The 114638-nt window shown below is 46.2% G+C and carries 122 protein-coding genes, 11 tRNA genes and 1 other RNA gene (2 of these 134 running past the window's edge); 83 read left to right on the top strand and 51 right to left on the bottom strand.

The window, feature by feature from the left end:
• A protein-coding gene (acnA, locus tag SBG41_RS09985) for an aconitate hydratase AcnA (protein ID WP_317895389.1) crosses the window boundary here: on the bottom strand, positions 1-860 show its 5' end (the start). It extends 1867 nt beyond the left edge of the window; the window shows 860 of its 2727 coding nt (coding positions 1-860); the start codon lies at positions 858-860; the stop codon falls past the left edge of the window.
• A 174-nt stretch (positions 861-1034) separates the two neighbouring features.
• Here acnA and SBG41_RS09980 point away from each other — a divergent pair, with 174 nt between their 5' ends.
• The gene (locus SBG41_RS09980; RefSeq protein WP_317895388.1) at positions 1035-2321 is read left to right on the top strand and encodes an NADP-dependent isocitrate dehydrogenase; all 1287 of its coding nucleotides are present in this window, start codon (positions 1035-1037) and stop codon (positions 2319-2321) included.
• 22 nt (positions 2322-2343) lie between these two features.
• Here the strand turns inward: SBG41_RS09980 and SBG41_RS09975 are convergent, their stop codons facing one another.
• Both SBG41_RS09975 and SBG41_RS09970 read right to left on the bottom strand, forming a co-directional pair.
• The gene (locus tag SBG41_RS09975) at positions 2344-3540 is read right to left on the bottom strand and encodes a citrate/2-methylcitrate synthase (protein WP_317895387.1); all 1197 of its coding nucleotides are present in this window, start codon (positions 3538-3540) and stop codon (positions 2344-2346) included.
• Positions 3541-3719: 179 nt separating this feature from the next.
• Positions 3720-3828: transfer RNA gene (locus SBG41_RS09970), tRNA-Pro, on the bottom strand.
• Between the two features lie 130 nt (positions 3829-3958).
• On the opposite strand from SBG41_RS09970, the gene SBG41_RS09965 reads away from it, so the two are divergent.
• Together SBG41_RS09965 and SBG41_RS09960 are read left to right on the top strand one after the other, a co-directional pair.
• Complete coding sequence (locus SBG41_RS09965; RefSeq protein WP_317895386.1) at positions 3959-4228, top strand: 50S ribosomal protein L38e; 270 nt, start codon at positions 3959-3961, stop codon at positions 4226-4228.
• Positions 4229-4366: 138 nt separating this feature from the next.
• Positions 4367-5086, top strand: a complete 720-nt coding sequence (locus SBG41_RS09960) for an MBL fold metallo-hydrolase (protein ID WP_317895385.1) — start codon at positions 4367-4369, stop codon at positions 5084-5086.
• Between the two features lie 74 nt (positions 5087-5160).
• Here the strand turns inward: SBG41_RS09960 and SBG41_RS09955 are convergent.
• Together SBG41_RS09955 and SBG41_RS09950 are read right to left on the bottom strand one after the other, a co-directional pair.
• Positions 5161-5238: transfer RNA gene (locus tag SBG41_RS09955), tRNA-Thr, on the bottom strand.
• A gap of 62 nt (positions 5239-5300) precedes the next feature.
• The gene (locus SBG41_RS09950; protein WP_317895384.1) at positions 5301-6176 is read right to left on the bottom strand and encodes a DMT family transporter; all 876 of its coding nucleotides are present in this window, start codon (positions 6174-6176) and stop codon (positions 5301-5303) included.
• Positions 6177-6316: 140 nt separating this feature from the next.
• Here SBG41_RS09950 and SBG41_RS09945 point away from each other — a divergent pair, with 140 nt between their 5' ends.
• Complete coding sequence (locus tag SBG41_RS09945) at positions 6317-7552, top strand: tRNA (guanine(10)-N(2))-dimethyltransferase (protein ID WP_317895383.1); 1236 nt, start codon at positions 6317-6319, stop codon at positions 7550-7552.
• Between the two features lie 75 nt (positions 7553-7627).
• On the opposite strand, the gene SBG41_RS09940 is transcribed toward SBG41_RS09945, so the two are convergent.
• The 3 genes from SBG41_RS09940 to SBG41_RS09930 form a co-directional block, all read right to left on the bottom strand.
• Positions 7628-8062, bottom strand: a complete 435-nt coding sequence (locus SBG41_RS09940; protein ID WP_317895382.1) for a helix-turn-helix transcriptional regulator — start codon at positions 8060-8062, stop codon at positions 7628-7630.
• Between the two features lie 224 nt (positions 8063-8286).
• Positions 8287-9171 carry a transcription initiation factor IIB gene (locus SBG41_RS09935; RefSeq protein WP_317895381.1) on the bottom strand — a complete coding sequence of 295 codons (885 nt, stop codon included), beginning with the start codon at positions 9169-9171 and terminating at the stop codon, positions 8287-8289.
• Positions 9168-9584: an H/ACA ribonucleoprotein complex subunit GAR1 gene (locus tag SBG41_RS09930; RefSeq protein WP_317895380.1), complete on the bottom strand. Its 417-nt coding sequence runs from the start codon at positions 9582-9584 to the stop codon at positions 9168-9170. Before SBG41_RS09930 ends, SBG41_RS09935 begins: the two co-directional genes overlap by 4 nt.
• 121 nt (positions 9585-9705) lie before the next feature.
• Here SBG41_RS09930 and SBG41_RS09925 point away from each other — a divergent pair, with 121 nt between their 5' ends.
• Genes SBG41_RS09925 through SBG41_RS09910 form a run of 4 tightly spaced genes read left to right on the top strand, consistent with a single transcriptional unit; the run spans position 9706 to position 13009 of the window.
• On the top strand, positions 9706-10602 hold the full coding sequence (locus SBG41_RS09925) for a ketopantoate reductase family protein (RefSeq protein ID WP_317895379.1): 897 nt from the start codon (positions 9706-9708) through the stop codon (positions 10600-10602).
• A 2-nt stretch (positions 10603-10604) separates the two neighbouring features.
• Complete coding sequence (locus SBG41_RS09920) at positions 10605-11957, top strand: RsmB/NOP family class I SAM-dependent RNA methyltransferase (protein WP_317895378.1); 1353 nt, start codon at positions 10605-10607, stop codon at positions 11955-11957.
• A gap of 31 nt (positions 11958-11988) precedes the next feature.
• The gene (gene yjjX / locus SBG41_RS09915; RefSeq protein ID WP_317895377.1) at positions 11989-12579 is read left to right on the top strand and encodes an inosine/xanthosine triphosphatase; all 591 of its coding nucleotides are present in this window, start codon (positions 11989-11991) and stop codon (positions 12577-12579) included.
• Between the two features lie 34 nt (positions 12580-12613).
• A complete protein-coding gene (locus SBG41_RS09910) occupies positions 12614-13009 on the top strand; it encodes a 30S ribosomal protein S8e (RefSeq protein ID WP_317895376.1) in 396 nt (131 codons plus the stop codon).
• Here the strand turns inward: SBG41_RS09910 and SBG41_RS09905 are convergent.
• From SBG41_RS09905 to SBG41_RS09890, 4 genes are all read right to left on the bottom strand, one after another.
• The gene (locus SBG41_RS09905) at positions 13006-14172 is read right to left on the bottom strand and encodes a DUF763 domain-containing protein (RefSeq protein WP_317895375.1); all 1167 of its coding nucleotides are present in this window, start codon (positions 14170-14172) and stop codon (positions 13006-13008) included. The two genes, SBG41_RS09910 and SBG41_RS09905, sit on opposite strands and share 4 nt — an antisense overlap.
• Before the next feature lie 164 nt (positions 14173-14336).
• Complete coding sequence (locus tag SBG41_RS09900) at positions 14337-15461, bottom strand: M24 family metallopeptidase (RefSeq protein ID WP_317895374.1); 1125 nt, start codon at positions 15459-15461, stop codon at positions 14337-14339.
• A gap of 153 nt (positions 15462-15614) precedes the next feature.
• Positions 15615-16151: a hypothetical protein gene (locus SBG41_RS09895; protein WP_317895373.1), complete on the bottom strand. Its 537-nt coding sequence runs from the start codon at positions 16149-16151 to the stop codon at positions 15615-15617.
• Positions 16152-16456: 305 nt separating this feature from the next.
• Positions 16457-16543, bottom strand: a tRNA-Ser gene (locus tag SBG41_RS09890).
• A 64-nt stretch (positions 16544-16607) separates the two neighbouring features.
• Between SBG41_RS09890 and SBG41_RS09885 the strand changes: the two genes are divergently transcribed.
• Positions 16608-17339: a helix-turn-helix domain-containing protein gene (locus SBG41_RS09885; protein ID WP_317895372.1), complete on the top strand. Its 732-nt coding sequence runs from the start codon at positions 16608-16610 to the stop codon at positions 17337-17339.
• Here SBG41_RS09885 and SBG41_RS09880 read toward each other — a convergent pair.
• Positions 17299-17691: a nascent polypeptide-associated complex protein gene (locus SBG41_RS09880; RefSeq protein ID WP_317895371.1), complete on the bottom strand. Its 393-nt coding sequence runs from the start codon at positions 17689-17691 to the stop codon at positions 17299-17301. The two genes, SBG41_RS09885 and SBG41_RS09880, sit on opposite strands and share 41 nt — an antisense overlap.
• Before the next feature lie 141 nt (positions 17692-17832).
• On the opposite strand from SBG41_RS09880, the gene SBG41_RS09875 reads away from it, so the two are divergent.
• Positions 17833-19107 carry an MBL fold metallo-hydrolase gene (locus tag SBG41_RS09875; protein WP_317895370.1) on the top strand — a complete coding sequence of 425 codons (1275 nt, stop codon included), beginning with the start codon at positions 17833-17835 and terminating at the stop codon, positions 19105-19107.
• Between the two features lie 173 nt (positions 19108-19280).
• Here the strand turns inward: SBG41_RS09875 and SBG41_RS09870 are convergent.
• The 3 genes from SBG41_RS09870 to SBG41_RS09860 all read right to left on the bottom strand — a co-directional run bounded on the left by SBG41_RS09870 (position 19281) and on the right by SBG41_RS09860 (position 20512).
• Positions 19281-19451: transfer RNA gene (locus SBG41_RS09870), tRNA-Tyr, on the bottom strand.
• An 84-nt stretch (positions 19452-19535) separates the two neighbouring features.
• A complete protein-coding gene (locus SBG41_RS09865) occupies positions 19536-19925 on the bottom strand; it encodes a hypothetical protein (protein ID WP_317895369.1) in 390 nt (129 codons plus the stop codon).
• Between the two features lie 209 nt (positions 19926-20134).
• The gene (locus tag SBG41_RS09860) at positions 20135-20512 is read right to left on the bottom strand and encodes a DNA-directed RNA polymerase subunit G (RefSeq protein WP_317895368.1); all 378 of its coding nucleotides are present in this window, start codon (positions 20510-20512) and stop codon (positions 20135-20137) included.
• Between the two features lie 122 nt (positions 20513-20634).
• On the opposite strand from SBG41_RS09860, the gene SBG41_RS09855 reads away from it, so the two are divergent.
• Positions 20635-21093 (top strand): Lsm family RNA-binding protein, encoded by a 459-nt coding sequence (locus SBG41_RS09855; RefSeq protein ID WP_317895367.1) that lies wholly within the window; start codon positions 20635-20637, stop codon positions 21091-21093.
• The gene (gene tgtA, locus SBG41_RS09850) at positions 21090-22679 is read left to right on the top strand and encodes a tRNA guanosine(15) transglycosylase TgtA (RefSeq protein WP_317895366.1); all 1590 of its coding nucleotides are present in this window, start codon (positions 21090-21092) and stop codon (positions 22677-22679) included. The genes SBG41_RS09855 and tgtA overlap by 4 nt, the downstream gene beginning before the upstream one ends.
• Here the strand turns inward: tgtA and SBG41_RS09845 are convergent, their stop codons facing one another.
• From SBG41_RS09845 to thsB, 6 genes are all read right to left on the bottom strand, one after another.
• Positions 22680-23423 (bottom strand): proteasome assembly chaperone family protein, encoded by a 744-nt coding sequence (locus SBG41_RS09845; protein WP_317895365.1) that lies wholly within the window; start codon positions 23421-23423, stop codon positions 22680-22682.
• A gap of 27 nt (positions 23424-23450) precedes the next feature.
• Positions 23451-23921 carry a PUA domain-containing protein gene (locus tag SBG41_RS09840; protein WP_317895364.1) on the bottom strand — a complete coding sequence of 157 codons (471 nt, stop codon included), beginning with the start codon at positions 23919-23921 and terminating at the stop codon, positions 23451-23453.
• 17 nt (positions 23922-23938) lie between these two features.
• The gene (locus SBG41_RS09835; protein ID WP_317895363.1) at positions 23939-24265 is read right to left on the bottom strand and encodes a hypothetical protein; all 327 of its coding nucleotides are present in this window, start codon (positions 24263-24265) and stop codon (positions 23939-23941) included.
• Complete coding sequence (locus SBG41_RS09830; RefSeq protein WP_317895362.1) at positions 24262-24906, bottom strand: haloacid dehalogenase; 645 nt, start codon at positions 24904-24906, stop codon at positions 24262-24264. Before SBG41_RS09830 ends, SBG41_RS09835 begins: the two co-directional genes overlap by 4 nt.
• A 21-nt stretch (positions 24907-24927) precedes the next feature.
• On the bottom strand, positions 24928-25527 hold the full coding sequence (locus SBG41_RS09825; protein WP_317895361.1) for an adenylate kinase family protein: 600 nt from the start codon (positions 25525-25527) through the stop codon (positions 24928-24930).
• Positions 25528-25738: 211 nt separating this feature from the next.
• Complete coding sequence (gene thsB / locus SBG41_RS09820) at positions 25739-27445, bottom strand: thermosome subunit beta (RefSeq protein ID WP_317896523.1); 1707 nt, start codon at positions 27443-27445, stop codon at positions 25739-25741.
• A gap of 145 nt (positions 27446-27590) precedes the next feature.
• Between thsB and SBG41_RS09815 the strand changes: the two genes are divergently transcribed.
• From SBG41_RS09815 to SBG41_RS09775, 9 genes are all read left to right on the top strand, one after another.
• A complete protein-coding gene (locus tag SBG41_RS09815; protein ID WP_317895360.1) occupies positions 27591-27938 on the top strand; it encodes a 30S ribosomal protein S17e in 348 nt (115 codons plus the stop codon).
• 180 nt (positions 27939-28118) lie between these two features.
• The gene (locus SBG41_RS09810; protein ID WP_317895359.1) at positions 28119-28709 is read left to right on the top strand and encodes a phosphoribosyltransferase; all 591 of its coding nucleotides are present in this window, start codon (positions 28119-28121) and stop codon (positions 28707-28709) included.
• Entirely contained in the window at positions 28666-29178 is a 513-nt protein-coding gene (locus tag SBG41_RS09805) for a hypothetical protein (RefSeq protein ID WP_317895358.1), read from the top strand. Before SBG41_RS09810 ends, SBG41_RS09805 begins: the two co-directional genes overlap by 44 nt.
• Positions 29179-29660: 482 nt before the next feature.
• Positions 29661-31502, top strand: a complete 1842-nt coding sequence (locus tag SBG41_RS09800) for a ribosome biogenesis/translation initiation ATPase RLI (protein ID WP_317895357.1) — start codon at positions 29661-29663, stop codon at positions 31500-31502.
• 136 nt (positions 31503-31638) lie between these two features.
• Complete coding sequence (locus tag SBG41_RS09795; RefSeq protein WP_317895356.1) at positions 31639-32289, top strand: hypothetical protein; 651 nt, start codon at positions 31639-31641, stop codon at positions 32287-32289.
• An 889-nt stretch (positions 32290-33178) separates the two neighbouring features.
• On the top strand, positions 33179-34363 hold the full coding sequence (fbp, locus tag SBG41_RS09790) for a fructose-1,6-bisphosphate aldolase/phosphatase (protein ID WP_317895355.1): 1185 nt from the start codon (positions 33179-33181) through the stop codon (positions 34361-34363).
• 295 nt (positions 34364-34658) lie between these two features.
• Positions 34659-35390: a triose-phosphate isomerase gene (gene tpiA / locus SBG41_RS09785; RefSeq protein WP_317896522.1), complete on the top strand. Its 732-nt coding sequence runs from the start codon at positions 34659-34661 to the stop codon at positions 35388-35390.
• A gap of 218 nt (positions 35391-35608) precedes the next feature.
• The gene (locus SBG41_RS09780) at positions 35609-37399 is read left to right on the top strand and encodes a cytochrome ubiquinol oxidase subunit I (protein ID WP_317895354.1); all 1791 of its coding nucleotides are present in this window, start codon (positions 35609-35611) and stop codon (positions 37397-37399) included.
• A gap of 67 nt (positions 37400-37466) precedes the next feature.
• Positions 37467-38819, top strand: a complete 1353-nt coding sequence (locus SBG41_RS09775) for a cytochrome ubiquinol oxidase subunit I (protein WP_317895353.1) — start codon at positions 37467-37469, stop codon at positions 38817-38819.
• Between the two features lie 80 nt (positions 38820-38899).
• Here the strand turns inward: SBG41_RS09775 and SBG41_RS09770 are convergent, their stop codons facing one another.
• Positions 38900-39448: a DUF488 domain-containing protein gene (locus tag SBG41_RS09770; RefSeq protein WP_317895352.1), complete on the bottom strand. Its 549-nt coding sequence runs from the start codon at positions 39446-39448 to the stop codon at positions 38900-38902.
• 277 nt (positions 39449-39725) lie between these two features.
• Here SBG41_RS09770 and SBG41_RS09765 point away from each other — a divergent pair, with 277 nt between their 5' ends.
• On the top strand, positions 39726-40835 hold the full coding sequence (locus tag SBG41_RS09765) for a hypothetical protein (protein ID WP_317895351.1): 1110 nt from the start codon (positions 39726-39728) through the stop codon (positions 40833-40835).
• Between the two features lie 247 nt (positions 40836-41082).
• Positions 41083-41328 carry a hypothetical protein gene (locus SBG41_RS09760; protein ID WP_317895350.1) on the top strand — a complete coding sequence of 82 codons (246 nt, stop codon included), beginning with the start codon at positions 41083-41085 and terminating at the stop codon, positions 41326-41328.
• 36 nt (positions 41329-41364) lie between these two features.
• Here SBG41_RS09760 and SBG41_RS09755 read toward each other — a convergent pair whose 3' ends face one another.
• From SBG41_RS09755 to SBG41_RS09740, 4 genes are all read right to left on the bottom strand, one after another.
• A complete protein-coding gene (locus SBG41_RS09755; RefSeq protein ID WP_317895349.1) occupies positions 41365-41526 on the bottom strand; it encodes a hypothetical protein in 162 nt (53 codons plus the stop codon).
• A gap of 57 nt (positions 41527-41583) precedes the next feature.
• Positions 41584-41661, bottom strand: a tRNA-Arg gene (locus SBG41_RS09750).
• A gap of 91 nt (positions 41662-41752) precedes the next feature.
• Entirely contained in the window at positions 41753-42832 is a 1080-nt protein-coding gene (locus tag SBG41_RS09745; RefSeq protein WP_317895348.1) for a radical SAM protein, read from the bottom strand.
• A complete protein-coding gene (locus SBG41_RS09740) occupies positions 42817-43689 on the bottom strand; it encodes an MBL fold metallo-hydrolase (protein WP_317895347.1) in 873 nt (290 codons plus the stop codon). The genes SBG41_RS09745 and SBG41_RS09740 overlap by 16 nt, the downstream gene beginning before the upstream one ends.
• A gap of 141 nt (positions 43690-43830) precedes the next feature.
• Here SBG41_RS09740 and SBG41_RS09735 point away from each other — a divergent pair, with 141 nt between their 5' ends.
• The 7 genes from SBG41_RS09735 to glpK all read left to right on the top strand — a co-directional run bounded on the left by SBG41_RS09735 (position 43831) and on the right by glpK (position 51073).
• Positions 43831-44886, top strand: coding sequence for a molybdopterin-dependent oxidoreductase (locus SBG41_RS09735; protein WP_317895346.1), 1056 nt, complete (start codon positions 43831-43833; stop codon positions 44884-44886).
• A 257-nt stretch (positions 44887-45143) separates the two neighbouring features.
• Positions 45144-45893 (top strand): Fe-S cluster assembly ATPase SufC, encoded by a 750-nt coding sequence (gene sufC, locus SBG41_RS09730; protein ID WP_317895345.1) that lies wholly within the window; start codon positions 45144-45146, stop codon positions 45891-45893.
• Positions 45890-47224, top strand: coding sequence for a SufD family Fe-S cluster assembly protein (locus tag SBG41_RS09725; protein WP_317895344.1), 1335 nt, complete (start codon positions 45890-45892; stop codon positions 47222-47224). Before sufC ends, SBG41_RS09725 begins: the two co-directional genes overlap by 4 nt.
• Positions 47225-47357: 133 nt before the next feature.
• A complete protein-coding gene (locus tag SBG41_RS09720) occupies positions 47358-48674 on the top strand; it encodes an SLC13 family permease (RefSeq protein WP_317895343.1) in 1317 nt (438 codons plus the stop codon).
• A 108-nt stretch (positions 48675-48782) separates the two neighbouring features.
• Positions 48783-48959, top strand: a complete 177-nt coding sequence (locus SBG41_RS09715; RefSeq protein WP_317895342.1) for a hypothetical protein — start codon at positions 48783-48785, stop codon at positions 48957-48959.
• 158 nt (positions 48960-49117) lie between these two features.
• Positions 49118-49426 (top strand): hypothetical protein, encoded by a 309-nt coding sequence (locus tag SBG41_RS09710; RefSeq protein WP_317895341.1) that lies wholly within the window; start codon positions 49118-49120, stop codon positions 49424-49426.
• A gap of 78 nt (positions 49427-49504) precedes the next feature.
• Positions 49505-51073 carry a glycerol kinase GlpK gene (gene glpK / locus SBG41_RS09705; RefSeq protein WP_317895340.1) on the top strand — a complete coding sequence of 523 codons (1569 nt, stop codon included), beginning with the start codon at positions 49505-49507 and terminating at the stop codon, positions 51071-51073.
• 13 nt (positions 51074-51086) lie between these two features.
• Here glpK and SBG41_RS09700 read toward each other — a convergent pair whose 3' ends face one another.
• Positions 51087-52376 carry an MFS transporter gene (locus tag SBG41_RS09700; RefSeq protein WP_317895339.1) on the bottom strand — a complete coding sequence of 430 codons (1290 nt, stop codon included), beginning with the start codon at positions 52374-52376 and terminating at the stop codon, positions 51087-51089.
• Positions 52376-53272, bottom strand: a complete 897-nt coding sequence (locus SBG41_RS09695; protein ID WP_317895338.1) for an alpha/beta hydrolase — start codon at positions 53270-53272, stop codon at positions 52376-52378. The genes SBG41_RS09700 and SBG41_RS09695 overlap by 1 nt, the downstream gene beginning before the upstream one ends.
• A 67-nt stretch (positions 53273-53339) precedes the next feature.
• On the opposite strand from SBG41_RS09695, the gene SBG41_RS09690 reads away from it, so the two are divergent.
• Complete coding sequence (locus SBG41_RS09690) at positions 53340-54059, top strand: glycerophosphodiester phosphodiesterase family protein (RefSeq protein WP_317895337.1); 720 nt, start codon at positions 53340-53342, stop codon at positions 54057-54059.
• 3 nt (positions 54060-54062) lie between these two features.
• On the opposite strand, the gene SBG41_RS09685 is transcribed toward SBG41_RS09690, so the two are convergent.
• Both SBG41_RS09685 and SBG41_RS09680 read right to left on the bottom strand, forming a co-directional pair.
• A complete protein-coding gene (locus SBG41_RS09685) occupies positions 54063-55982 on the bottom strand; it encodes a chloride channel protein (protein WP_317895336.1) in 1920 nt (639 codons plus the stop codon).
• A gap of 122 nt (positions 55983-56104) precedes the next feature.
• Positions 56105-57508 (bottom strand): MATE family efflux transporter, encoded by a 1404-nt coding sequence (locus tag SBG41_RS09680; RefSeq protein ID WP_317895335.1) that lies wholly within the window; start codon positions 57506-57508, stop codon positions 56105-56107.
• A gap of 177 nt (positions 57509-57685) precedes the next feature.
• Between SBG41_RS09680 and SBG41_RS09675 the strand changes: the two genes are divergently transcribed.
• Both SBG41_RS09675 and SBG41_RS09670 read left to right on the top strand, forming a co-directional pair.
• Positions 57686-58645, top strand: a complete 960-nt coding sequence (locus tag SBG41_RS09675) for an ATP-binding protein (protein ID WP_317895334.1) — start codon at positions 57686-57688, stop codon at positions 58643-58645.
• 54 nt (positions 58646-58699) lie between these two features.
• On the top strand, positions 58700-59785 hold the full coding sequence (locus SBG41_RS09670; protein ID WP_317895333.1) for an MBL fold metallo-hydrolase: 1086 nt from the start codon (positions 58700-58702) through the stop codon (positions 59783-59785).
• On the opposite strand, the gene SBG41_RS09665 is transcribed toward SBG41_RS09670, so the two are convergent.
• The 3 genes from SBG41_RS09665 to SBG41_RS09655 form a co-directional block, all read right to left on the bottom strand.
• On the bottom strand, positions 59780-60160 hold the full coding sequence (locus SBG41_RS09665) for a hypothetical protein (protein WP_317895332.1): 381 nt from the start codon (positions 60158-60160) through the stop codon (positions 59780-59782). The two genes, SBG41_RS09670 and SBG41_RS09665, sit on opposite strands and share 6 nt — an antisense overlap.
• Positions 60161-60352: 192 nt before the next feature.
• Positions 60353-61666 carry a TldD/PmbA family protein gene (locus SBG41_RS09660; protein WP_317895331.1) on the bottom strand — a complete coding sequence of 438 codons (1314 nt, stop codon included), beginning with the start codon at positions 61664-61666 and terminating at the stop codon, positions 60353-60355.
• Complete coding sequence (locus tag SBG41_RS09655; RefSeq protein ID WP_317895330.1) at positions 61663-63090, bottom strand: TldD/PmbA family protein; 1428 nt, start codon at positions 63088-63090, stop codon at positions 61663-61665. Before SBG41_RS09655 ends, SBG41_RS09660 begins: the two co-directional genes overlap by 4 nt.
• Positions 63091-63219: 129 nt before the next feature.
• Here SBG41_RS09655 and SBG41_RS09650 point away from each other — a divergent pair, with 129 nt between their 5' ends.
• Together SBG41_RS09650 and SBG41_RS09645 are read left to right on the top strand one after the other, a co-directional pair.
• Complete coding sequence (locus SBG41_RS09650) at positions 63220-64488, top strand: RsmB/NOP family class I SAM-dependent RNA methyltransferase (RefSeq protein WP_317895329.1); 1269 nt, start codon at positions 63220-63222, stop codon at positions 64486-64488.
• A 57-nt stretch (positions 64489-64545) separates the two neighbouring features.
• The gene (locus SBG41_RS09645; protein WP_317895328.1) at positions 64546-65025 is read left to right on the top strand and encodes a hypothetical protein; all 480 of its coding nucleotides are present in this window, start codon (positions 64546-64548) and stop codon (positions 65023-65025) included.
• 268 nt (positions 65026-65293) lie between these two features.
• Here SBG41_RS09645 and ffs read toward each other — a convergent pair.
• Positions 65294-65604, bottom strand: an RNA gene (ffs, locus tag SBG41_RS09640) — signal recognition particle sRNA.
• A 61-nt stretch (positions 65605-65665) separates the two neighbouring features.
• On the bottom strand, positions 65666-66268 hold the full coding sequence (locus tag SBG41_RS09635; RefSeq protein WP_317895327.1) for a hypothetical protein: 603 nt from the start codon (positions 66266-66268) through the stop codon (positions 65666-65668).
• Positions 66269-66374: 106 nt separating this feature from the next.
• Between SBG41_RS09635 and hemB the strand changes: the two genes are divergently transcribed.
• The 4 genes from hemB (at position 66375) to SBG41_RS09615 (ending at position 70319) form a co-directional block, all read left to right on the top strand.
• The gene (gene hemB / locus SBG41_RS09630; protein WP_317895326.1) at positions 66375-67391 is read left to right on the top strand and encodes a porphobilinogen synthase; all 1017 of its coding nucleotides are present in this window, start codon (positions 66375-66377) and stop codon (positions 67389-67391) included.
• Between the two features lie 98 nt (positions 67392-67489).
• Entirely contained in the window at positions 67490-68791 is a 1302-nt protein-coding gene (locus tag SBG41_RS09625; RefSeq protein ID WP_317895325.1) for a phosphoadenosine phosphosulfate reductase family protein, read from the top strand.
• 8 nt (positions 68792-68799) lie between these two features.
• Entirely contained in the window at positions 68800-69483 is a 684-nt protein-coding gene (locus tag SBG41_RS09620) for an RNA 2'-phosphotransferase (protein WP_317895324.1), read from the top strand.
• An 8-nt stretch (positions 69484-69491) separates the two neighbouring features.
• Positions 69492-70319: an SDR family oxidoreductase gene (locus tag SBG41_RS09615; protein WP_317895323.1), complete on the top strand. Its 828-nt coding sequence runs from the start codon at positions 69492-69494 to the stop codon at positions 70317-70319.
• Between the two features lie 14 nt (positions 70320-70333).
• Here SBG41_RS09615 and SBG41_RS09610 read toward each other — a convergent pair whose 3' ends face one another.
• The gene (locus SBG41_RS09610; RefSeq protein WP_317895322.1) at positions 70334-71329 is read right to left on the bottom strand and encodes a 2-oxoacid:ferredoxin oxidoreductase subunit beta; all 996 of its coding nucleotides are present in this window, start codon (positions 71327-71329) and stop codon (positions 70334-70336) included.
• Positions 71319-73247 (bottom strand): 2-oxoacid:ferredoxin oxidoreductase subunit alpha, encoded by a 1929-nt coding sequence (locus SBG41_RS09605; RefSeq protein WP_317895321.1) that lies wholly within the window; start codon positions 73245-73247, stop codon positions 71319-71321. The genes SBG41_RS09610 and SBG41_RS09605 overlap by 11 nt, the downstream gene beginning before the upstream one ends.
• 132 nt (positions 73248-73379) lie before the next feature.
• Here SBG41_RS09605 and SBG41_RS09600 point away from each other — a divergent pair, with 132 nt between their 5' ends.
• Positions 73380-73910, top strand: coding sequence for a hypothetical protein (locus tag SBG41_RS09600; protein WP_317895320.1), 531 nt, complete (start codon positions 73380-73382; stop codon positions 73908-73910).
• Positions 73911-73934: 24 nt separating this feature from the next.
• On the opposite strand, the gene pyk is transcribed toward SBG41_RS09600, so the two are convergent.
• Positions 73935-75341 carry a pyruvate kinase gene (gene pyk, locus SBG41_RS09595; protein ID WP_317895319.1) on the bottom strand — a complete coding sequence of 469 codons (1407 nt, stop codon included), beginning with the start codon at positions 75339-75341 and terminating at the stop codon, positions 73935-73937.
• Positions 75342-75492: 151 nt separating this feature from the next.
• On the opposite strand from pyk, the gene SBG41_RS09590 reads away from it, so the two are divergent.
• The 3 genes from SBG41_RS09590 to SBG41_RS09580 all read left to right on the top strand — a co-directional run bounded on the left by SBG41_RS09590 (position 75493) and on the right by SBG41_RS09580 (position 77302).
• Positions 75493-75870: a class II SORL domain-containing protein gene (locus tag SBG41_RS09590; protein ID WP_317895318.1), complete on the top strand. Its 378-nt coding sequence runs from the start codon at positions 75493-75495 to the stop codon at positions 75868-75870.
• A gap of 292 nt (positions 75871-76162) precedes the next feature.
• Positions 76163-76528 (top strand): hypothetical protein, encoded by a 366-nt coding sequence (locus tag SBG41_RS09585; protein WP_317895317.1) that lies wholly within the window; start codon positions 76163-76165, stop codon positions 76526-76528.
• A gap of 84 nt (positions 76529-76612) precedes the next feature.
• Positions 76613-77302 (top strand): RNA-binding protein, encoded by a 690-nt coding sequence (locus tag SBG41_RS09580; protein WP_317895316.1) that lies wholly within the window; start codon positions 76613-76615, stop codon positions 77300-77302.
• On the opposite strand, the gene SBG41_RS09575 is transcribed toward SBG41_RS09580, so the two are convergent.
• Entirely contained in the window at positions 77299-78096 is a 798-nt protein-coding gene (locus tag SBG41_RS09575; protein ID WP_317895315.1) for a metal ABC transporter ATP-binding protein, read from the bottom strand. The genes SBG41_RS09580 and SBG41_RS09575 overlap by 4 nt on opposite strands.
• Before the next feature lie 102 nt (positions 78097-78198).
• Here SBG41_RS09575 and SBG41_RS09570 point away from each other — a divergent pair, with 102 nt between their 5' ends.
• Genes SBG41_RS09570 through SBG41_RS09555 form a run of 4 tightly spaced genes read left to right on the top strand, consistent with a single transcriptional unit; the run spans position 78199 to position 81276 of the window.
• Entirely contained in the window at positions 78199-79116 is a 918-nt protein-coding gene (locus SBG41_RS09570; RefSeq protein ID WP_317895314.1) for a metal ABC transporter substrate-binding protein, read from the top strand.
• Between the two features lie 22 nt (positions 79117-79138).
• The gene (locus SBG41_RS09565; RefSeq protein ID WP_317895313.1) at positions 79139-80011 is read left to right on the top strand and encodes a metal ABC transporter permease; all 873 of its coding nucleotides are present in this window, start codon (positions 79139-79141) and stop codon (positions 80009-80011) included.
• 8 nt (positions 80012-80019) lie between these two features.
• Entirely contained in the window at positions 80020-80403 is a 384-nt protein-coding gene (locus SBG41_RS09560; protein ID WP_317895312.1) for a CopG family ribbon-helix-helix protein, read from the top strand.
• A gap of 15 nt (positions 80404-80418) precedes the next feature.
• Entirely contained in the window at positions 80419-81276 is an 858-nt protein-coding gene (locus SBG41_RS09555; RefSeq protein ID WP_317895311.1) for a protein-tyrosine phosphatase family protein, read from the top strand.
• Here the strand turns inward: SBG41_RS09555 and SBG41_RS09550 are convergent.
• The 4 genes from SBG41_RS09550 to SBG41_RS09535 all read right to left on the bottom strand — a co-directional run bounded on the left by SBG41_RS09550 (position 81273) and on the right by SBG41_RS09535 (position 84860).
• Positions 81273-83342 (bottom strand): S16 family serine protease, encoded by a 2070-nt coding sequence (locus SBG41_RS09550; protein ID WP_317895310.1) that lies wholly within the window; start codon positions 83340-83342, stop codon positions 81273-81275. The genes SBG41_RS09555 and SBG41_RS09550 overlap by 4 nt on opposite strands.
• Positions 83343-83575: 233 nt before the next feature.
• Positions 83576-83663: transfer RNA gene (locus tag SBG41_RS09545), tRNA-Leu, on the bottom strand.
• 68 nt (positions 83664-83731) lie between these two features.
• Positions 83732-83849: transfer RNA gene (locus SBG41_RS09540), tRNA-Ser, on the bottom strand.
• A 75-nt stretch (positions 83850-83924) separates the two neighbouring features.
• On the bottom strand, positions 83925-84860 hold the full coding sequence (locus SBG41_RS09535) for a spermine/spermidine synthase domain-containing protein (protein WP_317895309.1): 936 nt from the start codon (positions 84858-84860) through the stop codon (positions 83925-83927).
• Between the two features lie 320 nt (positions 84861-85180).
• On the opposite strand from SBG41_RS09535, the gene SBG41_RS09530 reads away from it, so the two are divergent.
• From SBG41_RS09530 to SBG41_RS09520, 3 genes are all read left to right on the top strand, one after another.
• A tRNA-Val gene (locus SBG41_RS09530) sits at positions 85181-85258 on the top strand.
• Positions 85259-85470: 212 nt separating this feature from the next.
• Positions 85471-85767 (top strand): RNA polymerase, encoded by a 297-nt coding sequence (locus SBG41_RS09525; RefSeq protein WP_317895308.1) that lies wholly within the window; start codon positions 85471-85473, stop codon positions 85765-85767.
• A 121-nt stretch (positions 85768-85888) separates the two neighbouring features.
• A tRNA-Leu gene (locus SBG41_RS09520) sits at positions 85889-85976 on the top strand.
• 102 nt (positions 85977-86078) lie between these two features.
• Here the strand turns inward: SBG41_RS09520 and SBG41_RS09515 are convergent.
• From SBG41_RS09515 to SBG41_RS09505, 3 genes are all read right to left on the bottom strand, one after another.
• The gene (locus tag SBG41_RS09515) at positions 86079-86636 is read right to left on the bottom strand and encodes a winged helix-turn-helix transcriptional regulator (protein ID WP_317895307.1); all 558 of its coding nucleotides are present in this window, start codon (positions 86634-86636) and stop codon (positions 86079-86081) included.
• Positions 86637-86724: 88 nt separating this feature from the next.
• Positions 86725-87915 carry an ATP-binding protein gene (locus SBG41_RS09510; RefSeq protein WP_317895306.1) on the bottom strand — a complete coding sequence of 397 codons (1191 nt, stop codon included), beginning with the start codon at positions 87913-87915 and terminating at the stop codon, positions 86725-86727.
• Positions 87916-88284: 369 nt separating this feature from the next.
• Positions 88285-88363: transfer RNA gene (locus SBG41_RS09505), tRNA-Gly, on the bottom strand.
• A gap of 193 nt (positions 88364-88556) precedes the next feature.
• Between SBG41_RS09505 and SBG41_RS09500 the strand changes: the two genes are divergently transcribed.
• From SBG41_RS09500 to rpl7ae, 18 genes are all read left to right on the top strand, one after another.
• Positions 88557-88631 (top strand) — tRNA-Phe (locus SBG41_RS09500).
• Positions 88632-88840: 209 nt separating this feature from the next.
• Positions 88841-89290 (top strand): 30S ribosomal protein S13, encoded by a 450-nt coding sequence (locus SBG41_RS09495; protein ID WP_317896521.1) that lies wholly within the window; start codon positions 88841-88843, stop codon positions 89288-89290.
• 19 nt (positions 89291-89309) lie between these two features.
• Positions 89310-89840, top strand: a complete 531-nt coding sequence (locus SBG41_RS09490) for a 30S ribosomal protein S4 (protein WP_317895305.1) — start codon at positions 89310-89312, stop codon at positions 89838-89840.
• A gap of 22 nt (positions 89841-89862) precedes the next feature.
• Positions 89863-90264 carry a 30S ribosomal protein S11 gene (locus tag SBG41_RS09485; RefSeq protein ID WP_317895304.1) on the top strand — a complete coding sequence of 134 codons (402 nt, stop codon included), beginning with the start codon at positions 89863-89865 and terminating at the stop codon, positions 90262-90264.
• A gap of 82 nt (positions 90265-90346) precedes the next feature.
• The gene (locus SBG41_RS09480; protein ID WP_317895303.1) at positions 90347-91207 is read left to right on the top strand and encodes a DNA-directed RNA polymerase subunit D; all 861 of its coding nucleotides are present in this window, start codon (positions 90347-90349) and stop codon (positions 91205-91207) included.
• A 14-nt stretch (positions 91208-91221) separates the two neighbouring features.
• Entirely contained in the window at positions 91222-91593 is a 372-nt protein-coding gene (locus SBG41_RS09475; protein ID WP_317895302.1) for a 50S ribosomal protein L18e, read from the top strand.
• Positions 91594-91606: 13 nt separating this feature from the next.
• Positions 91607-92089, top strand: coding sequence for a 50S ribosomal protein L13 (locus SBG41_RS09470; RefSeq protein ID WP_317895301.1), 483 nt, complete (start codon positions 91607-91609; stop codon positions 92087-92089).
• Positions 92086-92547, top strand: coding sequence for a 30S ribosomal protein S9 (locus tag SBG41_RS09465; protein WP_317895300.1), 462 nt, complete (start codon positions 92086-92088; stop codon positions 92545-92547). The genes SBG41_RS09470 and SBG41_RS09465 overlap by 4 nt, the downstream gene beginning before the upstream one ends.
• A gap of 7 nt (positions 92548-92554) precedes the next feature.
• Positions 92555-92755: a DNA-directed RNA polymerase subunit N gene (locus SBG41_RS09460; RefSeq protein ID WP_317895299.1), complete on the top strand. Its 201-nt coding sequence runs from the start codon at positions 92555-92557 to the stop codon at positions 92753-92755.
• Positions 92756-92946: 191 nt separating this feature from the next.
• Positions 92947-93576, top strand: coding sequence for a 30S ribosomal protein S2 (gene rpsB / locus SBG41_RS09455; protein WP_317895298.1), 630 nt, complete (start codon positions 92947-92949; stop codon positions 93574-93576).
• 179 nt (positions 93577-93755) lie between these two features.
• Positions 93756-94622 carry an AmmeMemoRadiSam system protein B gene (gene amrB, locus SBG41_RS09450; protein WP_317895297.1) on the top strand — a complete coding sequence of 289 codons (867 nt, stop codon included), beginning with the start codon at positions 93756-93758 and terminating at the stop codon, positions 94620-94622.
• 23 nt (positions 94623-94645) lie between these two features.
• Positions 94646-95497 carry a hypothetical protein gene (locus tag SBG41_RS09445; protein WP_317895296.1) on the top strand — a complete coding sequence of 284 codons (852 nt, stop codon included), beginning with the start codon at positions 94646-94648 and terminating at the stop codon, positions 95495-95497.
• Positions 95449-96243 carry an isopentenyl phosphate kinase gene (locus SBG41_RS09440; RefSeq protein ID WP_317895295.1) on the top strand — a complete coding sequence of 265 codons (795 nt, stop codon included), beginning with the start codon at positions 95449-95451 and terminating at the stop codon, positions 96241-96243. Before SBG41_RS09445 ends, SBG41_RS09440 begins: the two co-directional genes overlap by 49 nt.
• A 12-nt stretch (positions 96244-96255) precedes the next feature.
• Entirely contained in the window at positions 96256-97389 is a 1134-nt protein-coding gene (fni, locus tag SBG41_RS09435) for a type 2 isopentenyl-diphosphate Delta-isomerase (RefSeq protein WP_317895294.1), read from the top strand.
• 51 nt (positions 97390-97440) lie between these two features.
• Complete coding sequence (locus SBG41_RS09430) at positions 97441-98442, top strand: polyprenyl synthetase family protein (protein ID WP_317895293.1); 1002 nt, start codon at positions 97441-97443, stop codon at positions 98440-98442.
• 23 nt (positions 98443-98465) lie between these two features.
• Complete coding sequence (locus SBG41_RS09425) at positions 98466-98975, top strand: DUF2118 domain-containing protein (protein ID WP_317895292.1); 510 nt, start codon at positions 98466-98468, stop codon at positions 98973-98975.
• A complete protein-coding gene (locus tag SBG41_RS09420; protein ID WP_317896520.1) occupies positions 98956-100737 on the top strand; it encodes a glutamate--tRNA ligase in 1782 nt (593 codons plus the stop codon). Before SBG41_RS09425 ends, SBG41_RS09420 begins: the two co-directional genes overlap by 20 nt.
• A gap of 93 nt (positions 100738-100830) precedes the next feature.
• Positions 100831-101217, top strand: a complete 387-nt coding sequence (rpl7ae, locus tag SBG41_RS09415; protein ID WP_317895291.1) for a 50S ribosomal protein L7Ae — start codon at positions 100831-100833, stop codon at positions 101215-101217.
• Between the two features lie 88 nt (positions 101218-101305).
• On the opposite strand, the gene SBG41_RS09410 is transcribed toward rpl7ae, so the two are convergent.
• Positions 101306-102046: a hypothetical protein gene (locus SBG41_RS09410; protein WP_317895290.1), complete on the bottom strand. Its 741-nt coding sequence runs from the start codon at positions 102044-102046 to the stop codon at positions 101306-101308.
• A 77-nt stretch (positions 102047-102123) separates the two neighbouring features.
• Here SBG41_RS09410 and SBG41_RS09405 point away from each other — a divergent pair, with 77 nt between their 5' ends.
• Positions 102124-102375, top strand: coding sequence for a 30S ribosomal protein S28e (locus tag SBG41_RS09405; RefSeq protein WP_317895289.1), 252 nt, complete (start codon positions 102124-102126; stop codon positions 102373-102375).
• Between the two features lie 6 nt (positions 102376-102381).
• The gene (locus tag SBG41_RS09400; RefSeq protein ID WP_317895288.1) at positions 102382-102567 is read left to right on the top strand and encodes a 50S ribosomal protein L24e; all 186 of its coding nucleotides are present in this window, start codon (positions 102382-102384) and stop codon (positions 102565-102567) included.
• Between the two features lie 76 nt (positions 102568-102643).
• Here the strand turns inward: SBG41_RS09400 and SBG41_RS09395 are convergent, their stop codons facing one another.
• Together SBG41_RS09395 and SBG41_RS09390 are read right to left on the bottom strand one after the other, a co-directional pair.
• Positions 102644-103522 (bottom strand): DMT family transporter, encoded by an 879-nt coding sequence (locus SBG41_RS09395; RefSeq protein ID WP_317895287.1) that lies wholly within the window; start codon positions 103520-103522, stop codon positions 102644-102646.
• Between the two features lie 17 nt (positions 103523-103539).
• The gene (locus SBG41_RS09390) at positions 103540-104421 is read right to left on the bottom strand and encodes an NAD(P)-dependent oxidoreductase (protein ID WP_317895286.1); all 882 of its coding nucleotides are present in this window, start codon (positions 104419-104421) and stop codon (positions 103540-103542) included.
• A 146-nt stretch (positions 104422-104567) separates the two neighbouring features.
• Between SBG41_RS09390 and ndk the strand changes: the two genes are divergently transcribed.
• The 11 genes from ndk (at position 104568) to SBG41_RS09335 (ending at position 112869) form a co-directional block, all read left to right on the top strand.
• Positions 104568-104996: a nucleoside-diphosphate kinase gene (gene ndk / locus SBG41_RS09385; RefSeq protein WP_317895285.1), complete on the top strand. Its 429-nt coding sequence runs from the start codon at positions 104568-104570 to the stop codon at positions 104994-104996.
• Between the two features lie 184 nt (positions 104997-105180).
• A complete protein-coding gene (locus SBG41_RS09380) occupies positions 105181-106407 on the top strand; it encodes a redox-regulated ATPase YchF (RefSeq protein ID WP_317895284.1) in 1227 nt (408 codons plus the stop codon).
• 249 nt (positions 106408-106656) lie between these two features.
• Positions 106657-107337, top strand: a complete 681-nt coding sequence (locus SBG41_RS09375; RefSeq protein ID WP_317895283.1) for a 50S ribosomal protein L15e — start codon at positions 106657-106659, stop codon at positions 107335-107337.
• A 165-nt stretch (positions 107338-107502) separates the two neighbouring features.
• The gene (locus SBG41_RS09370; protein ID WP_317895282.1) at positions 107503-107955 is read left to right on the top strand and encodes an RNA-binding domain-containing protein; all 453 of its coding nucleotides are present in this window, start codon (positions 107503-107505) and stop codon (positions 107953-107955) included.
• A complete protein-coding gene (locus tag SBG41_RS09365) occupies positions 107952-108599 on the top strand; it encodes an RNase P subunit p30 family protein (protein WP_317895281.1) in 648 nt (215 codons plus the stop codon). Before SBG41_RS09370 ends, SBG41_RS09365 begins: the two co-directional genes overlap by 4 nt.
• A gap of 3 nt (positions 108600-108602) precedes the next feature.
• Entirely contained in the window at positions 108603-109148 is a 546-nt protein-coding gene (locus tag SBG41_RS09360) for an Rpp14/Pop5 family protein (protein ID WP_317895280.1), read from the top strand.
• 28 nt (positions 109149-109176) lie between these two features.
• Positions 109177-109938, top strand: a complete 762-nt coding sequence (locus tag SBG41_RS09355; protein WP_317895279.1) for a dihydrofolate reductase family protein — start codon at positions 109177-109179, stop codon at positions 109936-109938.
• Positions 109939-110006: 68 nt separating this feature from the next.
• A complete protein-coding gene (locus SBG41_RS09350; protein WP_317895278.1) occupies positions 110007-110720 on the top strand; it encodes a 3,4-dihydroxy-2-butanone-4-phosphate synthase in 714 nt (237 codons plus the stop codon).
• Positions 110680-111144 carry a riboflavin synthase gene (gene ribC / locus SBG41_RS09345; RefSeq protein WP_317896519.1) on the top strand — a complete coding sequence of 155 codons (465 nt, stop codon included), beginning with the start codon at positions 110680-110682 and terminating at the stop codon, positions 111142-111144. Before SBG41_RS09350 ends, ribC begins: the two co-directional genes overlap by 41 nt.
• A 109-nt stretch (positions 111145-111253) precedes the next feature.
• Entirely contained in the window at positions 111254-111715 is a 462-nt protein-coding gene (gene ribH, locus SBG41_RS09340; protein WP_317895277.1) for a 6,7-dimethyl-8-ribityllumazine synthase, read from the top strand.
• A 14-nt stretch (positions 111716-111729) separates the two neighbouring features.
• Entirely contained in the window at positions 111730-112869 is a 1140-nt protein-coding gene (locus SBG41_RS09335) for an amidohydrolase family protein (protein WP_317895276.1), read from the top strand.
• Here the strand turns inward: SBG41_RS09335 and SBG41_RS09330 are convergent.
• Positions 112822-113529, bottom strand: a complete 708-nt coding sequence (locus tag SBG41_RS09330; protein WP_317895275.1) for a creatininase family protein — start codon at positions 113527-113529, stop codon at positions 112822-112824. The genes SBG41_RS09335 and SBG41_RS09330 overlap by 48 nt on opposite strands.
• A 238-nt stretch (positions 113530-113767) precedes the next feature.
• Between SBG41_RS09330 and SBG41_RS09325 the strand changes: the two genes are divergently transcribed.
• Complete coding sequence (locus SBG41_RS09325; protein WP_317895274.1) at positions 113768-114511, top strand: HesA/MoeB/ThiF family protein; 744 nt, start codon at positions 113768-113770, stop codon at positions 114509-114511.
• Between the two features lie 84 nt (positions 114512-114595).
• On the top strand, positions 114596-114638 hold the 5' end (the start) of the coding sequence (locus SBG41_RS09320; protein WP_317895273.1) for a tRNA sulfurtransferase. The gene runs 1127 nt beyond the window's last position; only the first 43 of its 1170 coding nucleotides appear in the window; the start codon lies at positions 114596-114598; its stop codon lies off the right edge, out of view.

Raw genomic sequence — 114638 nt, 5'->3', positions numbered from 1 at the left:
AATTCTACAAAGCGGCCTACGGTTTCAACGTTCTTTCGTAGGAACTCGGTGATAGCGAGCACTATGTCTGTTGGAGTTACTCCTTCACGTGGCTCGCCTACTAGTTTGACACCTATAACCTCGGGCAGTATCATGTAGTATGGCTGTCCCAGCATGACAGCTTCAACTTCTATACCGCCAGCGCCCCAGCCGAGAACGCCGATTCCATTTATCATGGTAGTATGAGAATCGGCTCCTATAACGCTGTCTGGATATGCTATTGTTTCGCCATTGATCTTCTTCGTCATTACGACCTTTGCGAGATACTCAATGTTTACTTGGTGGATTATGCCTTTACCTGGCGGTACTACCTTGAGGTTTCCGAAAGCCTGCTGAGCCCATTTTAGGAGGCGGTAGCGTTCCTTATACCTCTTGAACTCGAGCTCCATGTTCCTATAGAGCGCATATGAAGTACCAAAGTAATCAACACTGATACTATGATCAATAATGAGGTGGGCCGGTATGTGAGTATCAATTATCCTCGGATTGCAGCCAAACTCTGCAGCCACGTCTCTCATCGCAGCCAGGTCTACGACGGCAGGTACACCAGTATAGTCTTGAAGTATTGCTCTTGAGGGCATAAAGGGAATTACCTTATCGCCCGCTCCTTGAGGCCAAGAAGCAACTGTTCTAACATCCTCCTCTGTGACGGTTTTTCCATCATAGTTTCGGGCAACATTCTCAAGCAAAATCCTGATAGTATACGGAAGCCGTGATATTTTCGTTAATCCAGCCTCCTCAAGTCTATCAAGCCGATAAACGGCAACCTTTCCGATAGGCGATTCAAGGATCTCTTTAGCAATAATGTCGCTCTTTGACAAAAGAACAGCACCTCATTAAAACGCTCTCTTCACGTAGAGGTGTAATATTAATGGGGTTTATCAAAGTAGTCTCGTCTAAGCGCTACAATCATTCTACTGTAGGCGGGGTAACAATACTATTAACTTCCAGTATGCAAATAATAGAATCGAGACAATAATTGAGGGAGATTATTTTTGGGCGAATACGATTCTATCGAAAAATTTGAGCCACGATTTGAGAAAGTCAAGCCACCAGAGGAAGGAGAACGAATAAAAATAGTAGATGGAAGGCTAGTTATCCCCGATAAGCCGATAGTTGCCTACATTGAGGGTGACGGAATAGGCCCAGAGATAGTAACAGCCGCGCGAAAGGTGATCGATGCAGCCGTTGAGAAGGCTTATGGCGGTAAAAGGAAAATAGTTTGGTGGGAACTCTACGCTGGTCATAAAGCCATGAAGATCTACGGTGAACTTCTTCCGCAAGATACGTTAAACGGTATTAGATATGCACTCGTTGCCCTCAAGGGCCCCCTTGAGACACCGGTTGGAGGAGGCTATAGAAGCCTAAACGTGGCTATAAGGCAGGCGCTTGATCTTTACGCTAATATTAGGCCAGTCTATTATTTCGGTCAACCAGCGCCACACTGCTATGCAGAACACGACAACTTTGTCATATTTCGTGAAAACACCGAGGACCTTTACGCGGGGATAGAGTGGCCTGCTGACAGCCCAGAGGCTAAGAAGCTACGCGAGTTTCTCAAGAAGGAGTTCGGTATTGTTCTTCGAGAAGACGCTGGAATAGGTATAAAGCCTATCTCAAAATTTGCTACCCAGCGCTTAATGAGAAAGGCACTAAGATGGGCGATAGAGAATGGTAACAAAATAGTAACCATAATGCATAAAGGAAACATAATGAAGTACACGGAAGGCGCCTTTAGGCAATGGGCCTACGAGGTCGCTGTTACAGAGTTCCGTGACTACGTTATAACAGAGGACGAACTCTATACTAAATACGAGGGTAAACTCCCCGAAGGAAAAATATTAGTGAATGATAGGATAGCTGACAATATGCTCCAACAGATAATTACGCGGCCGTGGGACTACGAGGTAATAGTTGCACCAAACGTTAATGGAGACTACATAAGTGACGAGGCAAATGCCCTTGTCGGAGGAATAGGGATGGCTGCCGGCATGAATTCGGGAGATTTCATCTCGGTAGCTGAGCCTGTTCACGGGACTGCACCCAAGTATGCGGGCAAAGATCTGGCTAATCCAACAGCAGAGATACTCAGTGGTACACTGCTTCTAAAACATGTGCTGGGATGGAAAGAAGCCGCTGACTTAATACACAACGCGATAAAGAGAGCTATTAAGGAAAAGAAAGTTACGCAGGACCTAGCAAGGCATATGCCCGGTGTTAAACCGCTACGTACAAGCGAGTACACAGAAGTCCTAATAAACTACATAAAGGAAGAAAAATAATTTTTTCCATATTTTGGAAAAATTACCTCTTACATCTTTCTTCTAGAGGCTTATAAGTCAAGCCCCGTGGTCCGTCGTAGTCCTCCTTTGGCCTGATAATCTTGTTATTGCTTACTTGCTCGATGTAGTGAGCAGTCCAGCCAACTACCCTGCCTATCGCGAATATTGGTGTATAGAATTCCTTGGGTATCTTTAGGAGATAGTATAGTGCACCAGTGTACAGATCAATGTTGCTCGGTATCCTCTTTAGCTCCCACATAGTTTTCTCTAGCTCGTTTATCATATCGAGGAATTTCTTGGCCTCGCCGCTTGTCTCTGCAAGCTTTTCGAGCCATTCTCTTAAGACATCAGTTCTCGGATCATGAAGCTTATAGACACGGTGCCCGAATCCCATTATCTTCTCGTGTCGTTTTAGCTTCTCCTCAACATACCATCTAACGTTTTCAGGTGATCCTATTTCTAGCAACATTTCGATTGCTTTCTGGTTCGCCCCTCCGTGAAGCGGGCCTTTTAGTGCTCCTATTGCTCCTGCTATAGCTGAATACATGTCGCTAAGCGTTGAGGCTATAACTCTTGTAGTAAAGGTTGAAGCGTTGAAGCCGTGATCCATATAGAGTACGAGGCTTGATTCAAAGGCCCTTGCCTCGGTATCAGTAGGCATGTTGCCTCCACGTATCATTCGAAGCACGTCTTTAGCGTGGTTTAGTGATCTATCGGGTTCAATTAGGCGGCCATAGCGTGAGAGGTGCCACCCATTTATAAATAAGAGTGGAAGCTTTGCGATGATACGTATTGCTCTATCATAGAGCTTATCAATGCTTAAGTCTCCTTCATCAGGGTCATACATGCCTAGAAGTAGGAGACCGTAGGAGCCATAGAACATGGGGTGGGCGAAGGGAGGGATTTGCTTAAGTGCGTCTATTACCTTTACGGGTAGCCATCTTTCGGAGTTAAGTTTCTTACTAAACTCTTTGAGCTCGTCTTCACACGGAAGCCTGCCGAATAGGACCAGGTAAGCAGCTTCTTCGAAGCTCGCATGCTTGCCTAGATCATCTATTCTGTAACCACGGATTATTGTTATCTGGCCCTTAGGGTCAACATATGATATCTTGGTTGTATCGACTATTACGTTTACACAGCCCTTGGGTATCCTAATGTACTGTGGTTCTGCCTTTGTTTCCTTTGTTTCTTTCTTAGCCTCGGTTTTCTGCCCACACATTATGACCAGCCTGTAACTCTCCACGTTTCATATAATTGCTACGCCTATTAATTAGTGTTAGTATCCCACTACAAAACTACTATCTTTGCGATATAATCATACCTTTCAAATATAATGATTATTTCCTTGATTCTAAAGCTGAGCTGTTGATTAGTGAACAAAAGATGCGGGAGAAGTAGTGGTGGGCCCGCCGGGATTTGAACCCGGGACCACGGGGTCCCGAGTCGGGCTCGGCCCCATGTGCGGGAGCCGGGTACCCCGCATCCTACCAAGCTAGACGACGGGCCCGCCTAAGCTCCTCCCAACCGTATCGAAGTACTCTGTACTTTTATCTCGGGTTATTTTTCTTTATCGAAGCATGGGAGACAGTACGCTTTTAGAGGCACCCAGTACACGCTGAGGCATCGGGGATAACGCTATGCCCGTTGAGCTAAAGAGCGAGGACGAATTTCTAAAGGTAGTTGAACGTGCTAGGGAGTGCAGAGTCAAGCTAGGCTATCGGCGAGTCGAGACAGAGGAGGGGCGCAAGAGGATTAAGGTATTGAAGGTTAAGGCTAGGACGCCTAGATACCTATACACGCTAGTGTTTGAAGACATTGATAAGGGAATAGATTTCGTTAAGCAGCTTAAGGATAAGTGTGGAAGCTTAGTAGTTCTTGACAAGGAGATCGAGGATAAGCTAGGGTGACAACGAGTACGCTTCGCCCTTTTTCAGTACTTCTTAATTGATAGCCAAAGACCAACATGATTCTACCTTATATTTTCGCTTAAGGTACGTAAAATAATACGAGACTATTACCCTACCTTTTACTTGGTGAGGCCTTAAATGCTTCTCATGAGGGCAATTATTCTAAATGACAACGTTGGTGCTCCTGGGCTTCTTAATGAGTGGGGATGGAGCCTATACATAGAGGCAAATGGGAGACGAGTTCTCTTTGATGCCGACACGAGCCCTGAGGTAATTAGTTACAATGCAAAAAGACTTGGTGTTGATTTCTCGTTCCTGGATTTCGGGTTCCTTAGTCATCATCACGGAGACCATTATGGCGGTTTCTCTGCTGTCGCGAAAGCAAAGCCTGGGTTGCCGGTCTATGCACCGCCCGGTGAAACATCTTGGGCCCATGGATTACCTCTAGCATTGAAGATAGTCAGGGAACCAGGAGAGATAGCTCCAGGTTTCTATTCATCAGGGCCTCTCGAAGCATGGACCAGCTTCTATGAGCAAGCTCTCGGCATAAGTCTCGGCGACAGATTAGTAGTTATTGTTGGCTGCAGTCATCCCGGAGTCGATACTCTTGCAGAAAAGCTATACAGCTTGACTGGTTTACCAATCTTAATGGTCATTGGCGGTTTCCATGAGCCAGAGACCTGGAGACTCGATAAGTTAGCTGACTTGGCCGACTACATTTGTCCCGCGCATTGCAGCGGCTCTAGGGCAAAGCACTATGTTGCAACACGTTACCCGGAGAAATTCTGTAATGTTAAAACGGGATCAACAATAACTATAACCAGCGATTACAAGATCATTATCAGAAATTACGAATAAGAGTATAGAATAGTGCCTTCGCCCTAAGGAGTTACAGAAGCCGAGGACGAATTGAAGGCCCGCAGTAGCGTGTTTGGAGCCGCCGCCGGGATTTGAACCCGGGACCTCCGCCTTACCAGGGCGGCGCTCCAACCAGGCTGAGCTACGGCGGCCTCCGTGGGAGAACATAGCTATTAGTTAACGCTGTTAAGTTTTTTGCGGTTAAATTGTAAAGCTATCCACGATTCACTAGCGTTATCGCTATTGTAGCTAAGATCGCTGCCAAGAGATGCCTAATGGTTGGTTTTTCTTCAACCCTTTTCCCTAAAACATGGACAAACAATACTGTATGTAGGGGAAATAGCCCTATTAGTACCACTACTTTTGCGACACTAAGCCCTGTTAATGAATAATAACGTGATAATTGAGCAAGAGCTACACATACTGCTGCCATTATCATGTATGCATGTTCTTTTCCAAGCCCTGCAAGTTTTCCATACTCACGGCGTCTATGGACAAGTATTGCTGCAAAGGGTATTGCTACTGTGTATGAGATAGCTGTACCTTCAAACGGGTCACCGCCGTTATAGGCTGCATACCTTACTAGTAGAGTTGATGAGGCAAAGACGAGGCTCGCAGAAATCCCTGCCAGCACACCTTTTGTATGATGTAGTCCCTGGAAAGGATTCCCGCTTGGCTTTGAAGATGCTAGGTAGATTGCGGCCATGAAGAGCACTAGCCCTATAAGCTGAAGGGTTGACAGAGCTTCGCCTAGGAAGGGCCATGCAAGAAGAGCAGAGATTGCCGTAACGGGGCTAGTTACAATTGTCGCTGTAGCGGCACCGAGGGCTGCTACAGCCATGTAAAAGAGCAGCCGTCCCAGAACAAAGTTAAGTAATCCCGCAATAACGTAGGCTAGAATAGCGCTACTCGCCAGTGACTCTACTCCGCGAATTAGCACAGCTAACCAGAGTAAAGGCGTTCCAACAAGAAGACTTATGAGGAGATTTACATGTGGACTAAGCGTCCTTGAAGCCGCCCTTACAAGGCCATCGCTGATGCCAAAGAGTAGGCCGGAGAGAAATGCGACTGCGTAGTATTTTTCGAGCAATACTCTTTTGCCCCACGGGCACAGGGTTCCCATGTGGAGATAAGATTTCTCCGGCAAGTGCTACGAATGCGCAGTACAAGAACCAGAGAAAGCTGCTCACAGCTTTTTAGCAGGATTAGGACTAGGCAAGGTGTCAACAAATGCTCGGCAGGGAAACATTAAAGGTTATTGAGGAGAGGCTTGGTTACCCAGTAGAAGTTATAGAGGAGGGTAGTGTCCATGTCATTGTTCCTAGGCGTGATGCCTATCGGAGGCCAGACGGTGTCTATGAGCCTGCCTGGGCTCCGGTCTTCTATAATCCAAGAATGGCGTTGAACCGTGACCTCTCGATTCTATTCCTTCGCGCCTATAGGCAGCTAAGGGGGCTAGAGAATGTAGTAGTTTTTGAGCCGCTTGCTGGCAGCGGTGTTCGCGCATTACGCTATGCTGTTGAGGCTGATGCTACTGTGTATGCTGCTGATCTGAGCCCTGCGGCTGTGAGGTTAGCATCGTTAAACGCTATGATGAACGATGCCAGCGAACGAGTATGGTTCTTCTTGAGCGATGCTAACGAGTTTATGGCGAAACTCGCGAGGCGGGGCACTAGACCAGTCTTAGTAGATATTGATCCCTTTGGCTCGCCTCTGCCCTTTCTAGACATTGCTATAGAGTCCTTAGGCACGCGCGGAGTTATAGCAGCAACCGCGACAGATACCGCTCCTTTGTCGGGCACTCATCCTAGGGCTTTGCGCAGAAAGTATGACGTTGTTCCCGGTAGGACTGCCTGGGAAAAGGAGCAAGCTGTTAGAATACTTGCTGGCTATATAATTAGAAGGGCTGCTGCTCACGAGTATGGTGCACGTATACTGCTAGCTTATTATACGGACTACTATGTGAGGGTTTTCGCCGAGCTCCAAAAGGGTGCAAGAAGAGCCGATGAATCCCTGGAAAGGCTTAGCTATGGCGTATATTGCCCGATTTGCAACTATACGGGCTACGTCGATGAGATTAGTAAACGATGTCCTAATTGCGGCGCACCTGCTATAATTGTTGGGCCTCTCTACAAGGGGCCTCTATGTGAACGTGAAATCGTGGAACTAATGCTTCGCGAATCTGAAGGCGCCAAGCTTGCTGAGAAGAGAAGGGTAGAAAAGCTTCTTACAATGCTCCTGGATGAGTGCAGCATAGAGAAGCCATACTATAGGCTTGACAAGATATGCAGTATGTTGCATTACAGCATGCCGAAGCCAGTAGAGGTTGTTGAAGCACTGCGTAGAAAAGGCTTCCAAGCTGCACGTACACATTTCGATCCTCGTGGCTTTAAGACAAATGCTCCACATAATGAGGTTGTAGACACGGTTCTAGAGATAGCTGTGCAGAGACAGACGCGAGAATAATAATTTTATACAATAATAATTTACACTATATCCTAAGATCTATGCAAGCTTTTATGAGGGATAGGCCTTTGTTTATTACTCTGAAAGAAGCATGCGGAACCTGTTTATTTTCGAGTTAAGCCATGCGGCTAGAATAGGGCATGTAGATGGATCATAGAATCCGCCATTGTGGCACTTATCTATGTTTTTGCAAGTGAAACACGGTACCTCCAAAGCACTACCTATCTTCACGCTTATCTTTGGCCGCTTCTTGACCTGTTTTGCTAAGAATAGCTTGTATGTACGTCTGCCGTTATGAACTGTTGGTTCACGTACTATTAGCCCTTTTTTAAGCAAGCGAAGTGCTAATCGTGAACCTTCACGACTATCTAGGCCCAGCAGCTTCCAGAGCTCATGCTGGTATATGCCTTCGTCTCCACGTTCCTTTATTAGTTCGAGAGCCTTAGCTTCGATTTCTTCAAGATTTGTTCTACGCGACCCTCCGACCGGCGAATCTATTATAGCTGACAAGGTTCTCCATCACCGCCTTTCTACGGACATTTTATTCTAGCTCCCGTATATCTCGCGCTTGGAGTGGACGCTAGTATACGGGGAAGCTAATCCGTTCTATTATAGTATTCTTGCTGCCACCCTATAACTCTATCTGGTTTTAAAACAGTACTAAATTCAAAACATCGCAGAGCTGTGGGTACAATACTCCTCGAATTTAGGTTTATGACGTTAGCGTGAAAAAGCTATAAGCGTACTTCAATGTAGAAGTTATCAACTATGTCTCTGTACCGGTTACGAATTGTTGCGTCAGTTACGTTAATTGTACGTGCTACTGCTAGCTGGTTTCTCTTCTGATCAAGGAGTATTGAGGCAAGGTATACTGATGCTGCTGCAAGCGCCTCTGGTGGCTTTCCCTGAGCGAGGCCTGTGCTTACTAATAGGGTTGCAAACCTCATTGCAAGGGTTTCGACTTCGCCGCTGACATTGAGTTTTGATGCTATCCTCGACACAAACATCTGTGGACGTGGAGGCGCTGCTGGTCGTACTCGGAGCTTCGTTACTATACGTCTATACGCCCTCCAAACATCTTGTTCGTTTACTCCAAGCACTTCTGCAGTATCTCTCATGGTTAGTGGATGCTTCTCTATTCTCGCAGCAATAACAGCTGCAGCAGCAATGTATTCAGAGATATTGTTTTTGCGCAAAATGCCCGTATTGTAGAGCTGTCTCAGTATTCTAGCCATAGTCTCAGAGACGCGGCTTGGTAGGCGGAGCTTACTTGCTGCACGGTTTGCTTCTTGCAATATGCTTATTAGTTTTTTCTGGCCGTGGCTACGCAAGTTAGCTTGCAACGCAACGAGCTTTCTAGCTCTCAGCTCGGTACGCTTTGCATATATGTATGTTGTTAATCCTTGGTCGTGTATCCTTGCTGTTAAGGGTGCTCCTACCCTGCTTCGTCTTGCACGGTCTTCTTCGTTAAAGCTCCTCCACTCTGGCCCCAGATCTATAGGCGATTCTTCAATAACGTATCCGCACTTGCTGCAAACAAGCCTTCCATCAGGAAGTCTATGTGCATAAAGACGTAAAGGTGCACCACAATTAGGGCATACAAGGGTATTTGAACTCATTTCCTCGCGCCCCGGCCTTTCTTTTCTCCGCGACGGGCCCGCCCCCTCTTACGAGGCTGCTTTAATGAAGCCTTCCTCCTAGGCGCCTCCTTCCTAGCTCTTTGTATTGGCCTGGCCCCCTTTTGCCCTATCTTTCTCCTAGATGCTCGCCTTTGAGGCTTCTTGCGCGGCTTTGGTGGCCGATAGTAAAGCTTGCTGCCTTTTTCGATACGTGTTTCCTTCGTTGCAGGCTTTACGACTGCATAGGGGTCCTTGATCGGCCCTATTATATCGAGCAAGGTACCTACTTTATTCATTTCTTCGTCGAATACTGGAACGTTTAGCGGCGGTAATTTGCTGTCCTCAAGATCGAGTTTAACCACTATGTACCCGTTACGTGCTTGGTGGAGTACCGTGCCTAGCCGCTTTAGCATCCCAGAAGCCCTCTTTTAGGCGGGGGCGGGCCCCCTTAATCTTGCTACTTGAATATCTTAGAGTATGAGCGCGCTCCTCGGGTTAAAAGGGAGTGGGGCCGTAATACCCAGGGGAAGGATTATGCCAAGAGTAGCTGTAATCGGTTGTGGAGCTGTAGGGCTGCTCGTGTCTGTTGCCCTTGCAAGCCAAGGCCTTGTAACTACATTGTACTGTATGCGTGATCAAGATGTTGTCGAAATACTTAGAGATGACGGCGTCATAAGGGTTACTGGGCGTGGAGAGGCCTCAGCAAAAGTATCAGCGGCTCACATAAGCTTTATGAGAAAGGGCTACGACGGTGTCATATATGCATCTAGGCTTAACGACCTTGAAAAAGTGGCAACTTTTGTGACGCGTATTTTAGGAAGGAACACTGAGCACATATTTCTTCAACCAAGCATCTACGTTCTACGAGTGGCTAAAAGTAGTGGATTAGATCCAGAGTTTCTCGCGCTCTATACTTGCGTTAGACGAATTGGGCCATCAATTGCTGAATGGGTTGGCTTGGGTCAAGTAGAGGTTTCAGGTAGTGGAGAAATATGCGAGTATATAGTTAATGGGCTTAAATCCTTGGGGCTCACTGTCTCGGAGAACAAGAGGCTCGAAGACGCTGTATGGAATTATTTTGCCGCAAATCTTGCAGTACAACCAGTTTCAACCATAATTGGCATACCGGTCTCAAGAATAAAGCAAAACAAGTATGCACGTGGAATTGTTGAGCAATTGTGGCGAGAAGCTGAGCTTGTAGCAAGGGAAAACAATATATCGCTTAGAACGGGTGCCCTTGAGACGCTTCTCTCTCTACGTGGCTGTGTTCCTCGGATGCTTCAAGACATAGAGGCCCGCATAAGGACTGAGATAGATTATATTAATGGTGTTTTGCTTCGAGAGGCTCTGGAAAAAAGACTCCTCGTACCCTATAATGACTCTGTGTACATGATCGTTAAGGCATTGGAGGAGAGCATGGTGGGCAGCTAGGCATGGTGCTGCGAGTAGAACGGGTACATGCAAAGGCCCTTATAGAGGCCTTGGAGCTCTCGGAGCATTATAAGCCGTTTCAAGAAGTCAAGAGAAGGGTTTTCAAAAAGTATGGGCTTCTCGGCTCAAAATACGATAGGGTATTTACTGCTCTCATGTATCGACTCTATAGGCTTCAGGGCATACTCGATAGGACTATAGCTGAAAGGATTGGAATTAATCCGTCTCGTAAGCCTTCTGCTATACGTCAAGCTCTGAGGCTGTCTGTTGTTCTGGCTCAGTTTGATGAGGCCGGTGACGAGGATTTCAATGAGAGGCTTCTCTATTTTATATCAAGGTTTTTGTCTAAGCGCTTCGGTGTAGAAGAGGCAGACAATGTGATTAAGCTGTATAAGGGCTTACGCTCAAATCCGTGGAGGCCTAGGAATCGGAGGGAAGAACTCGAATACAAGTACTCCATGCCATGGATACTCATTGATGCTCTACGCCGCCTTTTGTCATGGAACGAAATAGAGGAGTTTGCTAAGAGCATTAATACGCGAAACCCGTTGCTAGGATTCCGTGTCAATACCTTGAAGGCACGGCTCGAAGAGGTTCTCAGCGAGCTTCAAAGCCTCGGAGTAGAGGCTTGGCCTAGTGAGAGAGTTCCCAACCACATAAGGTATCGAGGCAGTCTTGACTACCAGAAGTTCAGAGGACTTAGGGAAGGAAAAGTCGTGCCCCAAGACGAGGCCAGTGCAGCTGCAGGGTACTTACTTGGAGCCAGGCCGGGGGAGACAATATACGATCTCTGTGCCGCGCCGGGCGGAAAGACTACACACTTAGCCGAGCTTGCCCACAACTTGGCTCTAGTAGTGGCAATGGATATACGTCATGACCGCTTACTAAGGCTCCGCGAACTCGCATTACGTACCGGCACGCATAGCTCTATTCATATTGTTGCAGGAGATGCTAGGAAGGCATCGCTGCTTCTACGAGGAAGAGCTGACCGAGTACTACTCGATCCTCCATGTACTAGTACGGGCTCGCTGGCCAAGTACCCGGAGGCGCGCTGGAGGCTGAGCGAGAAAACAATTAAAGACCACGTTGCTAAACAGAGGGCAATGCTTCTAGAGGCAGCTAAGCTCCTTAAGCCAGGCGGTAGACTATTGTACACTGTGTGCAGTATTTTGCCCGAGGAAGGAGAAAGAAACATAGAATGGTTCTTAGCAAACGTTAAAGGATTCGAACTAGTACCCTTAGAGGACCCTTATGAGGCTTCACCGCTTCTACCCGGAACTATGAGGTCCTGGCCTCATAGACATGATACTAGCGGCTTCTTCTACGCTTTACTTGAAAAGAAAAAAGAAGTCTAGACATTATGTAGACCTCTAGGGTCGCGTCATCATGGAAAGCAAGTGGTGCAGAGTCGCTGTAGGCTCGCTTAACCCCGTCAAAGTCAACGCTGTTAAGACTGTTTTCAAGATGCTCTGCGAGGCAGAGGTTATCAGTACTAGTGTGCCAAGCGGGGTACCCCCTCAGCCAATAGGGCTCAAAGAGATAATAGAAGGAGCTCTCAATAGAGCTCTAGGCGCACGTGAGAAAACGGGTGCAGATTACGGTGTTGGCATTGAAGCAGGTGCAATAATTACCGCGGTGGAGCCCCTAGAGCTACAAGCAGCAATTATCGTTGATAGCGAGGACAAGGTGTCTATCGGGCTCAGCCAGGTATTCCCACTACCGCGCCGATGGCTCGGGATGATTAAGAAAGGCGTTGAACTCGGCACCATAGCATCAGAGGCTACAAAGAGGAAAAACATTGGCAAAAAACTTGGCCTAATCGGGTACCTCACACACGGACTAATCACTCGTACAGATTTAACGCGAAATGCACTAATTATGGCTCTTGTGCCGAGACTCAACCCTCAATTATATCCTGAACTCCCAACAGTAGAAGAGGTAAGAGACAAGCTCAGCAGAGAGAACTTAATAAGCTGAACCCTTCTGTGGTTGGCTTCGGGGGTAAAGGAATATGGGCATTTATCAAGGAAATGACCTAAAGAAGCCGACCGGTGGTAAAAAGAGGCGTCACCAGAAGGTTAAGAGAAAGTACTGGATGGGGCGTTTCCCGACATTTACGAGGCTCGACGTAGCTGAGGCTAGAAAGATTATCCGGGTTAGGGGAGGAAACACCAAGGTTAGGCTGAAAAAAGCAGCATATGCTAATGTTGTCGATCCTTCAACAAATACGGCTAAGAAAGTTAAGATACTGCGCGTTCTAGAAACACCTGCTAATCCACAGTACGTTAGATCCGGTATCATAACTAAGGGAACTATTATAGAAACTGAGCTTGGAAAAGCTGTCGTTACATCGAGGCCCGGCCAGGATGGAGTAATTAATGCTATACTTCTTGAGAAGAAGGCCTAATATTTTGGCAAAAGGTTTGCAAGTGCTTTTATCCTCTCTATGACTCTTCTCCTATGCTTTTCATCTAACTTTGCCTCTTTAACAACATTTTCAAGAAATTCTAGGACTTTGCGGGCATAATCGGTTCTGAATGGGAACGGCACACCGTCTTTTCCGCCAACGATATATGCATATCTAAATGGGTCTATTGGTTGGCGGGCTGGATCCTCATGACTAACTGGGACACCGTATATTAGCTCTGCTACGAGTGCAAGGCTTCGCAAGGTCGAGGGACCTACCCCCTCTATGAGTATGAGTTCTTCAACGTTCTTGGGCTGTATTTCGTAGATTCTTTGGAGCACTTTTTCTATGCTCCTAGGTGGTTTTTGTTGCGGTTTGTACACGCGTCTTACAATGTTGATTCTATCCCTCATCTCGCCGCTAATCCACATAGTTAGCGGGGCTATACCTTTAGCTAGGCGATGGGCTTCCAATATCTCGCGTATAATTTTCCTCGGATTCTCTTTACACAAGTCAACTATGACGCCTCTTGCCTCCAGGCTTCTCTTACTTGTCAAATCAATAACCGCTTGTTCTCTTCTAGCGGCAGCTATACCGCTATGAGGCTCCAAGCTCGGTATAGGGGGAAGTGGCCCCATCCAATGATAGCGCCTAGCAAGCTTTACCTCGGTGTTCATTCCTTGCTGTATTACTACCCAATCACCTGTCTCAGCAACAAGCACGGAATGGTGATAAAGCTGGTATCCGTCTTGAAGCAGTACTGTATCCGTCTTAGCGCTTAGCCTTGAAACACTTACCAGGTATTCAACAGTATTGGATGACAAGCCTAGCTCGTCACCAATAGTCTTTAACTCCATAGGCGTCTCGCGTGCCTTCTTCCCCTTGCCTCCAGCAATCTTAATTCCTAAGTTGGACTCAGCAAGCACCTGCTTAACGATACCAATGGTTACAGTTGTAGAGCCACTACTATCCCAGTCCATACCTATGGAATTATTGAATGCTTGAAACCATATAGGGTCGGCGAAGAATCTCACCGTTTTTGAAACACCATGAAGCTCTACCATAGCCTCGAGAATTGCCTTAGCAAGCCTCCTCATATAGGCGGCTAGCCATGGTGGTACATGTCCACCGTGTAGTGGAAGCTCAGCAACACCGTAAACCATTGTAGGCACCTCATTACATCTAGGAGCAGGCTAACATTCTGTCACAAACCTATGGATGGCGTTCTCCAAGCTACACTTTTGGCAATAATATTACTAAATAATTAATGCTAGTCTCGTCATATCATCTACGAGATTTAGGAGTAGTTTTAGAATATTATAAAATGTCAGAGCCAGAGGCGGGAAGGATATTGAGTTAGCTTCTTAGCTCCCTTCTTTGTTACCAGAATCATTTCCTCAATTCGTACGCCGTATTTTCCTGGTATGTAGACGCCCGGCTCTATAGTAATTACCATGCCAGGTTCTAGCACCACATCGCTGCCGAAGCTAATGCGTGGAGGCTCATGTATTTCTATTCCGACACCGTGTCCTAAGCTATGGTTAAAGTAGTATGCAAGGCCATGTTTTCTCAATACTTCTCTCGCCCTCGCATCTACTTCGCCTGCCTTAATACCTGGAGCTACGGTATCAATAGCTTCTTCAACAGACTCTAGAACAGCCTCAGCTGCTTCTCGAAAACCTTCTGGGCCCTCATCTAACACAAGTGTTCTCGTCATATCACTACAATATCCCTTGTATATTGCGCCAAGGTCTATCAATACCGGCATGCCCGGCTCTAGGCGGCGACGACGTGAAGGCATTGCATGGGGATAAACGGTGTTCTCGCCAAAGGCAACTATTGGTGGGAATGAATGATCGTCTGCGCCGAGTGCTCGAAAAGTATACTCTATTATTCCTGCTATTTCTTGCTCAGATACACCATAGTCGAGGTTTTCAATAGCTGCTCGTAGAGCCTCTTCTGCAATCGATATAGCTGTTTCTATTCGTTCAAGCTCCCACTGTTCTTTAACCATTCTAAGTCTCACTATTCTATCTGTGACGGATGTTAGTTGAAGTTTCTTGGAAAGGTCTTGAAATAGAGCTAGGCTGTTAAGATCTGTTCCCGTTTTAGAGCCTTCGCCTATAAGATGTACAATTGCGTCAACAAGGCTCTTTTGCAGCACTTTCTGGCTTGGAGCAAGCAATAGGTCCTCGGGTAAGCCGTAAGGCTGATATGCAATTACCTCTATCTTATCTAGAAGACCCGTCTCCTCTAAACTATGCATAGCGTTTAGATATTCAAGCGGCGGAGTAAGCAGTACGAAGCCAGTGTTTCTGCTATACAGCAGCATACCTGCTCCACGATAACCTGTAAAGTAGAACACGTTCGGCGGCTGAGAAACCAGAATAGATGAAACATTTTCCTCCTCAGCTATAGTAATGAGCTTTTCCAGTCTATTCTCATATACCACAGCATGCACCAAGTATAGAGTAGCTGAGCTAATGCAGTAGAAAAATGTACTCTGGTATGACTAGTTGTTCAGTTTAAGTATCATAACTTTAGTATAGTAACTTTTTAGAAGAAAACTATGATATAAGAGGGTAATTTAATTACAACCTTATCTTCAAGTTCTTGAAGGAATTATCTGTTCAACAATTATCTCTAGTGCCTCGTCTTCACTTGTGGGTAACCTCGCTTTCATGTTAAGCTTTGCACTTTTATTGCTCTGCTTTAATACTTTGAGTACAACTGCTGCAACAAGCATTCCCTCAGGGCTTAGAGGAAACTCTTTGTAGCCATACTTTGAAAGTACCTTATATATTGGCTTAAATATGCTATCTGTAATCTTTATTGAGAAACGACGTAACACATAGCTGTGCTTCACTTCAGAAGGCAGCTCCTCTACTTTAACGTCTTTTGCTATTCCGGTCGCGACAAGACTTCTCTCTATTGCTTCAACTAACTTTTCTTCGCTATACTCTATATCGCCTACTAGCTGATCAACAATATCCGAAAGGAGATTACCAACTTCTCGGAGGAGCATTTGCGTCATGCCGCCGAAGCTTTTGCCTAGAGTCTTACCTATAACTACTTGATAGCCAAGCACTATGGCGTTAATAGTCATTAGTACTCTATTTATATCCCTCCACTCTGTATTCATCTTACCTACACCTTTAATTATATAGTTCACACTAGCCGCCCTCACTTTACGCTCATCCAGCGCCTTCACTTTTACCCCCCAGTACTCTGGGGTATTAGTTCTCATCTATCTTATTATTTTCCTAATATCATAGTAAGAGATTAACCCCTTTTATATAATTTATCTCAGACAAGATTAATTTCATATTAGATTACATTTTGCATTACATAACAAGGGCACTATATACGCATATTGAATTAAACCATGGAAGACGGTGGATTTCGATATAGAAGTTGGTCAATGGCCGGTGGGGCTTGCTGTTTGGGTGGCGCCGGGGGCGGGATTTGAACCCGCGCGGGGTAACCCCCACCGGCTTAGCAGGCCGGCGCCCTACCAGGCTAGGCGACCCCGGCATCCATGAAAGAGAGTATTATAGTTTGTTGGGGTGGTTTAAGTCTTTCTCGGGTGGTTAGCGTTTTGTCTAGCCTTGTGTGGCCTCCTCGGGCAGTCGTTGACTATATTGCCCGCCATATTGCTGGGGAGATAGTGCTGAGCAACAAGCCTGGCAGCGTGATGAGGAAGTGGCGTGAACTGTTTGGTGCAAGTCAGCTTGAAGTTGCTCATCACATGGGGGTTAGCCCAAGCGTTATAAGCGACTATGAGAAAGGGCGCCGTGTTCCAGGATCTTCCTTTGTTAGGAGGTTTGTTGAAGCACTCATAGAGATTGATGCTGAGCATGGCTGGGTTACTGTGCTTAGGCTTGCTAAGAATTTTCAGATACACTACCTAAGCGCAGTTATCGATATGGCTGAGTTCGAGCATGGTGTTAGGATAGACGATGTCATTAAAGCTGTTCGCGGCATTCCGGTAAACTCTTTTATCGAAGAACAAAGAGTTTACGGCTATACCATAGTCGATAGTATTAAGGCTATTCTTAGCCTTGCTGGTAACGAGTTCTTCTATCTTCTCGGCTCTACGTCTCAACGGGTAGTAGTGTTTACTAAGGTTACGAGTGGTAGGAGCCCGATGATAGCTTTACGCGTGTCTACAATTAAGCCTGCTGTTATAGTTCTTCATGGAACGCGTAGGCTTGACTATCTCGCCGCTTGGATAGCCGAGTCAGAAAACTTGCCCGTTATACTTAGTACGGCAAGAGATGTTGAAGAGCTTACGAAGAATCTTCGAGCGCTCGCTTTCTCTCCTCAATAAGCATTATTGCTGCTGCTATATCGCCTCCAGCTTCTTGAAGTGCTTGTTTAGCTTCTTCGATACTGACTCCTGTCTGTTCTGCAACAAATCTTGCATCTTCCTCGCTTATTTGTTCTCCTGCCGGCTCACTAATAGCTATTTCACGCTCTTCAATACCCTGACCCATTACCTGGAGCATGACGGCACCCCCCTTCATTCGCATCAAGAGAACTTGTGGCGATATAATTACCAGCTCCTTTCCCTCGGCAGTATGTATGACGACTTCCTCTGCATTAACCGCTTCAATTTTTACGTCCCTTAGCCCTAGGCGTTTGAGCTGCTTGCGAAGCTCTTTAGGGTCAAAGCGAAACATTCTCTTCCTGCCCCCTAGGAAACGATGCTTCATTAGAGTTTATAATAGTTAGTTTGCATCCTTTCAACCACAAGGGTCTACACCACCATTTAGCAGAGGCCAGAGATATCATTGTAAGAGTATAAGGGGTGATGTTATGAAATGAAGTACTCAGTTAAAATACTCGGTGGAGGTAAAGAAGTAGGAAGACTATCAGTTCTCGTAAGGAGAAGTAACTCCCCGAAAGGTGTTTTGCTTGATGCTGGCGTAAACTTCGACGACGAAGACAGGCCGGTTTTCGCTGCAACATATCCGCCAAAATATGTTGACGCTATAATTCTCAGCCACGCTCACCTAGACCATATAGGCACTGCACCACTTTACTTCATTTCAGGATCTCCTAAGGTGTATGCTACGAGGCCGACCAAACAAATGGCTAAACTAATGCTTGAAGACTTTCTGAAACTTAATGGCTACTATTCTCCATATGAACATCGAGAAGTAAAAGCTCTCTTAGAGAACACCGAGACTGTGAGATACGGGCAGAAAATAGCCTTAGGCAATGATATGGAGGCAGAGTTCTATTCTGCTGGACATATACCGGGTAGTATGATAACAGTGCTAAATGCTAATGGAGAGAGAATCGCGTTCACGGGAGATCTAAACAATATTGAGACAAAGCTGATGAAGCCAGCTCATATAGACTTGATAGGAAAAGTTGACGTACTCATAATGGAAGCAACATATGGAACAACAAGGCATCCTCCACGCGAAAAAGCAGAGAAAAGGCTTATCTCAATAATAGAAGAAACTATTGACAAGAAAGGAACGGTTCTTATACCGGCTTTTAGCATTGCGCGTGGACAAGAAATAATGATGATACTAGCTAAATATGATCCACCCGTGCCAGTCTATGTTGATGGAATGATAAGACAAATTACTGAGATATTTCTAGAGAATAGCGATTATATAAATAATCCGGATCTCTTAAGGAAAGCCTATGAAAACTTTAACATTGTAAGAGGATGGAGAGACCGAAACCGTGCATGGAAGCACCCGTCGATAATAATTGCATCTGCAGGCATGCTTAAAGGCGGACCAAGTCTTTATTACCTTAAACGTATTGGAAGAAACCCGAGAAATGCTGTCGTCATGGTGAGTTTCCAGGCACCTGGATCACCCGGCAGGCGAATATTAGAGGAAGGCTTGATGCCGGATACCGAGGAACCAGTAAAAGCAAGGGTCGAGTGGCTTGATTTCAGCAGTCATGCAGACAGAGATGTTCTTCTCGACGTGGTTAAGAAATTAAGCCCTTCAAAACTCATAATAGTTCACAGCGAGGCTGACGTAGCTGAGGGTTTTGCAAAGACAGTTGAATTAGAAGAAGCAGCGGAAGACGTTATCATTGCAGAAAACGAAAAAGAGTATGAAATATAAAACTTATACAAAACTATTATACTAGGCAGCTAAAGAAGCAAGCAATAAGTACCACTTTCTTGCTTCTCTTTGACCGTATTATATACTGTTATAGAGAGTTCTGGATAGAGCTTAGGAGAGCTAATCAGTTTGTGTGAAAGAAGTAAGGCCGGGATGCGGGGAGCCGGGTTGGGTGGTCCCGCCGCGGGGATTCGAACCCCGGACCACCCGGTATCTGCTCCCCCAGGCCCCCTTTCCTATTGGCCGGCGCGCCCTCATCCCACCCCCTTACTGGGGGTGTTGGGCGCGCGGGGGGCCTGGAGCCCCACCTACAGCCGGGCGCTCTGCCGCTGAGCTACGGCGGGATCCGTGGACCGCCATGTAATACTGGTCACTATACAGTTAGGCGGGTTTAAGGTTTTTGGTCAAAAATGTTCAACGTCTGTTCCTTAAGCATGCTTAGACTTTGCTTTAGGATTTTCTTTTGCTTTGTATGCAAATAGTACAGATGTATTTCTGTTAATTAGTTTGATAACTTCTTCTAATAGTTTGTCATTTCCTTTTCTAATGCATATAGTAAAGCCGTTCTCTGAAGGCCCACTTACTAGGACTTCACCATATTCTGCCGATATGCTTGCGACAATTTTTGAAAGATATGCTGTGTCGCTAAGTAATCTGCTATAGGGGGATATCCTTGATGCAACTACGTTTATGCACCGCGTGCCTATATTGCTTCTAAGCCTTAGAGTTATTAACACAGTAATCGCTAGTATAATAACCATGAAGAGAATTAGTATAAGGCTTGTTTTGCTGCTTTTAAATATACTCAATATATTCATTAAAAAAGTCAACCTTCCTAATGAAATGGACATCGCGAGTATCGAGAAGAGTAGAAATAGTAATGGGATAATGAGGCCAGATGCTGGGCTAGGCCTAGCTAAAGCCGAGGCCCCCCTACTTATTGTAGGTTTTGGCTGTTAAGGCTTGGGGCAGTGTGTTCTCCGAACGTGTCTCCGCAAAATAGGGCTTAAGAAATACTAGCCAACATTCATGATAGAGGAGCAATCTTTACGTATATCCTTTCAGTTGGCTCTAGATCAAGTTCTTTTCTAGACTTTATCTTGAAGAGAAGCCCGCCGATCGATACGAGAAACGCTATAGAGTTATCATCTTCCTTTCTCTTAGAGACAACTGTGCCTACTCCAACGAAGTCAACGCCATCCCTATAGCTCGGTGTAGACCGGGAAAGGACGACTTCAACCCGCGAGCCCTTGTTAAACAATATTAGGTCCTTATGCATGTCCATCTCTACGATGTACTCATTATCATCACTCTTTATCCTAGCTATAAATAGCCTTGGAATAAGCTCTTTTTCAATATCCTCAACTATTCCCGTAAACTTAACTATTTCTTCTTGCTCCGGCATCTCGTACACCCAGTTGCGGTTTGAGGAGTTACAGAGACCCAAATATGTTAGCCGGTAAGGGCACGATTAGCCCTACCTATATATTTAGCTAAGTGTCTCTGGATAAAGCCGGTGTAGTAGTAATGGCTTCAATGATTGCTCCTCCGTCATCGAGGCGCTTTCTAACAGAACTATCAAACCTTATCGGTAAGAGGGTTGAAGTTGTGCTCATAGATGGCAGAAAGTACGTTGGCCGCCTTCTCGGCTTCGAGCATCCAGAAATGAACCTCGTGCTTAGTGATGTAAAGGTTGATGACCAGACAATACCGAGGCTATTTATAATGGGAAGAGTAATAGCCGAAATAAGAGCCTACGAGACAACGATATTTGATCCCAGAGAATTTGCGGACTATGTTGCCAAGAAGCTTGGACTCAGACCTGATGCTATAAGGGTGTACCCGGATGCAGGCGTAGTAATGATATATAATAGTATACGTGTAACCGCGGAAGGCGTTGAAGGGGCTGGCCCCCTCGCGGCAAAGGTTAATTACGTACTCAAAGAATATCTTGAGGCCAAAAAGAGGGGAGAACCGCTCCGTTGAAACAAATAGGTTTCTTCGAGATAAAGGATAAAGACCTTGGCGGCAGGATAGGAAAACTCTATACGCCACATGGAGTGCTTGAGACACCAGCACTACTTCCTGTCATAGACGTCGTAAGACAAGAGGTACCTATCGAGGAAATCGAGAAAGCTGGGTTCAGAGCAGTAATTACAAATGCATACTTGTTATGGAAACGGCTTCGAAAAGAAGCCCTCGAAAGAGGAGTACACGGCGTACTAGGATTTAACGGTATTATAATGACTGATTCAGGTGCATATCAAATACTTGAATATGGAGACATAGAAATAAAACCGAAAGAAGTAATTGAATTCGAAAAAGCAATCGGAAGCGATATTGCCGTAATTCTAGACATACCTACTGGGAATGCTCGGGACCGAAAGCAAGCCGAGTACAGTGTCCAAGAAACTCTTAGACGAGCCCAAGAGGCCGTCCACCAAATAGATGCAGACAAACGCGTTTGGGTTCTACCGGTACAAGGGGGTCCCTTTAGAGACCTCGTAGAGAAAAGCGCAAAAGAATCCGCAAGACTCCCATACTATCAGTTATACGCCTTAGGGAGTCCAACAGTTCTACTAGAGAGATATGACTACCCTACTCTCCTTGACATGCTGTTTACGGCACGCACTAACTTGCCCCTTACTAAGCCGCTACACTTATTTGGCGCAGGACACCCCATGGTGATTCCATTCGCTGTTGCTCTTGGAGCAGATATGTTTGATTCGGCATCTTATATCCTATACGCAAGAGACAATAGATATATGACGCTTCGACGCACATATAGACTTGAAGAACTCGAAGAGTTTCCATGCAGCTGCCCAGTTTGTACAAAACATACGCCCAAGGAATTACTAGAAATGCCGAAAGCCGAAAGAACACGACTACTAGCATTACATAACTTGTATGTCCTGCGCCAAGCGATAAACGAAGTTAAAACAGCTATAAGGGAAGGAAGGCTATGGGAACTCTTAGAAGAAAAAAGCCGGGCACACCCCTCACTCGCAAAAGCCTTTGCTAATTTCCGACACTACGTGGAATTCTTAGAAAAAGTGTCTCCTCGTATTAAGAGCAATAAAGCTAAAGGAATCTTCTTATACGGGCCCGAAAGTCTCTTTAACCCTAGGATAAAATATCATTATAATTCAATTCTAACACGTTATAGGCCTAGGAAAAGGGGCACCTTAGTCCTGCTCCCTATAGATCCAGATGCAAAACCGTTTACGAATTCAACAATTTATAGAGAGATAAGAAAAATGTTTAACGAGCACAATGCACATATAGTTGGATATATACAATATATTGGCATTATACCAGAAGAACTTGCAGAAACGTATCCGCTCTCACAATTTGAGGCGAACATCTACCCATATGAAGAAGTGATTAGCAAAACGGCAAAAATCGTTGAAGACTACATTACAAGGAATAAAGCCACGTATAATAAGATCGTCATTGTCGTCTGTAAAGGGATGCAGCCGAATAATGCCGTCTCACGGGCGATTATTGACCGTCTAAGCGAAAAAGGCTTACCAGTAGAAATCTTTGAAAAAGATTGTAACAAGAAGTCCTGACTACATATACGATCTTTCTGGCGCAGGCGATGATAGCATTTGTTGCTGTTTCTCAAGCATCGCTATTGTTTCCTCAATCTTCTTTGCCTCTTCAAGCAGTTCGGCTGTGCTAATATTTACTCCATATAATTCATTAATTTTCTCAATAGCTACCGCTGCTGCACGTGGATCAGGCCTCATAGCCTCAGTGTACGGCAGTATGGCTAGTGCTGGATAGTTATAGATCTCCGCATATAGTAGGAGAAGGGCGAGAGGACCAACAACATAAAGCCCCTTGCTCATCCGGGGCTCGCTTAACTGTCTACCGTAAGCCGATGTCGCAACCCAGCGTAGCTTTTCATCCTTTTCACGAAGCCGTGCATCGAAGCCTCCGATGAGCACTGCTTCACTAATCTTTAGCCACGAAACGAAATTCACTATAGCTTCTGCAAACCTGCTTCTTTCTTGAACAACAGGAATATCGTGGTTCACAAGCACACCGAATTTCTTACCATTGTTTTCACAATAATATAGCGTAAATGGCCCTACTACTCCTTTCTCATCCGGCGAAGCTTCTTCCGGCATATATTTTGTTGCTACAAAGCCGGCTTTTTGACAATAAGGCTGATTAGCCAAATGAACCGTTGCGAGATACCCTACTGCTCCAAATCCTTTGAATCCGGTGATAAAGAACTCGCTGTTTTTAAACTCGTCAGAAAAGTATACCTTGATAGTCTTAAATCTATAGACATTATACGTGCCCATATAGCTACACCCCTTCATTGTTCTTAGTTACTCCTCCTTTCTAACCCTCTTGCGCACACGTATGGCTTCGCTACCGCAGCCCTCTCTTATTTCTAGAGGCGATAAACGGAGCCTTCCAATGCCAAGCAATTCTTTTTCCTCCGACAATATTATTACTTCGTCGCCGGGTCGAAGCTCTTCATCAATACTTATTATCTTATAGCAGGGAATGCTTTTACTAATTTCATTACTATTTACAATTGCTCTAAGCCTTGGCTCAGGTAAAGCGAGAAGGCGACGAGCACCATTAATGGATAATGAGTACAGATAATCATGTGCCCGGAGAACAGCCAGGAGTCCCTCTGAGCCATAAATCTCTCTTATTCTCCGCGTGGCTGGCGAAATACCTACAATTACATCATCGGGTATTAGTAAATCACCTGCGGGATAGCCGAACTGATAGTCTGCTATAGCTCGAAGTCTTAATACCTCAGATCGGGTTGCACGCCTTAGCCGCAATTTTCTAACCCTTTTTCTTAGGATTCATCGCATCTGAGCCTTTTACTAATCTTTTCAAGGTCTACAACGATGAATGGATCCCTTGAGTCTAACCTAATGTCTTCAATCCCGATTTCGCGCAGTTCTTTTAGGAACTTTTCTTCAGAAACTATTTGTGCTAGAACATCGGTGAAACGAGCATATCCAGTTTCCCATACACGATGGCGGCGCCACAAGCCGTAAAGATATATCTTAAGCTTCTTCTGTCCACTAGCATGCGCCATGCTAAGCACTAGTTCACCACGATCCTTCATGTATTTACAAAGCACATACCTAAATGCTTCAAGAGGGTTCATTTTCTTCAAGACGTAGAACCGCCCATCCTAGCCTTTATCGCCAATAGGAGAGACTTTGTATCATCGATTAATCGCCGAGCAACATCAACCTTGTGCCTGACGCCAGGCATTAACGCATCAGGATATTCTAAAGCCCTCAGCTCATAGTACATCGTCTCCATTATGTCAAGTATTTTTTCAGCTATACTAAGATGGCCGATCCTCATAAGATCAAGTGCGAGACGTCTAAGCTCACCAAGTGTATCTCCGAGACCTTGTAGATAGGGAACTTCGGAAACACCTAGCTCTTCGGGGCGGGGCAAATAGCCTTCTACAAGTAGGCTATAGAATGCTTTAGCTTCAACATATTCTGATAACACATTGTATACGAAGCCGCTTTCTCTGAGAAACGAATCAGTTGATGCAAGGCTAACAAACTCCTTGACTATTTCATCCATTTGGTCTATGTGCTTCTTTGCATCCTCCAGTAATCCTCTATGAATAGCATTTATGGCCCAGCCCGATAATCGTATTATATCACGTCCATTCTTTATCAGAGTATCGCGTATTTCTTCACGCCTAGATAGCACATTATCAATACTCGATACAATACTTCTTACATGCTTAGAGAAGCTACTAAGCTCTATCTTCTCCAGGCCCCTGAGTTCCAAACGCGACACCCCGCTTGCCTCCTAGGTATAACGCTCTATTATTCTCATTATCTTCTCTAATTCTTGTGGACTTAGAGAATCTAGCCAATTAATGCAGCACTTACTTTCAGATACTCTAATAGCGGCAATAACTTTCTCTACAGCTTCTTCCGGAGTTATACGACTTGTATCAATTTCGATAACAAGTGCTCCCTTTCGAATAGCCTCCAAGGCTTCACCTATGAGAGATCCCAACAGCTCGGCTTCAACATTTTCTACTATTTTTCTTTGAGGCCAATTACGTCTAGAAAGTCTCTCATAAAGAACAAGTGGATGGACACGAGTAAATACGATTATATCAGCAACCCCCGCATCAAGGAAGGGCTCTAGCCAATGTGTTTCTATAATATATCCCCGATATTCTTTAAGCTTATTAACGAGGCCTTCATACTCTATCACAAAACTCCTTCTATCCCTATCATATTGGCTCCATAAACCATGCCAAAGCACAATCCAGCTTAGTGTGACAAAACGCCGGCTAGTCCGCCTAGCAATCCTCGATCCAAGTACTGTTTTCCCTGTACCTGGTACACCAAAAAGTATAATCGTCTTAGTGCTGCTCGTAACACTATCTATTGCCAAATTTGATCACACTTCTCAACAGTAAATCATATCTAAATACTGGATACCTTCCCAAAGCCTCCTTCAGCAGAATCTCAGATTCCCAGTATTTAGTGTTTAAGAACCTATTGTGCTAAGAGCGCGGCTACGGAGAAAGGTATAGCCAAAAACCACGAGTAGTTTAATAGTGATTTCAATAATAGACTTGGTTATAAAAAGCTAGGGGTCAAGTTTACTCTTCGCTTTCCTCTTCGCCGCCGCCCTTCTTCTCTTTTTCTTCTTCCTCCTTTCTTCTAGCAGCTGCAATAATGTCGTCGATCCTTAGAACCATGATTGCTGCTTCTGTTCCTGCCTTGATCGCATTAGCCTTAACGCTTACTGGCTCTATTACTCCCAGCTTCATCATGTCCTCGACTTCGCCCTTGAACACGTTGATTCCGTGCCACTTGCCCTCAGGCTTAGCATGGGCAGCTCTTAGCTTCATTATTATCTCTACTGGGTCTAGACCAGCGTTCTCAGCTAGTGCCATCGGTAGGCCTTCAAGCGCCCTAGCAAATGCTTCCACTGCTAGCTGTTCTTTTCCACCAATCTTTGGCGCTATTTCTCTGAGGTACTTTGCTAGCTCAACCTCTACTGCACCGCCGCCTGCCACTATCTTCCCATCCCTTATTGCATCGGCTACTGCATGGAGTGCATCGTTTAGACTCCTTTCAGCCTCATCAACAAGCCTCTCGAGGCCACCGCGTATAAGTATGGTTACTGCTTTGGGGTTGGGGCATCCCTCTATGAATATCATCTTGTCTTCTCCGACTTTCCTCTCTTCTACTAGCTTTGCGAAGCCTAAGTCGTCTGGCGAGAGGTCCTCGATATTGCTTACTATCTTTGCACCTGTAGCCTTTGCTACCTTCTCGATGTCGCTTCTCTTTACTCTTCTTACTGCCATTATTCCTTTCTTTGCTAGGAAGTGTTGTGCTACCTCATCGATACCCTTCTGGGTTATGACGACGATGCCTGCCTTACCAGGCTCCAAGCCATCTCTCTTCATACGCTCAACAGCAACCTCATAAATCTTCTCAACATAGTTGCTGAGTATCTTCTCCTCTTCTTCGAGGAACTTCTTGAGGTATGTTGGGTCACTGATTCTTATCTCGGCGTCAATTTCTGGCTTTTCTACTTCTAGTGGTGCGTCTAGCAACACTATGTAAGCATTCTCAACCCTCTTAGGCATACCAGGATGCACAACCTCCTTATCAAGAACAATGCCGTATATCAGCTGCGTGTCCCTTAGGCTGCCACCGTGTTTCTTGATTATCTGTATACTGTCTAGATCAATGTACCATCTGTCGCCACGCTTCTCTGTCACCTGCCTTACTGCTTTGACGGCTATTTCTGCAAGGTACTCGCGTGCACCGTGGACAGCTTTGCTTGTGAGGCTCGTCATTGCTATCTTCTTGAGAGTCTCGTCGTCGTTTATGTCTATTGGCTCCGCGATCTCATATAGTCTTTTTACTGCTTCCTCGGAGGCCTTCTTGAAGCCGCTAACTATTACTGTTGGATGGACGTTCTTGTCGAGAAGTTCCTCAGCGACTCTGAGGAGTTCGCCAGCGAATATAACCGATGTCTTTGTACCATCGCCTACTTCTTCGTCCTGGCCCTTGGCTACCTGTACTACTAGTTTTGCTGTCGGGTGCTGTACATCCATCTTGTCAAGAATCGTGGCGCCGTCGTTGGTTATCGTTATGTCGCCTAGGCTGTCAACTAGCATCTTGTCCATGCCTTTTGGACCATATGTCGTTCTTAGTGTTTCGGCTATGGCGCGCACGATCATTATGTTTGCACGGAGAGCTTCCCTGCCGTAGGTCCTCTGTGTGCCCTCCTTGAGAATTAGTACCGGGACGCCAGTTGGTTCGACTGTAGCAACACGTGCAGGCGTGGCCATGAGTGCTCCCCCGTCTTGTCTACCCTCTCTTAGCCGTGTGTAGGTTGCCTTCCCAGCCGCTTCTATATAAAGCTTTCTCACAATGGCTATACCTACACTATTAATAACTCCGACCACAGTGCGTCGTGTAGCACGGGGGAACCAGTTGGGCAAAGTACGAATAGGCCTAGTTAAAAGAACGGCGAGACGACTAGTAGCTATGTACCCAGACCTATTCACTGACGACTTTGAGCATAACAAGAAGGTTGTCGCCAGACTCGTTGAAACAGGGTCAAAGAAGCTGCGAAACCAAATCGCTGGCTATGTTACAAGGCTTATAAGGCTCTATAAGAGAACCGGAAGGTTACAAATGCTACTTGAGCAACAAAGAGCAGAAGAAATACGTGAGTCACTACTCGCACAAGCCCCTATAGAGCAGAAGGAGGGAGCTGTAACTACTGAAGCTGTAACAAAAGCCCTTGAGGAGGAAAAGAGAACAAGCGGAGAAGAGTAAGAAGACAAACAAGCCTAACTAAAACATTTTAGAATTCTAATTTAACAAAAAGATTGCTCTCGATTTATTTAAATATTTTAAAATAATCTAATTAGATAACTAATCATATATTTAAACACCTTATTACTAAGAGGCTGAGCTTCAAAAGGGTATACTGTGTAATTATCCGGTGAAAGAGTAATGGTTGAATATGGTCATCCTGAACCTATTAAGTTTAAGCCGATTACATGGAAAGACGTTGAAGAACACTGTGTAAGAATAGCTGAAGAAGTAAGAACTCGCGTCAAGCACGTTGATATAATAGTTGGTGTTCTTAGAGGAGGGTGGATACCTGCAAGACTGCTTTCCGACTACTTAGGCGTAGCCGAGATGGGAGCCCTTGAGGTTAAGTTTTATCGCTCAATCGGCGAGACTGCTGAGAGACCAGTAGTTACGCAGCCACTTATAGTTGATATACGTGACAAGGTTGTACTAATAGTAGATGACGTAGCCGATACGGGTAAAACACTAAACATTGCAGTAAACTTCCTTAATCATTACGGTCCTAAGAAGATTTTGACTGCAGCACTTTACCTAAAACCATGGTCTATGCATCGCCCAGATTTTTATGCTGAGGAAACAGATGCCTGGATTATATTCCCGTGGGACAAGGCAGAAACTATTGAAGAACTTATAACTAGGAAGGGGTATAGCGCTGAAGAAGTTGCTAGAATAACAGGTGACAATGTTGAGTTTATCAGGAGAATACTCAGGGCGAGGAAAGCTCTATAGTATCCGCCTGCCAGGTCTAAATAATATTTATTTGGCGGTTCTTTGCACACTGTTCGATGAACATGCTGAAAAAGCATTACAGTTTTTTAAAGAGGATTACGACCTGATAGTGTTTGTACCGTATGACTTAGCTGTTAAACATGGCCTTGAAGCACTCTTCTCTGCAACGATATCGGCCTATGCATTAATAAGGCATGGATTTAGGCGTGCGCGTCACAAGGGCTTAGAAGCACTAAGTGTGTTGTGCAGAGAAAAGAATCTTGGAACGGTTGCCGCAAGATGTGGTGCAAGAAGGAACGAGAAGGTAATTGCCATTCTTGTTTCGAGTAATCTTGAAAGGTTGAGGAGGGTGCTAGAAACGCTTAAGGCAATTAGGTGTAAGTTCCCGCAGAGTTCTGACCCGTTATCCTTGACGCGTATTTCGGTTTACCCTATTGAGGAGCGGCTTTACAGAATACAGCCTAGCTAGATATAGCACGATACCAGCATTATTGCATCGGATTACATTATATCGTAGATTATTTCTCTAGAAGAGATATGTGGGAAAAGTGCTAAAAACATCTGCCACAGTTACCCACATTACGGACAAGAAGCTGATTTGAGGGAAATCATACAATGAGATGGCTTGTTTTAGAAGAAGAGGAGGAATGGTGGGAAGAAGAGGAGGAAGAAGAAGAGTGGTGGGAGGAAGAGGAAGAAGAGGAGGAGTGGGAAGAAGAGGAGTGGTAATAATTTTCAGCCAACCTTGCTTTCTTCATTGCACGGTTTTTGAACAGTAAAGTGTATTTTTCGTGCTCTGTGCCGTCACCACTCTTCATCCACGCTTGTTCTAGATCAGTAGCGGTTAATAACATAGTCCCCTTAGACTCGGCACGGACTGTAAATGAATGAAGCAGGCATAGTTTGAATTAATCCTTCTTTGAGATAGGGCGTGTGAATCGGGGTTAGAGCTTGGTAAGGGTTGCTGTAATCGACTACGAGCTTTGTAAGCCGAACAAGTGTAACCAGGAGTGTATAGTATTCTGCCCAGTTAACAAGACCGGCGGCAAGGCTATTGAAATGGATCCTTCTAGAAAGAAGCCTGTGATTTATGAAGAGACTTGTATTGGTTGCGGAATCTGTGTGAGAAAATGCCCGTTTAAAGCAATATATATAGTTAATCTGCCAGACGAGCTTGAAAAAATGCTTATTCATCGGCACGGTGTAAACGGGTTCAAGCTATATGGATTGCCGGTTCCCCGAGAAGGAAAGGTTCTTGGTATACTAGGTAAGAACGGTACAGGCAAGACAACCGCCCTAAGGATATTAGCAGGCGAGCTTAGGCCAAACCTAGGCCAACCAGGGCAAGAACCCTCATGGGATGAGATTATAAGGCGCTTTAGGGGCACAGAAATACAGAATTATTTCCGCGCCTTAAAGGAGGGTAAGATAAGGCCTGCCCACAAGATACAGTACATTGACATTGTTCCACGCAGAGTCAAGGGAACGGTTGCGCAGCTCCTCGAACGAGCAGATGAGAGAGGAATATGGAGAGATCTCGTAAAAGAACTAGGTCTCAGGAATGCTTTAGACAAGGATATTAGAGTTTTAAGCGGTGGAGAGCTTCAAAGATTTCTCATAGCCGCTGTTCTCAGTAAGGATGCAAATCTCTACCTATTTGACGAGCCCGGAAGCTATCTTGACGTGAGAGAAAGGGTTAACGTTGCGAGAGTTATAAGGAACTATGTGCCAAAGGGAAGCTATGTCGTCGTAGTAGAGCACGATATAGCTATGCTTGACTACTTGTCCGACCACGTAGTGATAATGTACGGCGAACCCGGGGTCTACGGCATCGCTTCAAAACCATACGCTGTTGGCGCAGGGATAAATCATTTCCTAAAAGGCTACCTACCAGCAGAGAACATGAGAATTAGAAACGAGCCCATACGATACACCATAAATCCCTCAGAGATAGTTGCACAACCAGGCACACGAAAATACATAGAGTGGAGAAGGCTAGTAATTGAGCTCAACGGATTCACTCTTGAAGCTGAGCCCGGAGAGCTTTACGAAGGAGAAGTCCTGGGAATCCTAGGCCCAAATGCAATAGGTAAGACGACATTTGTGCGCACGCTAGCAGGAGAAATAGACCCAAAAGAGGGCGAAATCGTCAAGCCAGGCGAACAGCTAAAGGTCAGCTATAAACCACAGAGACTTAGTCCACAAACCCTTGGCGAAGATAAGACAGTTGAAGAGCTTCTGCGCGATGTAAACCCGTCAGCACTTTCTCCGGGGAGCTGGATAAACGTTGAAATAGTAAAGAGACTAGGCCTTGACAAGTTCCTTGATAGAAAAGTCGGCGAACTAAGCGGCGGAGAACTGCAGAAGGTAGCCGTAGCTGTAGCCCTTGCAAAGGAGGCAGACATATACTTGCTCGACGAGCCTTCGGCTTACCTGGATGTAGAAGAGCGCTTAGTAGTGGCAAAGGCCATCAAGCGACTCACAGAGGCTAGAAAGGCTGCAGCAATCGTTGTAGAACACGACATAGCCGTACAAGACTACATATCTAACCGAGTGATAGTGTTTACCGGGATCCCTGGACGCCACGGATACGCACTAAAACCGCTACCTCTGCATGAGGGAATGAACAAGTTTCTCGCAGACATAGGAATAACGATTAGAAAAGACCCAGAAACAGGCAGGCCGAGAATAAATAAGGAAGGAAGCTATCTTGATAGGCTTCAGCGCCGTCTAGGAAAATACTACTATATCCCAAGCCCGGGCGAGAAAGAAGAGAAGCAGCAATCAGCCTGACAGGATAATTCGTGAAACCTGACAGGCAAACATTTTCTTACTACTCCTGAAAACGGCTCCAAAACTCCTCACAGGATAATTATTCATACAATACTACTTAGCCGTAAGGTAGCCCGTAAGTATAAATGGATAAACAATGCTGCCGCTACAGCGAGTCGAGGAACGCTTACAAGTAGTAAATCAGTTCATAGTACCATTGCTAAGAGCTACAAAGCGCTATTCTACTCTATGGAGCCAAGTTACACGACTAATAAGAAAACCTACGAAGATATACACGTCTAGAGACTACACTGTCTCAATACTGGTTATCGATCTTCCAGCATCAAAACCCCTAGTATTGGTATACTATATTAGTACTCAGCGGTCTCGCCCTCTATCGCCAAGCCAACTAGAGCAAAGAATGCGATCCATGAGGAGACACGTTGAAAAGATTAGGGGAAAGCTGTTCGAAAGCGCCGACATAATCTATACAATATATGCACCTAAGGGCCTAACACAGGGAGCCCGAAGAAAAGCAAAAAGGAATTTTATCAACATCGCTAGGAGCTCCAAAGAGCTCCTAGCACCCCTAGCCAGGTACATAACAAGGAGGTTTCAAAGGCTAATAGAGAGCATTAGGAGTAAACGCATCTGGGGAGAACTTCCAATACTTATCTATGCTTTTCAAGAGATAGGGCGGAGCATTGGAGCACGTATAGACGATGTTTTGGATCCACCAACCGTTCTCAAACTCTCCTTGAAAGGGGGCACAATTTCCTTACTTGGACGAATGAGCCCTGCTTACTGAGCTTAGGCCTCTATAGATTTCGCGTAACAAGTATTACAAGTATTAATTACTTAAATGACTGTTTTAGCCTTGAACAAGCCGTTGAAAAGACTATAGCATAATCATGACCAATTCAACGGACCATTCATAAAGTATCTTGATTGAAACAATATCTCTGAGGCTTGTATTATGTCTTTATACATGCTGCTTGTATGCTATGGACTTATGATATCCCAATAACATTATTCATATTGATTAACTATTTATTTTAGATAATTTTAGAGTATAAATTATATTTGTAAAAGTTTAAATCCTTATGAACGACGTGGTGCAGGGTAGTACAGCGCAACAACGGCTACGGTGCGCAACCGTGGTTCCTGTGCGGTGTTCTAGCCCTATGTCCTACTTCGCCTGTAGAACTAAGCTGAGCATCTAATATCAACTAACACTTATGTAAATTATTGTAAGACTATATCCCTCCCACGATATGGATTAAGCAAAAATAGTTATGACGTAGTACAAGCTTAATGGAGATAGACGCACCTTATCCTGTATAGATAATGGTGCCTCAAAGAGATCTGCCTGAATCAACTATATTACTTGGCTCAGAAAGCGTCGTTAATGTTTAATTCCTTTTGCCTAGAATTAAGATAAGTATTCTTTCTCTTAACTAATACTATGTGAGACTACAGCACGTAGTTATACCGTGTTTTCTTTTGCTATTTTTCTTTTCATGATCTTTATCACTTTAATTAAGAATAATATATGACGCTATTTAGGAAATAAGAGCAATTTGTGAAAATCAAGCACTTATTGGGCAATCCATGGTGCAAAGCTGTTAATAGGCGGGTGTCTCCATAATAGTGTGGAGAGTATAGTCGTAGTAGTTGCGATACATGGGTGTAGGGATATGAGTGCAGAAGAGCGTAAGGTAACTATTAGCGTTATAAAAGCAGATATCGGTAGCATTGCTGGGCATCACAAGGTTCATCCAGATACAATGGCTGCAGCTTCAAGAGTTCTCGCGGAAGCAAAGAGGAAGGGGCTAATTATAGACTATTTTGTCACACACGTGGGAGATGACCTACAGCTCATAATGACTCATCGCAAGGGTGTAGATAACCCAGACATACATGGACTTGCATGGGATGCTTTCAAGAAGGCCGCGGAAGTTGCAAAGGAACTAGGCCTTTACGCAGCAGGCCAAGACTTGTTGAGCGACGCGTTCTCTGGCAACGTTAGAGGGCTTGGCCCTGGCGTGGCAGAAATGGAGATTGTGGAGAGAAAGAGCGAGCCAATAGTAATATTCATGGCTGACAAGACGGAGCCAGGTGCCTTCAACTTCCCGCTCTTCAAGATATTCGCCGATCCATTCAATACTGCAGGCCTCGTAATTGACCCGAGAATGCATGACGGCTTCAAATTCGAAGTACTAGACGTAATGGAGGGCAAGTACGTAATACTCAACGCCCCTGAAGAAATGTATGATCTCTTGGCTCTGATAGGTACGCCGGGCCGCTACGTAATCAAGAGGGTGTTCAGGAAGAGTGACAACGAAATTGGTGCTGTGGTCAGCGTCGAGAGGCTAAACCTGATAGCAGGCCGCTATGTAGGAAAGGACGACCCCGTAGCAATTGTAAGAGCGCAGAGCGGCTTCCCCGCACTAGGCGAAATACTAGAACCATTCAGCTTCCCACACCTAGTAGCTGGCTGGATGAGAGGAAGCCACTGGGGCCCACTAATGCCGGTAGGCCTCAAAGACGCTAAGTGTACCAGGTTCGATGGCCCACCAAGGATTGTGGGACTAGGCTTCAACGTAACCAAGGGTAGGCTAATAGGCCCAGTAGACCTATTCGATGACCCAGCGTTCGACGAGACAAGGAGACTAGCACAGATGATAGCAGATTACATGAGGCGCCACGGCCCATTCATGCCTCACCGCCTAGGCCCCGAGGAAATGGAGTACACTACACTACCGCAAGTGCTAGAGAAGCTCAAGAACAGGTTCCAGGAAGCAAAGGATTACGAGAAGTACATTAAGCCCAAGGTAAAGCACAGCGAGATGCTAAGTGGAACGGAAGAAGTACACGACTAAAAACGTCTTAGTGCTTTAGTAGTGTTTTTATCGGCACAATCCCTTATACTTTTATTATTTTAATAATTCTTGCTTTTGTGAATTAGTAGTCTGGCTATGAGGATGAGCTGGCGAGCTGCTAGTGCCGTGATGACGTGTACCTCCTCACCGAGCCTTACAGTTTTCGCATTGCAAAGTGTTAATCATTCCAAACAGTATTATATACTGCTTCTCTCCTTGTCTACTATGAGTTCCCGCAACTAGTAGGGTGGCTACATAGATGGGAACGGTTCTTCTATCGGGGCTACATGCGAGAATGGTTTCCGAGACAAAGACTAAGAAAAAGTATGACTGGATTGCTACTCTCGTTGTAAACTATAAGGCGTATCCAACAGCATTTGGAGACAAAGGTCTAGCGATAGCCCTTAGTGCGGAAAGAGTCGCTGAAGAATATCATGGCACGGTTAGAGTTGTGATAGCCGTTCCGGCCACTGAGATAACTCGTATCAGCGAGGTCGTAGACAAGGCAGTAGTATATGCCCAGCACGTTGACCCCTATGAGCCAGGTGCACATACCGGTTACTTGCCTGTTGAGGCTGTAAAGGAGGCTGGTGCTCAGGGGACATTGCTAAACCATAGTGAGCATCGACTAGTGCTAAGTGATATAGATAGGGCTGTGAGAAGAGCTACACAGCTTGGACTAGAGACACTGGTCTGTGCAGATACACCAACAGCAGCGGCTGCGGTAGCCGCGTTATCCCCCACCATGATAGCAATAGAGCCTCCCGAGCTCATAGGGACAGGAATACCTGTTTCGAAAGCGAAGCCCGAGGTCGTGACAAATACGCTAAAGCTCGTCAGAATGGTTAATCCCGATGTACCTGTACTGACGGGGGCAGGGATAACTAATGGCGAGGATGCCGCTGCAGCGATAAGGCTCGGTACTGTGGGCGTACTTGTGGCCTCTGCCGTAATGAAGGCAAGCGATCCTGAGGCTAAGATGCGGGAACTTGCAGAGGCTATGGTCAAGGCGACGGAGAAGAAGTAAGATAATAATAGGTTGTTTTTACCGAGCCCTCTTTACCGTATTTTGTCGTAAGGGGGCTATAATCAGTTCTGCTTAGTAATTCGAAATCGTTACTTCTTCGGCCTAGTAATGGAAACAGGATTGAGAGTGTTAAAATCACGTATTTAAACTAGTTTCGTGATAGAAACTCTGTTCCCGGAACAATGGTACGGTAATCTTTGCAACGGCGGGTGATTTTTATGAGCGCTGTTGCTCACTGGTCATCGTATCCGGCTACGGTTGATAGGGCATTATCGTTCATCGGTATAGAGATTCACTGGGCTATCCTGCAGTACGTTTTAGGACTACCATTTATGGCGTTTATTGCGCTGCTACTCTATAATCGTAGCAAAGACAAGGCATGGCTAAGATTCGCGAGAACGCTCGCAAAGGGCTTCGTAATAGTGTTCGCTGTTGGCGCTGCCACGGGAACTGCTAGCGAGTTCGGCCTAGTACTCATATGGCCTCATCTAACAGAGGCAGCGGGACGCTACATCTACTTCCCGTTATATGCTGAGATATTTGCGTTTCTAATGGAAGTAGTATTCATTTATATGCTCTGGTATGGATGGAACAAGCTATCGCCTAGAGCACTAGCGGCCGTCGCATTTCTAGGATTCCTAGGAGCGTGGTATAGTGCCTCAATGATTCTAAGTGTGAATAGCTACATGGTTGCACCTACTGGTGTGCTGCCAGCATACAAACCTGATGGCACGTATTTGTATTCACAGGGCTATCCAAAAATGACTGTATACGTGCCCAACGATATAGTGCCTTTACTAAATATTACAGCGCTAAAGGCAGGAGGAGTAGAAATACTAGGTGCTAGTGGCAACGCGGTTAAAGTAGCTATACCTGCCAAGGTCGTGCAACAGCTCGTAAGAGAAGCTTGGACAGGAGCCACGCTTGGAGAAAGCATTTTAGTCAAAGGCGGCTTCGTGAACATGACCACTGTCAAGTTCCTTGCATCGCACCCAGAAGTTGTTAGAGAAATCGCAACAAAGCTTGGAGTTCCAGCAGCCTCTCTTGCCGGCATGAATGATGGGTTGCAGATGCTGCTAAATATACCGGTCAAGAATGTACTAGACTACATACTTATGACAACAATAAAGAAAATAGGATTCATGAGTGTGACGTTCAAGAGCCCAGTATATCTCGCAACGCTTATGCATACAATAGGTTCTGCTCTCACTGTCTCAGGATTCACGGTGCTCGCAGGCTATGCGCTAAGATTGCTAAGAATGCCGGAGAACGCTGATCCCGAGTACCGCAGATACGTTGTAAAAGCATTCAAGTTTGCAGCAGTATTTGCAGCCATAGTGATAGCTTACCAGGGATTCATTGCTGGTCATGAAATGGGCAGGGCTGTTGCTGAGTGGAATCCAGAGAAGTTTGCGGCAATGGAGGGCACAAGCGAGCACATCTTGAGTCTCTCGAAGCTGCTCGGGGCAGATAAGATAATGCCGCTAATAGCGTATGGCTCAATGAATGCCAAGCTACCAGTGTACGATAAGATACCCGCCGATTATTGTAAGTGCAAGCTCGCAGGAACACCGCCAGTAGAGGACTGCAGGCCTCCAATAATAATCCATTATGTCTACTATACAAAGATAGGACTCGGCATCCTAATAGGGCTATACGGGCTAATAGTGGCCCTGATAGCTATTAGGAATAGTTGGAGCTTCGTGGACAAGCTCCTTAACGCTCTGAGGATAAGGGGCGAACTACCATCAAGGACTCTGTTATTACTCGCGCCAGTAGCAGCATTCCTAGCACAGCTCGTAAGTACTATGGGTTGGTTCGTGAGAGAAGTCGGTAGAAAGCCCTGGAGCATATACAGTGTAATGACAGTTGATGTTGCACATACATTCAATCCTGCACCGCTGTGGCAAGTAGTGCTCGTCGCGCTCTTCTACATAAGCGTGGGTATTGCGCTAATTTATGCCGTCTATAAGGTCCTATGGGTTCCAGGGAAGCCCAAGCCACAATAGCTTTTTTAGGTGATTTATGATTCTGGTCAAGTCTTCAAAACATTTCAATGAAGGTAGGTGATGCATCATGGTAGGGCTTGCCCCGGCATTCCTGGCGTTAACGTTCGGGCTCCATATAACAATGGTTAACTTGGGAATAGGGCTAGCGTGGCTGGTACCATATTTAAAGTGGAGAGCCGATCGGGGCGAGAAAGACCTTGAGCAAGTAGCTAGGAGCCTTATGAGGTTTTACGCGGCCACCTATGGCGTTGCAGGAGTATTCGGTACAGCGTTTACAGTATTCCTGCTAAGCTATTATCCGGGATTCATAGGCTTTGCCGGAGACATCGCGATGATCCCGTTCGGTATAGCCATAGTCATGATAGCCCTCCACTTCTTCGCGATTTCAGCGTTCTGGTACGGCTGGGATAGGTGGAGTAGAGGGACTCACTACTTCATAGGCTTCTTGCTAGGAATATCGGCGCTCCTAATACCCCTCGGCTTCAGGGCAGTCTTCGCCTTCCTAAACATCCCTGCAGGGTTAGGCTACGATCCTGCCGCAAAGAAGTTCTATCTAGATGTGGCGGCAGCTATCTTGAAGAACCCAACCTACATACCGCTCTACGTCAAGAGCATTGTAGCAGCATTCACGACAACGTTCCTCGTAGTGATGGGGGCATATGCCTACAAGTACTTCATAGTAAACAGTGAGGCCGAGAAACAAGTTTCACTCAAAGTAGCCAGGATGATGGCAAAGCCAGCAGCCGTAGGGCTTGCGTTAATGCTGTTACTAGGCCTCTGGTACGCCTTTAGCCTAGAAAATATACCATATAAGTTCAACAACGTCTTTGCAACCCTTGGATTGAAAGTAGGATACGGTAAAGCATACTATGACGTATCATGGCTGTTCGTGCTAAAGATGCTACTATTCTTGTTCCAAATAGTCGCGGTGGCATATGCCTTTAAAGCAGTAATGAGTGGAAGAATAAGCAGGACTCATGGTAGGATACTGCTCTATGCTGGTGTAGCGGCACTCTTAACCGTGGCTGCAGGAGAATACCTTAACGCATTCAGCCAGTACCCGTTCTTCGTAGCAGTATGGCCTGACGTCCTAGCAGGCCACATACAGCCCACAGACCTAGCAAAATACGGTATAAGTATACCTGCTAGCTCGCTGCCAGAAGTAGTAAGCAAGATAAACAGTATAGTTCTACTCGACAAAACACCTACAGTATCCAAGATTCTCCAGGGCCTTGGCATAGACAAGTACTTCCCAGAAGTAAATCCCGTAAACGAGATAGCAGTCGAGGGATCAGTAGTAGCCCTCACTATCGGCTTCCTAGTATTCCTACTAGCAGCTGCCGCATACCTGGTATTCTACATACTGCTTCGGCCAAGCTCTCCGAAGAAGGTCGAAGAAGCGATAGCGGAAGAATACTAGCAAAGTAATCGATACAAATCTAAGCGTTTTACCCCTTTCTTCGCATTATTTTTCACTCATCGCTATACCGAAGCTACTTATCACTCGTAGATCGCTCTTCCATCACTTCTAAGCTTAACGCACCTAGAGAGTCTATGAGAAATAACACGTCCTTTTTCAATAACATGTTTTACCTTAAACCCGTGTAGCTCTAGTATATCAGCCAGTATCTTACGATGACAGCGCCATGGCAGGCGCTCCTTACAAATAATGACAGTGCGATATTGGCGTGCAAGCTCCTCTAAGCGCAGGACGGCTCGCCATGCGTCTTCGACGAGAGTCACATAGAGCGCATATGCCCGAAACCCCTCTGACGTGAAGCATGAAGCCCCTTCAACACCTTCCGGCACATCTATCCCGATCCTACGATAGCCTCCAAGCACATCACCCATCCAGAGATAAATATAACCCCTTTCTCGAAGCTCCTTCTCGAGAACCTCTTTACGAAACCAGGGAAACCTCCTACTTGTGGGCCAGCGGCGTACATCAATAACCAGTTCGACACCGTAATAGCTCAATATATCAAAAAATTCTTGTAGACTGCGCGTACTGTGGCCGAGAGTATAGACTATTCTCCTAATAGCATTCACGTCAACGTCTCCGCGTATTAGCTATGTAAACCGAGAACTCATCTTATATAGAACTCTCGGACCTAACCCTGGTTCTTCCATCTCAGTTAATTCTAATCTTGTTAGCCTCTTGCTCTTCTTTGTATAGGTGAGCAGAGGAAAGCTGTTGAGTATATTGTGGAACTCCTTGTTCCCGCTAAGGGTCCTAGTACGGGATTGTGCTCAGCTACGTATTTATAGGCAGACTTATTATCTAGATACGACCCATCTATACTTGACTAAATGTTTGTGGTAAACTATGTTAGGAAAGATTCTTGGAGCAATAATTATTCTCGGCGCAGTGTTCTTCGCTGCAACCTGGTTCTTCACCGGACTAGGACCCATGGATATAGTAAAGGCTGTTACTGGTCCTTCAAAAACAGATGTAACATCAGAAAATAGCAATTCATTCGCATATAACTATGTGATAAGCGTAGGAGAACCTATTAACAAAAAGACTAGCTTCGCAGTAGACTTTCACGTCGTCAAGAAAACTAGCAATACGATATGCTATACTTACAAGGTGACAAGCGTTACAGAGGGCAGTGCATCAGACGCCTACAATTTCATGGAGCAAGCATATGGCGCAAAAGAGGGCACACCGACATGTACGCCACTTAGCACGGAAGACAAGAGCCATAAGCCTTGGTTTCCTCTCGTTAGTAGTAGTACAACAGTGGCGGCAAAGAAGGCTGAGAACGGCTACAAGTATAGCTACAAATACGTATTTGGAGTACTACGAAGCTTCCACATGGAGACAACTTATCGCTCAGCGAGCGGCACAGCGGCTCCGGCAACAATAGATATGAAATTCGTAGGCGCACAGAGCAGTGCAAAGCCAACAAGCAAAACAACAAGCACGACAAGCAAGGGCAAGAGCGAACCATCATCTCTGGACGTACATGAAATAACATATAGATTCCAATGGGAAATACACCAAATAGACATAGTAACAGGAAAACCAGCCGGAACAGTAAACCTAGACTACACAGTAAATGTAAGCGTAGTAAGAAGGACCGCAGATACGGCTTGCATAAAGTACTCTATAGTGGACATTAAACAAGGCGACCTAGCGCAAGCTAAGCAGCTCACAGAGGAAGCCCTAGGATATCCCGAAAACAAAGAAGTCTGCACAAACATAGCAGCCGAGCCAACACCAGATCAGATACCCTATTTCCTATTCAACCCTAAGCTCACAAAAAGCGACATAAAATTCAACGGTAACGAAGCCAAAGGAGTACTCGCAGTAAAAAATGGCATACTATACAGCCTAGTCCTTAACACGAAGAACACCATCACGGATGAAAACGGTAATGAAGTAGCATCAGCACCAGTCAAACTCATAGTAACGTTAATCAAACTAAATTGAAGCAAAGCCGTGCTAGCCTACTATTACAAATAGTTCGGGACTCCCCTAATAACTGGCTTAGGCCAAATAGTGAATGTTAATCATCGGAGAATTTTTATTAAGCTTGAACAAGTTCTATAATTTTTATTTAGTTTCTAATTCTAGGAACTTTGGAACTTTTAGCTTTAGTACGCTTAACATAAAAGATTGCACAGGAAACGCTGTGCTTTTTAGCCTCAGCTTAATCTACAATGATGGGAAAGTCTAAATGCTTGATATTTGTTGGCGACCTCGAAGGCAAGCATTTATATGGCTGCTCGTCAGCATCGTGTTCGCGTTGTTGGCAGGCATATTCAGTTACTATGCCACGTCGGCTAAAACGCTAGTCTTTGCGGCTATAATCTTCTTCGCCGTATTCATAATATCGTTAGTGGCTGCACTGGTATACTATAATAGGTATAGGGTTTGCAAGGCCAAACATCTAGCAAAGAGAGCATTTAAGCACAGACCATAGTTTTCCAAACACCTCTTTAAGATTCCAGGCCGCGCCTTAATGCATCCTCAACAAGCCTTTCGATTTCTTGTAGGTGAGTTCCTCTGGCTGCTCAAGGTAGACACATCCCTCCGGCTCTATGCATAGCTTCACAAGCCTAGCGGGCTTGCTATAAACTGTTGAAACAATATCTATAGACTTCAGCGCCAGCGGAGCCAATCTTAGCAAGTAGCCTCGTCCAATACGCTCCCCAAAAGAGAGCAATTTTAGAAGATGTGGCGGGCCCGCCGGGATTTGAACCCGGGACCTCCGGCTCCGGAGGCCGGCGCTCTGTCCTGGCTGAGCTACGGGCCCATCCTAGTCCGCTTTGTTCTCGGCGGGCCGCTGGTTCCGTGATTTATGGTTGGAGGAGTGGTGTATATTATTTGGTCTTCGCCGTGTCAGTTTAGAGGAGTACTCGTGGGACCCATAGCTTGTTTCCAACGTATTTTCCTCGTAGCGGGATAGGGTAGCCACACCTTGGGCACTTGCACTTACCGTTGCTACAGTCTAGGTTGAAGTATGTGACGCGGTACCTTTCCCGCCTTATTAGTACTTTGCCGCATCGCGGGCACCTTGTTGTTTCTAGTTCGGGGTTGCCGATGTTGCCTACGTAGATGTGTTCTATCCCGGCCTTCTTTGCCTTGTTTCTCCATTCTAGGAGCTTGGCTATGGGTGTTGGTGGTTTGTCCCAGCGGTGGGCCGGGTAGTAGCGGTTTATGTGGAGCGGTGTACTGTGTCCCAGGTATTGTATGTGCTTGTCTATTATCCATTCGAAGCACTCTGGGTCATCATTTGTCCCGGTGACCACTAGGTGGACCATTTCCACGTGGCCGCCGCGATCGAGCACTCTGCGCGCATTGCGGAAGACATATTCATGGTTTATGGGGGCCAGTATTCGCTTTTCGCGGAGCTTTGGACAGCCCTTGATATCTATGCTCCAGCCGTCAACTCCTGCCTCGATGAGCATGTCTAGCGCCTTTAGGGTGAAGTAGCCGTTCGTCACGACCGTGGCGTATAGGCCGTGCCTCTTCCCCAGTTCGAAAACATCCACTAGGTAGTCGAAGAGCGTGGCTGGCTCATTGAAGCTCGCGCATAAGCCCTCGTCTCCTCCTCGCAGAGCCTCGCGGACAAGTATCTCCGGCTCAACTACCGGGTCGTCGGGCTGGGGGTGGCGGAAGCTGAGGCTGTGGTTCTGGCACCAGGGGCAGTAGAAGTTGCAGCCCCATCCCGAGAACGTTAGGGCGGTGCTGTTTGGCCAGTAATGGAAGAGCGGCTTGATCTCTATTGGGCGGCTCTCCGCAGCGCTTATCCTCCCATAGCCGAGGTGGTAAAGCTTTCCATTAATGTTGATATAGTTTCCACATGCGCCCCGCGCACCAGGTGCTATTGGACAGCGCCGCTCGCAGACAAGGCACCGTGCAAATCCCGGCTTATCGCGCACCGGTTCCCAGAGCCTGGCTGGAGGCCCTATTTTCTTCTCCACGCAAGGACACCTCTATGGACTTGGAGCTCTGCTCTCCCTTTGCGCTTTAACGCTAAGAGCAGGGCCCGGATAGTAGGCGAGAGAACGGAGTATGCTCGCCTACTACGACTATACCCTAGGGCCTCCGCCACCCTAGCTGCAACTTCATCGGCGTGGACGGGCTCCTCGTCCCTCCCCGGCAAGACTTGTTCAACAAGCCTTAGCATCTGATCTATTTTGCCAAGGTTAGAGTCAAGGACTCTGAGCACCTCTCTCTTACCCTCGGCTATCGAGCCGTGGCCCGGCACAAGTATGTCAGCATCGAGGCTTTTCAGCTTGTTAAGGCTCCCCTCAAGCCAAATAGTGCTAGTATGATACGGGAGAGGAGTCTTTTCGAGATAGTCTTTGCCGAGCACCGTATCGCCAGCCGCAAGTACCCTTCCCAAACTAGTTTCAATCATATATACTAAGTGTCCTGGTGTATGACCGGGCGTCGCTAAGGCCTCAATAGTGCCGATTACGTGGCCATGCTCAAGTGCTGTGTCTACGCGAACTCCTCTGCCAACAAAGTACTTCGTTATCATCTCTTCATCGATGGGGCCGGCCCACCCAATAGTGGCCATCTGGTTAATGGCAGGGTTTTCTATGAGAGGTAGGCAGTGGCGAGGGGCAGCAACTAGGGCACCCATATCGTGGTAGAGTGCTGCATACCTGAAATGATCCGCGTGGCCATGGGTTAAGAGCACGTATCGAGGCCTGGTCGGTAGAAAGGCTGGTTTCAGGGACGCATCAATAACAATGTCTCTATAGATAATCGTATTTGTTGACAGATCCCCGATGCATACTACTATATCGCCTATCTTGTTACAAGTGCTCAATTCTTTGCACCCGGCTTTAACGGCATAAGACTTACTAGCTAGTAGTCGCCTTAGACGAGTTTCAGAACAGTTGTTTGATATGTTTAAGCTTACTCTCCGAGAGCGTTCTGGCCTCGGTACTTGTCTAGTAGGTGGCGAGGTTTGCTGGCGAGCCCGGTACTGGGATGCTTAGTGCGTTTTAACAAGAACTTAATGGCTGGGACCAGTATACCATTTAGCTTTGAATGTGTTGTTGAAGAAAGTATAGATACCTATGGCGATGTAGTCAGGGTTGCCGAGAGTGCTGCTTCGTATCTCTCGGATCTCCTGGGCCTGCACCTAGAGCTCGGTAACAAGGTTCATTGGGAGTTTATAGGTCGTCGATTCAACCTTTATGCTTACGAACTCCTAGGCGGTGGAACGAGTATAGGCGAGCTCCGGGTTATCGAGAACGGAGGATATGTGATAAACATTAGTGGTGTTCTAGTGGATAGTATAGTCAATCGTGTTGAGGGAGACCTAGCTGATGAGCTGCTAAATAAGCGAGTGATAAGTAAGGGTTATACGATGAAAACCGTTTTCCTTGAGCCTTTAAGCATGGAGCTAAAGCCCTCCGGGCAGGTAGTCGTTCCCCGCTTCATAGTCTACGCGGCTGAAGGTATACCCAGTGTTAAGCCGGAAACTTGGAGACTAAGAATAAGGGGCGCTGTCAACGAGGAAACTGTGTTGGGCTACCAAGAGCTAGCGAAGAGGGCACGCTCTCTCGGCGAGAAGGATTTCCACTGCGTAACAGGATGGAGTGTTAAGTCGAAACAGTGGCACGGCGTCCCCCTGGCGGAGCTCCTTGAAGAAGCAGGCGTTAGGCCTGGCGCAAAATGGCTCGGGGCTAGAAGCGTCTCAGGCTATGCATCAATAGTCCCGCTAGAAATAGCGCTTCGGGAAGGAATAGTGGCTACACATGTAGATGGTAAATCGTTGACCAGGGAGAACGGGTTTCCGGCCCGTCTTTTCTTTCCAAGCTTGTATGGCTGGAAAGCCGTAAAATGGGTCCAAGAGATAATCCTGCTAGAGGACTATGAAGACGGTTACTGGGAGTCGTTATCGTATCATGAGCGTGGGCTCGTATCCTCAGAAGAGAGATTCAAAATACGTAATCCCGCTATAGCTAGATATAGGCGCCTCGTAGGAGAATCTCGTAAACTTCCGCCCGAAAGCTAGAGATAGTGAGTCCTTATCTGTTTGTAAATTAGGGGTAAAGATCATTCTCCGTCAACAGCTTATCGATGAAAATGTACAAGCGTTCTCCGAGGTAAATGCCTTAAACTATAGACTGCATGGCAAATAGTTAGGTTTTCAACCTTTCTATATTTCTGTAACCTTTTGGCAGAGACTTTTATTAACAGGCGTGAAAGTAGTCTTAGTAGGGAAACATTGGTGCTAGGCGCTGAGGTTGCAGAGAAGCGGGTGTTGCTATGATGTTTGAGGTTTCACAAGTAAAAGTCTACGTGAGCGATGGCAAGGAGGTAGTAAAGGGAGTCAGTCTTAGCTTCTCAAAGCCGGGAATATATGTCATTATGGGGCCTAATGGGGCAGGTAAGAGTAGTCTTGTCAATGCTATTATGGGGCATCAAGGCTACGTAGTTGAGGGAAGAATAGTACTAAATGGCGAAGATATCACTAAGCTACCGACCCATGAAAAAGCACGTAAAGGTATAACTCTGGCTGTTCAGATGCCTATTGAGATAGAAGGAGTCCGCGTAGCTGAGATCTTGACGAGAATAATCAAGAGATTTAGAGGGATAACGAAATCGGAGGAAGCTTCCCGCCTGGCACGAGAACTTCTATCCATTGTTGGTTTGCCGGAAGACTTCTTGTACCGTTACTTCATGGTTGGGATGAGCGGTGGAGAGCGCAAGCGCTTAGAACTTGTGAGAGTTATTGCCCAGAAGCCAAAGGTCGCGCTTCTCGACGAACCCGATAGTGGAGTCGACGTTGAGAGCATGCCCTTGATAGCAAGGGCTATTAAGAAGCTTCGCGACGAGGGAGCAATAGTTATACTCATATCGCATCAGCCTCGCTTATTCGAGTACCTTGAACCGGATGAAGTATACGTAATGTATGATGGTAGAATCGTCTTGAAGGGTGGGCTCGAAGTAATCAAGCTTATCGAGGAGAAGGGCTATACATGGATAGCCCAAAAAAGTGGTGGAGGTAAACAACCATGAGGAGTCGGGACGCTGCTTTAACCGATAAGCCTCTGACTGAGCTGAGCAGGGACGATATCATAGAGTTTAGCAAGAGGAGAGAGGAGCCTGAATGGGTACTTCGCCGAAGGCTTGAAGCATACGAGTATCTACGGTCTACACCACCCGATCCAAGGATAGACCCCTTCATGGAAAGAGTCACCTACAAGACTTTCATTGAGAGCTTGGAAAACCCTGTTTTGCCGACAGAAGAAGCTATTCGTGCTGCAGAGAGGCTTGGCGTAAAGCCTGAGGAACTTGAAGTCCTCGCTAGCGGATTTAGCATAGATGTTGATAATAGGCTCGTAAAGGCCGTTCTAAAGTTCTTCGAGAAAAAAGGCGTAATATTCACTAGTATGGATGAGGCTGTAAAGAAGTACCCCGTAGTAAAGGACTATGCATTCCGAGCACTTCATCCAAGGCTTAACAGGAAGACAGCTTATCACGTCATGCTCTGGGCCGGTGGCCCCTTCATCTATGTACCAGCAGGGGTTAGGATACCTCAGCCGCTCCAAGGCGTCTTCATAATTGGCCGCGAGGGTCTTGGCCAGACCGAGCACACACTAATAGTCCTTGAGGAGGGTGCTGAGCTTCACTGGATAGAGGGATGTACAACGCCAATAGCGCTACGGTACGCTGTTCACTTAGGAGGATTAGAGGCATTTGTAAAGGATAATGCAAGACTCTATGTTGCTAGCATAAATAATTGGCTAGGCGAGGTCCACCATATGCCTGTTAAGCGCGCAATAGTCGAGGGCAGGAATGCATACGTGGAGCTAACGTCTATAGCATTCTACTCGACAACGTCCAATACGTCGCCGCGTGTAGATGTCGAAGGAGAGAATAGTAAAGCCGTTATACAGAACATTGCGCTTTATCGCGACAAGCAGAAGATCTACAGTGCGCCACTAATACGGCTCAACGCGCCTAAGACGTCTGCCCAAATACTTAACCGCACAGTTGTAAGAGATGAGGCGGAAGAAGAGTTCCGTGGCGAGATATACGCAGCGCGCGGAGCCAAGGGCGCGACCGGCTTCATGAGCTGTAACACATTGATAATAGGAGAGCGCGCTAAGAGCATAACAGTGCCAGCAATAGGCTCAGAGGAAAAGGACGCAGAACTTAGCCATGAGGCAAGTGTTGGTAGAATAAGCTACGAGAAACTATACTACATGGCACTTATGGGTTTCAGCGAGGAAGAAGCCACATGGCTGATAGTAAACGGGTTCTTCGAGCCCGTGATAAACAAGCTCCCAATAGACGTGCAAATAGAAGTAAAGAAGATACTGGAACTAGCTCTGCTTGGACACTAGGCTTTTTAAAGCGCTTGCTCTGCCCCCCAAGCCCTGGCCAAGATTTTTATAGACTTGTTTTCTGAATTTGGCGTGACAAGCGTTACTTATTTAGAGATGCTGACCCCCTTTATCCGCGCTTGGGTCAACTATTTTGGCCGCTGCTGAGGCGATAGCAGCAATAATCTTCTCCATCACTGTGGCAGCTATAGTTCTAAGAGTTGTAGACGAAAGTGTTGCAGGCCTTGCTGGCTTAATAGCTATGATCGTCTTTACCAAATATAGTCCTCTTGAAGCGTTTCGGATTATCGACTGGAATGTTATCGCGATACTGCTTGGTATGTGGGTTATAACAGGCTATATGATTGAGGGTGGTTTTGCGGAGGCTGTCGTATCCCTAGTTGCTAAACGAGTGAAGAGCTATCGTAAGTTTTTGCTAGCTATGGCTATTCTTGCTGGCTTTGTATCTATATTTGTTGACAATGTTCTCGTAATTCTTCTTTTCGGCTCCATAGTTCTCGAGGCAGCTCGCCGCGCAGGAGGCAATCCTGTTTTGGCAATACTCCTTATAGGCTTCTCTGCAAACTTCATGGGCACAGCTCTGCTGATGGGTGATCTTCCACCGCAGCTTCTCCACAGCATTGCGGGGGCTGAATTCCTGGACTTTATATGGAGCCATGGTAGGCCGAGTAGTTTTCCCTTGCTCACGGTGACATTCTTGCTCGTCATAATGTCTATGTATATGTTGTTTGTGGCGAGAGAGCCAGAGAGCATGGTAAAGCTTGATGAGGCAGAGACTGGTTCGCAAATAAATAAGGCTGTTTTAACAATAGGCTTAGCAGGATTTATCGCAACTGTTATAGGTATGGCTATTAGGCCTCTTCTCGGAGCCCCATTGGGCTTCATAACTATAGCGGGTGCGGCAATCACCTCGCTGATCGGAGAACTATACAACAAGGCCTCTGCAAAAGGTGTTAGCTTCGAAAAAGCCTTAGAACATGTTGAATGGCGTGCACTACTCTTCTATGCATCGCTCTTTGGCCTCGTGGGCGGGCTTGAGGTTAACCACGTTCTCCGCTCAATAGCGGAACACTTCGTAGGCTTCATAGAAGCAAGCCCCTATATAGCCTATACAGTGTTCTATTGGCTTGTCGCATTACTAGCATCCGTAATTGAGCATGATGCTCTCTTGCTGACTTTTCTCTACCTCGTGCGCGATGCCGCAACACTTAGCGGGGTTAACGCCTGGCCACTGTACTGGGGCATGGCTTGGTCAGCCACTCTTGCTAGTAACTTAACTGTTGCCGCTGCACCAGCCCTTTATGTCGCGGTTGCAATGGCTGAGAAATCAGGATATAAGGTCACGCCAAAAACGTTTCTAAAATATTCCGTCCCATTTGTGCTACTCTCGCTCATAATTCAGTACGTGCTCTCAATACCCATATGGGCACCACTTATGACAATGAAATAAGACTAGGCGGTCGTCAATTGAGCTGTACAGTCTTTCTCGGAACCGGGTTAAAACTTAACACACTCTCCAAACTATTAATAGTAATTGACGAAGCCGAGGTGCAACCCTATGGCTACAATAAAAATAAACATGGAAGCAGATATAAACGATGAAGTAATAGCCAAGTTTGTCGAAATGCTAAGCAAGGCAGAGAAGCCTCCAGAGCGCATAGACATAAGCTTATCAAATATCTCGGGAACAATAACGATTCGAACAGTGTACAAAGAAGAAGAGGAGAAACAGTAGACATCAATATATCCTCTTCGGAAATAATGAAATAGTCAATAACCTTTATCCATGTTTTTCCCTTTAAAAATACGTAAGAATTAAAGATTGTCTGAATTAAAAATGGTTCATTATTTTAAGTAGGCAGGTAGACTAGTCAATCTTCGGCGGGGTTATTTATGGTTCCGAAACTCCGTATAAGAATTGAGGTTGATGACAAAGTACACGAGATAGATTTGTCGAGGACATTCTTTGAGCTTAACTGGAAAATAAATGGATATGAAGGAAGATTTCGTTTTCTTTCTACCAAAGCAGAAATCATTGTTGATAAATTCCCGGTTAGTGAGATAATGAATCCTCTCAAGCTCGCCAAGATGTTGCGTTTATTACGCGAGCTTGCAGATGAACTTTCAAAGAGCCTTGGCATCGACATAAGCGTCAAGCTAGCTGAAAGCATTGCCGTCTTCGAGGCTAAGCATAAGGAGTAAGATGTGGTACAAGCTATGTAGCCGTGCATATAGCAATTAAGCCGCATCCTTAATATACTATCCCGGTTAGCCCTCTTGGTGTCGGATCGATATGTACTCGCAATAGACCAAGGTACTACCGGGACTAGAGCAATAATCTTTAATGAAGATGGTTTACCGGTAGCTAATGGTATTAGCTACCGTGAGCATAGGCAAATCTATCCCCGTCCAGGCTGGGTTGAGCACGACCCCCTAGAGATATGGAACAACACGAAAAAAGTAGTGCACGAAGCCATAAAAAACAGCGGAATAAATCCTAAGAAGATAGTCTCTATAGGCATTACTAATCAGCGAGAAACAGTCGTTGTCTGGGACACGAGGACAGGGCAGCCACTATACAATGCAATTGTCTGGCAAGATAGGAGAACAGCTGATATCAGTGAGGAGCTTAAGCGCAATTACGGTGAACTAATACATAGGAAGACGGGACTTATTCCTGATCCTTATTTCTCGGCAACAAAAATAATGTGGCTAATGAACAACATTGAGGGACTTAGAACAAGGCTCGAAAGGGGCGAAGCAGTTGTAGGCACGATTGATTCATGGCTCGTATGGCAATTAACGCATGGCGCACGAGATGTTCCGACACCCGAGAAAAGAGGCACCCACGTAACCGATTATAGTAATGCATCTCGAACTATGCTCTTTAACATAGAGAAGCTTGAGTGGGACAACGAACTTCTCGAGATAATGGACAAGATTCCGGAGGCTGCTTTGCCTCTACCGATGCCTTCAAGCCATAAAGAGTGTTATGGCCATACCGGTCCTGAGGCCTCGAAACTTATTGGGGCGGAGATCCCTGTGTGCAGTATCATAGGTGATCAGCAAGCAGCGCTCATCGGTCAAGCAGGGTTCAATAAATCAGACATGAAAGCCACATACGGGACAGGTACCTTTATCCTTGTCAACACCGGTAAAGACATAGTGTATTCTCGGAGAGGGCTGCTTACTACAGTATATTATTCCATGAGGCCTATGGACGCCTATTATGCCATCGAGGGCAGTATCTTCGCAACGGGTGCCGCTATTCAATGGCTAAGGGATGGCTTAAAAATCATAGAGGTACCGGGCGAGGTTGACGCCCTCGCCGAGGCTGCCAAGGATACGGGTGGAGTATACTTCGTTCCAGCATTTACTGGTCTAGGAGCGCCGTACTGGGATCCATATGCAAGAGGGCTCATTATAGGTTTGACACGAGCTACTGAGAGAAGACACATAGTGCGCGCGGTAATGGAGTCAATAGCGTATATGACGAGAGATGTTGTTGAGGTTATAAGGGAGGAATCGGGCCTTGAAATAACTGCTCTGAAAACAGATGGCGGTGTATCGAAAAGCGACTTTCTAATGCAATTCCTAGCCGACATCCTCGGTATAGAGGTGCTAAGGCCTCTCGTCAAAGAAACAACAAGCTTGGGTGCTGCATTCCTTGCAGGAATAGCTGGAGGCTTGTGGAAAAACGTGGAAGACGTAAAGAGGCTCTGGCGTCCCGAGAAAGTGTTTAAGCCGAGCATGGAGCCGGAGAAGCGCGATAAGCTCTACAGTGGTTGGCGCGCAGCTCTGCGCAGAGCCTTAGGCTGGGCACGCGAAGTTCCATGGGCATATAGTTAGCAAAACAGCCAGGTTATTGTAGACTTATACGGTCTTTTGGATAAGTCTTTGCAACTACAAGCCATGCGGCCAGGCTCACAAGCCATAGCGACTCAAGTACTACAGCCGCATACATTATTGCTGTCCGTTCGGGATAAGTGTCCATGAACCACTCTACAAGTAGGCTGTATAGCGCTGGCCCTGTAGCCCACCCAGCGGTATTCAGTATATTGTATACTGAGAATACAGTCCCCCTATACTCTGGGCGTACACACTCGCTGATAATTGAGCTTATGTTTGGGTAAGCAAATGTTGTGAATAGTAGGCCTGCTAGTGCTAGAATTGTTGGAGGCAGTAGTGCTTTAAGCGAAGTAGAGCCATAGGGATAGGGGTACACGAACATCCCTAACATAGCTAAGTATCCGATTATTATCCCTATAGCTGAGATTTTTACTCGTCCAAGCACATCGCCTTTGTTGACACGGCTATCTGATAACTTTCCACCAATTATATGGCCTAACGCTATCGATATTGACGCTATAGCTAGAACACCGCTTGCAACCTCTTTAGTTATACCCCACCTCGTCATGAGGTAATCTACAGCGTAGAGCGTTATGAAGCCCCACGGAATGGTCCAAGGGATTATCTGCAACATCATTATTAATACGGTCCTATTCATGGCTGCCCTAAGCGCCTTGCGCAGACTATAGGCCTCTAGCCTTGCCGGCTTCTCGGCCTCACCTATTCTTATCCTATGCGAGAATACGTAGAGCGGTATTGTAAAGAAAATCACCATGAGCCCTGTCAAGAGATATGCTACTCGCCAATAGAATAGAATACCCCCAATAACCATGCCCACGAGGAAACCGAGTACACTTGGCGCATAGTATGCTGCATAGCCTGTACCCCTTTTCTCCGGAGGCATTATATCGGGTATGAAGGCGTAGATGACCGGTCCTATTCCTATCTTCGCGACGCCGAATACTATTAGTACTGCAAGCAGATATGCATAGTTCGTTGCTAGGCCCACCATTGTGAGTGAAAATCCGATCAAGAGGCCTAGTGTAAGCAGGAGCCTTGGACGGCCGAGCCTATCAGCCAATATTCCCCAAAGGAATGTTAAGGCCAGTCCAACGTATCCAGGCACCGTCTTCAATAAGCTTGCGTATACTCTCCAAGTTTTTTCGTCGCCAGGTATGATGCCCTCTTTCCACATTGGCTTTATTACTGCTGCTAACATGTAGTCACCGGCAAAATAAAATAGAACAAGCATTGCAAGCGAGAATAGTATAGCCGTAATGTTTGGGATCTTTTTGTCGCTCATCATAACCACCTCTCAAGAAATGAAATTACTTTCTCTCTATACTCTTGAGGATATTTTAGAATAGATTCGACATGCCTAGCATCAGTAATCCATAATTCGACGTGCTTGCCGGAAGAAACAGCTTTTTCGTAAAACTTTTTTACTTCGTCAAGAGAGACGAGATCATCTTCTTTGCCTGCAATAACTAAAAGAGGCTTTTTGAGTTTATCAGCATAGTTCATCATATTAAGTGCGTCTACGTCTACTTTTGCGATTCTTGATGCGAATCTAATTATTAATGGATAGGAGAGGAGAAGAAGATACCTCATTGGGCCCTTAATGCGTTTGATCCACCTCTTTCCCGACGATACGATATTAATATACGGGCTATCAGCTATTGTCGCGTCAACTCTGTCTTCTAATGCATTAAGCATTATAGAAACAGCTCCACCCATGGAGTAGCCTATTACGCCTATTTTCACGGCTTTATCAGGGAACTGATTCTTAATCCAAGATATTATCTCTTTATAATCCTCGATCTCTGTGTAACCGAGAGTAGTGTATTCCCCTTCGCTTGAACCGTGCGCCCTAAAATCGAACATTGCGACATTGTAACCACTTTTCGCGAGAAGCTCCAAAACAGGCTTCATATATCCTGTATCCCACTTACTTGAAGTATATCCATGTATAGCTATGACGGTCTTCTTACCGCCTACATCAATAAACCAGCCGCGTAATTTCACATTATCTCTTGTAACAACTTCTACATCTTTAAAATCGAAGCCAAGATCACGAGGACTCCATTCTTCTACCTTTCGTGGAGGTTTTAGTAGGCGGCGAGCAGAGACATATGCGAGCGCTGTAAGGAACCCGATAAACGTTAGCACAAGGGATGCAATAGCGACAATGGGCTGCACGGCCTAACCCGTTTTTCTTGTATCAGGTAACAGGATAATTAAATAATTACTGTGTGAGAATAAGAGAGTGGTGAGTGAAACGACTCCTCGCATACTTGGGCACAGAGGGTATCCTAGAAGGTACCCGGAAAATACTGTTGCATCGTTTCTCGGGGCTATTGTATATGGGGCTGATGGCGTTGAGCTAGATGTCTGGCTTACGTCCGATAATGAGGTAGTAGTGGTGCATGACCGAGATCTAAAGAGAGTCGCAGGAGTCGATAAGGATGTTAAGACAAGCAGTGTCTCCGAACTTAAATCAATCCATGTAGGCATGGGGCAAGTTGTGCCAACGCTTCGTGAAGTCCTTGAGGCTATCCCTAGAGGCTATGAGATATTCATAGAGGTAAAAGACGTTGATGCAGCTTTACCCTCATTAAAGATCGTGAATGAGCTCCAGAGACGAGAGGATGTAGTGATAATAAGCTTCAACGTTGATGTGTTAGAAATCATACGAAGTAATGACAAGGGTATTAGGCTAGGCATTAATATTGATAGCTTAGAGAAGGCTCAGTTAGCACTGAATCTAGTAGATGAGCTCAGTCTATATAGTGTTAATCCACCAATAGATGGAATAGAAATTATAGGAGTAAAAGGATTTGTAAATTACCTTAAGGCTGTAAGAGAGCGAGGTGCCAGGACGGCGATTTGGACAGTTAATGAACCGGAAAAGATTTCTAATATTGTTGAACTTGTAGACTACATTATGACGGATGATCCCTTGTTACTCAGAAGGTATTTTCAATGATTTTTATCTACTCTTCTTTATTATTTTTGATCTCTTATTGTTCGTAGTATAGAGATATGAAGCTATTGTTGCAGCCACGATATCCTGATAGAGTATTACACCCTTATATTTCAAATCCTTGTTAACAACTATTGCATAGTCTATGCCCTCTTCTTCAGCTTCTTCAAGTGCAGTCATTATGTGCACAAGGTCCTCATCTTCGTAAACAATAGGTGGCTTTCGTATCTCTATTTGACCTATAGGTGTTCCCGGAGGAGTTGCTAGAAGTTTTTCAAGGAAAGAAGCGTCTATTGCTCCAAGAACTCTCCCATCTTCATCAATTATCGGTATGATGTGTTGTCTTAGTCCCGCTATAAGCTCGATCGCCTTTGCAACAGTATCGCTTATTTTTAGCGGCTTAAACCTGCTCTCGTGTATCTCTAAAGCCTTCACACCTATGGCGAGGCCTCTGCGGCGAAGCATAGTAAGCACGGCCTCTATGTTGACTACCTCTGGCCTCACCCTATGGGGTAGCTGTGACTCATAGATAGTGTATTCACCGCTTATTTCTCGTGCAAGATAGCTTGCAAGTAGGGCCGGTACCAGTAGGCCATAGTTACCGCTCATCTCTGCAACCATAAGCGAGGTTGCAAGCGGGGTCTTCGATGCTGCTGCAAAGAATGCTGACATGCCGAGATACGAGTATATTAATGGATCAATACCGCTGAGAGGCCTTCCGATAATAACTCCATACGCGTACCCTATGAGTGCACCGGCCATGATGCCAGGAGCGAAGACTCCGCCGCTGCCACCAGTTCCTATAGAAAAAGCTGTAGCCACCATTTTTGCAAGTGCAACAATTATTAGTGCTAGTGCTATCCACGTGGTTGAGTTGTGAGGGAGCCAGCCTAAGACTATGTGCGGGTCTTCAAGGAACCTTGTAAGGAGTTGCCTACCTGACCCAAGAATATGCGGTAGAATCAAGCCCATGATCCCGGTTATCAACGCGCCAAGGACTGGCCTTAGCCAAGTCCTCTTAACGTAGTGTGAGAATAGCTTTCTAACCTTGTAGAATGCAAATACGTAGAACAGGCCGAAGATTGCAGCAAAGAAGGCTAGAATGATGTAGCTGCCAATTGCGCTAGCGGTGTATAGTACCCGTGTATCGGCCCGTATCTTTGGGAATACCTCACTATAGCCCCAGAAGGGCAGCGTTACTGCATAGCCAACTATGGCAGCAATTAGTGAAGGGACGAGTGCTTGTACAGCTATATCGCGGCGGAACAATACCTCAACAGAAAATATTGCAGTCCCAATAGGGGCCCGGAAGAGCGCTGAAAGGGCTCCAGCCATGCCGGAGACCAAGGCAATTCTCCGATCCCATAATCCTAGGCGTAGGCGTTGAGCAAGTGTGCTTCCAATACCCGCACCCATTAATGCACTTGGTCCTTCAACTCCGCCGCTGCCGCCAGTTCCTATGGTAAAGGCTGATGCTATGGCTTTTATTACGGGGACGCGGGTGCGCAGGATGCCGGCAAAGCGGTGAAACGCCCTAATTGCGGCATCAGTACCATGGCCCTCGGCTTCCGGTGCAAATTTGAAAACAAGAAGCGATGATACCACTGCACCCCCAGCTATTGCCGGGATAACGAGTAACGTATTTACGCGGCCTACATTATCGAGCACGGCGACCCCGAGGTCTGTGTAGCCTCTTGCCCCAATGCCTGCGCCGAGGAATCTTGCTGTTAACGATGTGACGAGTTCAAGCAATACGTAGAAGAATGAGGCAAATAATCCGCTCGCTGCTCCTATGACGGTGCCAAGAATTAGCCACTTCTCTAGGAACGTTAGCTTTGCTGCCAGTTGTGCGAACCTATACCTGATGCGGAGATTGAATGACCTTAAACTCTTTGGCGAAATTATTGTTTCAATGCTCAGCTTCATCAAAACTTTGCCCTCTTAATACATATGCTTAATCTCTCAGCAGCCTCCGTCATGAAATGAAATAAAGAACCCCTTAAACGCGTTAGGTTCTCTGTCAAGAAATAAGATATCAGAAGAATAAATCAGCGGGAACCGAGAATCTTCGTCAACACGTTCCTGGATAGCTTCGATCTAATATAGGGGTCAGCAAGTATACATAGAGTATATGCGATGAAAGTATAAACAATGAAAGGCTTACCTATAACTTTAAGCTCTACGAAAAATCTATGCGATGGAAGGGGTACAGGTATAAAGTATGCGACTATATAGCTTAGCGCAATATAGACGATGACCGGTAATGTTACGAACGCGATATCCTCTCTGCTAAGTGGCTTAAAGTGTACCAGGAAGCCGATGCTTGTTATGAGCGGCGCAATGATCGATGAAAACACCCATGCATTTACAGCAGCGGCCTTGCTAGATGATGCAATAAGTAGTACCATCATAAGGACTATATAGATGCTCCTAGAAAAGAGCACGAGCAACGATATCTTTAAGACTTTGTTACGTGCATTTTCGGCATCGCCCCTAGCAAGGCCGCTGACAATGGATCCCAAGAACGACTCGTATAATACCATAAGTGCTGCAATCGCTTGGTACCTTACCGCGCTGGTAGCCCAACTATAACGAGGATTAATAAGAAAAATTATGTGATCAGGATGGGCAAATGCAAATACGAGAAGCGGTGTAATTGCGAAAAGCGAGAAACGCATTGCCCCAAGTGTATTTTCAACAATTCCTCCCCGTAGAAGATATGTGGAGATATAGCCGAATCCCTGCATTATAGCTTCTCTTAACAAGGAGAACACTATGAGAGTCGCAAAAAAAGCAGCTACAACCTCCTTCCCCCAAATCCTATCAGCAATTATTGCATCAAGACTTGCAAGGATTACGGTTATTACGCTCGGAACATACACATAACCGTATCTAAACCATTCTCTGAGAATCCTTCTCCACGAGTTCGGCGATGGTTTAGCTTTACGTGTCCAACTATAGCCCGAAAACGCGGAAATAGTAGAGGCAAATATTGCACTAAGTAGTGCACCTAGTAACCCGCCATGCGCTAAATAAACCAGAGCCACGATCATCCCGGTATATATAGTTCTATAAATCAGTGTTAGAGCTGCATACCTTATTGGGCGAAGAGCGTTCATTAATATTCTTATAGCGTTATACATGCTCATCATTGCCACAGTAATGGATGCAACGAGCAGCAAGTAGCCACCAACGCCTAAGTAAGCGGCTACAATGAGCCCTACTAGCGCCGAAAATAGCGCAGAGAGCAGAGATAGCGCTATACCGGCCTCCCATGATCCAGGTATCTTCTGAGCATTGTATCTATAGGCCCAATCACCCATAAGTGTTAAAAGAATTGAGCCAAAGAACACGGCTCTCTTAGTTATAGTCTGGTATATAGCGTAGTCGTTTGGGCTTAGCCTCCTAACCAGTATAAACGAAGCTATAGTGCTAATTAGTAATGCGATCAAAGCGGAGGCCATTCTTAGTATAATAGCAGTCGTAATGCCGAGCCTTCTCAGTATCCATCCCCGCGCTGTGTCTTGTCAAAAGCTATTCAGGACGCGGCTACCAGGCAGGGTGCTCTGAGAAGCTTTCCGTTAAAAGAGGATTTCAGTACAGTTTACAAGAGTGGTGGAAAGAGTATTTTGCTCATAGGGCGTGAAAAGGAGTTAAAATCTTTACAAGAATACACTAACAAAACTAATGGAACAATAAAAGTTATGTACATTTATGGCGCTAAAGGAGTAGGTGTTTCAAGTGTTTTACGAGGTTTTGCAGCACGCCTTGCACGCAACGACGAATACACAGTACTATATATAGACTCCATAGAGGGCGATGATGTAGCAAGGGCAGTTGTGGCGACGGATAGAATCAAAGGGCTAGTTCTAAGTATGGCTTCTAGTACCGAGATGGAGCCGGGGCGCGCGCTCCTATATACGCTGCCTATTATTGCCATAAGGCTGGGTTTGCCCAATATTCGCGATAAAAGAGCAGTAATAATAGTTGACCACATTGACAAAGGAATTGGGCCTACGCGTACACCGGAGTATCTTGATTCTCTCAAGGCTTCGGCGAGAAAGCTCATCCAGTGGAGGGCTAGAGGCGTTACAATAATAGCTGGGGGGACCCAGCTAGGGCTTCAAGAGATTGAGAACAAGGGACACGTCCTCGGCATTGCTATGGATTTTGCTAGAATTGTTGGGCTCGAAAAAGAGCCTTATTATAAGTTGCTCGAATCACTCCAAGTGAATTTCTCGCTAACGCCTTCAGAACTATGGGAACTCACGGGAGGGAATCCAGGCGAAACATTAGTTCTCGCGAAGAGGTATCGGGGCGACCACTTATTCTGGTTAAGCGCTTTGAAGGCACGTCTCCGCAGAGTCATAAGGATAATAGAGAATAAGGGTCTTCTAGAAGAGCTTAGGAACGCGTTAGACGATCTCGGCAATATACACCCACGTGTTGCTGAGATTCTCCAAGCTTACGACATTGTCATTAGATGCGACAAATCGGTACTTGGTAAAGAAGACGAATACGATGAGTGCGGCTTAGAATGGCAGCTGCCTGTATACAAGAAACTGCTTACAGAACTATTATCGGTATAAAACATAGGTGATCAATCGTTTGACAAGGGGTCTCTTAAACAAAGATTGTTAGAGGTGGTTCGGAGGCTAGACATCTTAGAGGTATTTGAAGTACTATGGTTTGATAGTCTGGGTGCAAAATCGGCTTCAATAAAGATTCTCGGCAACGACTGTAACATTGTTGTTGACCCAGGAGCGGCAGCAATGCAGCCAAGCTACCCCTTGTCTCCCAGCAGGAAAGAAGAGTTACGAGCAGAAGCATTAAGGAAAATAGCTAAGGCCCTAGGCGAACCCTCAACGAGAGCAGTAATTATAACACATTATCATTATGATCACTATCCTCGTCCTGGCGAGCCCTTGCTGCCTTTAACTCTATTCAGGTCAAAGCTTATTCTTGCAAAAAACCCTAACGTATACATAAACGAGAGTCAATGGAAGCGTGCACGCACCTTTTACGAATCACTCATCGCGACCCTATCTAATCAAAGCGTGATGATCTATGATAAACCGGCTCCAATAGGCATTGGCGACCCCACGGAGAAGCTTACAATAGCTATGTCCAGGAGCTTCGGAAACTATGATAGTAGACGTAGGGAGCTCTTAGAAAGAGGAAAGTCCTGGTTTAGAAAGCTTAGGGAAAAGTGGCTCTCGGAGCCCTGGATAAAGGAACTGTCTTTACCAGACGGCTCTGCGATAAGATGGGCCGATTCTAGGACTCAAAATGTTTGTGGAATAGAGTTAAAGTTCACTGAACCCTGGTTTCATGGAGTTGAATACGACCGAACGGGATGGGTCATAGGATTTGAAGCACGTATCAGAAATATCAAAATGTTCTACAGCAGCGACATCATGGGCCCAATAATAGAGGACTATGCAGAAGAGATATTCAAAACGAGGCCCGATATAGTTATACTTGATGGCCCGCCAACGTATCTCTATCCCTATATGCTTAACCGTATAAACCTCGAGAGAGCAATAGATAATGCAATAAGGATACTTGAGGCACAGCCACGCCTAGTAGTGTATGATCATCATCTTTTAAGAGAAAAACGATGGCGTGAAAGAGTATCAAAAGTATTCAGGGAGGCAAGGAAGCTCGGAGTAAGCATCCTAACAGCGGCAGAGCTTCTCGGCAAGAAACCCCTAATCGACCTGCTATAGAATCCCCAAGATCCTTAGTATAATAGACGCTGCAATAGTGTATACCAGGCTTACCAGTGAAGAAATAACGACGTCCCTCTTTGAGAGCTTAGCTTTTCTCGTTACTGCCAGCATGCCACCGTAGAGAAGCAGGTACATGCCTAGAACGTTTGTAAACATGTAGCCTAGATAGAACCCGGCAAGTTTGTTTAAGCCGAAAGCTTTGTTGAGTAAGTATGCTATTGCGAGGCTCAACGGGATATTAACTATCGCGTCATTCCACCATGATAATGGGCTCAATATATAGCCTATGGTGGCGAGAATCCCGCCTATCATGCGCTGCTTCTTTATCTCGCTTCTCGTCTTCTTGGCCTCTACTCTGCTGGATGTTGTCATTGTTTCACCTACTACGGCGTTATCTAGGACGGGCCGGCCAAGGTACTTGGTAGATGGTGGAGAGACTAGGCGAGAGATAGTAATTTGGTTCCCTTAAACTCTAGTTTTAGGGCAAAAATCTAATAAAGATAGTCCTAATGCTTAATGTGCTGCTGTAGAAAAAGTTATGCGGCTAATACAATATCCCGAATCTTATCGTGGTAATGATATGTTTGCCTCGCTTAGCAATATGTGGGGTATTCTTGTAGGATGAGATACTTCCCACCACTCTATTTGCCATAGTTCTTTTCCTAGGGCTTCAACTGAGGAGAATAGGCGTGGCATTTTGTCTGCTATTCTTATGCGCTCAGTACAATAAGCGGGTTTTCCACCCTCGTATACTATGACTGCGTCTCTCGAGACAGTAGAGAATACACCTTCAACGTGGTTCTGGAACCTCGTATACCAGTTATTCGTGATGTATATGCCGTCGCGAAGCTGCTCAACTAGCTCGTCGAGGCTATTATCGCCTGGCAATACCTCTATATTGAATGGATGGGGCATTATCCAGCCCGCGTTGCCAGTAGTTTTCGCGTTCATCACCTTTGCTGTCTTGGAGTTATGGAGCAGCGTCTTTAGGATGCCGTTCTCAATCACTGGCTTGTCATGTGTGGCTACGCCTTCGTCGTCGAAGCCTCTGAAGAACGGGAGAGAAGTATCTCGTGGCTTGTCTAGTATGGTTAGTTTTTCGCTTAGAACTTTTTCGCCGGGCTTTTTGCCTGCAAAGAAGCTTATTCCAAATACGATGCTGCCAGCACTTGCAGCAGAGACAATATGTTCGACAAGGTTGGCGGCAACCATTGGTGATAAGAGTACTCTGTACTTGCCGGGCTTTACTTGTTTCTTTGGTAACTTTGAACAAGTATCCGCAAGATGTGAGGCGGTGTCTATGGCTCGCCTTGCTAGTGATGGGTCATACGAAGTACTTGTCCAGCTCCATTGCCCACTGCTCTCTCCTCTGAACACTCGCAGGTAGCCATTGAAGCTCGTTGCCTCGTAATATAAGTCCGCGCCATTGCTTCCAAGGAGCGTGGTAGCTGTGTGGCCGAACTCTACCTTGCCTGCCACGTCACCCGCTTCTGCCGCATTTATTTCCTCTACTTGTTTACTTGCATCACCGCTCTCAACTATATCAACTATATTCCTGTCTACGTAGGACAAGGGCTCGCCGCTAGGTTCGGGGAGCGGAGCATAGAACGGCGATGGTTTTAAGAAGTCTAGGACGCTACATGCCTTCTCTACAAGGTTCTCTGGGTTCTCTGATTCAAAGCTGCTTACAGCTATTCTCCCATTCTTTGCAACATATAGTTCAAGCCTTAGCGTCTTCCATGACTGTGTTACACTTATTTCTCCCCGAGCATACTTCACCATTAAATCCTTCACTAGGCTTAGCTTAACTATGTACTCGTCAGTTTTGCTTTTTACGCGGTTAGCTATCTGCTCAGCTAGGACTCTTAGGTCACTCACTGTATTGTCACCCCTCTAAGCCTTACATGAGGACCTCCCATCCATACAGGAACCCCTTGTGGGGGTTCGCCTTTTCCGCAGAGACCCGCATAGAAAACGAGATCCTTGCCGACGGCATCTATGGAGCTGTATAATTGTTTCGTCGTGACTTCTAAGGCTACATTTGTGACAGGGTCTTTTATTTCACCGTTTTCTATAACATATGCTTCGAGGGCAACGTATCTCTGCCCCCAACGAATATCATCGATATTCCACTCCATGTACTTCTTCATGTAGATGCCTTGCTTTATGTCCTCTATAAGTTCTTCAAAGCTATAAGTACCGGGCTTCATATAGGTATTAGCCATTCTTACAATGGGTTCGCTCTTATAGTCCATGGCTCTTGCTGCTCCATTGCTCTCAACGCCATAGACGGCAGCTGTCTCCCTATTGTGTAGTAGCTCTGCAAGCATTCCGTGGTTGTAGAGTATTCTCTCTCGTGCTGCAACTCCTTCGTCATCGTAGAGATAGAAGCCGAAGCTACCAGGAATAGTTGGATCATCAACAACTGTTACCGCATCGCTTCCGATTCTATCCTCTTTATAGGTTGTTCTGAAGCTCATCCCTGCCTGTGCTGCTTCTCTGCCAAGTACACGGTCAGCTTCGCTAGGATGCCCGGCTGATTCATGAACCATGAGCCCAACAATCTCCGGGGATAATACAACATCCATACGTCCACGCGGAGGAGATCTTGCCTTCACTAATGCAGTATAGAGACTCTCTATGTCGTCACTTATCCTTTTTTGAAGATTGAAACTATCTAGAAGCTCGTAGCCTCCACTGGCGCCTACCTCTCCGAACCGATTTGCCCGCTTATCCTCGTATGTCGCTGCAAGATTGTACATTACTGCTACACGCGGAACCCTACTCTCAATAAAAGCTCCATCACTGGTTAACAATATTTTTTCTTCGATTGTTTCACTATATATAACGGTTGTGTTACTCACTTTAAACCCGTTCTTTTCGAGTTCAAGCACCTTATAGATCTCGGAAAGATAGCTAATCTTGGAATCCAGCGGAGTATCCTCAAGTTTTCTTCGCTCTAAAACGCTATAGCGAGCATTTCCCAGTCTCCCGGGGCCCATTTGCACGCCGTGCCTAACACCGCGCGACGATGTTTTCGCGGCCGATACAGCCCTAAGGGCGGCATCCCTAACATCTTCACTCGTTATGCGTGTAGCAGAGGAAAACCCCAGTCCTCCATTGACTATAGCGCGTGTGGCTATGCCGGATTGCGCACTAACTTCGACACCCATTACTACGCCGTTTATCATCAGTATTGTCGTCCTCTTAAGGCTGTGGTAGCGTGCCTCGGCGTACTCAGCTCCGCTGCTCTGCATCAAGTCTATAGCTTTTTGAAGCAGGGATGGGTCAGGGTTAGACAAGGACCGGTATCCTCCAGAGAGAGGGCTACTTTGTACCTGGTACAGCGGCTCCATAAATTATATTGGCGGCGTCGTATTCGTGGCTGTAATGAGCAAGGGATAGAAAGGAAAAGCTACAGGGTATGAATGATGCTGCCAGAGGAGGTTGCAGCCATAATATTAGCAGAGACTGTTCACTCTAGGACATCTCTAAGGGATGTAGCAACAAGGTTCTTTTCCAAACACCCCGAGATGGATTACATGAAGCCTATTGTTAGGGTCTTAACGCTAGGCGTTGCTAGAAACTATATGCTCCTAGACCGTATACTCGTGTCATATGGATATGGGCCTCCAAACCATTCCACAAAATGGATGCTTGCACGAGTACTCGTCTATGAGGCTATAAGTGGTAAACTTAAACCTACACGTGCCAGAAAGTTAGCACCAAGAGCCGGAGTAGAATCAGAAAAAATCCTTGAGTTGCGCGGCGCTGATCCAAGAGAATTCGTAAAGGGGCTTAGCGGAATAGACAAGCTTAGTGTTCTCTATAGTTTTCCACGATGGATAATCGAAGAGCTTGTTTCAGCAGGCATAGAAAACGTTTCACAACTACTTCAAGCACTTAACAAGGACCCGCAGCGATGGATACGCTTTGCGCCAAGCGTAAAATTCGAAGACCTAGCACTAAGACTAAAAGCATATGGAATAATCATAGAGCCCGATAAACACTTGTACGATGTCGCTAGGATAGTAAAGGGCGCGTCCAAGGCAGCTAAGACGAAGGAATATCAGCAAGGCCTCTACGTTTTACAAGATAAGGCCTCTGCCCTCGTAAGCCATGTAGCTTCTCCTCAAGACAAAATCGGTATTGACCCAACAGCTGGCGCAGCAATAAAGGCAAGCCATATGGCATGGCTTGGAGCCCGCTACGTTATCGCAGGGGACCTCAAGCCGCAGAGAATACGAGAAGCAAGGCACACGCTCAGAAGGCTCCACATAGATCATATAGTTGACCTTGTGGCAGGCGATGCACGCTCAATCTATGTGAGAACCTTCGGCGCAGCGATAGTGGACCCTCCCTGCACGGATATAGGTAGACTTCAATATGAGCCCGAAGTAAAGATGTGGCTCACCCGGGGCGACCTTAAATTCTACAGCAGGCTACAGGAGAGAATGCTGCGCTCGGTTCTTGAGGCAGCGCCTCGCAGAGCCGTAATCGTGTATAGTGTATGTACACTCACTTATAGCGAGACAATCAGGGTGGTAAGAAGAGTAATTGAGGCCGTCCAAGAAGCAGAGCTTGTAGAACCGGAACCCGTTATCGGCGAGAAACTCAAAAAGCTTCCTCGCGCACAGCGCCTCTTACCACATATTCATAAAACCCAGGGCTTCTTCATAGCAAAATTCATGAAGCTTTAGCAAGATAAAAACCTTGGAATAAACTCGTTCTACGGGGGCGAAGAGAGGAGAATATCCATGAGCATGCAGGTATCAGTAAAATACGATGATGTATATAACGCACTCGAGCCGCTCAGAGGCTTAAAGCTCAGAGGCAGTATAAGCGGGCCACCAAGCCAGAAGCTCCCACTAAGAAAGATTGTCGAGAATGGTATGAAAGAAAGAATAATTGCAACAGAAGAATATAGAGGCTCGAGAATAGTAGCTGTAAAGATAGATGATGAAACATACCTTATATGTCATTTTGGCTTAGAAGAGCCCGACGACTTCTGCATAGCAGTGGAGGGAAAAGAAGCATGGCAACATATAGTTCAAGCCGCAGACAAGCTATCGAGGCTTATGAAGGAATCATACACGTTAACCTTATCAGCAATCATACACGCTCTCCAAGGCATAATATCAGCCGAGGAAGGCGAAGTTGAAGAGATCACTGACCCTGACCAAGTAATAGAAGAACTTCTTACATGGCTACCTGAATACATCGCCATAACTGATTAGAACCGGCTCTAAGAACTCTGCCGGCAAATGCTTCATAAACAATCCCATAGCTAACCATTTTATGCCTAACGCATAGCCAGGCAAAATAACACATCAAAAAACTCGTGATTATGATATAAGAGAAGAGTATGCCCCCGCCAGGGGGCCTGGAACGGATACCCGGTTTCATCCAAGGCGCCGCTACGCGGCGCCGTCACCGGGCGATACCCGGGCCACTAATTATCAATAGGACTAGCCAGGGGTTATTTTAGAACCTTTGCCGAGGGCCCGCGCGGCCCCCCTGTGCGGCCTTGTAGTAGCTACAGCGGTTATCCCAGCCGTTGCCTCACCCCGTTCCCCCGCGAACGCCGGACGTCCGGGGTTAGGTTGCTCCCTTCCGGGCCTGGCCTGTTTCCCCCGGTAAGGGCGGTAGCCTCCCTCCCTCCGGAGGGGGCTCCGCCGCCGCCGGCCCCGCGGGACGGGGGTCATTGGTCGGCTGGGGCCGCTGTAGCTACTACAAGGCCGCACAGGGGTTACTGGCCCCCGCATTGCGCCCGTTTCGGGCGTGGGGGAGGGCGAGCCCCCGGCCCTTCCCGCGCGGCGCCCTCTTCGGCGGTTCTCCGTTGTATTTTGGGTAGTTTAGGGGGTTTATGATTTTGGTTCATTCTTTCCCAGTTTCTATTATCCATGTAGCTATGTCTTGGAACCCATAAGATAGCATGGCTCCAAGAGACTCTATTCCATATAGCCTTGCTGTTCGTTGGGCATTCTCTGTAAAGCGTCCTGGAAGCATTGCTAATGGTACTATGATGTCAGCATTAGATGGTTTGATGTCATCTGTTGTTCGTAGTAGTGTTTGTGTTTGTGTCTCGTAGCCGTGAAGCTTTACAAACTCGTTTATCATTGTGGCATCGTGGCTTTGGAGTATTTGTGCTCGTTTCGACTTGAGGAAAACCAGGAGGGGTCTCTGACGATGCTTCTTTGCAAGTTCTCTTACAATTATTGATGCTATTAGATATTTTGGGGGCGTTTTTGGATTACATCCTTTTTCGACAAGCTCTAGCCAGTGGCCGCCTCTTGTTGGTAATAATAGGTATGTTTCGATAGATTCTTCGCAATCAATATATTCAACACTTTCTATTGTCTTAGCTATAACCCTTAGCCCTAGGGCGTCTTCGACCATGTGGGTTAGTTTTCTTATAATTGGCAGAGCTTCTTCGGGTGTTCCCGGCTTATGATAGACTATGATAATGCTTCTTTGCATACCGGGTTTGCCTCCGAGAATGTAGTGTTGTTGCTGGAAGGGCAGTGAATTAATTTCTCCTAGCACATAGCCCTTAGACTGGCAGAGCTTCCTGGTGAATCTTGTTATGCCGATGTTTCCTCAGACTAGGCCACGTAGACTTAGACTGAGTAAGGCTATACGAGACTTAGTAGCTGAGACCAGTATATCCGTCAACGATCTCATAATGCCTATCTTCGTTAAGGATGACATTGAGAACCCAGAGCCTATTGATGCTATGCCTGGCTATTACCGTTATCCGGTAAAAGACGTGGTAAAGATTGTCGGAGAAGCACTAGAACATGGAATTAAGGCGTTTCTCCTATTTGGTGTGCCAAAGCCGGAAAAGAAGGACCATACGGGAACTCCTGCCTATGACCCTAATGGCCCGGTTCCGCAGGCGATAAGGCTTATAAGGAAAGAGTTTGGCTGGGAGCCACTCATTTTCACAGATGTGTGTATTTGTGGATACACGAGCCACGGACATTGCGGTATACCCGTTGAAAAGCATGGAAGAACACTAATAGATAACGATTCAACGCTAGACGTCATAGCTAAGATGGCGGTTGTCCATGCAGAAGCTGGAGCTGATTTCGTAGCGCCATCTGGGATGATGGATGGAATGGTTGCTGCTATCCGTGAGGCCCTTGACGAGGAGGGATATAGTGAAGTCGGCATAATGAGCTATGCCATCAAGTATGCGAGCGGGTTCTATGGGCCTTTCCGCGAAGCGGCAGATTCTGCTCCACGGTTCGGCGACAGAAGGAGCTACCAAATGGATCCAAGGAATGCAATGGAGGCACTAAAGGAGGCTCTCTTGGATATTGAAGAAGGAGCTGATATTCTTATGGTCAAGCCAGCCCTAGCATATCTCGACGTTATACGGTTGATCAAGGAGAATTATCCCCACTATCCTCTTGCAGCATATAATGTAAGCGGAGAATACTCTATGGTCAAGGCAGCAGCAGAGAAAGGTTGGATTGATGAAAAACTTGTTACATTTGAGATACTTACTGCAATAAAGAGAGCGGGTGCCGACATAATAATAACTTATCACGCAATGGATGTTGCTAAATGGCTGCGTGAAGGGTATTCCCCGTTCTAAAGCGTTTTTGCGCATCAAATCTATTACTTATCAACACCTATTGTGGGCCCTTATTTATGCAATGTTTGTCTAATACCATTTTAACAGCGATTAAAATATTGGATTCTAAGCCAGAACCCGTGGTTCCGGGAGCCAAGGTGGAGCGCTATCCTGCGCTGAAGAATGGTAGGGTTGTTGGTTACGTGTTATCCTCCGCCGACTTTACGGTACTCTATAGTAGTGAGGGAAAGCGTCTCGGATCGTATATGTGGATAGAGCCTTCAATAGCTCTGAGAATAGATGAATATATTCATAGAGGTATACTAAACGTTAATGGTGTAAAAATAGAGTATGCAAGGCTTGTTGAAGATATCCCTTGGCCTCTTTTATACGTTGTGAAGAGTGTTAGAGATTACTCAAAATGGGTTATAGATAAGCATGGTGATGAACTTCGAAATAAGACAATCATGGTTAATTTCAGCGGCGGGAAAGATAGTGCATCTGTTCTTAGAACTGTTGTAGAAATATCGAAGCTCCTTGAAGGAGTTAATGTATATGCAGTCTACAGCCATGTTTCGTTTCTCGAGGCTGTAAGGAATATTGATTTCGCGATTAGGGCTGCGGAAAAAATTGGAGCAGAAATAGAGGTTGTTGAAGCCGATCGCGATCTCATGAAGAAGCGGTTATTAGAGGAAGGATTGCCCTTCCGGGGGCGTCGATGGTGTACTTATATGAAGCTTCGGCCGATTAAGAAGCTGAAGAAGAAACGACGGCCACACATAATAGCTGACGGGGACAGAATGACGGAGGCATTTAAGAGATTCTACAGGCTTTACCACATGTCTCCTAAGTCTCCAAGACTGTATAGTGGGGGCAGGTTCCGCCCCATCTATGTCTGGACACTCCTTGATGTTGTAAAGGTTGTACGCGAGTCTGGTGTTGTCCACCCTGACTATCTTGATGGATTGCCTCGTGTTGCGTGCACTTTTTGTCCTTACAAATCCCTGCACGAGCTCGGGGACAATGCCTTTCGCCTAGTAGAGGATCCAGGACTCATAGAGGCTGCGATGAAGACGAGCTATAGGAGGCTCTATGAGCAAGAAGGTATACCTTGGGACGAGTTCCGGTCGCAGCATCTATGGCGCTTCCACCCGGTTCTTGCTAAGAAGCTCTATCTTGCTAAGAAGCACCTTATGAGCAAAGAGTTAGAGGAACTCCATGCAGCCAAGGTAGAGGAAATGTATAGAAGCTTATGGGTGGAGGAGCTTCCTAAGGCACCTGTAATTAATCCGGACAAGGCAGTAGAAGCTATCGCTTCAATCGTTCTAAGAGCCTATAGAGAGGCTGTTGACTTAGCGGAAGAAGCTACGAGAATTGTTAGAGCAGAGAAAACCCAGGCCCTAGACGATAAGGAAGTATAGGGAGCGCGTTGAAACCCATTTACCGATGCAGAGTTTGCGGAGCATACACAGAAGAGCCGATTCACTGCGGAAAACCAGCAGAACTCCTACTAAGTGCTGAACAGAGACTACGCTTAAGCAAGCTTATGAGCGCCCTTTTGCGCCATATACCGCAAGAGGCCGGCTTAAAGCTCAACAACGAAGGATGGGTTAGTGTTCACGAGCTAGCCCGCGCTATAAGGGAGAGGTGGAGAAATAGAGAACTCTATCAATGGGTTCGACCGGAGCATGTGGTTGCCGTAGCCCTTCTTGACCCGAAAGGAAGGTTTCAGCTTTCACCCGATAAACGGTTCATCAGAGCCGCTTATGGTCATAGCATAAACGTGCAGCTCAAATACAAGCCGCTAAGAGCAGAAGAGGCTCCAAAGATACTTTTTCATGGTACAGTGCGCTCTAAGCTTCCCTCAATACTGAAGGAAGGACTAAAACCGATGAAACGTATAGCAGTTCATCTTACAGATCGGCTTGAGGATGCTATTGAGACTGCTAAGCGTCACGGGAGAGATGTCGTTGTGCTATCTATTGATATCGAGTGCTTGTACAGCCACGGCATATACTTGGTAAAAGCTGGTAAAACGGTATACCTTGCTAGCCGTGTTCCCCCTGAATGCATTAAGATACTAAAGCAATTTTCAGTAACTAGTTCCAACTAGGATGCTACTTGCAGACGAAGTCGATACTAAATAGCCTCAGCGACCTTGTTAGAGGTAAACGTGTACTCGTTACAGGCTCGACTAAAGGTATAGGGTTCTATGCTGCAAGAGAACTGGCATCTCTCGGCGCAAGGGTCGCCATAGTTTCTAGAAGTCCCGAGAATGTTGACAAGGCCGTTAATGAGATACGGGAGTACAGTGACTATGAGCCTCTAGGTATAGTCGCAGACCTAACCACCAGGGAGGGCGTAGAGAAGGCTGTCTTTGATGCAGAGAAACAGTTGGAAGGACTTGATGGCATCGTTTTTAACATAGGTAATATCGGGTGCGAACCATGCTATCTGCATGAAGCTAGATACGAAGACTGGGTCGAAGCGGCACTGCGCCACACGGTTGCACCAGGCTATCTCGCCTCAGTCTTTGCACGCCTAGTTCTTGAGAAGAAACGCAAAGGAACCATTATATTCCTTTCATCGGTCTCCGTTAAGCAGCCCATGCCGATATTCGTGTTAGCTGACACGGCAAGGGCTGGCCTCGTTCAACTATCTAAGAGTATTGCACTACAATATGCGGATAAGGGTTTACGTGCTTTCACGGTACTCCTGGGAAGCTTCGATACACCAGGAGCAAGGAAGAATATTCAAAAAATGGCCGAAAGGCTTGGAATAAGCTTTGAAGAGGCATGGAAAAGATTCGTATTAGAAGCTACGCCTTTGAAACGAGTAGCAAAACCGGAGGAGCTTGGAGCGCTACTTGCTTTCCTCTTGTCTCCTTTCAGCGACTATATGAATGGTTCTACTCTCGTATTTGACGGAGTTTTAAGCAAATGTGCTTAAAAGGATAAAAATGATTATGTATTGACTTCTCTATTCTGCTTGTTGTTAGGCCTCGGTTTTACTCCGACAAGGTATCTTGAGAATATTGTTCTTAGATCCTTGGATGTAATAATGGGTTTCCCATCAACATCTATAGCTGTTCGTGCGGGAGGCCGGCTCCGGTATGACGGTATTCTGGTCTTTATTTTATCTTCTAGCGTAGGCCTGGTTTCGTCCTTGTAGAATATCCCTATTGGCACCCTTTCGCCCCATTCTCTTGCCTTTATAAGGGCTTTTGCGAGTTTTTCATCGCGTTCGCTGGGGTCTCTTACTATGGGATCCCAGTTTCCGCTCTCTTCTAGCTTATAGACGTGCTGCCTATACCACTGCGTGGTGTAGACATCGTTATATGTTACACATGGTTGGAGCACATCGATGACAGCTGATCCTGGATGCTTTATTGCCTCCTTTATGAGCCATGTGAGATGCTGTACATCCATAGCGTAGCCTCTTGCTACAAATGTGTAGCCCGAGGCGAGTGCAAGCGCTATTGGATTGACTGCGTCTTGGAGATTAGGCTTCGGGAGAGCCTTGGTTTTAACACCGCTGGGTAGAGTTGGGCTGGCTTGGCCCTTAGTTAGCCCGTAGACCTGGTTATCGTGTATTATTACTGTTATGTCTAGGTTTCTTCTGCCAAGGGCAACAAAGTGGTCGGCTCCGATGCCGAGTAGGTCTCCGTCACCGCCATCCACGATTACCGTTAAATCTGGGTTTGCGAGCTTTATTCCAGTTGCAAATGGTATTGCACGTCCGTGTAGTGTATGTATTCCATTTGCGTAGATAAAGTGTGGTGTCTTGCCGCTGCAGCCTATACCTGACACTATTGCTACTTCCCACGGCTTTAACTGGAGGTCAGATAGAGCCTTCTGTAGCGCCGTAAGTATTCCATAGTCTCCACATCCGGGACACCAGTCAACCCACACATTTGTTTTATAATCAAAGGTTTGCACGGCTTTAGTCTTAGGCTCCATATTTCAACACCTCTTTACGTGATCTACCTTCAAGGATATTCTTAACAGCATTCACGAGTTCGCCCACGTAAATGGGGCGCCCCGTCCACTTGAGCACAAAACGGTCTATGATGAAACCAGTGTTCATCGTGATAACCTTTGCTGCCATTGATGTGTAGTTCGCCTCTATAGCGATAATCTTGTTTCTTGGGTAGGAGTTGAGTATTCTTGCAACATAGTCTCTAGGAAATGGCTCGAACACTCTTATTTGAAGAAATGAGCCCTTTAGCCCCTCTTTTGCCAGAACCTCTAGTGCTTCAAGTGCTGCTCCTTTGACGCTCCCCCATCCTACAAGGAGGAAGTCCGAACCGTAACTGTACAGTTTTGCCCTCTCCTCCACCGGTATCTCTTTATCAGCGATTTCTAGCTTCTTCATACGCGCTTCGTGCATCTTCAGTCTGTTCTCCGGATCCTCGCTAATATGGCCATATTCGTCGTGCTCGTCGCCTGTATACCATGACACTGTTTCGTCGGCGCCGACAACGGCTCTCGGGCTTATTGGCCCCTTTGATTTGTCGAACCTCTTGTAGTTAGGGCCTCCTTTGTCTAGAAGCTGTCCACGGTCAATGTTCACTCTTTCTAGGTTCGGTGGCGTCATGGTTATTATCGAGTTTGCTAAGAACTTATCGAGCAAATGTATTACGGGCAACTGGTAGCGTTCGGCCCAATTAAGCGCCTTAATCGCGTCATAGAATGCCTCTTCGTGGTCCCCACTAGCGAGTATTATCCTTGGAAACTCGCCATGTCCGCTGAAGAGCGCTGAGAAGAGATCTTGCTGGCCTCCACGTGTCGGTAACCCAGTGCTTGGCCCCCCTCTCTGATAGTACGTTATTACTACGGGCACCTCGTTCATACCTGCCCATCCGAGAGCTTCAACCATGAGGTCAAAGCCTGGCCCACTTGTAGCGGTTGCAGCTCTTGCGCCTGTTAATGCAGCACCTATTGCTGAAGAGATGGCCGCGATTTCGTCCTCTGTCTGGAAGACAATTATGCCGCCGAACCCCTCCTTGTAAGAATCAAGGTCTTCGTGGGCTTCAAGCATGAAGCTCTCGTCGGCGGCTGGTGTTATGGGGTAATATGTTTGAACCCGTAAACCGCCAACAACCTTGCCCATAGCTACGCTATCGTTACCGCTGACTACAAAGTATTCTGCTGGCGGGTTTTCAGGGTTCTTTAGCCTAAACTTGTTAGCTATTCCCAGTTTCTCGCCGTACTCGTAAACTATTCTCGCTAGCTCCACGTTGTTTTCGATTATTGCTTTTCGACCCTGAAACCTCCTCTCAAAGCCTTCTCTCAACTCTTCTATATCGAGACCCGTCGCTAGAGCTATAATGCTTATTGGGATAGAATTTAGGTACCTCCTCGCCAAGTATCTTGAAATACCAGTCTTCTCTGCGAGCTTGGCAAGTAGTTCATTATAGTTTAATGGCAGAGGTTCGGCGCCTAAAACCTCGCTTGCATACTGTATCGCGCCTTCGACAGTTGCCGGGTATCCATACTTCGTTAATAGGCTTTGGACCCTCTGCTTTAGCTCATTCTCCATGCTGGGTATCTTGTCAATAGATGTTTTCTCAGTAGCCTTATCATACACTATTATTGTCCCCTTTGTGGCGTCAACGAAATGGGTGAGAACAGTTTCTGCATCTATGGCTGCTATTATGTTTGGTTCTTCGCGTGGAGCGCTTGGCTGCTTTTTAGACGATACTCTGATGTTAATGTAGCTATGCCTCCCCTTGATATTGGAGAAGTACTCTCGTGTTGAATATACCCTATAGCCTAGCTTTGCGTAAGCCGATACGAGTACTTGTGCGGCGGTCTCTAGCCCAGAGCCTTGTGGCCCCCCTACAATTATCCTTGCCTCTTCCAAGCTGGTGCTCAAAGCCATGTTCTACCCAACATAAATGATAGTCTCGTTCCATAATATATATTTAACGTGTGTTAAAATGAGTGTGCTTGGTCCGCGGCTACTAAAAATTAAAGCAAAATATGCAAAGATATTATGGGGAATAAATTGAGGCAAAGAGAGTGCACAATGCTCAAGATAGGGAATATAGCAAGCATCGTAGCAGCAATAATTATTGCAATACTCCTAACGGATATATACGGGTATGGGTACACGATACTATTTCGTGGAAAAGCACTAGTATTAGCCGTAACCCTAATCATTATAGGTATAGTAGCTGGTGGTTCTTACGCAAAAAGCGCAACGATTGCAAGCAAGTATATGCGAAGATTTGCGCCAATAGTGCTTCTCTTAGCGATTCTAGGAGTAGGGTTAGGCACAGCGGTTAACGAGACACTTGGTGCAACATTCCTCATTGCGGCGTATTTTAACGAGATAATGCTCGCCTATCCCTTATATAGGGAGCTTAAGAGCTACGAGAATACGGGTGCAATGCTCTTTATTAGCGGTGTGTCGCTCTTCACATTGACTCTGCCACTTGTCTTGTTGACAAAGAGGGCTGCTGTAGTGCCATTAATAGGCGACATAGTGAAAACAATAGGGCTCATCATTTTGCTTGCGAAGATGAGAAAGTGCTAGCAAGGCAAGTTAGATGTATTGGAATTATTTTTTGCACTCCATTAGGCTTGCAATGATCATTCTGTTTTCATTCTCTAAGCGATAAGCCTTTACCACTATGTCGCCTATTGATAGCTCATCCCTCTTACAGAGCTCTTCTTCTAGCTTTCTAAGCCCTTCCTCATAGCTATGAGCGGGAATTATTAGCGTTTCAAGCCCCCAGAGCAGTGATATGCGGCGTGCAATCTTTGCACTATTTGTCCCAACTACTACGCGTACCTTTGGTCTAGATGTTGCTAGCTTAGGTGGGAGAGTACCATGCATTGAGTAGATTAGTATTGCTTTAGCTCCCATGGTTTCTGCTGTCTCAACAATACTATTGGCATACGCCCATCGTTCCTCAACGGGTTTATACCTCTTAACAGAAATTGTTTCCTCAGCGCGTCTTAATACTCGTTTGAGCCACCTAATTGCTTCTATGGGATACTTTCCAATAGATGTCTCTCCGGTAAGCATGATCGCATCTACGCCTTGGCTAACTGCTACGTAAATATCAGTTATTTCTGCACGGGTAGGACTAGGGTTTTCGACCATGCTTTCAAGAACTTGTGTCGCAACAATTACGGGTTTGCCGAGCCTCCTTGATTGCTCAACAATCCTCTCTTGCAACAACGGTATTTCTTCAAGTCCATAATTCATTCCTAGGTCTCCGCGAGCAACCACTACGAGGTCAGCCTCGTCTACTATTTGAGGAAGATTTTCTATAGCGCTTTTGGTTTCTATTTTTGCTGCGACATGTTGGTCGCCTCCTTTTTCTCGGATAAGGTTCTTCAGCACCTTTAGATCGCGCGGACTACGGACATAACTCAATGCAATGTAATCAAGTCCCTCGCTTACTGCGAATGAAAGTGCCTCGAGGTCCCTTTGAGTCAGAGTAGGCAAGTCAACTTCTTTGCCTCTTACAACGATAGCTTTCCTTGAAGTTATCTTTGCTGGTGTAAGGGCCTCAACAACTGCTCTTACTCCCTCAACTCTAATGACACGTAGCTGGATTCTGCCATCGTCCATCACAAGCACGTCTCCATCGTCTATTACTTCAAAGAAGCGCTTCAGGGGAAGCGGTATCTCTTTAGAGTCGCCGCCAGCACTTTTCTCTGCATAGATTATTGTGGCTCTATCTTCAGGATTAAGAAGTACAGGTTCCTCCAAGATACCGAGCCTAATGCTTGGCCCTACTAGGTCGCCTATAATCGTTAGGGGTGTACCGGTTTTGTTTTCGACCTCCCTTATTGTATCGACATACTTCTTCCAAGCAGAGGGGTCTCCGTGAGCAAAATTTATTCTGAAACCATTAACGCCTAGAAGAACCATGCGCTCCACTATTGAGGGATTGCTTGAGGCCGGGCCTATTGATGCGATGATCTTTACGTACACCGTTATCTTACCAAGCATTGAGGCGGTAGCCAACTTGTTAATAAATTAGTCTAGAACCTTTTCTTAAACGCGAGTTAATGATACTAGGTTGTGCCATACTTTACAAACCCCATAAAACAAAAACTATTTCTGCTAACGCATAATATTACATGACAAATGGTGTAGAAGAATGGCAAAGAAATTCGGCGAACTCATATATACAAAGGAGACCGGCGGCCCTGTAGCTACAAAGGCCGAGAGCCACACACCCAAGCTTGAAGCACCAGACAAGGTGAAGAAGGGAGAACCCTTCACAGTAAAAGTAAAGGTAGGCCCTCATCCAAACGAGCCACAGCACTCAATACGCCGCATAGAGCTATGGTTCTACGAAGAGGGTAGAACATTCAACCCGATAAGGCTTGCAAGCATTGAGCTAGAACCCGTTTACGCCGAGCCAGAGGTAACGATTACAATAAAGCTCCAGAAAAGCGGAACAATCTATGCACTCGCTTACTGTAACCTACACGGTGTATGGGAAGAGAGAAAAGACATAACAGTTGAGGAGTAAAGCAACCTTAGCTTTTTACAAACTTTGTCCATCTATGCATTTATTGATTCCACCTCTTCGATTCTTCATACTTAGTATGGCCTACGTTCCACGTACCCTCTACGCGAGAATTCTAGACATGGAAAGAATCAGCACTCAAGACCATCTTCATCGCCTTTCAATTGCTCCGGAGGCGCGGGGTCATCATACTTATGTCATTGTCTCCAAAACATAGTATGGAGCATCAAAAGGGGTTTAATTGCCTCTGGTCTAGTGATTACCCTAGGAGCTTAGACGAGGGATGTAATGGGGCATGCAGAGCACCGATTCAGTGTCCTTTAGCGAAATAAGGCGAGCTTTGCGCGAGAAAGGTGTCTGCTCTAAAAGTGGCGTTGTTGAGGAAAGCGCTACGTGCTCGTTGATTTATTGCGATGGGGGTGACGGTATTCTAATTGCTGTTTTTATCGAAGGTGAGTGGGTTTATGCTAAAATCGTTGCAGAGGGGAGCGTAAAGCCCTACATGTGGCACTGTAATGAACTGCTTTACACGCCTTACGGCCTCTACGTGTTCACGAAAAACGATATAATGAAGCTAGTTGAGAGAATTAAAGATAAAAAGCAATGGGTTCTTGGCCAGCTAAGGCTCGTCCTTGAGCGCCTCGCGGAAGTAGAAGAATAAGACCTAGTAGCCGGGAGGCATAGTGTATATTTAAAACCTTAATTAACCTTAAAGTATCTAGAATGAATCGGTAGTGATGTCTCTATGAGTGATACTCGCAACGACTATCGGATCCTCGTAGCCGAGCATGCATTAGGGCTTTTGGAAAATATTGTGAGAACACGCAGTATACCTGGGGTTATTGAGTGGAGAAAGCTTGAAGAACTTATTCGCGAAGCCAGAAGCCTCCTAATGAGTATAAAATATAGCTTTCTGCCTCCACGGATGCTAGCAGAACATGAGGCTGTAAGAAAGCTGCAAGACTTATCAAAGGAAATAAGTAAGATTCTTTTGCCGTGGGATAAGTTACGCACAATAAGTCTTGATAAGAAAGCGAAAATGAGCATTGCACGCGCAAAATACGCTATTAGGATACTCTATGGGCTTCCATATAGGCTTGTACTAGGAGACGAAAACGACCCTCTATACGCGGTCGATATTGAGTGCGTAAAAATATTGAGCGTAGCTCGCCACCCGAATGCAGACAAACTCTATGTTACTCGTGCCAAGGGTGTTCTAACCTATACGATAGTGACCAATATAGAGGGTGTAAAGAGGGATGAGATAAGGGCAGCGGCCATACTGCCTCCAGTTGAGCTGCGTGGTGAGATTAGTGAGGCCATGTATTGTAGCGACGTGATTAATGACCCTAGTTGTGTCGGTAAAAGACCAAAACGAGAACTAATTGATTGGAAGGAGGTTGAAAAGATAATATACGAGATAGTGAGAGGCTAACTAGATATATGGCTATCACTTATATGTATGTGTCTCTCAACCCACATAATTGATTCGCCATAAACTTTCCCCAAAATGTCTCTTCTCAATACGCTGCTAGGCAAACCTGCAGCAACAATCCTTTTGTTAACCAGGACTATTTCCTTAGTATACCTCAACAAGAGCATTGGGTCGTGACTTGTAACTATGACAAGCCTTGATTCTGATAGTTCGCCTACAAGCTTGGCTAGTTCAGCTCTTCCAGCAGGGTCTACGGCGGAAAATGGCTCATCCATCAACAGTATCGGCGGGTCATACGCTATCGCCCGTGCTATAAAGGCTCGTTGTCGTTGCCCGCCGCTTAAGTTGCGTAACGGCTTATGCCAAACACTTTCGGGTAATCCTACTCTACGTAGCGCCTCGATGATCTGAGCTTTATCGCTTAGTAGCTTCCTAAGCTTTAACTCATAGAAGACAAGTTCCCAAGGAGTTAGCGGATAATGCAGCACGGTCGAGAGTATTTGCGGAACATAGCCGGTACAAGTACCGGCCTGCCGGGGATTACCTGTAACATCTATTCCACATATTTCTACTCGGCCTCTATAGGGTTTAATCAGGCCAAGAATTGTTCTCAAGAGCGTTGTTTTGCCTGCTCCGTTCGGCCCTAGTATCTGTATAAGACCTGGGCCCCGAAGGTCAAGGCGCTCTACCTCAAGTGCGATAAAGTCCCCATACTTAACTACGACGTTTTCTACTCGTATGTTTTGCTTAAAGTGTTCTGTTTCGGGTCTTGTGCTTAACTTAGTGCTAAGCATGCTGAAACCCACTGTGCACAGTTAATGAAAAGAGCTTTAAATTTGTGTGCACAATAGTAGCTAGAGGGGAATGCTAAGAAAGAACACAGAGGGATCCTGACTATGCAAGCACGGTCTGCAAGGCTCACGATAATCACACTGATAGTGCTTGCTGCGATAATAGCTGGGTACATTTTCTACGCAGGTCATGAAAAAGAGGCGGCTCTGAAAAGCTCTAAGGGAATAACCATACTCGTTACTTTCCACGACCTAGTAGATGATATAGATCAAGTAGTTTGTGAGGACGATAAAGTTTATAGTATCGCACCACCAGGTGTTGATCCACATACTTATTCGCTTAGCATTGACGATATAAAGAAGGCTAAAAAGGCGTCATTAATAATATCAACAGCCCATGCACCCTTCGAGCTTCAGCTTCGTGAGAAAATCGATAAGTCAAAACTCATCGAAATTCCTAGTATTCCGGGTATTAGGATAGAAAATATTGCTGGTACAAGTACTCCTAACCTTCACATGCCAATATATGATCCACAGAACTATATAATTTTCATAAAATATGTTTCAAGAAAACTTGCGCAAATCAATCCTGTTTGTGCGCAAAATTATACTGCAAATGCAGATAAAGTAATAAAATATGTAGAGGAATTGGCTAATAAGGCTCCTCGGCTTAATTTAGACGCGGTTGGTTCGACTCCATTAACGCAGTATGCCGTTGAATGGCTCGGTGTGAGGATCAAAGCGCTTCTAATGATTAGCCCCGAGGTCGGGGTCACTACTGAAAGCTACTCAAAGATAAAGGAAATGCTGGAAGGTAAGAAAGTAGATCTTGCAGTAATAGTTACAAAGGATCCCAACAAATGTGATCCGTTAACGAAAGCCGATGAGACGCTTAATGAGCTTGCGAACAAATATGGTGTCAAAAAGCTATGTGTTCCTGCCCCGTTTCTCCCGGGCAGTATTCCTTCGAAATTAGAGGTTATTGTGGCCCAAGCTTGGGGAATACTCCAAGAACAAGGATGAAGCGATGGGTGGTTTTATGAAAATGCGTATGCTTTGTGTACTAACCATTGTTTTCGCCTCTATTATGCTTTATTTATTTGGTAGTTATATCGAATGGGTGCCAGCTTTTTCCCTATTGGCTGCAGGATTGCTGCTCGGACTCGTATCCCCCCTCATTGCTGCTCGTAAGCTCTACTTTCTTGCAGGTGCAGCACCCCATTCAGGCCTCTTTGCAGCCCTTGGGGCAATTATAGTATCTTATCTCATTGGCATCGGGGTCTCCAATACTTACGCGTTGTACACTCTATCCATTATAATAGGTGTGCTTGCAATTTATATTGCAGGGTACATGGTGTTTAAGGGTGTTGACCCAGATATTGCGGCTTCAACTCTCATAGCATTTACTAGCTCTATGAGCGTAGTTGAAGCATATTATGTTAAGACAAGCCTTCCAGTACCATTCGATGTGCTCTCCGTAGTGTTCGGTGACCCCCTGCTAGTTACTAGCAAGGAACTCCTAGTCGTTATCGCGACCTTGGTTTTCGCCGTTCTTGTCGTCGTGTTTACTTATCACGGTCAAGTATATCTAGGCATAGATAGAGACCTTGCTATGCTTAGCGGTATAGAGCTCTGGGCCTATGATTTGGCACTGTTCACGCTTCTTGGTGCTCTTGTTGTCTCACTAATAAGGGTTGTTGGTTTTATTTTAGAACATATATTACTTTTGTTGCCCGGTGCAATAGCGTCTATATATGCTAAGAGTTCGAGGGATGCTCTTGTTGTATCAGTGCTTGTATCCCTTATAGCAACTTCGATAGGAATGCTCATAAGCCTCATTATTCCTATAGCGCCTTCGGGTGCAATCGGCCTTTCAATGCTTGGCGTATACGTTGTATTAATATTGTTAAAGAGGTAGCATAAGCCATGCCTCGGCGCCGATTTGGAGTCTCGGTTCCAGAGCATATAGCTAACTGGCTTGACAAACTCGCTAAACGTTTAGGCATAGATAGGTCACGCCTTGTTGAGCGCGCACTTGAGTCGTTTCTGCATGAGCATGCGCACTACTTGTATGAGCACGATTGTCGAGGGGTGATGATCGCTGTTAGTAAAGATGCTGGAGTTGATTTTGCAAGGATTGTTGAAAAGTATCGCGATATAGTTGTCAGCTCCCTTCATCAGCATATAGATGGTTTTTGTCTCGAAATTCTAGTTGTGAAGGGCCCCTCAACTAGAATTGCTGAGCTTCACTCGGACCTTGAGAACATAAGTAAATGCACCATACGTTATGTACCGTTTTCTGCAAAGTGACGAAGGTGATGTGTCATGACTTTCGAATGGGCTCCCGGTCTACGCATAAAATGGGTTCGTGAGAACAGGCTGGCAGTATCACCGATGCCTCGTAGAGGCGAGGAGGAGGAAATAGCAAATATGTTCAATACTGTGGTTTCACTTGCTTCGCCGAGCGAGCACGTGCTAAGCGGGGGGTATGATCCAAGAACTCTTAGAAACTTCAATAATACGATAAAAGTCATATGGAGGCCTATAGGAGAATATAATGCACCTACACTGATTGATACGGTAAAAATCGTTAAGGAACTCGTCGAGCCCGCTCTTGTACACTGTTTCAGAGGCTGTGGCCGTAGTGCAGTGATAGCTGCCTCATGGCTAATAGATGTTGAGGAGCTATCATTACCTGAAGCCTTGACAGAAGTAAGTCAACGCATAGGCTGTGGTATTGAGACTGCTCCTCAGCTTAGTGTTGTAGAGGCTTATTCTCTCGCAAAACGAGCCAATATAGTGGATAAACTCCGGGAATATGACGTTGATGACCCGGTGCCTGAATACATTCTCTTACTTGCCCTAAATTTGTCAATGATTAGTCGCCGCGATCCTGTTAAAGAGGCTATAGAATCTATTCAAGGTAAAACCCCGTTATCAGAGGCAGCGTCTATTCTTTCTAAGCACTTTGAATATAGTGTAGCACGCATAGCTTCAAGAAAGGGTATGCTCGAAATTAGTGTCTGGATTCCCCGTCGTGCGCATCCAGCGAATGCTAGACCGTTTAAGGAGAGTACTGAGAAGGTTAGGGAAGAAATTACTGAGCTAATATCCAACTATATTAGGGAAAGAATAGAGGTTTTGATAAATGTTTACCGGCCCGAAGACGTTCCATGGGTCTAGAGTGAAGATGGCCTTGTTCGCCCTATTATATAGCCTATAGCAACGCCTATAATGATCGATATTGTGGCGAGTTGCGCGTATTCAGCAATCGAAGGTCTTGTTTCTATAGTCGTTGTTTTTATCTCAGTTGTTGTAATGGTTTTTGTTGAGCTTAAAGTAATTGTTGTTGTTTTAGTAATATTTATTGTTTTTTCTATAATCGATGTTATAGTTTTTGTCTTAGTTATAACTAGTGTAGAAGGCGATGTTGTAGTTGTTGGTAATTTTCCTCTATGCTCTGATAGAATTGCTAGTAATAGTGCATAGCTCGAGGCCTGCATATTCAAAGCTATCCTGATAGCCATGTCTTGTTGTATTTCAGAGTACTCTGCGTAGAGGAGGGGAAGCACCGGAATGGTTCCTCCTTTATATGCAATGCCTATTAGGAGTCTTAGTGCGTCGCGTGAGGCCATTAGCATTTTCTCCACGTTTTGTTGCATAAAGAGCTGATATAGGGATGTTGTTGTTTCAGCTAGCGCTGTAACACTTAGCGATAATACATTGATGCTTGCAGTGAGGTTTTCGCCCCTGGTACTTCTTAGTAGTTCTTCTGCCTTTGCAAGAGCTTCGGGGGGTTGTGTCGGTACGCCAATACTTGAGGCAAGTGCTTGCAGATACGTCGCAGCTGATGACGCGATATAGTAGTATGTTCTCGCAAGAGATATTAAGCGGTCATTACTAATAGGTTGGCCTGCCCCTTGTAGGCTCAGCATGTTTGCCCATTGTAATGCTGTTAATGACCTGTGATATGCATAGACAGCATCATGTAACGCTGATATAAGTGCATCAACCCTGTTAAAGCCTAGGCTAGACCTTGCAGCACTAAGGTATTGATTTGCACTACTTATAGTTTCACGTGCCTCCGCAACCCTATTTTCAGTTGCAATAAGCACTTGTAAGCCTACATCGGTTATCCTGTTGCCCGTTATGAATTTAGATATAAGATTATTTGCTCCGGTTAATAGAGACCTTGATAGAGATAAGAGAGTAGTAGTTTCGTTTATAAGCAATTGTTCGGGGTTTTGCGACGAGAAGGCCTTGAGTAAGAGACAAGCAAATGTGGCGTCTATGGATGCCCCAAAGGCTCTTGATGCGGCTGAATATATGAAACCCTTCTTATGGAGAGCATTAGCTTCTTTAAGCAATGTATTTGCGTCTTCTATTAACCTTTTTGCCAAGCGTTGGATACTGGGACCGGCGTTATTTACAAGGCTTTTAGCACAAGTTATATTTGACTCCGCATACGATTCGAACATGGTAATTGTTTTCTCTAGATCGTCTTTAAGGCCTGGCAGCGCTTCGTAGATATCTATACTTATTTTCCTAAGAGATTTTGTCTTTTCCGCAAGTTCTTCGTCGTGTGTAGCTATAAGGTATGCTTCTAGAACAGTCTTTGCTTCAATGACCTTTACTCCAAGATTTTCTCCGAGCGCGGTAACGTTGACATATCTGCCTGTGTTCAGGTCAAGGGCTATTGATTGTCCGACAGGAACCACGAATACCTTAACTCCTTTCTCGGCCATTGCCTCGAGTTTTTGCGGTATTCCGCCAACGGGTCCAAGCGTTGTGTCCGGGTCAATCATTCCAGTCATCGAGAAGTTTTGCGGTATAGTCTTCCCCCTTAGGGCTGCTAGGATGGCAACAGCCATAGCTCCACTAGCGCTGGGGCCTCCAACAATAGTTGAGTTCGCTTCAAGGTGTACAAAGTAGTCATACATATAGAAGTTCTTTCCAGCAAGAGTAGCAGCTACTATTGCGGCTATCCTTGCTGCAGCTTGTGTATCAAGCTCTGTTAATGGATCAGCAGAAAAGTAAACAGTCCCGCTTCCAGGGTATGCTACTCTAACAACAAGCTTAGACGCTACACCGATATAGCCACTAGGCGTCTCGGCGACAGCCGGGACAAGCATTTCCACTGTTGTCATCCACTGATATGGTCTCTGAGCCGAGGCACCGATTAATGATGCTTGGAGCATGACTAGCGACAAGAAAACTATAGAAGTCGCTGATAATCTACCGAACCTCATGAATTCACCCTTATAAGCTGCAGAATACCTTTAGGCTAGAAACGTGTTTCGGATATCCATGTAAGATAAGCATGCCTGGTCTAGAATTGTGTGCTCAGCCTCCGCCATACTACATCATCTTCCGCGATCAGACCTAGCGAACCTCGTCACTACACCTCTTATCAGTGAGAAGAGGCAATCGTGTGTCCTTGGGCACGAGAATTGAACTCGTAGTTGGCTAAGCCAGATTGTTGTGGTGCGGGGGGTGGGATTTGAACCCACGCAGGCCTACGCCAGCGGGTCCTAAGCCCGCCCCCTTTGACCTGGCTCGGGCACCCCCGCACCCAGGCCTTCTCCAGGTATCTCTGTAGCTTCTCTTCTTTTGCGGGGAGTTTTTGTAGCTTAAGGTGTGGCGCCGGGGGCGGGATTTGAACCCGCGCGCCCCTTGCGGGGCAGTGGGTCTCCCGCTTCCATGCAGCCGGAAAAGGGTCTCGAGCCCACCGCCTTGGACCGCTCGGCCACCCCGGCGCCTAGTCTCCCATTTATAGTAGCTCAGAATCATGGGTAGGCACTTATCTCTTACTCGGTATGTGTGTATAAAGGTCAGATCGGGACAAACACTGGGTTATTGTCCGTTGCGTATTCTTTTACCTTTGATAATAGATTCCTTATAGGTTTTGGGAGTGAGAACATCCACATATGCGTTACTTCGTCATAGAATCGGAGCTTGCCTTCTATGCGCCTCTTTATGCGCTCAGCCACCGTATGCGGGCTTAGCTTTGCTGGGTCAATGCTCTCAGAGCCGCTCACGAACCCCCATAACCCATTGTAGCTTCGCACATATGTCACGTATGGCCTTGCTATGCCGAATACGCGCGAAATCGTATTGAATATTATCGCATAGACCCTGGGAGTCAGAGTCGGGGACGTCGCCTGCGTCACAATTATTCCTTTATCGCCAACAACGTCTTTGAGGATGGTGTAGAACTCAAGGCTATAGAGTCTCACTGCAGGGCCGCCTTCTGTCGGATCAACAAGATCAAGAATTACTGCATCAAAAGCCTCGCCGTTTTTAGCAGCTTTCTCGACAAAAGCCCGGCCGTCATCAATGACGAGTCTCAATCGATCATCGTTGAAGGCTCCCTGGTGCCACTCCTCTAGATATTTTTTAGCAAAATCAATGACACTTCTATCTATGTCAACCATTATCACTTCTTTAACAGTACTGTGTTTAAGCACCTCTCTTGCTGTAGCACCCTCGCCTCCGCCGAGAATAAGCACGCGCCTAGGATTATCGTGCGCTAGTAGTATAGGGTGTACTAGAGCCTCATGATACCAATGTTCGTCGCTGATACTACTTTGGACTTTTCCATCTATTATAAGCGATTTGCCTAAGCTAGCAAGCTCGGCAACCATTACTGTTTGGAACGCCGAGCTTGTATCGGCATATACCTTCTTAATCTCGCGGAAACATCCCTCGCCCTCACTAGTCCACTCAATAACCAGCCTCCATGGAAGCCTAGGACTCTTCTGCTCCAAGCTTGGGTCTCCCAACCGCCTCTAGCCCATTCTAGGGGGTTAAATGAGGAATGGAGTTACTCTGCATAGCCTCCTTGAAAACATTGCTCGGCCGCGCGGGTTCTCCTCATTTCATCTCGAAGAGCAGCCTGGGGCACTCGGCCGGTGGCTATATCCTCATCGAACTCCTTCAATTGTATTACGCAAATATAGTATCATCTACTACCATCCGCCGTTATAGAAACACTATAGCATGCAGAGGAGTTAAAATTAATCCCCTTGTAGCAAAAGACTTATTGAACCTCAGAAAAGGAGTAATTCTCAGAATATCATGGGTAGGTGGGCCCGTCGTCTAGCCTGGTTAGGACGCCGCCCTCACACGGCGGAGGTCCGGGGTTCAAATCCCCGCGGGCCCACCACAATACTTCTTCAATCTCTTATCCTCTCTTCACTCTGCGGACGCTTAGCATTCTTGACCATACGTTTATCGGTTGCCTATGCTGCGGTAGGGCATCACGTTGTCTATGAGTTCTGTATTTCTTCATATTGCGGAAAACATATATAGGGTCCTTTTGGCTATAGCGGCTTTGGCTTGTAGCCTTATTGAGCGCTTAAGCCGTGGGGAGTACCTTTGAAGTTCTGTCCGCGTTGCGGGGGCCTAATGATACCAGCTGGCCAGCAGGACGGCAAGATAATTCTCCGATGCACGCGATGCGGCTATGTTGAAGTCGTTGATGCGAATCAGTTAAAGGACTATACGATTAGAGAACAAACTTCCGCCGAGGAGCGAACAATTACTACGCTGAAGGTGAGCGAGGCTAAGAGGAAACCACCGAAGTCTCTAGAGGAGTGGGAACAAGAGCGTGAAGAGTATAGAGAAGTTCTTCAAGAACTTCTTCAAGAGGAGCTTGAGGGCGCTGAAGAATAATTTGACTTAATAAGGTATTGATTAGTAATGATTTTTGCCTAGGTTTGTTCTTTTCCTTGCAGCTCTTTGCAATAAGGCTTTAGATAGGCTGACCCTTTAGTATCATAAGTCTGGGAATGGTGCGGGGGTGCCCGAGCCAGGTCAAAGGGGGCGGGCTTAAGACCCGCTGGCGTAGGCCGGCGTGGGTTCAAATCCCACCCCCCGCACCAATCTCGGTAACGCCTTAGTGCATGTAAAAAAGAACTGAATTTGATAACGCGAACCCAATTCTTATTCGTGGCTTAAAATTAATCAGACTATAGGGATAGAGGCTACAAGAATTTCTTCATTATTCGTACAGCTTCGTCGAGGAGCTGAGGAGGTTCAAGTCCTTTTAATTCCTCTAGTTGTTTTGCAAGCTCATCTTCTTTAAGGACTTGGCTAAGCCATGTAGTCAGATATCCTGTCTTTAATACGTAGCTTAGTTCTTCGGGCTCTATAAGTCCGTAAACTATTGCTGCTGCTAGTTGACGAGCATCTTTAATTCTGAGAGGTACGAGGTTACCTTTATATATGAAATAGAATGGTTCAATAATTTGAGCTGACGATTTCGGCGCTTCGTCTGAGAACTCGAATTCTTCTGCTCTAACTTCTTCTTTCTTTTCTTCTTTTTCTTCTTTGGTTAGAAGCTTTAGTGCTGTATCAGTGATTCGTACTGTATTGCCTATTTTTTCGACAAGCCCCATTTTTTCGAGTTCAGCTACATATTTTCTTACGGTTGATGGCCTTAGACCAACTTCTCTTGCGAGTGTCGAGATTTCTACTTCTTTTTTCTCGGCAACGAGTCTAAGTAGTCGTCTTTTAGAATCCGTTAACGTTTCAATGCTCATTCTCCCACTCTCGTTTCTTTCACTTACCGTTCTTCATATTCTGGCTGCTTTCAATATTTAAACGGTTTTACTACGGGCATTGTTGATGCTAACAATTGTCACTGAGGCTTATTGTAACGATTTCTTTAGCTTGATTAGTTATAAGTAGTGCTTCTGATGGCTCTAACTTTGTGATTATTTCATAAAATTCCCTTAAATCAATAATTGTTTTGATAAAATTGATATCGTTTTCTCCAATAAGTCTATGTATGATTAATGTGTTTAAGTTGGCTTGTGCTACCAGTGGAAGCTGCGACGGAGAGTGTGTCACCACTATTAGGCCGAGATTGTATTTACGGGCTTCTTGTAAGATAATGGGGACAATGTCTAGGTCTAGTAGATTGTGTGCTTCTTCCACGACTACTGCTACATTGTTAATATCATTTTTTGTGTTAATTTTATAGAAAAACAAAGTATATAGGAGGTAGTATGCGTAAAGCCTTCTAATTTTCGCAGAATATATTGAGCTCAAATCATATATAATTATGTTTTTATTATATATAGAATTAATGGGTGGTTTCCCGTAAATAGTAAATAGTTCATGGAATCCGCTAGCAATCAGTGATTGTATCCTCCTTATTAGCGCTGCCCAGATCTCTCTCTCAGCCCTCGAAACAGAATAGTCTTGAGCTAGTTCTTCGTATAGGTGCAACAGAAGCTCATAGAGATAATATAAATCAACGTCAGAGTCCTTTTTGGCGCGTACCATATTCGATATTGACTCTAACATGCGTGAACCTATAGTGGACTCGGCTTTCTTTAAATCATTAGCATTTATACCCTTCCGATAAATGGTTAGAAGTATTGCCCCCAGTAATGAAGATTGATATATACTTAGATTAAGTATGCGTTCAAGTATTTCAAGAGAAACTTCTAGGGGGAATATATCGCTAATAAGCGGTAGCTTAGGCAAGTGTGGATAGGAGTAGCCTATGATGTTGCCTCTTTGGTTGTTCTTCGCCAGCCTGCTTAATATGCGCTCGTACTCGCCATGCCAGTCCAGTATTATAACGCTTGTATCGTAGTTGTTTAAACAGTAAGCTAATCTTGCGGCGGTATGAGTTTTACCTGATCCTGTGGATCCTACTATAAGAACATGACGTGTAACATCTTTGATATCAACACAGGCGTGCCTATCGCCGGCCCTTCCAAGCCTTATGCATTGTTTACTTCTATACTCTCCTTTTTCGATATAGTTAGCTCTAAGGAATGCTTCTTCGCTGGGCTCTGGGAACAGCAATAACCCGTTACTGCATTTCTTGATATCACGTACTTCTTCGATTTCGAGTCCCGGTGCCTCTAGAAGTGCGCGCGGAATAGATGCATCAGCCTCTATGTAGGAATAACATGAACCCTTCTTGCACAAGTAGATGTATTGGGCGTTGTGACTTCTAAGAACGTTATAGTACAGTTGTAAAACGTCATAAAATTTCTTCGAATACCCTTTGACACAGAAATAGCGTTTACGGTGAACTCGGAACATGTATGCCCAGAAAGAAGTGCACTATTTAATGGGCTGCTGGCAGAGCAAGCTGAAACTTAAGAGCCCGTTCAAGAGACGCCTGGTCCCGAAAGAATTAGAATTGAGTTGGAGATATAGAGTAGGGGTTGGTGCGGCGGCCGGGATTTGAACCCGGGATCACCGGCTTGGAAGGCCGGCGTCCTAGTCCAGGCTAGACGACCGCCGCGCTCTCCACGTGAAGATAGCTTATACCCAGCACAGGGGGTATATTTGCCTTGGTGGTGCTGAGAAGAGGGTCTCTCGACTCTCGAAGAGGATGAAGAGAGCCGGAAAATCTGAGCCTCACTTAACAAAAACTATGTTGTTTAGGGATAAAGTCTTAAGAAGGGGTTGTACTATTGTGAGTCTTCCACGGGGGTGCCGCCGTAGCTCAGCGGGAGAGCGCCCGGCTGAAGACCGGGCGGTCCGGGGTTCGAATCCCCGCGGCGGCACCAAGCCGGTCCACTGTCCTTTCTTCTCCTGCGTTATTGGCGGCAACTAACTAATATAGGTGTAAGCACACTTTTCTGCCCTGCTATGATGAAGACTTGCCCATATGAGCCCTTGGAAGGGCTTTGATGCCTACCGTGGCGGCTGAGCAGCTTTATTTATAGCGGGGGTCTGTGTAGGCTTTCAGCGGGTTTGGGTAGCGAGGTGGTACGGGCTGAGCGAGCAGCAGTATCGTTACATCGTTAGGATAGCTGGAACGGATATTCCGGGCGATCTAAAGGTACCTTATGGACTGGCCAGGATTAAGGGAGTTGGAGTAAACTTAGCGCTCACTCTCTGCCGTCTACTAGGTATAGACCCGCATAAGAGAATAGGCTTCTTAACAGATACCGAGATAGAAAAAATTGAGAGCGCACTTTCCAATCCATTAGCTGTAGGCGTTCCCGTATGGATGCTTAATAGGCGTAAGGATTACGAAACCGGTAAAGATATACACCTCGTCGGTGCTGACTTGATATACTATGCTCGTCGCGATATAGAGAGGGAGAAGAGGATAAAGAGCTGGAGAGGTATACGCCATGCACTAGGACTCAAAGTGCGCGGTCAGAGAACAGCTACGACAGGTCGCCTCGGCATGACTATTGGTGTGAAAAGGAGCAGGTAGCGGTAAAGGGTGAACATGTATGGGTGATCCGAAAAAGCCTAGAAAAACCTGGGTTGGTCCTAGGCATCCTTGGATTAAGGAGCGTCTCGTTCGCGAAATAGAACTCCTTGGTAAGTATGGTCTAAGAAACAAGAGGGAGCTTTGGAAGCTAGAGACACTAGCTAGGTACTTCAGGCATCGTGCGCGAAGTCTACTAGCTCTCTCGCCGGAGGCGAGGGAGAAGCAAGCAAAACTGCTTCTTTCAAAACTCTACGAACTCGGTGTGTTGCCAGAAAATGCTACGCTAGACGACGTTCTCGGGCTAACAGCCGAGCACTTCCTTGAGAGGCGCCTCCAAACAATAGTCTATAAGAAAGGGCTGGCACGCTCAATCTACGAGGCCCGTCAATTAATCGTTCACGGCCATATAGCCCTTGCCGGGAGGCGTATAAGAAGCCCTGGCTACCTTGTTAAGAGGCACGAAGAAGACCTTATAGATTATGCACCCACAAGCCCTCTTAGAGCACGTCTTGTCCAAGAAGAAGGTACATCCGAATCACAGGCTCAGTGATTAACGAGGGGAGGTGAAGCCCATGGCATTTTCAGCGCGTGAGATCAAGTGGGGTGTTGCCCACATATACTCAAGCTACAACAATACAATTATCCATATAACAGACCTTACTGGTGCAGAGACAGTAGCAAGAGCAAGCGGAGGCATGGTCGTAAAAGCTGATAGAGAAAAGCCGAGCCCATACGCGGCAATGCTAGCTGCTAGCAGAGTAGCTCAAGAAGCAATGGAGAAAGGCATAGTTGCGCTCCACATAAAGGTGCGTGCACCGGGAGGACATGGGCCAAAGACACCAGGTCCTGGCGCTCAGGCAGCTATAAGAGCGCTTGCAAGAGCAGGGTTCATTATCGGCAGAATTGAGGATGTAACGCCGATACCACACGATACTACTCGTAGGCCAGGTGGCAGAAGAGGACGCCGCGTCTAAAACAGCTTTTTACAACCTTATGCAGCTTTATCCGTACATCGATTGTTAGGCCTGATAGTATAGTTAAGAGGTTATATGTTCCATGTCCTCTGGCGCGATAAATGGAAAGGAGATTTGCATTCTTGACAAGACAGCTAATATAATACGCATTTATATGAAGAATATTCCGTTACCACTCGTAAATGCTATACGGCGTGCAAGCTATACTGAAGTGCCTGTGATGGCTATAGACTACGTTGAAATATTTGAAAATAACACCGTCCTCTACGACGAAATAATAGCTCATAGACTCGCAATGATACCACTCACAAGCGAGGATGCTCTTGAGAAGTATAAGCGGCCAGAGGAATGCCAAAACGCTAGACTCGGTGACCCCGACTGTTACGCTGTTCTAAGGTTAGAGATAGAAACGGGCAATGAGGAACGCATGGTGTATAGCGGAGACCTTGAAGCAACTGATCCCGATGTGAAGCCTGTTTATGAAAATATGCCTATAGTCTTAATGGCCCCTGATCAGCGCCTACGTTTACAAGCGTATGCCAGATTAGGTTATGGAAAAGAACACGCAAAGTGGATGCCGGTAAGCGTTGCGGCACATAGGTACGTGCCTGAGCTAGAGTTCAATATAAACGACATGGATAATGAATGCCTCAAATGTATAGAAATGGGCTACCCCGATATAGCGGAGATCATAAAGACCAAGCAGCAGGGTAGAATAAAGATATTGAACGATATCAATACATCTGGTCTTTATTGGTGTATTACAAGGAAATGCTCCAAGGGTGTAAAGCTGACGTATAATGATAAAGAGTATATTTTGAAAGTAGAGTCAACTGGTGCACTTCCTCCTGAGCGAATACTTATTGAGGCTGCTAAGGCGGTGGCTAGGAAAGCTGAAAACCTCCTAGCACAGATTAGGGAGCTACGCCGGGAGCAAAGCTAGGGGTGTGACGCTGTATGCAAGCCGTCAAGAGAACGGGGCCAACGAATATAGTATTGAGGATGACGCTCAGAAAGCTGAGAAGCGCTGCAAATAAGTATAAGGCACCTATCTGGCGATACGTTGCTGAGCTACTTGATAGGCCACGAAGATTGCGCATTGAGGTGAACATAAGCAAGATAAATCGCTACACGAAGCCCGGTGACACAGTAGTTGTTCCGGGCAAAGTATTGGGCGCTGGGACTTTAGATCATCCTGTGACCGTCGCGGCGGTAGCATTCAGTGAGGAAGCCGTAAGGAAGATAACAAGTGCTGGCGGCCGTGTTATTCACGTACTTAAGCTCATAGAGGAGAACCCGCGTGGAAGTAATATTAAAATCATAATATGAGTTGGTGAAAACCATGAGCGTCAAAGTGGAAGCTCCTAGACCTCCTGAAAGAGTACTCTACATTGATGCATCGGACCAGGTGCTGGGAAGGCTTGCAGCTGCAGTAGCAAAGAAGTTGCTTGAAGGCTACAGAGTCTATGTAGTAAATGCCGAAAATGCAGTCATAAGCGGTGACCCTCTAAGAGTATTTAGGAGTTACAGAATATGGTGGGAACTAAAGGTCCACGTAAATCCATATAAGTGGGGCCCCCACAGACCACGCTCGCCAATATTCATACTAAGAAAGGCCGTTGCAGGCATGCTTCCTAAAGAGAAGCAAAAGGGTAGAGAAGCCCTACGTAGACTCAAAGTATACATTGGTGTGCCCAAGGAGCTCCAGGGCAAAGAATTCACAAAGTTCGAGTTCGCTGATGCCCGGAAGCTGGGACACAAGTTTATACGTGTCGGAGAACTTGCTCAGAAGCTCGGCTGGAAGGGGGTGCTTAGCAAGCAATGAGCAGCGAAGCAGTAAGGCCTCGGCTGCTAGGGGCATATCTCCAAACCGAGAAGCCGGTGAGAATAGTCGTAGCTTCTGGTAGGCGTAAGACAAGCATAGCCAGGGCAGTGATCAAGCCCGGCAAGGGACGCGTATGGATAAACGGTGTGCCGGTAGAGCTATGGCCTATAGAAATGGCCAGGTGGAAGATGATAGAGCCCCTCCTATTAGCGGGCGAGGATATAGCAAACAGTGTCGATATTCGTGTAACTGTTCGCGGCGGCGGGTATATGAGCCAAGCAGATGCGGTACGAATGGCAATTGCGCGTGGGCTTGTAGCGTATACTGGTAGTGAAGCGCTCCGCAAGATATATGAGGAGTATGATAGATCAATGTTATCGGGCGACCCCAGGCAGACAGAGCCAGAGAAGCCAATGCGCAGGAGTGCTAGAAGACGTTGGCAAAAAAGCTACAGGTGATACAGGCTTGATAATTCCAATACGTTGTTTCACGTGTGGTGCACCGCTAGCACAATACTGGGAGGAATTTTATAGAAGAGTAAAAAATGGGGAGGACCCAGAAAAAGTCCTTGACGAACTTGGTGTGAAAAGATATTGTTGCAGAAAGACTTTGCTTGCTCATGTGCCGGCAATATATGAGGTACGTCGCTTCAAAAGAATACTCTAAGTAACCTCTCGTTGCCCTTCTTCAACTATTCCATGTTTTGTCGTTATATTCTTTCAGCATTCTACTTCCCTCACTCATATTCTTAGCTTCCTTTGCTTCCACGATTGTTGTACTTGTTTTGCGTTGGGGCGAGTCGGGCATCATGCATATTTAGACCCGGTTGCATGTTCTCGCAGAGGGGATGCGAGGCTATGAGTGCGGAGCAGACAAGGGAATCGATAGAGCTGCTACTACCGCTTGAGAGATATTTATCATCGGGTATGCACATAGGTACCCATATCTGCACTGCTTACATGAGGCGCTTCGTCTATAGAGTAAGACCAGACGGCCTCTACATACTCGATATACGAAAGACTGACGAAAGACTTCGAATAGCGGCAAAGTTCCTATCAAGATTCGAGCCGCAAAAAATAGTTGCTGTAGCCGTAAGACAGTATGCGCAAAAACCTGTGCAGAAATTCTGCACATATGTTGGCTGCAAGACTGTCCTTGGCAGAATAATGCCCGGTACATTCACAAACCCAAGCCTTGAATGGTATCTCGAGCCAGACGTAATAGTTGTAAGTGATCCGAGGGCTGACAGCCAAGCGGTAGACGAGGCTGCCAGGATGGGTATACCAGTCGTAGCCCTTGCAGACACCGATAACAGAATCGACAACATTGACTTAGTAATCCCGGTCAACAATAAGGGTAGGAGAAGCCTTGCCTTAACATACTGGGTACTAACAAGGGAAATTCTACGCGAACAAGGAAAACTAAGGCCAGATCAAGATCTACCAGAGCCTCCAGAGGCTTTCGAGTTTAGACCTAGGAGACACTAAGCAAAACCCAACTTTTAGATAAAAATAACCTAACTAATACAATTTTCACATGCTTCCGTGGAGCCGGATAATATAACTAACTTGGTACTTGAAGCACAATATGTTCACGGATGCAAAACATGTTTCTATAATTGTTTCCCACGTATCGGCTAGTGCTTGCAACGAATCGGGCGATATAATTGGCGAAGAAACAGCTAGTTCGTAGACCCGCGGTTGCAGGCATATTTTACGAAGAAAACAAGGACTTGTTAGTCGACCAGATTAAATGGGCCTTCCTGCACCCTTACGGACCAAAGGACCTTCCACAAAGAGAAGCAAAGAGGCGAAAACCAAGGATAAAAGCAGCAATAACACCGCACTCGGGTCTGATGTATAGTGGACCTATCGCTGCACATGTTTACTATCAGCTCGCGTTAGACGGGCCAGCTCAAACTTATGTCATAGTGGGCCCTAATCATACCGGACTCGGCGCCCCAATTGCTATTTTCCCTGCTGGTAAATGGGTTACTCCTCTAGGTAGCGTAGACATAGATAAGGAGTTCGTTGAAGAACTTCAAAAGCTCTTAGGCGAGGAATACGTAGATGAGAAGGCACACTTGTTCGAGCATAGTATAGAGGTTCAGCTCCCGTTCCTCCAGTACATGTTTGGCAATAACTTTAGAATAGTACCTATAGTCATGTATGAGCAGTCTCAAGAAGCGGCAGAGATTGTTGCATCAGCTATTTATGAAGCCGCAAAAAACGTTAACAGAGATATTGTATTGATATCAACATCCGATTTAAGCCACTATCTTGATAATGAAAATGCGCATAGGATCGATTTAAAGATAATTAATACTATAGTGTCTCTGAGCCCTAATGACCTCTATAGGGTTGTTGAGGAGGAAGCTGCCCCCATATGTGGAACGGGGCCGCTAGGTGTTTCAATGTATTACTCAAAGCTCATAGGGGCTAGCGAGGCTAAGGTACTCGGATATGCTACTAGCGGAGACATTGCTGGCGGCGATCTGGGAGTGGTAGGCTATGCTTCAATTATAATAGTGTAATATGGGCCTCTGAGGTGAAGCATATGCCTAATGACGCAATAGATATGTTTGAATATACATCGCCTCTAGCAATAGTTTTCTTCGGAGTCCCGCTGCCAAATAGGAATAATCCATACATAGTCCTTGTAAGCAACGATGCGGATATCTTGCTCCGAGTGGGGTTAGGAGAAGAAGATAAGGCTTCAAGGGCAGTCATAAAAGGATTACAGCTCGGATGGCGCTACGAAATCGCACTTAAGTCGTTTATAGACGAAGTTTCTACCAGGCTTGAGCAGCCCCTCTACATCGAGATAGAAGCCCGTGTCAGCAAAACCTCTTACCCACCAGCATCTTCAATCTACGCCGCTGCAACATTGGCAATAATCCAAGCTGTCTCAGAAACCGGCGGCTATGAACTCTCTGCTGATGAAATTCTCCAAGCAGCAAGCGACATAGATCAAGAGGCCGGAATAGGCCTTGACTTCATTGATGCATTGAGGACGGCAATGATTCGTGGAAAAAGCATCATCTATAGGAAGGGGGAGGAACCCATAGTATTAGATACCAAGAGGGAACTAGTACTAGAGCTCGTCGGCGAGGAGGACATAGGCGAGGACTTATCTCAGAATATTCAAGACCCTCTAGCCTCAGCTATCACGAGGCTACTCGGTGTAAACGTAATCGAGACAGCAAATATTATTAGAGAACTCCAAGAACCCGACAACATTTTCCAAGAAGTCGAGCTTAATATAAGAATAGAGAATGCAGCCTACTACATGCTCTACGGCGCATCACTTCCCGATCCGGGCTGTAAATGGACACCATCACTTCAGAGGGTATATGCAATATGCAAGAAGGACTCGAAACTAGGCGACCCCGTAACATTTACGTTATAAAGCTCGGTGGCAGCATTATAACTTACAAAAATAAACCATTTACGCCTAATGTAGATCTAATCAAGCGTATAGGCAACGAAATAGCCGACCTTGCAGTCAAAGATATAGGAGTCGGTATAGTTATCGGCGGCGGCAGTTACGGCCACTATGCAGTAGCGATCGAGAAGGAAAATAACGCTGATGCCCGCGATATGATACACGTTGTTTCCAATGCTATGCTAGAACTAGCATTACTAGTTTCGGACATTCTCGCGTCAAGTGGAGTACTTACAACAATATTTCCTCCTCATGCAATGTGTATGCCGAGAAATCTTAACCCAAATTGTGACTGGCGACACGCGTTAAGAGCCTTCCAAAAAGGAATTACTCCTTTAACGTATGGCGATATCTATCCTTGTGATAACGGTGAGGGATGGTGCATTGTATCAGGAGACGAGCTGGCCATGGAGCTGGCATGTTCACTAGGTGCAAGCAAAGTCATATATGTAACAGATGTAGACGGTATATTAGACGATGAAGGCAGAGTCATAGAGACATTGTCTCTAAACGACATTCGCGACATTTATGTATCTGCTAGCGGTAGCACAGCTATAGACGTCACAGGTGGCATAAAACGCAAACTAGCCGCCATACATGAAAACTGGTGTAGCAATATTCAAGAAGTCTGGATTATCAATGGACACAGGGAAGGTAGTCTCCGGGCCCTAGCTGAGGGTAGAACTTACGGTACTCGAATAACGCCCTGAGGTAGAAAAAACATGGGGCTAACTCCTCTCAGAAAACTTGATCACATCAGAATAGTGCTTGACAATGATGTTGAGCATAAATCTAAGTCAACTTTGTTCGAGGAAGTAGAGCTGCTTCATAATGCTCTACCCGAAATAGATATGAACGATGTGAGAACTGATGTACAATTCTTGGGATATAGGCTTAGTGCGCCTTTAATGATAACTGGGATGACTGGTGGGCACGACGTAGCTGCAGAAATAAATTGCGCCATTGCAGAGGCGGCAGAGGAGCTTGGACTTGCAATGGGTGTGGGGAGTCAACGTGCAGCCATAGAGCATCCGGAGCTTGCATACACTTTTAGTATTGCTAGAAAGTGTGGCCCGCATATTCCTCTCATAGCCAATATTGGTGCACCCCAACTAGCTAAGGGATATAGTGTTAGCGAGCTAAGAAAGGCAATTGAAATGATAGATGCAGACGCAATAGCAATCCACCTAAATGCCGGCCAAGAAGCATTCCAGCCAGAAGGCGACGTAAATTACCAAGGGGTTATAGAAAAACTAGCCGAAGCTGTGGACTCGCTAGGCAAGCCCTTAATAATTAAGGAAACAGGCCAAGGTCTTAACTACGACGTCGTCTATTCGCTGAGAACAATAGGTATAAGGTTCTTTGACGTATCAGGCGCTGGTGGGACAAGCTGGATAAAAGTCGAAATGCATCGTGCACAAATAAAGAACGAGCGAGTTCTTGCCGAGGCTGCATCAACATTTGCTGATTGGGGTGTCTCGACGGCACAAGCAGTAATAGAGGCCCGCTGGGCCGCACCAGATGCATGCATCATAGCAAGCGGTGGAATAAGAAGCGGACTCGATGCTGCAAAGGCAGTAGCTATAGGGGCTGATATCGCGGGGATAGCGCTACCAGTAATAAGGTCATACAGTGTTGGAGGCTCTGATGCGATAAAGGCCCTTATTAAACGCTTTATCACCGAAATACGTGCAGCCCTCTTCCTCACTGGATCCAATAATATCGCGTCTCTACGTAAGAAGCCTGTAATACTTGGGCCTAGGCTTCTCGAGATCCTACGTGAGAGGGGCGTAGATAGAGAGTTATACTTTGAAGCTACTCGTATACTAACCGAGCCTGGAGAAAAATGTGCCTAGCTAGGTAAGAAAGTGGCAGCTTATGTTAATCCCTTGTAGAGGTGCATGTTTATGAAACTCCCGGAGCACATAGCAAAATACCTCGAAAGGGTAGCTGGACTCGTTGATGGCTATATCTATGCAAGAGTTCAAGGCAAGCCTGATGACCTCTATAATGCCGCTCTTCACTTAATTCGTGCAGGGGGCAAGCGGCTTAGACCTGCAATAGTAGTTGCCGTGACCGAAGCTCTCGGCGAGGTAGCTGAAAAGGCGCTACCCTTTGCTGCTGCAGTAGAGCTTGTTCACAACTTTACACTAATCCATGATGATATCATGGATAAGGACAAGTTCCGTCGGGGTGTCCCCACGGTTCACGAGCTATGGGGCGAAGCTATGGCGATAACTGCTGGCGACCTCTTGTTTGCGAAGGCCTTCGAAGTACTTAGTGACGCGGAGAGTAAGGGTATACCACATAACCGTATAACAAGGGCTCTAAGAACACTTGCTCATGCAGCAGCGGTAATAGCTGAAGGCCAAGCAATGGATATGATGTTCGAGGAGCTTGAGGACGTTGACATAGATGACTATTTCCAGATGATATACAAGAAGACTGGTGCACTTTTCGAGGCCTCGGCAGTACTTGGAGGCTTAGTCGCAACTAGTGACGAATCGATTCTCTCCAGCCTCTCATTATATGGCAGGAACCTTGGAATAGCCTTCCAGATCAGGGACGACATTCTCGGTGTTGCCGGCAAGGAGGAGGAAATAGGGAAACCCGTTTATAGCGATATACGTGAAGGAAAGAAGACAATAGTGATCATATATGCGCTATCGCAGCTGGAGGGCGAGGAGAAAGAAAAGCTAATGTCGGTACTCGGAAATAGGCAAGCAAATAGAGAAGAGCTCGAAGAGGCTGCAAACCTGATACATAAAAGTGGAGCAATAGAGTATGCAGAAAAACTTGCTAATGAGTATGCCGAGAAAGCGATAAGTGCTCTAAGTGTGCTGCCCGATAACGATGCAAAGAAGATACTTATTGACCTAGCACGTTTCGCCGCACAGAGAACAAAATAAGGAAAGCCGCAAGGAAGCAGGCCTTGAACACAAGCTATTGCGAGAAACACCCATACCATATTCCGCGACTCTACGTTGAAGGAGTTGAGTCTACTGAGTACCTCATGTTAACTAATGAAATGGAGGCTAAAGTAGTAAGAGAATGTAGCAAAGAACAACATTGTTTCGGCAAGATAATATATGGCTCAGCCATCGACTTCATAGACCTTGTGGAAAAACGTGTCAAAAAAGGCTTCGTTGTTTTGCTTCCACCTGGCTACGACAAGGGAGTATTTGTACCAAAGGATGCACCTATAGAGCCTATCCCAGTTGAAGGAATAAGGGCTTCTATAGAGGTCTGTGAGGGAGAAAAACTGAAGAAATGGGACACGATAGGCTTCGTATTGACAGGCAAGCACGAGATGAGGCGCATAAAGACCCATGTTGAAGGCATAGTGGTTTACATTTACTCTGCTCCCGAGGGAACATATGAAAAGAACATAGTCTTTGTGTCACCCAGGGAGGTGGTGAAGTATATCAGAGTACGACGTTGAACAGGTACGAGAGCTTGCAAAAGCATACGCTTTACTAAACGCTGTTGAGCACTCGGGGAAAGCAGCCGTAGGCCCCGTAATGGGGAAGATTATTGCCGAAAAGCCGGAGCTGCGGAGACACGCCAAGGAGATAGCGAGGATAGTGGCTGAGATAGTTAAAGAGATAAATTCGCTATCAATCGATGAACAGAAGAGGCTTCTTGAGGAAAAGTACAGCTGGGTTCTAGAAAGGCGAAAATCAAGGGAGGAAAAAGAGAAGACATTGCCACCTTTGCCAGGAGCCGTTGAAGGCAAAGTTGTTACACGTTTTGCCCCGAATCCAGATTTCGCAATACATCTTGGAAACGCGCGTCCCGCTATATTAAGCTACGAGTACAAAGTAATGTACAAGGGACGTTTCATTCTGCGCTTCGAAGATACAGATCCACGCACAAAGACTCCTCTTCCTGAAGCATATGAAGCAATAAGGGAGGATCTTAAGTGGCTAGGCCTAAAATGGGATGAGGAATACATCCAAAGCCTTAGAATGTCTATTTACTACGATATTGCTAGAAAGCTTCTCGAACGAGGCTGTGCATATGTAGATGATAAGCCCAGCGAGGAGTTCAGAAAGTACAGGAACAAAGGCCTTCTAGAAAAGTATCCTCCACGCCTACGGTCTCCCGAAGAAAACCTGGAGCTTTGGGACAAAATGCTTCAAGGATATTTCGATGAAGGCCAGGCCGTATTACGCATAAAAACTGATCCACGTCATCCTGACCCAAGCATTCGTGACTGGGTTGCCTTTAGAATAATAAATCCGGAGCTATATCCGCATCCAATCGTTGGCGACAAGTACACTGTCTGGCCTACATATAATCTCGCTGCAGGCGTCGACGACCATCTTATGGGTGTGACCCATATACTCAGAGCTAAGGAGCATATGCAGAATACGGAGAAGCAAAAATACGTATATAACTGTCTGGGCTGGAAGTACCCTGACGTTGTCCACTTCGGTAGGCTCAAACTCGAAGGCTTCATAATGAGCAAGTCTACTCTCAAGAAGCTCTATGAAGCTGGTGCAGCAAGCGGATTTGACGATCCCAGGTTCGCTACAATAGCCGGTCTACGCCGTAGAGGCTTCAGCCCCGAAGCAATAAGGCAAATCATACTAGAAGTTGGCGTAAAGTATACTGATGCGAGCATAAGTTTCGCAAACCTTGCGGCGATAAACAGGTCAATAATAGATAACCACACTAAGAGAATAATGGCAGTAATTAATCCAGTGCCACTACTTGTTGAGGGTCTACCGTGGAGCGAAAAGGAATTCAATATACCGTTTCATCCAAACGGTAAGCTAGGCTCAAGGCCAATCAAGGTAAAAGGCCCAACAACGACCATCTACATATCAAGCGACGACCTGAAACTAGTGAGAAATAGCAAGATAGTAAGACTCATGGAGGCGTTTAACATAGAGGTTGTTGAGGCAGAGAAGACCCCACTGCGTGCACGGTTCCATAGTCTCAGCGTTGACGAGGCAAGAAAGTACGGAGCCCCAATAATTCAATGGGTTCCAAGTGAGAATAACATATCGCTGCTGCTTATGGTTCCAGAGGGTCTCGACATAGAGTATCGCAAGGGCGTAGCAGAAGAGGCTATAAAGACTATACGTGTGGGCGAGGTAGTACAGTTCGTGAGGATAGGATTTGCCCGCATAGATTCCGTCGAAGTAGACGACAATAATAACGTTAGAAAAATAGTTGCAATCTATTCGCATGCCTAGCCGAGCACGTATTGGCGCTAGTTTTCTAAACCCCTATTCACATGCCTAGTCCCTAGCTAGGGGCGACGACCGGCCCCGGGAGGAGGATGAGCCATGAGTAAGCCCTTCTACGTGAGATTCGAGGTACCAGAAGAACTAGCCGAAAAAGCATACAAAGCACTTGAAATAGCGAGAAAAACGGGTAAGATAAAGAAGGGTACAAATGAGACAACGAAGTGCGTAGAAAGAGGCCTAGCAAAGCTAGTTCTCATAGCAGAGGATGTTGACCCGCCAGAGATTGTTGCGCATCTACCACTCCTCTGCGAGGAAAAGAAGGTACCTTACGTCTACGTCCCAAGCAAGAAGAGGCTAGGCGAAGCAGCCGGTATAGAGGTTGCAGCTGCAAGCGCCTGCATCATAGACCCGGGAGAGGCAAAGGACCTCGTAGACGAGATAATTAAGGCGGTTAACGAGCTAAAGACAAAAGCAGCTACAAGCTAAGATGCTACGCAGCCCTCTTAAAAGCGAAGCTACTCGACTATGCTCTTTTTAACACTTATACGGCACCATATCTACTCTTTCGAACAAGTTACCTCGTTCTCGTTGATTCCGGTACACAGATCTCATATTGTATCTTGTTTCCAAGTAATCTGCATTCATACTCAACAATATACCTAGTGCAATTCCTTGACGGTTTTAGTGTTGCCAACTTAAAGCTACGCTCATTGAGGCACTGTATGAGGTCTATGTAAGCTACAAGGCCTTCGGGAGTTCTGTCAGCCTTTATGGTGGCTGTTATCCCGATAAGACTTAATTCTTCAATGAGCCACTTTGCATAAGCAATTGTGTGTGGCTTAAGGATCTGGATCATCTGGCGAGCAGGCTTAGTATAGAGTATGTAATCTGATGCATAAGCATAGCTAAGGGCCTCGGCCATGAATCCAAGGAATGTGGATATGTCTTGCATTTGTATCTTCCTAAGTACTAGTGATAGCGCTCCTATTCTCGAGAGTGCATCGGCGTCGAGTGCTACCTGGGCATAAATTGAGGTGGGTGCACGTACTGCGGCGTCTTCTACTTCGCGTAGTGCTCTTTCTATGTGTTGTTGAATATGTTTGGGAAGTTTATCGCTAATCTCAATATGTTCCTTACCTATGGCTATTATCGTGTAGAGCGTTACCGGTAACGCTATTTCTGCCCTGCACCCATCTAGATTGCTGCAAATCTTGTGTGCGTACATAACCGCAAGGGCTTTTCTGGGGTCTTTTACAAGTCCTTTAAGCGCTGACAACCTATATGCATCCAGAAGCGCTCCGGCGACATCCAGCACCGATATCCCCCTCTTGGCCACTATAGTAGAGAGCTTCTTAAAGGCCCCAGTACGTATCGAGTTGTCCGGGGTACGCTTTGAGCGCAAAGGGCGAGGAGCGCAAGGAGTTCAACATAATAGAGGAGATAGGCTTCCCTGCGGAAGTGATACAGATAATTGGTCGTACTGGGGTACATGGAGAGGTAATACAGGTTAGAGTGAGAGTCCTCGAGGGAAGAGATAGGGGTAGAGTGCTCACTAGAAACGTGCTCGGTCCAGTAAGGCTGGGCGACATAGTTATACTGCGCGAGACGGAGCGTGAGGCTAGGAAACTAGGTAGAAGGAGGTAATAAGCCATGCCCATAGTACACACGTGTGCATATTGTGGTAAAGAAATCGAGCCAGGCACTGGCCTAATGTACGTGAAAAACGATGGCACAACGCTATGGTTCTGTAGCAGCAAGTGCTTCAAGCTCTGGAAGATGAAGCGAGATCCTAGAAAGCTCAAGTGGACTAAACGGTATACTGCGCTACGCCGCTAGGAACTTTGCAACCACTTAGCCCTCAGCGAGTCTTTCCTGCTTAAGGCGTGGCGGCTTTCTACGTATTTTCGTCGTTCTATGCATATGTTTTGATAAGCCCTATAGCCAGGGCTATCAGTATACCTCCTATAAGCACGTCCTTGCTAAGCTTCTCATGTGCTATAATGACCGACAGTAGCTGCGTTAACAGCGGGGTCAACGCCATGCCTATCCCCACAATACTTGCAGGAAGCAGTCGTAGAGCTACAAGAAAGCTTATTGTTCCCAAGACATAGCCGAAGAACGAGCTCATAAACGTATCATCAATAACCTTGGCGATAGTTCTTATACGTGGAAGAAGTGGCGCAAGCACAACTACCGTTGCTATGGAGCGAGCTGCTGCTATGCTGAGTTCTCCGCTGATCTCCGTAGCATATTTGTAAGCATAGAGGCTTACAGCCCAGATAAGAGAAGTAGCAACAGCAGCCATTACTGCCCGGTAAGCTCCGCTCTCCCGGTTTACGTTTTCCTTTCTTATGCTGCGCGATACAAGCCATACTGCAGTGAAGGCTAGCAACGCTGAAAAAAGAGCACGTACGCCAATAGCCCCTGTAACGTAGTCGTAGATAGCGCTCCAAATGATGAACAAATACGATATCGGGAGTGCCCTGCTTGCACCAATTATACTAACGCTGTAAACAAACAGTGTATCTCCTACTAAAGTGCTAAGAACTCCACCAATCCAAACCCCCGCCTCAAATCTCATGTCAAGCCAGGGTACATAGGGAAAGTCCTCGATCAGGGTCGCCGAAGGGACCAGTATTAGTAGTGCAAACACCATGCGCGCAGCATTAAAGAGCAGAGGGTCTAGCGAAGGAAGCCTTTGTGTTGCCCGGCTCACGAACACTGGTGCTAAGCTCCAAGAAAAAGTTGTAACAAGTATAGCAGCGGCTCCCAGTAGGCTCCCCGAGGCCAAGATACCCGTTACCTTGTCTAGTCTCTAGGCTTCTTCCTTAGCTCTCTCCCGTATTTAGCAAAGAATTCTGCCACTGCGGGATAGTCTTCTTCGGCGTATCCTTCGCGCACCATAGCTGCGTAGTGGTTTGCCACAGCGGCCGCAAGGCTTGAATCAAGGCCTTTCTCGACAAGAGCGTTGGCAACGTAAAGCGCGTCTTTTGCAGCTAGGCGCGCTGCAAAGCTCGACTTCCCTCTAAGCTTAAACCTTTCACCATACCTATCTACAACGCTCTTAAGCCACGTCTTTGAGAGGACGAGGTTGACGAAGTTCTCCCATGCTATTCCGTGAGCCTCGACTAGTCCAAATGCGTCAGCAAGAGATGATACAATACCGAGAATTATGTGATTGAATCCTAGTTTAGCTGCGAGCGCGCGAGGCGGGCTCCCAAGATAAATGACGTCGCCGAGTGCAGCTATGCTTTCAGCGCCACAGTGGCTCTCGTCTCCGCTGCAGAGTATTATTGCATCTCCTTTCTCGAGTACGGATGGTCCTCCAATTATTGGTGCCTCTACGTAGGGAAAGGCTTTGGTTTTAGCCTTCTCTGCAAGAGTAATCGAGGCCCTTATCGTACACGTAACATGGTTGACGAGCACAGTAGGTGACACTGCTTCAAGAACACCGCCTGGCCCCATGGTAACGTCGAACAACGCCACATCATCGCTCACAATTATGTGCGTATAGTCCGCTCTCTCTGCAACATCTCTTGGAGAAGAAGCAACTTCTCCACCTATCTCCTTGACTAGTTTCTCGGCCTTCTCTCTACTTCTATTCCATACTATTATATCAAAGTCCTTACTTCGGAGGCGCTTAGCCAGTGCTGTGCCCATTCTCCCTAAGCCAATTACGCCTACGAGCAAGTATGCATACCCCTTGTCATTATCCGGGCTGAGCGAAACAATTAAACCTAGAGGCCATCGCTAATCCTTGCATCTCGCCTTCAAAGGCAATAGGCTTTTAGGATAGAGGCAAAAAGGTGACGGCTGGAGATACGAGGGAGCAAACCTTGGCAGTGGAGAAGACATTTGTAATGATAAAACCTGATGGAGTGAAGAGGGGGCTCGTAGGAGAGATAATTTCACGCTTCGAAAGAAAGGGCTTTAAGATAAAGGCTTTGAAAATGAAGTGGCTCAGCCGCGAGGAAGCAGAGAAACTATATGAAGTACATAGAGGGAAACCGTTCTTCGAAGAGCTGGTTAACTTTGTTACAAGTGGACCAGTTGTGGCAATGATACTTGAAGGCGATAGTGCAATAGATGTTGTCCGTCTAATGATTGGGCCTACTGATGGAAGGCAGGCTCCTCCAGGCACAATACGAGGAGACTTCGCCTTAGACATAGGTGCAAACGTAATACACGCTAGTGATAGCAAAGAGTCATTTGAGCGTGAATACAAGGTCTTCTTCTCGGACGATGAAATAGTAGGAGATTATTAAGCGAAAACACGCTTTCTATGCAAAGAAGTTTTCCTCCTGTAAGCATTTTTCGCCACGAAGAAGCAATTAATTCCCTTTAGCACTAGAAGAGTACACAGTACAGTCTTCTCTACTACTCCTTATTAACTGTAATCGACAAAGAGTCTGTAACGGATGTAGAACAGGTAAGACTAGGGGTGTAGCAATGCCTCCTCCAGAAAGACAAGCAGGACTCGTCGGTAAGACAAATGTTGGTAAATCAACCTTCTTTGCCGCGGCAACACTTGCATCAGTAGAGCTCGGGAATAGGCCATTCGTTACTCTAGAGCCTCACACCGGTATAGGATATGTTAGAAAGAGATGCGTCCACGTAGAACTAGGATTGCCTCGTTGTGACCCGGCTTCTGGATATTGTGTCGATGGTTGGCGCTTCATACCAGTGAAGATAGTTGACACACCAGGTCTAATACCTGGCGCGCACGAAGGCAAAGGGCTAGGCAATAAGTTCCTTGACTCAATAAGGAGGGCCGATGCTATAATACTTGTTGTAGACGCCTCTGGCTCAACGGATGCGCTCGGTAACCCGGTACCCCCTGGTAGCTATGACCCAGTAGACGAGGTTAGGTGGCTCGAAACAGAGATCGAGGAATGGATTTTCAACATACTGCTTAATGATTGGGACCGTTTCGCAATGAAAGTTTCTACTACTGGCCAGAATATAGTTGAGGCACTAACTCAGCGGCTAAGTGGGCTAAGTATACGCAGATATCATGTTGAGAAAGCTCTGAGCTATGCTGGCCTAGTAGCCAAGCCGATATCTAGCTGGAGCCGCGAGGATTTGAGAGAATTTGCAAAGGGGCTAAGACTAGCAAAGCCAATGCTAATAGCAGCCAATAAGGCAGATCTTCCATCTGCTGAAGAAAATATAAGGAGAATGCAGAAAGAGCTTCCATACCCTGTTGTCCCCACAAGTGCGGCAGCTGAACTTGCGCTGCGAAGAGCTGCGAGGGCAGGTTTAATAAAATATCTTCCAGGCGATAGTGATTTCGAGGTATTGCAAGAAGATAAACTTTCGCAACAACAGCTAAAAGCCCTTGAATATATTCGTGAAAACGTGCTAAAGAAATGGGGCTCAACCGGTGTTCAACAAGTACTCAATAAAACGTTCTTCGAGCTGCTTGACATGATAGTAGTCTACCCGGTTGAAGACGTAAACCGCTTCACTGATAGCCGTGGAAGAGTATTGCCAGATGCATATCTTGTGCCCCGTGGAACAACTGCAAGAGAACTTGCATACATGATACACACTGATCTCGGGAAGACCTTCCTATACGCTATAAATGCGAAGACAAAAACTCGTGTAGGCGAAGACTATGTTCTCCAAGACAATGATGTTATAAAGGTGGTCGCGGCAGCAGCACATAGGGCATGAGGAAGACATCAGCCGGGGCGCACTCTCTCCTCATCGGTGCAGAAGAACTGCCAGCCATCGGTAATGCGGGCAATACATCATACGCTGCCTTTTCACACCATACATACCGGTTTCCTAAAAGACCTATTACAATTGCTGTGGTCTGTATATGTCGACGCAAGGGTATCGCGTGTAGTGTTTTAAAGGGGGAGGGATATCGCTAGCACTAGGGTACGAAACCAAGCAGTAGTATGGGCGGGGAGAACGCTATTGGCTCACGGGCTTTATCATTATTTACGTGAAACGTGGAAGCAGCGTGAAGAAATACCAGAGCTTGCGCAGCTCTGGAAAAAGAGGCTCATGGAGTGGAGAAGGCAGCCAAGCGTAGTAAGGATAGACAAACCAACACGCCTGGATAGGGCAAGGAGCCTAGGATACAAGGCAAAACAAGGAATAATTGTAGTAAGAGTCCGCGTAAGGAAGGGAGGCCTCAATAGACCAAGGCCGAACAAGGGTAGAAGGCCAAAAAGAATGGGCGTATATGGCTACGCTCCAGCAAAGTCTACAAGGCTTATTGCGGAAGAGCGAGCAGCGCGCAAGTACCCAAACATGGAGGTACTGAACAGCTACTATGTTGCTGAAGACGGAGAGTACAAGTGGTACGAAGTGATACTAGTTGATAGAAATCATCCAGCAATTTGTAGGGATAAGGACTTGAAATGGATATGCGAGAAACAGCACCGCGGTAGAGTCTTCAGAGGCCTTACAAGTGCTGGCAAGAAAATGCGCGGTCTCCGCAAGACACGCGGGCTTAAAGGGACACACAAGCATAAGTGGAAGAAGAAACAGAAGGAAAGAGAGCTTAAGAAGCGCCACGAGGCCCATCGTGGTGCACGCCTTATAGCTCCAGACGAGATACGAGAAAAGTACCACAAAGGAGACCTCCAGTAATCTAGTTTACAAAAATTCTAAAATTTTGAACATATGATAGGGTTTTATAATAGCCGCAATACGAGTCATCGCAATTTGTTATCATACTCCATTACTTATTATTCTCGGTTTTGAAGCCGTGTTTACGCTTTAACAGTGTTAGACTTTGGCAACGAGGCTGCAAGCATGGCGTTTACAAAAATAGTCAGAGTTGAAATAGCTGCACATGCACACGCAACCGAGGATCCTGCCAGAGTCGAGCAGGCATTACTCAATATCGTGCCGGAGAAGCTTCGACCAAGGCTTAGAATCGAGAAGACGGTTCTAGAGGGCCACTACAATAATCCTATTACCCGCATCGTTGCCCGGCTTGACGGAAAAGATGCAGAAGAATTCGTGAAGGAATTCGCTTCAATGCTTAATGAACAAGACAAGAAGATCCTAACAATGATAGTAGAGTCACGCTATGACGAGAAGAGTGGCCGCCTCTTTCTGCGCTTTAGTAAACAAGACGCCTACAGAGGTGAAATCCGTCTTCACGATGGCGATGATGTTGTCCATGTAGTTATACAGTTGCGTGGTGCCCCTAAACTCGGCAAAGCAATGAAAATTCTTCAAGAAGTGGGGCTACTAGATTGAAGATATGCGACCTCCATGTAGCTCCAAGAAGTCTCCGAGACGCCTACGAAATAGCTAACGAGCTACACTCTATGGGATTTAGCTGTGTTGCTATAGATAACCCGGATCCTCGTAAGGCCTCTGAGCTGGCTAAGCCGTTTCGAGAAGCAGGCCTTGAGACGTATACAAGGATAACCATTGAGGCAGAGAAATGGCAGAAGGCCTTGAAAAATATACGAAGAGCTGTACTTACTCACGACCTAATTATTGTGAAGCCTAGGAACGCGGAAGTAGCCCGTTACGCTGCACGTGATCCACGAGTAGCACTAGTATATCTCCCGCCAGGAATGGCAAGGTACATGGATAAGAGCCAGGCCTATCTGCTCAGAGAAGGGGGCAGCGGAGTAGAAGTATGCCTTCGCCCAGTTCTGTACGGAGATGATCCACGAAGAACGATGAGGGGGCTCATGATAATATCGAGAAGGGCTGCAGCCTACGAGGCACGCCTAGTAGTGACAAGCGGTGCGCGTAGCAAGTGGGAAATATGGCACTATGCAAGCATGCGCGCCCTCTTAGTGTCTTTTGGGCTTCCAGAGAATATTGCAAAACTAGCTGTGACAGGATACCCGGCCTCTATAGTCTTCTCGAAGAAGCCAAGGGTGTAAGAAATGTATCAATGGCTATTGGTAGCGGCTCTTGCAGCTGTTTCGGTATTTGCCTCAATTTATTCATACATTGTATCAAGAAGGCTTAGAATACTCGAGAAGTACGTGGCTGAATTAGAGAAAACACTTACACGTATCTCTAGGTGGAATAAACTAGTTGCACGCGCAGCTTTCGCGGCACTCCAAAGCCTTGAAGCGGAGGAATTTCTGCGCAAGCTCAGAGCAAAGCGTAGACGTCGCTACATAGCATTCTACGTAGCATATGAGGGCTCGGAGCCTCCCTCGCCACAGGATGTTGAGAAAGCCATACTAAGAGCCGTTGAGAGACTGGGAGGACAAATTGCTGTTGCTCTTGGAGGAGTTCAGCTAGTTTACTATGACCCCGAAAAAGCAGCAGGCATTGTGCGCTGTACCCATGATACGAAGTACGTTGTACTCGCGGCAATGGGGCTTGTGAGGAGGATAGGTCAGCAAAAAGCAATCATTATACCCGTGAGGACTACAGGCACCATAAAGAGAGCTAAAAAAGCTATACAAGAAGCAACCTGAAGAACCCTTAGCTTAGGAGGCGTACGCGATGAAAAGACCATACGTAATAATATTCTCAACGATAACCGTTGATGGCAGACTGGCCTCTGCTACAGGCTTCAGCGAGCTAAGCTGTCACTATGATCTTACACGGCTACGCTTGCTACGAGGAGCCGTTGAAGCAGTAATGATAGGTGCGTCAACCGCTCTCATAGATGACCCCTCTCTTCGTAAACGCTTGCTGCCCAAAACGGAGAAATATTATAGAGTGGTCGTTGATGGCACCCTTAGGGTGCATAAGGGGCTGCGGCTTTTCCGAGAACCCGGCCCACAAGTCATAGTGTTAACTGGCTCAGATAATGCTGAGAAAATAAGGCAGCTAGAAAAAGCTGGGGCAAAAGTACACGTTGTCGGCAAAGATGGCGTTGTTGACATGAAAGAAGCTCTTAGGGTACTTGCCGAGCAATATGGAATTAAAAGTATACTGGTTGAAGGCGGGGGGCGGCTTAACTATAGCCTCATAGCTAGTAGGGTAGTCGATGAAATCCGGACAACTATAACGCCATATGTTTTTGGCGCGGGTACAAGCTTCTTCCACGACCCAGCTATGAAGGGATTTCCGACAACGCGTGAAGGGCCGCAATTAAAGCTCCAATGTGTTGAGAAATGTCCTTGTGGCAACTGTGTACACATAGGGTTAAAGGTACTGGATACATGTTGTAAACCACTCCTCGAACGAAGCCCCATAGAGTACTGTCTGTCTGAGAAGCTTCGCAAAATAATTAATGACAAACAGAAAGCTCAGAAATAGTTCAGGTTTTAAGGAGCCGGTCATCCGCCACAATTCTTGTACGATTACAGCTGCGCGGTGACGCAGCCATGAACAAGACAATCGAGAAAGCAATAGAACTCTTTGCAAAGGGTAAACCAGTACTAATACATGATGACTATGGTCGCGAAGACGAGGTAGACTACGCTATACACGCATCAGCAGTAACTGCTGACACGATTTACGAGATGAGGACGAGGGCGGGCGGGCTAATATGCTACGTCATGCCCCTACGTGCTGGCTCACTAATAGGTCTCCGATACGCATATGAAATATATGCTGCCTTCCCTGAGCTTGCGCCACTCACCAGGCGCACGCTCGGGTATGGCGATAAACCAGCTTTCTCGGTATGGGTTAACAGCCTAAAGGCAAAGACGGGTATCCGCGACAATGATAGAGCAATAACAATTAGAGAACTCCACAATGTGCTCGAGCTAATAACGAAAGGAAATATCAGTGAGGCTCGAAAATACTTTGTAGAAAACTTCGTGGCACCGGGTCACGTACCCATATTGCTTGGTCGTAGCCTAAAAGAGCGAAAAGGCCATTCAGAGCTATCCCTCCACTTGGCAATGCTAGCCGGTCTCTCACCATCAGCGGTTATTGTTGAGATGCTTGACAAGGGTACAGCGCTAAGTGTTGAAAAAGCCCGAAAAGTTGCAGAAGAACTCGGCACTGTTGTAGTAGAGGGTAGTGAGATTATCAGTGAGGTAGAGAAGCTTGGTGAAGATCTGTATTGTAGATACAACCTTTGCAAGAGTTGACATGGCGCGTTATGCTATAGAAACCCTTCAAAATCTTATGCCCGACGCGGAAATAGTTCGCGTAACAGTACCAGGTATAAAGGATATACCGGTAGCGATAAAGAGGCTAATGATGCAAGAAAACTGTGACGCTGGCATGGTGCTCGGTTGGGTAGGCTCCAGTCTTACTGACAAGATAAGTTACGCTGTATATTCCTTGGCTGTTCAGATGGTGCAGCTCGAGCTAGGGAGGCACATAATTGATGTCACTGTTCACGAGGATGAATCGGACGACGAAGAAACTCTATTCGAGATAGCTAGAGACAGGGCATCTAAGCACGCTGAGAACCTCTACCTGCTGCTACGTAATCCAGAAGAATTAACCAGGAGGGCCGGGACTGGGCGAAGACAGGGCAGACCGGACGCTGGCCCCATAATGCCGTAGAGACGTCGGCTCAACGTCAATCAGTTTAGTTAAAACAAAGATTAGCAGCAGCCACGTGATTACTATATTAAGTTGCGGCTTATGTCCCCTCTAACGGGCGTGAGTAGAGATGAGCGACCAGATACGACTCGGAATCGTGGTCTCCGAGTTCAACTATGATGTTACTTACTTGATGATGCAAAGAGCTATAAGCCATGCAAAATTCCTCGGCGCGGTAGTGACGTATGTGGCTAAAGCGCCCGGAGCCTACGATATACCATTGCTAGTTGAGAAGATGCTCAAGAAGGATGATGTGGATGCGGTTGTTGCTCTAGGAGCAATAATAAAGGGAGCGACGAAGCACGACGAAGTAATAGCTCACCAAGTAGCTAGGAAGCTTGTTGACCTTGCTGAGAAATATGGTAAGCCGGTCACGCTCGGAATATCGGGACCCGGTATGAACCGTATGCAAGCTCTAGAGCGCGTAGATGATTATGCGAGACGAGCTGTTGAGGCAGCAATAAAGCTTGCAAGACGATTGAAAGCACTGGATGAGGCAAAGTTTAACGGAGAAACAATATTCATAGAGTAATCCGTGATACGGCATTGCACCTAGAACTACTCTACGCTTTTATACTCACTGATGACCACGTAGAAGTTGTAAAAAGACCTTGCATACAGATAAGCGACGACGAGGTTATCGGTTTTACTCCTGGTTGTCCTCCAGGAGCACAGCATATGCCATACATTGTACTTCCAGGCCTCTGCAATGCACACATACACGTGCTTGACTACTCCATACCCGAGATAGGCGAGGATAAGAAGCTTGAAGAACTAGTCGCCCTTCCCTCTGGGCTAAAATACACCGAGCTACAGAAACTAGGTGTGCGTGTCATAGAACAGCGTGTTGCGAAGCTTGCGGAGGAACTAAGAAGGCGCGGCATACTATACCTAGGAGCGTATAGCGAGCTAGGCGATACCGGGTCACAGATCCTGCTTAACATTTTCACCAAGACGGGTATACGTGTAAGGCTCCTAGCTCAACCTCTCCAAAAATCACACAACGCCTATCTTTCTCTCCTAAGAAAATATGATGGAATCGGACTTGACACTATCTTTGATCTAAGTGAGGAGGAGCTAAGATCTCTAGTCGAAGAAGCTAGAAGGCGTAATGCTCATGTACACGTTCATATATCTGAGACGGAGGAACTATACGCCGGTCTAGACTATAAGATGGCATTAAGACTGAAAAACATTGTTGCTGTACACTTGACAATGCTCTCTATAGAAGAGCTCAAAGAGCTAGCTAGGAACAAGATAAGCCTAGTTTTCTGTCCAAGGTCAAACCTATACCATGTCGGACGTGTGCCAAATCTAAACGTGCTTGACGAAATTATTGGAGAAACGTTAGTAGGTCTAGGCACTGATAACGCTGCTTGGATAACCCCCTTTGTGCACGAAGAGATGAGCTTCACCTATACCTATACTCACAGCGTGTCACGGGGCAAAAGCCGGAAGATAGCTGATGCAATTATTCGTGCAGCAACGATTTCGTGCGTAAAGCTCCTTGGGCTTTATCAGCCGGGCTACGAGGTACTAGAGCACGGAGCGGTTGTAGCAGCTATACCCGAAATTGAATGGAGCCTTGATCCGCTTATTACCCTTGTAAAACGGCTCTCTTCTTACCAGAGCCGCGGCCTATTGCCCAACGAGTTTACAAGCCTTGTCAGCAAGCTCGCTGGCTAATAGCTCCAGTAGTTCTTCTCCAAACTCCTTGGAGGCTGGCACGGGGGTTTTTGGATATATGTATCCGAGATCACTATAGATCCACGGTTCTAGCTCAACGCGCTTACCAGGCTTAGCTCTAAGAGAGTCTATGACCTCTTCTATAGAGGCCTCCTTAATCCCTACGCGATGCCCGCATGCCAGCAGCAGACTTGCCTCCACAGCGTCTGCGTGAATTATTCCGCTTTCTATATCGTATTTTGAGCCAATATAGGACTCAACCGTCCTCCAAGCATTAAATGATGTAACCTTGAAGCCCTTTGACCGAAGCGCTCGTGCGGCCAGATAAGCAGCAGGATACGCTCCGCCATGGAATACAGCAATAATTACAGCGTTCGTGTACTCAAGTAAGGACTCTACTATCTCAACAAGATATGTTATGAACGTCTGAGGCGATGAAGTAGCCCTTGGCTTAGCATGTTCCAGTGAAACGCTGTAGGGGATAACGGGCAAAGCTTCTACGTCACATGAAGCCTTTTCTAGAGCCTTATTGGTTATGCACTCGGCTATTAGTGTGTCCGTTCCGAGAGGTAGGATACCGTGATTCTCTACGGATCCGACAGGAAGTATTGCTACAGCACTACCCTTCTCATACGCCGTTTTTAGGAGAGTCTTTTTCATTTTCCACACCGGGATGCTACGCCTAACTATTAGAGGTTTAGAACCTATTAACTACATAGCAGTTTCTTAGACACTGTACCGGGGTGAAGACGCCGTCCCAGTCAGAGCCGTGAGAATCGGCTATGAAGACCTCACGACGATCTGACCGAGCCTCATAGTCCGGGAAGTAGTCCCATGTAAGAAAATACGATAGTAGATTTTTAGCTCTGAATACCTCGGCCCTAGTGGGGCATAGTTTATGAGCTCGACGACTAATGTAGAAGGCTTAGCTTCATATGAGTTAAAGAGATATTCAAGGCAATTGCCATTACTTGGTGAGGAGGGGCAGAGAAAGCTCCGCAATACGAAGGTACTTGTGGCCGGTGTGGGTGGTCTCGGATCGATTGAGGCGATATACCTTGCAGCGGCAGGTGTTGGAAAAATAGTGCTTGTTGACAAGGATGTTGTTGAGCCGAGCAATCTTAACAGGCAAATACTTCACTGGACAGATGACATCGGGAAGGCTAAGCCGCTCTCGGCTGCAGAGAAGCTAAAAAAGCTGAACCCTAATGTCGAAGTAGAGGCAATAACTGCGGAGATTACTAGAGAGAATGTAGAGGAACTGCTAAGAGGCGTTGACATAGTCATTGACGGACTCGATAACTGGGAGACCAGGTTCATTATAGACGAAGCTGCCTATAGGCTCGGGAAGCCATATGTCCATGCCGGGATATATGGTTTCCAGGGCCAGGTCACAGTGATAGTTCCTAGTGAAACATCTTGTCTGCGTTGTTTGCTTCCGCCAAAGCTTCGGACGCCGCAGCAACAAATCCCGGCACTTGGCTCCGTAGTCGGAATTGTTGGATCAATAGCTGCAACGGAGCTCATAAAACTTGTTACGGGTATCGGCGAAGTAGCTAAGGGGAAAATGATAGTTGTTGATGCTTACTCCATGGAGGTGCTTAAGGTAGAGCTTACTCCGAGGAAGAACTGTACATGTTGACCTAGTATCTCAGACCATTTAGTAGCACAATGGGCAATAATATTAGATGCTAAAAACAGCGCTAAGGGTTAGGAGACGAGACTCATGCAGCGTAAGGTGTTTTATGCTGCTCTTGCTGGCGAAATTG

Origin of the sequence: Pyrofollis japonicus (genome assembly GCF_033097485.1) — an archaeon.
In the GTDB taxonomy this organism is placed as follows: domain Archaea; phylum Thermoproteota; class Thermoprotei_A; order Sulfolobales; family Pyrodictiaceae; genus Pyrofollis; species Pyrofollis japonicus.
This window is presented reverse-complemented; position numbering and strand designations above follow the sequence as displayed.

Excerpts from the sequence above, each read along its gene's own strand:
- SBG41_RS09975 (WP_317895387.1), bottom strand. The coding sequence starts at position 3,540 with ATGTGTGGGCAGAAAACCGAGGCTAAGAAAGAAACAAAGGAAACAAAG.
- SBG41_RS09965 (WP_317895386.1), top strand. The coding sequence starts at position 3,959 with ATGCCCGTTGAGCTAAAGAGCGAGGACGAATTTCTAAAGGTAGTTGAA.
- SBG41_RS09960 (WP_317895385.1), top strand. The coding sequence starts at position 4,367 with ATGCTTCTCATGAGGGCAATTATTCTAAATGACAACGTTGGTGCTCCT.
- SBG41_RS09945 (WP_317895383.1), top strand. The coding sequence starts at position 6,317 with ATGCTCGGCAGGGAAACATTAAAGGTTATTGAGGAGAGGCTTGGTTAC.
- SBG41_RS09935 (WP_317895381.1), bottom strand. The coding sequence starts at position 9,171 with ATGAGTTCAAATACCCTTGTATGCCCTAATTGTGGTGCACCTTTACGT.
- SBG41_RS09930 (WP_317895380.1), bottom strand. The coding sequence starts at position 9,584 with ATGCTAAAGCGGCTAGGCACGGTACTCCACCAAGCACGTAACGGGTAC.
- SBG41_RS09925 (WP_317895379.1), top strand. The coding sequence starts at position 9,706 with ATGCCAAGAGTAGCTGTAATCGGTTGTGGAGCTGTAGGGCTGCTCGTG.
- SBG41_RS09920 (WP_317895378.1), top strand. The coding sequence starts at position 10,605 with ATGGTGCTGCGAGTAGAACGGGTACATGCAAAGGCCCTTATAGAGGCC.
- yjjX (WP_317895377.1), top strand. The coding sequence starts at position 11,989 with ATGGAAAGCAAGTGGTGCAGAGTCGCTGTAGGCTCGCTTAACCCCGTC.
- SBG41_RS09910 (WP_317895376.1), top strand. The coding sequence starts at position 12,614 with ATGGGCATTTATCAAGGAAATGACCTAAAGAAGCCGACCGGTGGTAAA.
- SBG41_RS09905 (WP_317895375.1), bottom strand. The coding sequence starts at position 14,172 with ATGGTTTACGGTGTTGCTGAGCTTCCACTACACGGTGGACATGTACCA.
- SBG41_RS09895 (WP_317895373.1), bottom strand. The coding sequence starts at position 16,151 with ATGAATACAGAGTGGAGGGATATAAATAGAGTACTAATGACTATTAAC.
- SBG41_RS09880 (WP_317895371.1), bottom strand. The coding sequence starts at position 17,691 with ATGTTTCGCTTTGACCCTAAAGAGCTTCGCAAGCAGCTCAAACGCCTA.
- SBG41_RS09875 (WP_317895370.1), top strand. The coding sequence starts at position 17,833 with ATGAAGTACTCAGTTAAAATACTCGGTGGAGGTAAAGAAGTAGGAAGA.
- SBG41_RS09865 (WP_317895369.1), bottom strand. The coding sequence starts at position 19,925 with ATGAATATATTGAGTATATTTAAAAGCAGCAAAACAAGCCTTATACTA.
- SBG41_RS09860 (WP_317895368.1), bottom strand. The coding sequence starts at position 20,512 with ATGCCGGAGCAAGAAGAAATAGTTAAGTTTACGGGAATAGTTGAGGAT.
- SBG41_RS09855 (WP_317895367.1), top strand. The coding sequence starts at position 20,635 with ATGGCTTCAATGATTGCTCCTCCGTCATCGAGGCGCTTTCTAACAGAA.
- SBG41_RS09845 (WP_317895365.1), bottom strand. The coding sequence starts at position 23,423 with ATGGGCACGTATAATGTCTATAGATTTAAGACTATCAAGGTATACTTT.
- thsB (WP_317896523.1), bottom strand. The coding sequence starts at position 27,445 with ATGGCCACGCCTGCACGTGTTGCTACAGTCGAACCAACTGGCGTCCCG.
- SBG41_RS09810 (WP_317895359.1), top strand. The coding sequence starts at position 28,119 with ATGGTTGAATATGGTCATCCTGAACCTATTAAGTTTAAGCCGATTACA.
- SBG41_RS09795 (WP_317895356.1), top strand. The coding sequence starts at position 31,639 with ATGCTGCCGCTACAGCGAGTCGAGGAACGCTTACAAGTAGTAAATCAG.
- fbp (WP_317895355.1), top strand. The coding sequence starts at position 33,179 with ATGAGTGCAGAAGAGCGTAAGGTAACTATTAGCGTTATAAAAGCAGAT.
- tpiA (WP_317896522.1), top strand. The coding sequence starts at position 34,659 with ATGGTTTCCGAGACAAAGACTAAGAAAAAGTATGACTGGATTGCTACT.
- SBG41_RS09780 (WP_317895354.1), top strand. The coding sequence starts at position 35,609 with ATGAGCGCTGTTGCTCACTGGTCATCGTATCCGGCTACGGTTGATAGG.
- SBG41_RS09775 (WP_317895353.1), top strand. The coding sequence starts at position 37,467 with ATGGTAGGGCTTGCCCCGGCATTCCTGGCGTTAACGTTCGGGCTCCAT.
- SBG41_RS09765 (WP_317895351.1), top strand. The coding sequence starts at position 39,726 with ATGTTAGGAAAGATTCTTGGAGCAATAATTATTCTCGGCGCAGTGTTC.
- SBG41_RS09760 (WP_317895350.1), top strand. The coding sequence starts at position 41,083 with ATGCTTGATATTTGTTGGCGACCTCGAAGGCAAGCATTTATATGGCTG.
- sufC (WP_317895345.1), top strand. The coding sequence starts at position 45,144 with ATGTTTGAGGTTTCACAAGTAAAAGTCTACGTGAGCGATGGCAAGGAG.
- SBG41_RS09725 (WP_317895344.1), top strand. The coding sequence starts at position 45,890 with ATGAGGAGTCGGGACGCTGCTTTAACCGATAAGCCTCTGACTGAGCTG.
- SBG41_RS09715 (WP_317895342.1), top strand. The coding sequence starts at position 48,783 with ATGGCTACAATAAAAATAAACATGGAAGCAGATATAAACGATGAAGTA.
- SBG41_RS09710 (WP_317895341.1), top strand. The coding sequence starts at position 49,118 with ATGGTTCCGAAACTCCGTATAAGAATTGAGGTTGATGACAAAGTACAC.
- SBG41_RS09700 (WP_317895339.1), bottom strand. The coding sequence starts at position 52,376 with ATGAGCGACAAAAAGATCCCAAACATTACGGCTATACTATTCTCGCTT.
- SBG41_RS09685 (WP_317895336.1), bottom strand. The coding sequence starts at position 55,982 with ATGAAGCTGAGCATTGAAACAATAATTTCGCCAAAGAGTTTAAGGTCA.
- SBG41_RS09665 (WP_317895332.1), bottom strand. The coding sequence starts at position 60,160 with ATGACAACATCCAGCAGAGTAGAGGCCAAGAAGACGAGAAGCGAGATA.
- SBG41_RS09650 (WP_317895329.1), top strand. The coding sequence starts at position 63,220 with ATGCTGCCAGAGGAGGTTGCAGCCATAATATTAGCAGAGACTGTTCAC.
- SBG41_RS09645 (WP_317895328.1), top strand. The coding sequence starts at position 64,546 with ATGAGCATGCAGGTATCAGTAAAATACGATGATGTATATAACGCACTC.
- SBG41_RS09635 (WP_317895327.1), bottom strand. The coding sequence starts at position 66,268 with ATGCAAAGAAGCATTATCATAGTCTATCATAAGCCGGGAACACCCGAA.
- hemB (WP_317895326.1), top strand. The coding sequence starts at position 66,375 with ATGCCGATGTTTCCTCAGACTAGGCCACGTAGACTTAGACTGAGTAAG.
- SBG41_RS09610 (WP_317895322.1), bottom strand. The coding sequence starts at position 71,329 with ATGGAGCCTAAGACTAAAGCCGTGCAAACCTTTGATTATAAAACAAAT.
- pyk (WP_317895319.1), bottom strand. The coding sequence starts at position 75,341 with ATGCTTGGTAAGATAACGGTGTACGTAAAGATCATCGCATCAATAGGC.
- SBG41_RS09590 (WP_317895318.1), top strand. The coding sequence starts at position 75,493 with ATGGCAAAGAAATTCGGCGAACTCATATATACAAAGGAGACCGGCGGC.
- SBG41_RS09585 (WP_317895317.1), top strand. The coding sequence starts at position 76,163 with ATGCAGAGCACCGATTCAGTGTCCTTTAGCGAAATAAGGCGAGCTTTG.
- SBG41_RS09580 (WP_317895316.1), top strand. The coding sequence starts at position 76,613 with ATGAGTGATACTCGCAACGACTATCGGATCCTCGTAGCCGAGCATGCA.
- SBG41_RS09575 (WP_317895315.1), bottom strand. The coding sequence starts at position 78,096 with ATGCTTAGCACTAAGTTAAGCACAAGACCCGAAACAGAACACTTTAAG.
- SBG41_RS09570 (WP_317895314.1), top strand. The coding sequence starts at position 78,199 with ATGCAAGCACGGTCTGCAAGGCTCACGATAATCACACTGATAGTGCTT.
- SBG41_RS09565 (WP_317895313.1), top strand. The coding sequence starts at position 79,139 with ATGCGTATGCTTTGTGTACTAACCATTGTTTTCGCCTCTATTATGCTT.
- SBG41_RS09560 (WP_317895312.1), top strand. The coding sequence starts at position 80,020 with ATGCCTCGGCGCCGATTTGGAGTCTCGGTTCCAGAGCATATAGCTAAC.
- SBG41_RS09555 (WP_317895311.1), top strand. The coding sequence starts at position 80,419 with ATGACTTTCGAATGGGCTCCCGGTCTACGCATAAAATGGGTTCGTGAG.
- SBG41_RS09550 (WP_317895310.1), bottom strand. The coding sequence starts at position 83,342 with ATGAGGTTCGGTAGATTATCAGCGACTTCTATAGTTTTCTTGTCGCTA.
- SBG41_RS09515 (WP_317895307.1), bottom strand. The coding sequence starts at position 86,636 with ATGAGCATTGAAACGTTAACGGATTCTAAAAGACGACTACTTAGACTC.
- SBG41_RS09490 (WP_317895305.1), top strand. The coding sequence starts at position 89,310 with ATGGGTGATCCGAAAAAGCCTAGAAAAACCTGGGTTGGTCCTAGGCAT.
- SBG41_RS09485 (WP_317895304.1), top strand. The coding sequence starts at position 89,863 with ATGGCATTTTCAGCGCGTGAGATCAAGTGGGGTGTTGCCCACATATAC.
- SBG41_RS09480 (WP_317895303.1), top strand. The coding sequence starts at position 90,347 with ATGTCCTCTGGCGCGATAAATGGAAAGGAGATTTGCATTCTTGACAAG.
- SBG41_RS09475 (WP_317895302.1), top strand. The coding sequence starts at position 91,222 with ATGCAAGCCGTCAAGAGAACGGGGCCAACGAATATAGTATTGAGGATG.
- SBG41_RS09470 (WP_317895301.1), top strand. The coding sequence starts at position 91,607 with ATGAGCGTCAAAGTGGAAGCTCCTAGACCTCCTGAAAGAGTACTCTAC.
- SBG41_RS09465 (WP_317895300.1), top strand. The coding sequence starts at position 92,086 with ATGAGCAGCGAAGCAGTAAGGCCTCGGCTGCTAGGGGCATATCTCCAA.
- rpsB (WP_317895298.1), top strand. The coding sequence starts at position 92,947 with ATGAGTGCGGAGCAGACAAGGGAATCGATAGAGCTGCTACTACCGCTT.
- SBG41_RS09445 (WP_317895296.1), top strand. The coding sequence starts at position 94,646 with ATGCCTAATGACGCAATAGATATGTTTGAATATACATCGCCTCTAGCA.
- SBG41_RS09440 (WP_317895295.1), top strand. The coding sequence starts at position 95,449 with ATGCAAGAAGGACTCGAAACTAGGCGACCCCGTAACATTTACGTTATA.
- fni (WP_317895294.1), top strand. The coding sequence starts at position 96,256 with ATGGGGCTAACTCCTCTCAGAAAACTTGATCACATCAGAATAGTGCTT.
- SBG41_RS09430 (WP_317895293.1), top strand. The coding sequence starts at position 97,441 with ATGAAACTCCCGGAGCACATAGCAAAATACCTCGAAAGGGTAGCTGGA.
- rpl7ae (WP_317895291.1), top strand. The coding sequence starts at position 100,831 with ATGAGTAAGCCCTTCTACGTGAGATTCGAGGTACCAGAAGAACTAGCC.
- SBG41_RS09400 (WP_317895288.1), top strand. The coding sequence starts at position 102,382 with ATGCCCATAGTACACACGTGTGCATATTGTGGTAAAGAAATCGAGCCA.
- SBG41_RS09380 (WP_317895284.1), top strand. The coding sequence starts at position 105,181 with ATGCCTCCTCCAGAAAGACAAGCAGGACTCGTCGGTAAGACAAATGTT.
- SBG41_RS09370 (WP_317895282.1), top strand. The coding sequence starts at position 107,503 with ATGGCGTTTACAAAAATAGTCAGAGTTGAAATAGCTGCACATGCACAC.
- SBG41_RS09360 (WP_317895280.1), top strand. The coding sequence starts at position 108,603 with ATGTATCAATGGCTATTGGTAGCGGCTCTTGCAGCTGTTTCGGTATTT.
- SBG41_RS09355 (WP_317895279.1), top strand. The coding sequence starts at position 109,177 with ATGAAAAGACCATACGTAATAATATTCTCAACGATAACCGTTGATGGC.
- SBG41_RS09350 (WP_317895278.1), top strand. The coding sequence starts at position 110,007 with ATGAACAAGACAATCGAGAAAGCAATAGAACTCTTTGCAAAGGGTAAA.
- ribH (WP_317895277.1), top strand. The coding sequence starts at position 111,254 with ATGAGCGACCAGATACGACTCGGAATCGTGGTCTCCGAGTTCAACTAT.
- SBG41_RS09330 (WP_317895275.1), bottom strand. The coding sequence starts at position 113,529 with ATGAAAAAGACTCTCCTAAAAACGGCGTATGAGAAGGGTAGTGCTGTA.
- SBG41_RS09325 (WP_317895274.1), top strand. The coding sequence starts at position 113,768 with ATGAGCTCGACGACTAATGTAGAAGGCTTAGCTTCATATGAGTTAAAG.